The 115343-nt window shown below is 39.1% G+C and carries 101 protein-coding genes, 1 pseudogene and 1 other annotated feature (2 of these 103 only partly in view); of the genes and pseudogenes, 62 read left to right on the top strand and 40 right to left on the bottom strand.

Annotation, left to right across the window (positions count from 1 at the left end; genetic code table 11):
* The 3 genes from P3L37_RS09890 to P3L37_RS09880 all read left to right on the top strand — a co-directional run.
* Positions 1-759, top strand: partial view of a DeoR/GlpR family DNA-binding transcription regulator gene (locus P3L37_RS09890; protein ID WP_109912210.1) — the 3' portion only. 12 nt of this gene lie to the left of the window's left edge; 759 of the gene's 771 nt are visible here — the last part of the coding sequence; its start codon lies beyond the left edge, outside the window; the stop codon is at positions 757-759.
* A gap of 111 nt (positions 760-870) precedes the next feature.
* Complete coding sequence (locus P3L37_RS09885) at positions 871-1791, top strand: alpha/beta hydrolase family protein (protein ID WP_110731929.1); 921 nt, start codon at positions 871-873, stop codon at positions 1789-1791.
* 1 nt (position 1792) lies between these two features.
* Entirely contained in the window at positions 1793-2392 is a 600-nt protein-coding gene (locus P3L37_RS09880) for a LysE family translocator (RefSeq protein WP_110731930.1), read from the top strand.
* A gap of 40 nt (positions 2393-2432) precedes the next feature.
* Here P3L37_RS09880 and P3L37_RS09875 read toward each other — a convergent pair whose 3' ends face one another.
* Entirely contained in the window at positions 2433-3215 is a 783-nt protein-coding gene (locus tag P3L37_RS09875; protein WP_110731931.1) for a GNAT family N-acetyltransferase, read from the bottom strand.
* Positions 3216-3399: 184 nt separating this feature from the next.
* On the opposite strand from P3L37_RS09875, the gene yqfB reads away from it, so the two are divergent.
* Both yqfB and P3L37_RS09865 read left to right on the top strand, forming a co-directional pair.
* Entirely contained in the window at positions 3400-3729 is a 330-nt protein-coding gene (gene yqfB / locus P3L37_RS09870; RefSeq protein WP_004910859.1) for a N(4)-acetylcytidine aminohydrolase, read from the top strand.
* A gap of 122 nt (positions 3730-3851) precedes the next feature.
* Positions 3852-4034 (top strand): hypothetical protein, encoded by a 183-nt coding sequence (locus P3L37_RS09865; protein ID WP_109912214.1) that lies wholly within the window; start codon positions 3852-3854, stop codon positions 4032-4034.
* 2 nt (positions 4035-4036) lie between these two features.
* Here P3L37_RS09865 and P3L37_RS09860 read toward each other — a convergent pair whose 3' ends face one another.
* The 5 genes from P3L37_RS09860 to P3L37_RS09840 form a co-directional block, all read right to left on the bottom strand.
* Positions 4037-4903 carry an SDR family oxidoreductase gene (locus P3L37_RS09860; protein WP_109912215.1) on the bottom strand — a complete coding sequence of 289 codons (867 nt, stop codon included), beginning with the start codon at positions 4901-4903 and terminating at the stop codon, positions 4037-4039.
* A gap of 28 nt (positions 4904-4931) precedes the next feature.
* On the bottom strand, positions 4932-5453 hold the full coding sequence (locus P3L37_RS09855; RefSeq protein ID WP_109912216.1) for a GNAT family N-acetyltransferase: 522 nt from the start codon (positions 5451-5453) through the stop codon (positions 4932-4934).
* A 130-nt stretch (positions 5454-5583) separates the two neighbouring features.
* On the bottom strand, positions 5584-6573 hold the full coding sequence (locus P3L37_RS09850) for a D-cysteine desulfhydrase (RefSeq protein WP_004910863.1): 990 nt from the start codon (positions 6571-6573) through the stop codon (positions 5584-5586).
* 15 nt (positions 6574-6588) lie between these two features.
* The gene (locus tag P3L37_RS09845) at positions 6589-8016 is read right to left on the bottom strand and encodes a Na+/H+ antiporter NhaC family protein (RefSeq protein WP_004910864.1); all 1428 of its coding nucleotides are present in this window, start codon (positions 8014-8016) and stop codon (positions 6589-6591) included.
* Between the two features lie 175 nt (positions 8017-8191).
* The gene (locus P3L37_RS09840) at positions 8192-8734 is read right to left on the bottom strand and encodes a GNAT family N-acetyltransferase (RefSeq protein ID WP_004910874.1); all 543 of its coding nucleotides are present in this window, start codon (positions 8732-8734) and stop codon (positions 8192-8194) included.
* A gap of 153 nt (positions 8735-8887) precedes the next feature.
* On the opposite strand from P3L37_RS09840, the gene P3L37_RS09835 reads away from it, so the two are divergent.
* Positions 8888-9742 (top strand): helix-turn-helix domain-containing protein, encoded by an 855-nt coding sequence (locus P3L37_RS09835; protein WP_109912217.1) that lies wholly within the window; start codon positions 8888-8890, stop codon positions 9740-9742.
* A 2-nt stretch (positions 9743-9744) separates the two neighbouring features.
* On the opposite strand, the gene P3L37_RS09830 is transcribed toward P3L37_RS09835, so the two are convergent.
* On the bottom strand, positions 9745-10644 hold the full coding sequence (locus P3L37_RS09830) for a LysR family transcriptional regulator (protein ID WP_109912218.1): 900 nt from the start codon (positions 10642-10644) through the stop codon (positions 9745-9747).
* A gap of 117 nt (positions 10645-10761) precedes the next feature.
* Here P3L37_RS09830 and P3L37_RS09825 point away from each other — a divergent pair, with 117 nt between their 5' ends.
* The 3 genes from P3L37_RS09825 (at position 10762) to P3L37_RS09815 (ending at position 13641) form a co-directional block, all read left to right on the top strand.
* Positions 10762-11940: an MFS transporter gene (locus P3L37_RS09825; protein ID WP_272667292.1), complete on the top strand. Its 1179-nt coding sequence runs from the start codon at positions 10762-10764 to the stop codon at positions 11938-11940.
* A 170-nt stretch (positions 11941-12110) separates the two neighbouring features.
* Positions 12111-13187 carry a bifunctional DNA-binding transcriptional regulator/O6-methylguanine-DNA methyltransferase Ada gene (gene ada / locus P3L37_RS09820; RefSeq protein WP_109912220.1) on the top strand — a complete coding sequence of 359 codons (1077 nt, stop codon included), beginning with the start codon at positions 12111-12113 and terminating at the stop codon, positions 13185-13187.
* Positions 13188-13431: 244 nt separating this feature from the next.
* Complete coding sequence (locus tag P3L37_RS09815; protein WP_004910885.1) at positions 13432-13641, top strand: hypothetical protein; 210 nt, start codon at positions 13432-13434, stop codon at positions 13639-13641.
* Between the two features lie 51 nt (positions 13642-13692).
* Here the strand turns inward: P3L37_RS09815 and P3L37_RS09810 are convergent, their stop codons facing one another.
* Positions 13693-14940, bottom strand: coding sequence for an MFS transporter (locus P3L37_RS09810; protein WP_109912221.1), 1248 nt, complete (start codon positions 14938-14940; stop codon positions 13693-13695).
* A gap of 535 nt (positions 14941-15475) precedes the next feature.
* Here P3L37_RS09810 and P3L37_RS09805 point away from each other — a divergent pair.
* The gene (locus P3L37_RS09805) at positions 15476-16627 is read left to right on the top strand and encodes an MFS transporter (protein WP_109912222.1); all 1152 of its coding nucleotides are present in this window, start codon (positions 15476-15478) and stop codon (positions 16625-16627) included.
* 61 nt (positions 16628-16688) lie between these two features.
* On the opposite strand, the gene ydeE is transcribed toward P3L37_RS09805, so the two are convergent.
* The gene (gene ydeE / locus P3L37_RS09800; RefSeq protein ID WP_272667290.1) at positions 16689-17879 is read right to left on the bottom strand and encodes an efflux MFS transporter YdeE; all 1191 of its coding nucleotides are present in this window, start codon (positions 17877-17879) and stop codon (positions 16689-16691) included.
* Positions 17880-18346: 467 nt separating this feature from the next.
* On the bottom strand, positions 18347-19504 hold the full coding sequence (locus P3L37_RS09795) for an iron-containing alcohol dehydrogenase (protein ID WP_109912223.1): 1158 nt from the start codon (positions 19502-19504) through the stop codon (positions 18347-18349).
* Positions 19505-19755: 251 nt separating this feature from the next.
* On the opposite strand from P3L37_RS09795, the gene P3L37_RS09790 reads away from it, so the two are divergent.
* Together P3L37_RS09790 and P3L37_RS09785 are read left to right on the top strand one after the other, a co-directional pair.
* Positions 19756-27075, top strand: coding sequence for a C80 family cysteine peptidase (locus tag P3L37_RS09790; RefSeq protein ID WP_272667289.1), 7320 nt, complete (start codon positions 19756-19758; stop codon positions 27073-27075).
* Between the two features lie 329 nt (positions 27076-27404).
* Positions 27405-28289 (top strand): DUF362 domain-containing protein, encoded by an 885-nt coding sequence (locus P3L37_RS09785; RefSeq protein ID WP_196719503.1) that lies wholly within the window; start codon positions 27405-27407, stop codon positions 28287-28289.
* Between the two features lie 43 nt (positions 28290-28332).
* Here the strand turns inward: P3L37_RS09785 and P3L37_RS09780 are convergent, their stop codons facing one another.
* Both P3L37_RS09780 and P3L37_RS09775 read right to left on the bottom strand, forming a co-directional pair.
* Positions 28333-29211 carry an alpha/beta fold hydrolase gene (locus P3L37_RS09780; RefSeq protein ID WP_109912226.1) on the bottom strand — a complete coding sequence of 293 codons (879 nt, stop codon included), beginning with the start codon at positions 29209-29211 and terminating at the stop codon, positions 28333-28335.
* Between the two features lie 142 nt (positions 29212-29353).
* On the bottom strand, positions 29354-30538 hold the full coding sequence (locus P3L37_RS09775; protein ID WP_109912227.1) for an MFS transporter: 1185 nt from the start codon (positions 30536-30538) through the stop codon (positions 29354-29356).
* A 94-nt stretch (positions 30539-30632) separates the two neighbouring features.
* Between P3L37_RS09775 and P3L37_RS09770 the strand changes: the two genes are divergently transcribed.
* Together P3L37_RS09770 and P3L37_RS09765 are read left to right on the top strand one after the other, a co-directional pair.
* Positions 30633-31556 (top strand): LysR family transcriptional regulator, encoded by a 924-nt coding sequence (locus P3L37_RS09770; protein ID WP_238563291.1) that lies wholly within the window; start codon positions 30633-30635, stop codon positions 31554-31556.
* A 127-nt stretch (positions 31557-31683) separates the two neighbouring features.
* Positions 31684-32220, top strand: a complete 537-nt coding sequence (locus tag P3L37_RS09765) for a metallophosphoesterase family protein (protein ID WP_272667288.1) — start codon at positions 31684-31686, stop codon at positions 32218-32220.
* On the opposite strand, the gene P3L37_RS09760 is transcribed toward P3L37_RS09765, so the two are convergent.
* From P3L37_RS09760 to P3L37_RS09750, 3 genes are all read right to left on the bottom strand, one after another.
* Positions 32217-32846: a transcriptional regulator gene (locus P3L37_RS09760; protein ID WP_109912230.1), complete on the bottom strand. Its 630-nt coding sequence runs from the start codon at positions 32844-32846 to the stop codon at positions 32217-32219. The genes P3L37_RS09765 and P3L37_RS09760 overlap by 4 nt on opposite strands.
* A gap of 98 nt (positions 32847-32944) precedes the next feature.
* The gene (locus P3L37_RS09755) at positions 32945-33910 is read right to left on the bottom strand and encodes a threo-3-hydroxy-L-aspartate ammonia-lyase (RefSeq protein ID WP_272667286.1); all 966 of its coding nucleotides are present in this window, start codon (positions 33908-33910) and stop codon (positions 32945-32947) included.
* Positions 33911-33937: 27 nt separating this feature from the next.
* On the bottom strand, positions 33938-34327 hold the full coding sequence (locus tag P3L37_RS09750) for a RidA family protein (RefSeq protein WP_004910911.1): 390 nt from the start codon (positions 34325-34327) through the stop codon (positions 33938-33940).
* A gap of 359 nt (positions 34328-34686) precedes the next feature.
* Here P3L37_RS09750 and P3L37_RS09745 point away from each other — a divergent pair, with 359 nt between their 5' ends.
* The 5 genes from P3L37_RS09745 to P3L37_RS09725 all read left to right on the top strand — a co-directional run bounded on the left by P3L37_RS09745 (position 34687) and on the right by P3L37_RS09725 (position 45400).
* Positions 34687-38421, top strand: coding sequence for a DUF4132 domain-containing protein (locus P3L37_RS09745; protein WP_272667285.1), 3735 nt, complete (start codon positions 34687-34689; stop codon positions 38419-38421).
* A 24-nt stretch (positions 38422-38445) separates the two neighbouring features.
* Entirely contained in the window at positions 38446-39555 is a 1110-nt protein-coding gene (locus P3L37_RS09740) for an ATP-binding protein (protein WP_109912233.1), read from the top strand.
* Between the two features lie 105 nt (positions 39556-39660).
* Positions 39661-42207: a DUF5682 family protein gene (locus P3L37_RS09735; RefSeq protein WP_110731937.1), complete on the top strand. Its 2547-nt coding sequence runs from the start codon at positions 39661-39663 to the stop codon at positions 42205-42207.
* On the top strand, positions 42207-43361 hold the full coding sequence (locus tag P3L37_RS09730; RefSeq protein WP_109912235.1) for a VWA domain-containing protein: 1155 nt from the start codon (positions 42207-42209) through the stop codon (positions 43359-43361). Before P3L37_RS09735 ends, P3L37_RS09730 begins: the two co-directional genes overlap by 1 nt.
* Positions 43358-45400 carry an SWIM zinc finger family protein gene (locus tag P3L37_RS09725; RefSeq protein WP_211888787.1) on the top strand — a complete coding sequence of 681 codons (2043 nt, stop codon included), beginning with the start codon at positions 43358-43360 and terminating at the stop codon, positions 45398-45400. The genes P3L37_RS09730 and P3L37_RS09725 overlap by 4 nt, the downstream gene beginning before the upstream one ends.
* 46 nt (positions 45401-45446) lie before the next feature.
* Here P3L37_RS09725 and P3L37_RS09720 read toward each other — a convergent pair whose 3' ends face one another.
* Positions 45447-45938, bottom strand: a complete 492-nt coding sequence (locus P3L37_RS09720) for a MarR family winged helix-turn-helix transcriptional regulator (protein ID WP_109912237.1) — start codon at positions 45936-45938, stop codon at positions 45447-45449.
* Positions 45939-46022: 84 nt separating this feature from the next.
* On the opposite strand from P3L37_RS09720, the gene P3L37_RS09715 reads away from it, so the two are divergent.
* The 3 genes from P3L37_RS09715 (at position 46023) to P3L37_RS09705 (ending at position 48851) form a co-directional block, all read left to right on the top strand.
* A complete protein-coding gene (locus P3L37_RS09715; RefSeq protein WP_004910918.1) occupies positions 46023-46895 on the top strand; it encodes an EamA family transporter in 873 nt (290 codons plus the stop codon).
* Positions 46896-46995: 100 nt separating this feature from the next.
* The gene (gene alkB, locus P3L37_RS09710) at positions 46996-47631 is read left to right on the top strand and encodes a DNA oxidative demethylase AlkB (RefSeq protein ID WP_109912238.1); all 636 of its coding nucleotides are present in this window, start codon (positions 46996-46998) and stop codon (positions 47629-47631) included.
* 194 nt (positions 47632-47825) lie between these two features.
* Positions 47826-48851, top strand: a complete 1026-nt coding sequence (locus P3L37_RS09705) for a threonine aldolase family protein (protein WP_196718379.1) — start codon at positions 47826-47828, stop codon at positions 48849-48851.
* A gap of 149 nt (positions 48852-49000) precedes the next feature.
* Here P3L37_RS09705 and P3L37_RS09700 read toward each other — a convergent pair whose 3' ends face one another.
* A complete protein-coding gene (locus P3L37_RS09700; protein WP_109912240.1) occupies positions 49001-49588 on the bottom strand; it encodes a TetR/AcrR family transcriptional regulator in 588 nt (195 codons plus the stop codon).
* 111 nt (positions 49589-49699) lie between these two features.
* Between P3L37_RS09700 and P3L37_RS09695 the strand changes: the two genes are divergently transcribed.
* From P3L37_RS09695 to P3L37_RS09680, 4 genes are all read left to right on the top strand, one after another.
* Positions 49700-50917: an MFS transporter gene (locus tag P3L37_RS09695; RefSeq protein WP_109912241.1), complete on the top strand. Its 1218-nt coding sequence runs from the start codon at positions 49700-49702 to the stop codon at positions 50915-50917.
* A gap of 64 nt (positions 50918-50981) precedes the next feature.
* Positions 50982-51473 (top strand): GNAT family N-acetyltransferase, encoded by a 492-nt coding sequence (locus P3L37_RS09690; RefSeq protein WP_109912242.1) that lies wholly within the window; start codon positions 50982-50984, stop codon positions 51471-51473.
* A gap of 135 nt (positions 51474-51608) precedes the next feature.
* A complete protein-coding gene (locus P3L37_RS09685) occupies positions 51609-52073 on the top strand; it encodes a YaiI/YqxD family protein (RefSeq protein ID WP_004910930.1) in 465 nt (154 codons plus the stop codon).
* 105 nt (positions 52074-52178) lie between these two features.
* Positions 52179-52832, top strand: a complete 654-nt coding sequence (locus tag P3L37_RS09680) for a LysE family transporter (protein WP_109912243.1) — start codon at positions 52179-52181, stop codon at positions 52830-52832.
* Positions 52833-52913: 81 nt separating this feature from the next.
* Here P3L37_RS09680 and mnmH read toward each other — a convergent pair whose 3' ends face one another.
* Complete coding sequence (mnmH, locus tag P3L37_RS09675) at positions 52914-54002, bottom strand: tRNA 2-selenouridine(34) synthase MnmH (RefSeq protein ID WP_109912244.1); 1089 nt, start codon at positions 54000-54002, stop codon at positions 52914-52916.
* A gap of 156 nt (positions 54003-54158) precedes the next feature.
* On the opposite strand from mnmH, the gene P3L37_RS09670 reads away from it, so the two are divergent.
* The 3 genes from P3L37_RS09670 (at position 54159) to yjjJ (ending at position 56424) form a co-directional block, all read left to right on the top strand.
* On the top strand, positions 54159-54422 hold the full coding sequence (locus P3L37_RS09670; RefSeq protein WP_109912245.1) for a DUF3811 domain-containing protein: 264 nt from the start codon (positions 54159-54161) through the stop codon (positions 54420-54422).
* 82 nt (positions 54423-54504) lie between these two features.
* Positions 54505-54774: a hypothetical protein gene (locus P3L37_RS09665; protein ID WP_181937002.1), complete on the top strand. Its 270-nt coding sequence runs from the start codon at positions 54505-54507 to the stop codon at positions 54772-54774.
* Between the two features lie 345 nt (positions 54775-55119).
* Positions 55120-56424 carry a type II toxin-antitoxin system HipA family toxin YjjJ gene (yjjJ, locus tag P3L37_RS09660; RefSeq protein ID WP_272667283.1) on the top strand — a complete coding sequence of 435 codons (1305 nt, stop codon included), beginning with the start codon at positions 55120-55122 and terminating at the stop codon, positions 56422-56424.
* Between the two features lie 254 nt (positions 56425-56678).
* On the opposite strand, the gene P3L37_RS09655 is transcribed toward yjjJ, so the two are convergent.
* Positions 56679-56957, bottom strand: coding sequence for a VF530 family DNA-binding protein (locus P3L37_RS09655; protein WP_004910941.1), 279 nt, complete (start codon positions 56955-56957; stop codon positions 56679-56681).
* A 468-nt stretch (positions 56958-57425) separates the two neighbouring features.
* Between P3L37_RS09655 and P3L37_RS09650 the strand changes: the two genes are divergently transcribed.
* From P3L37_RS09650 to P3L37_RS09630, 5 genes are all read left to right on the top strand, one after another.
* Complete coding sequence (locus P3L37_RS09650) at positions 57426-58547, top strand: cupin domain-containing protein (RefSeq protein WP_110732281.1); 1122 nt, start codon at positions 57426-57428, stop codon at positions 58545-58547.
* A 163-nt stretch (positions 58548-58710) separates the two neighbouring features.
* Positions 58711-60339: a DUF4139 domain-containing protein gene (locus P3L37_RS09645; protein WP_109912248.1), complete on the top strand. Its 1629-nt coding sequence runs from the start codon at positions 58711-58713 to the stop codon at positions 60337-60339.
* Positions 60340-60414: 75 nt separating this feature from the next.
* Positions 60415-61164 carry a bifunctional NADP-dependent 3-hydroxy acid dehydrogenase/3-hydroxypropionate dehydrogenase YdfG gene (gene ydfG, locus P3L37_RS09640; protein WP_109912249.1) on the top strand — a complete coding sequence of 250 codons (750 nt, stop codon included), beginning with the start codon at positions 60415-60417 and terminating at the stop codon, positions 61162-61164.
* Between the two features lie 82 nt (positions 61165-61246).
* Positions 61247-61618, top strand: a complete 372-nt coding sequence (locus P3L37_RS09635) for a DUF1283 family protein (protein ID WP_004910949.1) — start codon at positions 61247-61249, stop codon at positions 61616-61618.
* Positions 61619-61666: 48 nt separating this feature from the next.
* Positions 61667-61900, top strand: coding sequence for a DUF1161 domain-containing protein (locus P3L37_RS09630; protein ID WP_004910951.1), 234 nt, complete (start codon positions 61667-61669; stop codon positions 61898-61900).
* A 73-nt stretch (positions 61901-61973) separates the two neighbouring features.
* On the opposite strand, the gene bioD is transcribed toward P3L37_RS09630, so the two are convergent.
* The 3 genes from bioD to P3L37_RS09615 all read right to left on the bottom strand — a co-directional run bounded on the left by bioD (position 61974) and on the right by P3L37_RS09615 (position 65005).
* Complete coding sequence (bioD, locus tag P3L37_RS09625; RefSeq protein WP_004910953.1) at positions 61974-62648, bottom strand: dethiobiotin synthase; 675 nt, start codon at positions 62646-62648, stop codon at positions 61974-61976.
* Between the two features lie 142 nt (positions 62649-62790).
* Positions 62791-64002, bottom strand: coding sequence for an ROK family protein (locus tag P3L37_RS09620; RefSeq protein ID WP_110731941.1), 1212 nt, complete (start codon positions 64000-64002; stop codon positions 62791-62793).
* Between the two features lie 91 nt (positions 64003-64093).
* Positions 64094-65005 carry a LysR family transcriptional regulator gene (locus P3L37_RS09615; RefSeq protein ID WP_004910958.1) on the bottom strand — a complete coding sequence of 304 codons (912 nt, stop codon included), beginning with the start codon at positions 65003-65005 and terminating at the stop codon, positions 64094-64096.
* Between the two features lie 125 nt (positions 65006-65130).
* On the opposite strand from P3L37_RS09615, the gene P3L37_RS09610 reads away from it, so the two are divergent.
* The 3 genes from P3L37_RS09610 (at position 65131) to tus (ending at position 68116) form a co-directional block, all read left to right on the top strand.
* Positions 65131-66402, top strand: a complete 1272-nt coding sequence (locus P3L37_RS09610; RefSeq protein ID WP_109912251.1) for an MFS transporter — start codon at positions 65131-65133, stop codon at positions 66400-66402.
* An 84-nt stretch (positions 66403-66486) separates the two neighbouring features.
* Positions 66487-67065 (top strand): lytic polysaccharide monooxygenase, encoded by a 579-nt coding sequence (locus P3L37_RS09605; RefSeq protein WP_004910963.1) that lies wholly within the window; start codon positions 66487-66489, stop codon positions 67063-67065.
* A gap of 133 nt (positions 67066-67198) precedes the next feature.
* The gene (gene tus / locus P3L37_RS09600) at positions 67199-68116 is read left to right on the top strand and encodes a DNA replication terminus site-binding protein (protein WP_110731942.1); all 918 of its coding nucleotides are present in this window, start codon (positions 67199-67201) and stop codon (positions 68114-68116) included.
* A 60-nt stretch (positions 68117-68176) separates the two neighbouring features.
* Here the strand turns inward: tus and fumC are convergent, their stop codons facing one another.
* Positions 68177-69574 carry a class II fumarate hydratase gene (gene fumC / locus P3L37_RS09595; protein ID WP_110731943.1) on the bottom strand — a complete coding sequence of 466 codons (1398 nt, stop codon included), beginning with the start codon at positions 69572-69574 and terminating at the stop codon, positions 68177-68179.
* Positions 69575-69753: 179 nt separating this feature from the next.
* On the opposite strand from fumC, the gene manA reads away from it, so the two are divergent.
* From manA to P3L37_RS09575, 4 genes are all read left to right on the top strand, one after another.
* Positions 69754-70929, top strand: a complete 1176-nt coding sequence (gene manA, locus P3L37_RS09590; protein WP_109912254.1) for a mannose-6-phosphate isomerase — start codon at positions 69754-69756, stop codon at positions 70927-70929.
* Between the two features lie 107 nt (positions 70930-71036).
* The gene (locus tag P3L37_RS09585) at positions 71037-72683 is read left to right on the top strand and encodes a YdgA family protein (protein WP_226537849.1); all 1647 of its coding nucleotides are present in this window, start codon (positions 71037-71039) and stop codon (positions 72681-72683) included.
* 194 nt (positions 72684-72877) lie between these two features.
* Positions 72878-73879: an adenosine deaminase gene (gene add, locus P3L37_RS09580; RefSeq protein ID WP_109912256.1), complete on the top strand. Its 1002-nt coding sequence runs from the start codon at positions 72878-72880 to the stop codon at positions 73877-73879.
* Between the two features lie 230 nt (positions 73880-74109).
* A complete protein-coding gene (locus tag P3L37_RS09575; protein WP_110731945.1) occupies positions 74110-75324 on the top strand; it encodes an ADP-ribosyltransferase domain-containing protein in 1215 nt (404 codons plus the stop codon).
* A gap of 306 nt (positions 75325-75630) precedes the next feature.
* Here P3L37_RS09575 and P3L37_RS09570 read toward each other — a convergent pair whose 3' ends face one another.
* Entirely contained in the window at positions 75631-76611 is a 981-nt protein-coding gene (locus P3L37_RS09570) for a bile acid:sodium symporter family protein (protein ID WP_109912257.1), read from the bottom strand.
* Positions 76612-76671: 60 nt separating this feature from the next.
* The gene (locus P3L37_RS09565; protein WP_109912258.1) at positions 76672-77715 is read right to left on the bottom strand and encodes an oxidoreductase; all 1044 of its coding nucleotides are present in this window, start codon (positions 77713-77715) and stop codon (positions 76672-76674) included.
* Between the two features lie 128 nt (positions 77716-77843).
* Between P3L37_RS09565 and P3L37_RS09560 the strand changes: the two genes are divergently transcribed.
* From P3L37_RS09560 to nadS, 12 genes are all read left to right on the top strand, one after another.
* Positions 77844-78284 carry a DUF2569 domain-containing protein gene (locus P3L37_RS09560; protein WP_004910980.1) on the top strand — a complete coding sequence of 147 codons (441 nt, stop codon included), beginning with the start codon at positions 77844-77846 and terminating at the stop codon, positions 78282-78284.
* A gap of 84 nt (positions 78285-78368) precedes the next feature.
* A complete protein-coding gene (gene rsxA, locus P3L37_RS09555; RefSeq protein ID WP_004910983.1) occupies positions 78369-78950 on the top strand; it encodes an electron transport complex subunit RsxA in 582 nt (193 codons plus the stop codon).
* The gene (gene rsxB / locus P3L37_RS09550) at positions 78950-79564 is read left to right on the top strand and encodes an electron transport complex subunit RsxB (protein ID WP_109912259.1); all 615 of its coding nucleotides are present in this window, start codon (positions 78950-78952) and stop codon (positions 79562-79564) included. Before rsxA ends, rsxB begins: the two co-directional genes overlap by 1 nt.
* Positions 79557-82016: an electron transport complex subunit RsxC gene (rsxC, locus tag P3L37_RS09545; RefSeq protein WP_316927675.1), complete on the top strand. Its 2460-nt coding sequence runs from the start codon at positions 79557-79559 to the stop codon at positions 82014-82016. The genes rsxB and rsxC overlap by 8 nt, the downstream gene beginning before the upstream one ends.
* Before the next feature lie 11 nt (positions 82017-82027).
* Positions 82028-83113, top strand: coding sequence for an electron transport complex subunit RsxD (gene rsxD, locus P3L37_RS09540; RefSeq protein ID WP_004910990.1), 1086 nt, complete (start codon positions 82028-82030; stop codon positions 83111-83113).
* Positions 83114-83123: 10 nt separating this feature from the next.
* Positions 83124-83753 carry an electron transport complex subunit RsxG gene (gene rsxG, locus P3L37_RS09535; RefSeq protein ID WP_109912261.1) on the top strand — a complete coding sequence of 210 codons (630 nt, stop codon included), beginning with the start codon at positions 83124-83126 and terminating at the stop codon, positions 83751-83753.
* The gene (locus tag P3L37_RS09530; RefSeq protein WP_004910994.1) at positions 83753-84469 is read left to right on the top strand and encodes an electron transport complex subunit E; all 717 of its coding nucleotides are present in this window, start codon (positions 83753-83755) and stop codon (positions 84467-84469) included. Before rsxG ends, P3L37_RS09530 begins: the two co-directional genes overlap by 1 nt.
* Before the next feature lie 19 nt (positions 84470-84488).
* Positions 84489-85130: an endonuclease III gene (gene nth / locus P3L37_RS09525; RefSeq protein ID WP_102138606.1), complete on the top strand. Its 642-nt coding sequence runs from the start codon at positions 84489-84491 to the stop codon at positions 85128-85130.
* Positions 85131-85268: 138 nt separating this feature from the next.
* A complete protein-coding gene (locus tag P3L37_RS09520) occupies positions 85269-87212 on the top strand; it encodes an exoribonuclease II (RefSeq protein ID WP_109912262.1) in 1944 nt (647 codons plus the stop codon).
* Between the two features lie 201 nt (positions 87213-87413).
* On the top strand, positions 87414-87632 hold the full coding sequence (osmB, locus tag P3L37_RS09515) for an osmotically-inducible lipoprotein OsmB (protein ID WP_004911006.1): 219 nt from the start codon (positions 87414-87416) through the stop codon (positions 87630-87632).
* Positions 87633-87783: 151 nt separating this feature from the next.
* Positions 87784-88116 carry a type II toxin-antitoxin system RelE/ParE family toxin gene (locus P3L37_RS09510; protein WP_109912263.1) on the top strand — a complete coding sequence of 111 codons (333 nt, stop codon included), beginning with the start codon at positions 87784-87786 and terminating at the stop codon, positions 88114-88116.
* A gap of 1 nt (position 88117) precedes the next feature.
* A complete protein-coding gene (gene nadS, locus P3L37_RS09505) occupies positions 88118-88402 on the top strand; it encodes a NadS family protein (RefSeq protein WP_004911011.1) in 285 nt (94 codons plus the stop codon).
* Between the two features lie 72 nt (positions 88403-88474).
* Here nadS and yciH read toward each other — a convergent pair whose 3' ends face one another.
* The 5 genes from yciH to P3L37_RS09480 all read right to left on the bottom strand — a co-directional run bounded on the left by yciH (position 88475) and on the right by P3L37_RS09480 (position 91932).
* Positions 88475-88801, bottom strand: a complete 327-nt coding sequence (yciH, locus tag P3L37_RS09500) for a stress response translation initiation inhibitor YciH (RefSeq protein ID WP_109912264.1) — start codon at positions 88799-88801, stop codon at positions 88475-88477.
* The gene (pyrF, locus tag P3L37_RS09495) at positions 88798-89523 is read right to left on the bottom strand and encodes an orotidine-5'-phosphate decarboxylase (protein ID WP_109912265.1); all 726 of its coding nucleotides are present in this window, start codon (positions 89521-89523) and stop codon (positions 88798-88800) included. Before pyrF ends, yciH begins: the two co-directional genes overlap by 4 nt.
* Positions 89524-89567: 44 nt before the next feature.
* The gene (gene lapB, locus P3L37_RS09490) at positions 89568-90740 is read right to left on the bottom strand and encodes a lipopolysaccharide assembly protein LapB (RefSeq protein ID WP_109912266.1); all 1173 of its coding nucleotides are present in this window, start codon (positions 90738-90740) and stop codon (positions 89568-89570) included.
* A gap of 6 nt (positions 90741-90746) precedes the next feature.
* Entirely contained in the window at positions 90747-91064 is a 318-nt protein-coding gene (locus P3L37_RS09485; protein ID WP_004911022.1) for a LapA family protein, read from the bottom strand.
* A 145-nt stretch (positions 91065-91209) separates the two neighbouring features.
* Complete coding sequence (locus P3L37_RS09480) at positions 91210-91932, bottom strand: phosphatase PAP2 family protein (protein ID WP_109912267.1); 723 nt, start codon at positions 91930-91932, stop codon at positions 91210-91212.
* Between the two features lie 213 nt (positions 91933-92145).
* On the opposite strand from P3L37_RS09480, the gene ribA reads away from it, so the two are divergent.
* Together ribA and hemB are read left to right on the top strand one after the other, a co-directional pair.
* Complete coding sequence (gene ribA / locus P3L37_RS09475; protein WP_004911029.1) at positions 92146-92742, top strand: GTP cyclohydrolase II; 597 nt, start codon at positions 92146-92148, stop codon at positions 92740-92742.
* Positions 92743-92932: 190 nt separating this feature from the next.
* Positions 92933-93910, top strand: a complete 978-nt coding sequence (gene hemB / locus P3L37_RS09470) for a porphobilinogen synthase (protein ID WP_238562745.1) — start codon at positions 92933-92935, stop codon at positions 93908-93910.
* 110 nt (positions 93911-94020) lie between these two features.
* Here the strand turns inward: hemB and P3L37_RS09465 are convergent, their stop codons facing one another.
* From P3L37_RS09465 to cysB, 3 genes are all read right to left on the bottom strand, one after another.
* The gene (locus P3L37_RS09465; RefSeq protein ID WP_109912269.1) at positions 94021-94464 is read right to left on the bottom strand and encodes a hypothetical protein; all 444 of its coding nucleotides are present in this window, start codon (positions 94462-94464) and stop codon (positions 94021-94023) included.
* A gap of 297 nt (positions 94465-94761) precedes the next feature.
* The gene (gene acnA / locus P3L37_RS09460) at positions 94762-97434 is read right to left on the bottom strand and encodes an aconitate hydratase AcnA (protein ID WP_196719489.1); all 2673 of its coding nucleotides are present in this window, start codon (positions 97432-97434) and stop codon (positions 94762-94764) included.
* 269 nt (positions 97435-97703) lie between these two features.
* Positions 97704-98678 (bottom strand): HTH-type transcriptional regulator CysB, encoded by a 975-nt coding sequence (gene cysB, locus P3L37_RS09455; RefSeq protein ID WP_004911040.1) that lies wholly within the window; start codon positions 98676-98678, stop codon positions 97704-97706.
* 313 nt (positions 98679-98991) lie between these two features.
* Here cysB and P3L37_RS09450 point away from each other — a divergent pair, with 313 nt between their 5' ends.
* On the top strand, positions 98992-101025 hold the full coding sequence (locus P3L37_RS09450; protein WP_109912271.1) for a M13 family metallopeptidase: 2034 nt from the start codon (positions 98992-98994) through the stop codon (positions 101023-101025).
* Between the two features lie 475 nt (positions 101026-101500).
* Here P3L37_RS09450 and sodC read toward each other — a convergent pair whose 3' ends face one another.
* Entirely contained in the window at positions 101501-102025 is a 525-nt protein-coding gene (sodC, locus tag P3L37_RS09445) for a superoxide dismutase family protein (RefSeq protein ID WP_042851597.1), read from the bottom strand.
* A 318-nt stretch (positions 102026-102343) separates the two neighbouring features.
* Positions 102344-104950: a type I DNA topoisomerase gene (gene topA, locus P3L37_RS09440; protein ID WP_004911045.1), complete on the bottom strand. Its 2607-nt coding sequence runs from the start codon at positions 104948-104950 to the stop codon at positions 102344-102346.
* Positions 104951-105240: 290 nt separating this feature from the next.
* Between topA and P3L37_RS09435 the strand changes: the two genes are divergently transcribed.
* On the top strand, positions 105241-105498 hold the full coding sequence (locus P3L37_RS09435) for a DUF2498 family protein (RefSeq protein WP_094960535.1): 258 nt from the start codon (positions 105241-105243) through the stop codon (positions 105496-105498).
* A gap of 96 nt (positions 105499-105594) precedes the next feature.
* Here the strand turns inward: P3L37_RS09435 and sohB are convergent, their stop codons facing one another.
* A complete protein-coding gene (gene sohB, locus P3L37_RS09430) occupies positions 105595-106641 on the bottom strand; it encodes a protease SohB (protein ID WP_238562744.1) in 1047 nt (348 codons plus the stop codon).
* Between the two features lie 178 nt (positions 106642-106819).
* On the opposite strand from sohB, the gene P3L37_RS09425 reads away from it, so the two are divergent.
* From P3L37_RS09425 to P3L37_RS09415, 3 genes are all read left to right on the top strand, one after another.
* Positions 106820-107584 carry a YciK family oxidoreductase gene (locus P3L37_RS09425; RefSeq protein WP_109912273.1) on the top strand — a complete coding sequence of 255 codons (765 nt, stop codon included), beginning with the start codon at positions 106820-106822 and terminating at the stop codon, positions 107582-107584.
* Positions 107585-107589: 5 nt separating this feature from the next.
* Positions 107590-108180: a cob(I)yrinic acid a,c-diamide adenosyltransferase gene (gene cobO / locus P3L37_RS09420; RefSeq protein ID WP_004911054.1), complete on the top strand. Its 591-nt coding sequence runs from the start codon at positions 107590-107592 to the stop codon at positions 108178-108180.
* An 81-nt stretch (positions 108181-108261) separates the two neighbouring features.
* A complete protein-coding gene (locus P3L37_RS09415) occupies positions 108262-108441 on the top strand; it encodes a hypothetical protein (protein WP_042851598.1) in 180 nt (59 codons plus the stop codon).
* 217 nt (positions 108442-108658) lie between these two features.
* Here P3L37_RS09415 and aphA read toward each other — a convergent pair whose 3' ends face one another.
* The 4 genes from aphA to rnm form a co-directional block, all read right to left on the bottom strand.
* Positions 108659-109372 (bottom strand): acid phosphatase AphA, encoded by a 714-nt coding sequence (aphA, locus tag P3L37_RS09410; RefSeq protein WP_004911059.1) that lies wholly within the window; start codon positions 109370-109372, stop codon positions 108659-108661.
* A gap of 299 nt (positions 109373-109671) precedes the next feature.
* Positions 109672-110589 carry a 23S rRNA pseudouridine(2605) synthase RluB gene (rluB, locus tag P3L37_RS09405; protein WP_004911066.1) on the bottom strand — a complete coding sequence of 306 codons (918 nt, stop codon included), beginning with the start codon at positions 110587-110589 and terminating at the stop codon, positions 109672-109674.
* Between the two features lie 202 nt (positions 110590-110791).
* Positions 110792-111412 carry an L-threonylcarbamoyladenylate synthase gene (locus P3L37_RS09400; RefSeq protein WP_004911068.1) on the bottom strand — a complete coding sequence of 207 codons (621 nt, stop codon included), beginning with the start codon at positions 111410-111412 and terminating at the stop codon, positions 110792-110794.
* A 150-nt stretch (positions 111413-111562) separates the two neighbouring features.
* The gene (gene rnm / locus P3L37_RS09395) at positions 111563-112459 is read right to left on the bottom strand and encodes an RNase RNM (RefSeq protein ID WP_004911072.1); all 897 of its coding nucleotides are present in this window, start codon (positions 112457-112459) and stop codon (positions 111563-111565) included.
* A gap of 139 nt (positions 112460-112598) precedes the next feature.
* Positions 112599-112700, top strand: a sequence feature (Trp leader region).
* Between the two features lie 26 nt (positions 112701-112726).
* Between rnm and P3L37_RS09390 the strand changes: the two genes are divergently transcribed.
* Both P3L37_RS09390 and trpD read left to right on the top strand, forming a co-directional pair.
* The gene (locus P3L37_RS09390; protein ID WP_222959607.1) at positions 112727-114301 is read left to right on the top strand and encodes an anthranilate synthase component 1; all 1575 of its coding nucleotides are present in this window, start codon (positions 112727-112729) and stop codon (positions 114299-114301) included.
* Positions 114301-115343: pseudogene (gene trpD / locus P3L37_RS09385) on the top strand (bifunctional anthranilate synthase glutamate amidotransferase component TrpG/anthranilate phosphoribosyltransferase TrpD) (it continues 592 nt past the right edge of the window). Before P3L37_RS09390 ends, trpD begins: the two are co-directional and overlap by 1 nt.

The raw sequence follows: 115343 nt of genomic DNA, 5'->3' as shown, positions 1-115343 counted from the left end.
GTCGCTTTTCCAGAACAAAGGCAAAATAAAATTCGCCAGTTACTACAAGATGAAGGGCGTGTGGTTTGCACGACGTTAGCCCGTGAAATGCAAGTATCAGAGCATACTATTCGCAGGGATTTAAATGAATTAGCACAAGAAGGCGTTTGTCGTCGAGTCCATGGCGGTGCGGTCAGTATGCTTGAGGAAAAGGGCACATTCGAGCAGAGAACGACACAAAACCAAGATGAAAAAATCAAAATAGCGAAGGCTTGCAATAAACTAGTCAAACAAAATACCTGTATTTTTATTGACTCAGGTTCAACTAACTTAGAAATCGCTCGTTATTTACCTTCGGAACTATCATTGACGGTTGTGACTCATTCCCCATCAATAGCATTAGAACTAATGAAGAAGCCACTATGTGAAGTGATTTTAATTGGTGGAAAATTAAACCGTCAAGTTGGCGCGAGTATTGATATTTCTGCAGTGAATCAAATCAATCAAATCCATTTTGACCAATGCTTTATTGGTGGCTGTGCTTTAGATCCACAAATGGGGGTTTCGATATTTGATTATGAAGAATCTAAATTTAAGAAAATCCTTTTTGAACGCAGTAATCAAGTCATTATGGGGGTAACCGCAGACAAATTACCTGGAGTTGCGAGGTATAAGATTGCCAATTGTGAACAAATTTCAATCTTAGTTATGACAACAGAATTGAATAAACAAACGACTGACTTGTTTACTAATATGGCAATAAAGATTGCACAAGCATAGGCCACATGTCTAACTTTTATCTTGTATCATGAGGGCATTTTAGGTGCTATTTGTTATAAAAAAATCAATATAATATCTTCGAAAGGCCCTTATAGACATGATGAGTGCGCGATGAAATTAAAAATGACTACCTTGTTACTTTCACTTTATTCATTGGGTGTATTTGCTCAGGATTTATCTGTGAATATGCAAACCATGCACTTTGCAGGAAAAGAAATAAACTATTACTTAATCCAAAAACAAGCCGAAAAATCAAAGGATTTATTAGTTCTATTACAAGGCTCTGATTGTAAAAGCGTCATTAATAATCCAAACATGCTGAAAAATTTCGGTGTGGTATTTCCTGATAATGATATTTTATTAGTTGAAAAAACAGGGTTAAACAACCTAGTGGGGGCTAATGATGAAGAAGCTTCGGAAGAAGAGTGTCCTGTTGACTATATGTCGAAAGACTCGCCATTAGAACGCGCCAATAATTATGTAGCAGTATTACAACAATTAAAAAATGATTATCAACACATAGTGCTATTAGGCGGAAGTGAAGGTGCACTGGTAACTAATTTAATTGTTGCACAAGAAAATTTTATAACCGCATCCGTTGCATTGAATGTCGGCGGACAATATTTTATTAATGATGTTCTGTATAGTATTGAAAATAATACACCTAAAGAAGAAATTGCTAACTCAAAAGAAGGTTTTAAACAATTTGCAGAAGCGGTAAAACAAAAGCAATTAAATAACGACCAATTTGTCAGCGGCCATGGCCCGAAATGGTGGTATGAGATGCTCACCATTGACAATTTAAAACTTATCCAGTCAGTTAAAACTCCACATTTGGTGATACAAACGATGGCGGATACCAACGTGGATGCTCATGGTACAGACAATATGATGAAACAAATTCGTAATCCCCATGTCAGCTACCGAGCATATCAAGATTTAGACCATTTTTTTAAAGATAAAGATGGGCAGTTACATACTGAACAAATTGTGACAGATATTCAACATTGGTACCAAACGGTGACAAAATAAAGTGGATATACTCGGCTTTATCGTTATATTATTCCCTATTGTCGTGTCACCGGGAGCAAGCTTTGCGATTGCTTTAAATAGTGTGTTAAACCAAGGTATTAGAGGACTGTTTATACCTATTATTGGAACGGGATTAGGCATTTTAACTCATGGTTTTTTAGTTGGAATTGGTTTAAGTAAAATACTGGTTTCTTACCAGTGGGTAATGAATTTAATTGGTATTTTAGGTACATTATATCTATTGTATCTTGCTATTTCATTGATCATTTCAGGAATTAATACCAGTAAAAGAGAAAGCTCTCAAGAAATAAAAAAAATTACGGTCAAAGATGCTTATTTAGCTAATTTACTTAACCCAAAAGCGATTATTTTATATTTAGTCGTTGTTTCAAAATATGCAGGAGCTGACCCGTCACTTGCTAATTTTCTTGTATTATCACTTATCCATATTATCATGATGGCTTTATGGCTGCTGTTTTCTTGCTCCGCTTTAATTATTTCTTCTTCCTCCCTGAGCGTCTCAACATTACGAAAATACATTAATATTGGTGGTGGAGTGTTGCTATTAGCGATTATACTAGAGCCTTATTTTTTTAGGTAAAGTAAAATGCACCTTATTTATTAAGATGCATTTAATAAAATCATTCCGAAATATAGCTGTAGTAATTAAATATAGGTACAAAACCCAGTCTTTTGTAGATAAATAACCCTTCACTGGATGACTCTAATACACACTGTTTAACCCCTTGTTGATGGCAAAGGTATAGCGCATGTTTAATAAGTGAAGTCGCGAGCCCTTTACCTTGGTATTGAATATCAGTACCAATATCATCAAGTCGAGCTGTTTCATTATTAAATGTCATAGTTAAGGTTGAGACTGGTTGCTGATCTGCAAATAAGACTAAATGCACCATATTAGTTTGTTTATCAAGTGCTCTTTGGTGATAACGAATATACTCGTCAGTAACAGTTGAGTCACTTTCATCTGTATCAGAATCGACAGGGAATGCTGTAATTAACGGCTGAGCCCAATCCTTGAGTTGATTATTGCTGAACACAACCTGAAAAGCCGCATTAAGCTGCGGTGGTGAATTGTACTGAGATAAAACGTCTTGCGGTAAAATCATTGCGGTTGATTCACCATCATAGATTAACCCCCGTGTTACTATTTCTGACTCAAATAGAGAACGTATTTGGCCATGAACAACAAGGACATAAGGCTTAGCTTGTTGTTTGAACAGCATTTCAGCCTTCTCGTAATCTGAAATGAGCGCACCTTGGTGGAGGTAAATATAATTAAATATAGGCAATGGTAGCTCAGAAAAGTAAGCACTAGTTTGGTTGCTGATTTTCACTACATTTGCACATATTGCAGACCAAAAATAGTGTTCTTGTTGATAGAACAAATTTTCATTGTTATCCATTATGTATACTCAATTTATAGTAGTAGATAATATTTTTATGGCTTGATTGTATATAAAACGCAATGATCGCTATAGTATTCGTATAATTGAAAGCACGAAAAGAACCATTTTATTGCAATTTATTGGGTTTATAAGAAAATAGGTCTTCCTAGAAAAGACATTGCATAAAAATAAGAGAATTATTATGAATAACGCCCCAGACACGATAACCTTTTTTGAGCGTTTACTTCCACTGGTGGTTTCCGGTAAAAAAATTATCACTATCCGTGATAAAAGCGAGAGCGATTATGTTCCTGGGACTATTGTGAAGGTATACGCGCTGGAAACAGGTGAATATTATACTGATATTAAAATATTGTCGGTAGAGCCCATTTCTTATGATGACATTTCTGAATACCACGCTAAGCAAGAAGCCATGAGTCTAGAGACGTTGAAAGCGCTTATCAAAGAGATTTACCCAAACGAGCAATATTTATACGTAATCACTTACCAATTGCTGAATAGTACTGACTGATCACGAATATAGTTTTTTGGCAATTTGTAAAAATGCCTTTGTTGCCGGTGATGCTTGGTTCTCGTTAATAACAGCAAAAGCAATACTACGCTTAACTGGTGGGCTAAGGGGGTTCACCATTAGTGGCTGCGGGTGCAAGGGTATTTATTGCACTAAATCCGCTGAGTGCGGTTATTGTGGGAACTCTATTTCTTAATGAACTACTCAGTACAGTGACCTTTATCGGCGGAATATTAATTTTTGGAGAATACTTATTGCGAATAAAAAATAATATAAAAATAGGCCAAATTAGAGGCCTATTTTAAGTTTATTTGAATTTTTCTTGATGTTTTAAAATAAATTCTTTTAGTGATGTTGGCGCTTTACCCGTTATAGTTTGAAAATTATCAAAAATTATTCCTGAACGGTCTAATTCCCCATTGGTAAAAGCGACATAATGGTCATAGATACTTTTCATATAAGCGAGTTCTAAATTATTTTTAACGGCATGTTGCCAAAACTCATTGGGATTTTCTGCCTGATAGCTGAAAGGGATCCCCAATTGTTCTGTTAATAATTCAGCTATTTGTGTGTAGTTTTTGTCTTCATAACCAAGACGATAAATTTGGCTTGCATGCTGTTGCGGGTTAAGTAAGCAATAAGCCGCTAGTTCAGCAACATCGGCACAGTCTACCCAACTGAGTACTGCATTGCCAAAATAAGAGCGCAAGACACCTTTTTGTAAGTTTTCATCTCCTTGATAACCCAGTAAGTTTTGCATATAAGATTCGGGGCGAAGGTGAGTAAATTGTATTCCTGACCATTCAATATAGCGTTCAATAAGCTGGTGCCATGCCCAATGGGCCACTTGAGCGCTATCGTCCCCACAGGCACCTAAGTGCACGATATATTTCACGGCCGATTTTTTTGCAATATCAACGAAGACCTTACTTTGTACAAGCATATCAATGGTATAGCCCGTCATCATGAAAACGGAATCTATACCCTGTAAAGCGGTTTCAATAGTATCTGGCTTATCATAATCCATAACAACAGTTCGATAAGGTGTGTTTTTCAACTTAGCAGGATCTCTAACCGCTAAAACAATATCATGATAGCCTTTGTTCTGTAATGATTGGATAAGGTAATGACCAACCTGGCCTGTCGCACCAGTAATAAGAATTGTATTTTTCATGAATATCCTATAGTTACAATATATTCAGTTAAAGTGTTTTGCTCATAATATATTCAAGAGATTTCTGTGTTTCGCTTGTAAATAACATTTCTTTTAGAATATGCATATCGTTTGACTGATAAAATGCCATTGCTCGAGTGTTACTTGCGAGAACATCTAGCCATAGCAAAGAGTCACCTTGTTGTTTTGCGAGCGCTTCAATAAATTTAAATACGGTTTTTCCATAACCTTTACCTGTAGCGCCAGGAGAAAAGTAAAGCTTATTTAACAAAGTACCAACTAAATTAGTTTCAGGTATACAGGAGTGATAGGTTAGTTTTACTAAACCGATTGGGCTCCTATTTTCAATAACATACCAATCAATATGCTGTTGATTAAGGTCTTCAGTGATTTTAGTTGTGCTGTATTCTTGATTTAAATATGAGTTAAGTTCATTTTGGCTATTCCATAATGTAGCAAAATGATGCAAATAACTTTCCGTACCTATTTTATGTAGCAATAACGCGTCGTGTTTCGTTGCTTTTCTTAGTATATGGGGAACTTGGTTCATAAATGTTTTCTCCTGTGCTTTATCAGTGTATAGCAATCAATTGATAAATGTCATAGAAGAGGAAAAATAGAGCATTTTTGGTATTAGAGAGAAGATAAAAGGACTATTTAGCCCTTTTATCTGATGATGATTATTTAATTGTTTGGCTAATATCTGAGTAAGCAAATAACGCTTGGGCTCCACCTGTATGAACAAATAGAATGGGGGTTTTTTCTTCAGAGTTTTCTAAGTAGTCAATTAATCCAGCCATGGCTTTACCGGTATAAACTGGGTCTAATAAAATACCTTCTTGCCTCGCTAATAAATTGATTGCTGCGAGGCCTTTTTGGTTTGGCATTCCGTACATGGGGGTAAAGAAGTTATCCCATAGTTGTACTTTGGGTGTTTTAGTTAGATCCAGCCATTGAGCCAGTTCGGATTGCAATTTTTCAACTTTAGGGGCTTGGTCTTGTTGTTTTCTTGAAACGGTGACACCAATTACTTGGCTTTGTGGTAATAGTTCTTGCAAGCCAATGGCAAGCCCTGCATGCGTTCCGGCACTCCCGGAGGCAACAATAACTTTGTCAAATTCTATATGTTCTGGCTTCTGCTGAGCTATTTCAATAGCACATTGAATATAGCCTAAGGCACCTAATGCATTTGACCCTCCAACAGGGACAATATAGGCATCTTTAAGAGAAAGTGTTTTTATTAATTCTTCCAGTTGAGATTGCGGATCGGTTAGTTCGTCACACATAACACAACGAGTGGCAAATAAATCAGTTAATAATTTATTACCATTATGAAGAAAGTTAGGATTATCGCTTTGAATTGGATTTTCTAACAATGCAACGCATTCAAGCCCATGCATAGCGGCAACTGCGGCTGTTTGGCGGACATGGTTTGATTGAATTGCCCCCGCAGTAACAATAATTTTTGCTTTTTTGGCTAATGCATCAGCCATTAAAAATTCTAGTTTACGCAGTTTATTTCCCCCCATGGCAAGGGGAGTCATATCATCACGCTTTATATAAATCTCACGACCAAACTTACGCGATAAATTATTCAATCGATTAAGCGGAGTCGATGCGTTAAGTAAATCTATTTTTGCAAACTGTGCTAGTCGTTGTTGAAGAGACATCTAAATTCCCAATAATTAATAAGAGAAACCAAGGTAAAGGTAAATAGCAAGAACAATACTGGCAGTCACTAGTGCATAAGGCATCTGTGTTCGAATATGCTCAATATGTTCGCAGTCTGTCGCCATTGATGCAACAATAGCATCCGCAGAAATTGGAGAGGTCATATCGCCAAATATTGAGCCAGAAATTGCTGCACCAATCATATATTCCACAGGCATTCCTACAGATAAACCTAATTGAACTCCGATAGGGATCATTATTGCGAAAGTACCCCAAGAGGTGCCTGTTGCTAAAGACATAATGGCGCTAATTATAAAGATAAAACCAATAGAAAAACCTGGGGCCATAACGCCTTGAGTGACTTCAGCAATATAAGCACCTGTATTTAACTCAGCAGAAACATTACCCATTAAAAATGCTAAAATCATAATGGAGCTAATTTTTAGCATATTGGCATAACCGATAAACAATTCTTTAAAGAAAGCATCAATATTTAGTAACCGTCGACCGATAAACCAACAGAAAGATACCATAGTACCAAACATGACTCCCCAATATACGGATGTCGAACCGCTTCCTTTACTAAAGTCACCATCACCTGTGATATATAGTGCGATAGGGACCATTAATACTGTAGATAAAATAGGTATAAAGAAGTTTAATGAAGAATGAGCATTAGGGTGGTCAATAATCTCTTCTTCGTTATCCTGACGTTGTAATTGAGAAATGTTCCCAGCAATAAAATTTTGTTGGTATGTATCTTCTGCTTTTTTCATGGGACCCCATGAAATATTAGTAAATACATAGAATAGGATCGTTATAATGGATAACCACGCCATTAAATTGTAACCAATCGACGTAATTAAAATATCAAAAGGCTCGCCTTGAATCAGCCCTTGGGAAATTTGTACCCCAATTAACCCCATTATTACCGCTCCCCACCCATTGATGATGGCAGAGGAACAAACAGAAACACACGCAGTTTGGATAATATAGGACATTTTTTCAGGGGCAACACCATATTGTCGTGCGAGATTTTTAGTTGAAGCTCCAGCGACTAATTGGTTAATTGAACTTTCAATAAAAATAAGAGAAGTAATGATAATGGCGAGCAACTGAGTAGATTTACGGTTTTTAATTAATTTTGTCTTATTGGTAAGTAACTGAACTAAAGCACGAACGCCACCTGTAACCACAACAAGTCTCATGATCCCACCGATCATAACCATAAAGACAATTGTTCGCGTATTTCCTGCAGATGAAAATGTATCAATAATACCATCAACGGTACCTTGTACACCTAATAATACGTTGTGGTCATGAATGACAGTAAAACCAACGAGTATTCCTAACATTAATGAAAGCATGACTTGGCGAGTTAATATCGCCAATATTATAGTCACAATGGGAGTGATAACGGTCCAAATACCATAGTCCTGCATGTGTTTACCTGTGATCCGAGAGAAAATATGAATTTTATAATTGTTGAAAAATCATAGCATTAATAGGAACACGGTAGAATAATTTTATGTAGTTTGAAATACGTTGTGACAATAAATTAATAAGAAAAAGGCCAAACAGATAAATGTTGGCCATATGTATAGATAGAATCAAATATTACTGTCGAGCTTGCCACTCTTTAGCTGTTATTTTACTAATATCTTCTGTTTTAGTTTCGCCAATTAATTCAATAAATTGTGGTTCAAGAGTTGCATAGTATTTGAAGCCACATTTTTCTTGAGCAATTTTAGATTGTTCGTTACCTTGAAAGTAACCGCACCACAAATTATCTAATTTTAAATCAGTGAAAGCATGGTGAATGATGGCGTTAATTGATTCTGGAATAATGCCTTTTCCCCAGAACGGTACACCAACCCAATAGCTAACTTCTGCGTCATTTTCACCAATAGGAAAATTACTTTCATGGCTGAATGATAAACCAATCAAGCCAATAGCTTGGTTCTCATTTTTTAACGTCACAGCGTAAATTTCATCACGCATAAAAATATTTTTGATAATAGAAAGACTTTCTTCTTCGCTTTTGTGAGTAGGCCAACCTGCGATTGGGCCAATTCTTTCATCTTTTGCATAGAAATATAAATCCGCGGCATCTGTTTCTTGCCAAGGACGCAATATTAACCTATTTGTTGTAAGTACCATTTTATCATCTCCTCATTACGCTATCTCCTAACTTGAAAGTTATTTTAGGTATTTATAGAAATAAAATAAGGGCATAACTTGTTCATTTTAGGTACTTATAACAACTTATTTGTTATGGTAGTGCGATATGGTGCAAATTAAAGTACAACGATCATGATGCATTTAAAAAATTATCAAATTGATTTGCCTGAAGTCATTCGGATTGGTGAAAGCCATATGGATAAAATGCAATTTAAACCGATTAAAACATCTTATGTGGCGGTTTGTGTGTGCAAGCAAGGATATGCAACATTCAATATTAATTTCAAACGGTATCCAGTACGAAAAAACGACATAATCGTTTTGTACGATGATTCCTTTGCAATGCTACAAGCCAAATCACGCAAATTTCGTTTGGAGTATTGGTTGATTGATAAAAAGCTAGCAGTAGAAATTGCTTATGCATTACCACATCAACTTTTTGCTTTTTTTAATGACTTCCCTGTGATTTCAACGCCATTAGAAAAAGCTGCACTATTTGAAAGCTGGAGATATATTCTTCTAACTATCGTGTCTAACTGGAGTGGTCATGGGCTATTACAATTAAAAAATCATTTGCAAAATTTATTTTTAGAAATTAGTAATCATGCACAACACACTTCTATCAAACCAGAAAATAAAAGCCGCCAAGAGCAACTGTGCTGGCGTTTTTGGGGCTTAATTACGACCTACTGTAAACAGCATAAAGAAGTGAAATTTTATGCGGAGCAATTGTCGATCACACCATTTTACTTATCTAAAATTAGTCAAAGTTTTTTTAAAGACTCACCAAAGGTATTGATTGATAGGCAAGTGATTCTAGAAATAAAGGCATTATTAGAAATTGGTAATTTATCCATTAAGCAAATTGCGGATGAATTAAACTTTGAAGATACATCTTATTTATGTCGCTATTTTAAACGGCATACAGGGATGACGTTAACGGGATTTAAAAAACGTATTGAACAAAAAGAACGGAAAAATAAATAATATTAATGTGGTTCAATCTTTGTTGAGTATTTTTTTATAAATTCAATGAAACAGCGTAAGCGTGGTGAAACAGCTTGGTTACGATAGTAAACGGCATTTATAGGTTGGCGAGTTTTAATGGTTTTCTTTTCTAATACTTGTACTAATTCACCACGAGCGAAAGCGTCTAGTGTGACGAAATCAGCTGAACATAAAATGCCTGCACCTTGAACTGCAAGGTGAAATAAAACTTCGCCGCTAGTGCCTGAAATATCAGGTGAAATCTTAAATAAATCCCCATCATGAGTTTTTATTGGCCAAATATTTAATGAATCAGGTTGAGTGAAGCCTAATAAACAGTGTTGTTTTAATTCTTCAATACTTTCCGGTACGCCATATTTTTCAAGATAATCAGGGCTGGCAACGAGTCGTTGTCGACTAAAACCTAATAAGGTGGCATTGAGTGAAGAATCTTTGAGGACTCCAATACGAAAAGCTACATCAATTCGTTTTTCTAACAGATTAGTAATTCCTTCATAGTTATGGATCTCAAGTTCGATTTGCGGATAAAGTGCATAAAATTGTGGAATCAATGGGGCAATAACATGAGTCAAAAAGGGAGTTGATGCATCTATCCGTAATTTACCTGAAGGAACAGTCTGTCGTATTGAGAGCATATCTTCAGCTTCTTGAGCTAGTTCAACTATTTTTCGCGATTTCTGCAAAAATGCAGCGCCTTCATCACTAAGTTTAATTGAACGAGTTGTTCGGTAGATTAACGTCGTATTTATTTTTTCTTCAAGCCTGAGCAATAAACGACTTACTGTCGATATTGTCATGTTTAATTGCTCTGCTGCTGCGGTGATAGAACCACAATCTACAACGCTAATAAAGGCCTGAAGCTCTTCAAAAGTTATTTTCATTATTGCATATCCGGCAAAAGTTATTTTCACCTTAACGCCTTTTTCATTGAGTATCAATGTGAAAAAATTCTGCTCATTAATAAAAATGTTAATAATTTATTTCAATAAGGTTTTTAAATGAGAATTAACACGGCATTACTAGCATTAGCAATAGGGGCTTTTGCTATTGGAGCAACAGAATTTTCACCAATAGGAATGCTTCCTTATATTGCTGACAATCTTAAAGAAGACATTCCTTCTGTGGGTGTGATAGTGGTTATTTATGCCCTTGGAGTTATGGTTGGTGCACCTATTATGACGCTATTGTTAGTCAAAAGGCGCCCTAAAATAGCATTAGTATTTTTGATGTCGATCTTCACTATTGGGAATGTATTATCGGCAATGTCACCTGATTTGGTGACCCTGTCACTTTCTCGTTTTATTACCAGTTTAAATCATGGTGCATTTTTTGGATTAGGCGCAATTGTTGCGGCAAGCGTGGTTCCTCCAGGAAAACAAGCAAGTGCAATAGCGGCTATGTTCATGGGGTTAACAATAGCCAATATTGGTGGCGTACCTTTGATGACGAAATTAACACAAGTCGTAGGATGGAGGCAGGCATTTTATTTAATTTCAATTTTAGGCATTTTGACGATTATAAGTTTAATTTGGGCTTTACCAAATAACCTAATGGGGACAAAAGTGGATGTAAAAAATGAATTGCGTATTTTACGGCGCCCTCAAGTCCTGTTAGGCATGTTATCTACTGTGTTAGGTGCGAGCGCAATGTTTACGTTGTATACCTATATTACACCAATGTTAATGAATTTTATTCAGGCTTCAGACCAAATGGTCACAATAATGTTAGTGATTATCGGTATAGGCTTTACTGTTGGTAATTATATTGGTGGGTTATTTGCAGATAAGTCACTTTTTAGCACTTTAATAATATTTTTCATTATGTTGGCATTAAGCATGGCTATATTCCCATTTATTGCGGTAAATGCATTTGGTGCGGGTGTCGGCCTAATGGTATGGAGTATTTTTAGCTTTGGTATTGTTCCTCCTATTCAAATGTTAGTCATGAATGCAGCAAAAGGTGCGCAAGCCTTAGCGTCCTCCGTTAATATAGGTGCCTTTAATTTAGGAAATGCCATTGGCGCAGCAATTGGTGGGATAGTTTTATCCTATGGGTATAGCTATTCAATGATTAGTTTTATGGGGGCACTAGTCGCTGTTTTGGGAATTATGGTTATTCTGGTTGTTTTTCGCAAAAAATCCGATTCTAAAATGGAAACTGAAATTGCATGCAGCTAATTTTATTGTACTTATTCTTCATTTGATAATTAATGTAAAATCACCGTTAAGTGGATTAAAAGGATCCCTCGCACGGAATAAATAAAACTTGAATTAAAAAGCAATGTTCGGAGTTTTTTGCAATTGTAGTTTGTCATAATTAATGCAATTAACTAAAGAAGGGCGACATGATGACAACTAAAAATTTGTGGAATACGCCAGAACAGAGATGGCAAGCGGTGGTTGAAAGGAATAAAGCCGCGGATGGTCACTTTGTTTACGGTGTAAGAACCTCTGCTATTTATTGCCATCCGTCTGCTGCTGGCCGTTTACCAAATATAAATAATGTTGAGTTTTTTGATAATGAGCAACAAGCGATTGAACAAGGCTATCGTGCAGGAAAACGCTTTCGGACAGAAACATCACAATTAACCCAATTTTATCAAGAGCAAATTGAGAAAGCTTGTCGTTATATTGAACAGCAAGAGCAAACGGTGAGTTTGGCTGCATTAGCTAGTTACATTGGTATGAGTCGCTATCATTTCCACCGTTTGTTTAAAGCGCAAATAGGGTTAACACCAAAAGCCTATGCGGATGCATTTCGCCATAAAACCTTGCAACAACGGCTTCAAGAAAAAAAACGAATTACTGACGCTATTTATGATGCGGGTTATCAATCAAATAGTCGCTTTTATGAAGCCTCATCTCAACGACTAGGAATGACGCCGAGTGAATGGAAATCAGGAGGGGGGGGCAGTAAAATTTACTTTGCTCTTGCGGTTTGCTCATTAGGGACACTATTGGTTGCACAAAGTCCGATAGGTGTTTGCGCCATTTTGTTAGGGGATGACCCTGAGCAGTTATTGAATAATTTACAGGATAAATTCCCAAAAGCAGAGCTGATTGGAGGAGATGACGGCTTTGAGCAACTGGTTGCTCAGGTGGTAGGTTTTATTGAAGCACCTGAAATTGGATTAAATTTACCATTAGACATTCAAGGCACTGCATTTCAACAACGCGTTTGGCAAGCTTTACGTAATATTCCAGTAGGGGAAACAGTAAGTTACAGTGATATAGCAGAAAAAATTGGCAAGCCTAGTGCCGTCAGAGCGGTAGCTAATGCCTGTGGTGCAAATATGTTAGCTGTCGCTATTCCTTGTCACCGAGTGGTTAAGAGTAATGGTGACCTTTCAGGCTATCGTTGGGGCATTGACCGAAAACAAGCGCTATTGTTAAAAGAAGCCCAGTATAAGGCAGATAATAGTTAATGATAGCTAAGGGGATCACGGGTAACCATAGTATTCATATAATTATTTCTAGTGAACTACCTTAATTAGAATATTTAAAATAAACAGCACCTATATTAATATATAATAGGTGCTGTTTAGTAAACACAATATAGTATCTAGAACTAAAGTTTTACTTTTAGAAGTAACATGCCAATATAAAGAGTTAGTTGAAACCCATTTTCCTGCTAATACTCGTATTTCGCGGCCACAAGGAGGATTTTCATTGTGGGTTGAACATCTACCGGTTGATAGTCGTAAATTACTCGATATTCTACATCGTAATAAAGTCACCGTTTTAACAGGGGAACATTTCTCGACCGGCGGATGTTTCCTTAATCATTTGCGAATAAACTATGCGCTTCCATTAATCGCAAGGCGACGCAATGCAATTAAAATATTAGGGGAAGCATTAAAAGTCACAAGCTTAAAATAATATAAAACCCCTTATTCAGTAGATATGAGTCATGAATAAGGGGAATAATAGTCATTGAATGGTGGGTTTCGGTTGACTATTTTTAGAATAGAATAAGTAAATCACATAGAGAAGTGTAAAACTGGCCGTGTAACCTGTAAAAATCATCCAGAAGGTTTTCCAATCTACTATACCATTGACGGTATTAAGCTCGATAACCCAACCACATAATACCGCCCCTAAAAACGTACCAAATCCATTGACTAATGTGGTGAATACGCCTTGTGCTGTTGAACGAAATTCGGGCGCAATTTCTTTTTCCAAAAATAGTGCTCCTGCGATATTAAAGAAATCAAATGCACAGCCGTATACAACCATGGATAAAAATAATGCCAGTGTACCAATCGCAGTGAAATCACCATAAGCAAATAAGCCTAGTCGTAAAATCCATGCAATCATACTCATAAATAAGATGGTTTCAATTTTGAATTTTTTGAGTAACAGCGGCAAGAGTAAAATAAAGACAATTTCTGAAAATTGCGATATCGATAAAAAGATAGTGGGGTATTCAGAAAAAACCGAGCCTCTAGCTTCAGGCATTAATGCCATATCTTGTAAAAAGGGAACGCCAAAGGTATTGGTAATTTGTAAGACAGAACCTAATAGCATGGCAAAAAACAAGAATACTGCAACTCGCCCCTTTTTAAAGAGTAAAATAATATTTTGACAACTAAAGCTAGATTTCTGTTCTTTTTTCTCAATTTTACAGGCCTGTGTTGAAATAAAGAAAATAGAAAAGATACTGAGGACCACGGATGCGATCGCACCTACATATAATTGATAAAAACTCATTTCCAATTTTAATAAGCTAATTGTCCACATAGCAACAATAAAACCTACGGTGCCGTAAACGCGTATTTTGGGAAAATAAACATCCGAATCGAGTTTTTTTGCGCTCAACATCTCAAAAACAATGCTATTACAAACGGAAATAGTTGGCATATAAAACATTAGGTGAACTAATGTCATAATAAATAGCAAGGTTATTGAGTCACTATGCGCCATTGCGATCAAAAATACAGCAGAAATAATATGTGAAGCAATATACACCAGTTTTCGGTTATTAATTTTATCTGCAATAAATCCGATAATAATCGGTGAACATAAAGCTGAGATGCCTAATGTACTAAAAATCAGGCCAATTTCACCACCTTTGAAATGTAAGGTATTGAAGAGGTAAGACGCAAAAGTAACCAGCCATGAGCCCCAGATAAAAAATTGAAGAAATGAAACGAATTTCAGCCGAGCAGTGATATTCATGTTTATACACCTTCCGTTAGCCTAAACATGCTTTAATGTAATTATTAAATAAACTGTTCTTTTCAATTAATTTAATAACTAAACATGGAAGCACCCATCTTGTTATTGTTTGAGCATTATAAAATAGTTAATGTGAGTTTTTTTTGATATGGAAGAGGCAAATCATCGATTAATTGTAGGAATTAGTCCCTTTTTATAGGAGATTTCACGTATCAAAATAAAGATATAATAAAATAAGTGTGAGAATTAACTTTTCTGAATTCAAGATGATTAAATGATAGTTAATATATATTTAACTTAGTCGGTATTACTTGAATTTAATTCATATTTAAGATTTAATAGGTATCTCTTCAGCCTCATACTTTCAGTATGCTATCCCAATTAATATCTCAATTTTTCCAGTAGTCAGCTTGACTGCGCCCTAGTGGCTCGCTACCAAAAAACTTACCTCAACTACTTTTTTAAAATTCAAATTTTATAAGTACCAATCATAAACAATGGTTGGAAATTCGATGTATATCAAAACGAGAATATTATGATATCTACTCATTACCTGCTGCTTTTATCCGCAGTAGCGGTATACCTTGTGGGTACCGCAGAATTCATGTTATCGGCGATTTTATCGCCGTTAGCAAATGTTTTTCATGTTCAGCCCGACCAAATTGCTTGGTTGATATCAGCTTATGCATTGGCCTATACCTTGGCAGCGCCTATTATAGGTTTCTTATCAGATCGAATTGATAAACGAAAAATTGTACTCATGGCTCTTTTGTTATTATCACTTGATAGCTTGGTTATTATTTTTGCGCCTAATTTATTGATTGCACTAGTTTTAAGAGGATTTGGTGGATTAGCATCTGCCGCACTTGTTCCGGTTATCTTTGCCCTTATTGCTGATGTGATGAGCGAAAGTAAGCAAGCTGCAGCAATGGGAAACATTATGATGGGAATGACTGTCGGTATTATTACCGGGCCTATCATCGCTGGGGCATTAGTTCAGTATTTTGCGTGGTACGCGCCATTTATTTATACCGCGGTAGGGTGCTTAGTGGTATTCATCATAGGGATATTTACGCTACCTCGTTCACAAAAAGTAACCAGTAAAAAATTATCTTTCATAGCGATTAAACAAAAAGGTATTGTTCGACTTATATTAGCGAAAGGTCTATGGAATGGGGTGTCAGTCTGTATGTTTCTGCTTGCGGGTGAAATATTAAGGCAAAGATCACACTTAGAAAGCGTTGAAGTTGGCAGTCTAATGGGATTATTCGGGGTCGGATTATTATGTGGCAATGGTTTGGTTGCAAGAATAGAGAGGATTAAGACGTCAAATAATACAAAACTCATTGTTATTATTTTAATAATCATGGCTGCGATTATGTTATTTCTTAGTGGGTGGCTTTCGTTAATTGGTCATGGCTTATGCTTAACTATTCTTGGGGGGATGTTGGGATTAGCATCTCCCATAAGTACCTCAATGTTAGCAAGGCAAAGTGCAGAGAATAAAGGTTTTGTCTTGTCGATATCCGAGAGTGTGAACAACTTGGTTTTATTATCTGCACTACCCGTATTTTCTTTATTTTTTTCGAAAGGTCACCTTGTGATTTCTATGATCATGATTGTTATATTCTTGAGCTCCGCTATTTTTTTAGTTTTCCCGACAAGACAGAGAAAAGACAGAGAATAAAAAGATAGTAGATTGCTTATTTTTCTCCACCGAAAATGGTTTTTCAGTGGAGAAAAGAGTGCTATTGGGCAACTAATAGTTGTTTCTTTCTTAGACGCATTCCATTTAACATGGATAGCCAAGCTAAAAATGTAATAAACATAAGAATAATAAAAATAAAATAGGGTGGAAGTTCTGTTAATACAACCCCTGTTAACATCGGATTAAATGCACCACCAAGCAGCCCTAGAGATTGGGCCGAAAAGTAACTAGCCTTCATTCCGTCTGGTGCAATACTATCAATCAGCATATATTCACCAGGGGCATAAATTAATTCACCCAGAGTGAAAATAAAGGCACCAAGAGCCCAAAGGTATAAATTTTCATGGGCATACATAAAGGTTGCCAACCCTAAAATAAAAAATAGACTGCCTAATGTCATTAATTTTCTTAAATTATCTGGGGTGATGCGTTTTCCGACGGTATATTGCAACGTCACCACGACAATCGCATTCACAGGCAAAATAACACCAATAACCACTTGAGCGAAATCACTGTCCGCTACAGTAATGGCGTACTGGGATATCCAAGTCGTAAAAGTACCGAAAACTAATGAGCCTAAAAACGTTGATAAAATAAACCAAGCTAGCACTTGGTCTCGTAGCATAGCGACAGGGTTCCATTTACGGATTTGGCCTTCTCCTAATAGTGTCGGCTTTATGCTCTGTACAAACCTTTGTATAAAAAATATCGGAAAAGCGGCAGAAATTGCGGCTAAATAGAATGGCAAGTTAATACTATACATTAATAACCAAGTACCAATTGGTGGTCCAACGGTCCAGCCTATATTAATAAAGGTATAGTTTAAGGAAAATATTTTTGCTTTTAATGCAACGGTGAGGGTATCTGCGAAATACGCTTTTAGTACCGTAGAGAATACGGAATAAGAGCAATTTATTAGTGAAAAGAAAATAATAACTAAAATTGCATTATTAACGATAGGTATTGCAATAAACCCACAAATAAAGGCGATAACAGCAAATAACATACAGCGTTTTTTGTCTACGCGGTCAGCTAGCATGCCAAAACCCATGCTAAATAAAACACCGACTACCATAGCCATTGACATTGCAACACCAACAATATCAATAGCCATTTTATATTCACGGGTCAGGTAAATAGCCATGAAGGGCAATGTCGCACCACGCCCAATAGTTAAGAGCAGTGACGATGCAAGTAATGCACTGTTTGATATATTAAATTTAGATAACATGGCACACAACCTAACTCATTAATTGTTGTTATAGATTTGTTTCAGACGTTCTGTAAGCTATAAAATACCTAAATTTACTGCGGTGAGATATGGTGATTAATGCTCAAAATTGAAAACAATATTTTGCTGATGCTAATGTACCATTCTCAATTAAAAATCTGGTAATATGAAATACAATCTTGATAATTAAATGTTATATGCTGTTGTAATCACCAAGAATTTAAAGTGAGTTATAAGGCGAAGGAATCTTGACGTTAAAATAGAAAAAGGTGCAAATTTGCACCTTTCAGACTTGCCGCCAAACATATTATGCTTGGCGGCAAGTCTAATAGGTTTTGAAAATAAACGAGGAAAATCAAATTATTGATTTTCGGCTGATAACACAAAGCGGGAAAAATCACGCTTTTATCCCGCTTTGTCAATAACCTCAAAGGTGCAATTTTGCACCTTTTCGAAAGAAGTAAACATTATAAAGCGGCAGTATATACTCGGCGGCTAATATCTAAATTAATATCTTGGTGCTCACCTAATTTCACCATACCATGTGCAGCCAAGCTATTGACTAAGGGCTCAATAACATCTTGATTCAGCTGGTAGTCACTGAAACGAGTACCCACTCGCATTTTTTCAAAGAACTCTCGAGTTAACTCAATGGATTTGAGTGCTTTCTCTTGTTCTGTACCTGACGTAATTCCCCAAACTCGTTCGGCATATTGCACTAATTTGGCCTGTTTTTGGGCTAATTTTTCTGTCAGCATGGACGGTAGAACAATCGCGAGTGTTTGTGCATGATCCAAACCATACAACACAGTAATTTCGTGACCTAACATATGGGTAGACCAGTCTTGTGGAACACCAACACCGATTAAACCGTTTAAAGCCAATGTGGCTGTCCACATTAAATTAGCCCGAATATCATAATCTTTCGGAGTCTCTAGCGCTTTAGGTCCAATTTCGATTAATGTCTTCAATAAACCTTCTGCAAATGCATCTTGTACATAGGCATTTACTGGATAAGTCAAATATTGTTCAATCACATGAACAAAAGCGTCAACGACACCATTACTGATTTGACGAGCCGGTAAGGTATAGGTTTTGACTGGGTCAAGAATAGAGAACTGAGGAAATACGTGGTCACTCATAAATGCAAGTTTAGAGTGTAGTTCTTCACGAGTAATCACAGAACCTTTGTTCATTTCAGAACCTGTAGCAGGTAATGTTAATACAGTTCCAAACGGTAGCGCAGTATTTATGGTAGTGCCTCTATTGGTGACCACTTCCCACTTATCACCTGGATAATTTACCGCTGCCGCAACAAATTTAACGCCATCAATGACCGAACCGCCACCAACAGCCAGCAAGTAGTCAAAGCCTTCCTTTTCAATTTTATCGACCGCTTTTATCAAGGTTTCATAACGAGGATTAGCCTCAATTCCACCAAAATGATCGAATGTTCGAGATCCTAAAGCTTGCTCAACTTCATTTAAGGTTCCTGTTTTTCTTGCACTTTCACCGCCAAATAAAATAAGAACCTTAGCATTTTTAGGGATAACTCGGTCAAGTTCACTGATTTTACCTTCACCAAACATGATACGAGTGGGGTTATAAAATTCGAAATTGTTCATATATGGCCTTCGCAGAAAGTAGAAATGAATCCAAATAATTACATGCATATAATATAATTACAAGTAAACATAATATAATCATTAAAATGATTGTGTATCATATCGATTTGATGGCTTATATTTTAATAGAGAAATTATCTTGAGCGTTGTTAGTTGTAGTTAATCTTAATTGTTTTTTTATATATTTTACTGATGTGGCAATCTTGTTAAGTTGAAGATGGGTTTTAATTTGACAAGGAAAGAAAATTTAGATGATAAATATAAATGATAAGAAAACTAATGATGAAATAATTAATAAAGATGATGATTTTATATTTTTAACAGAACATATAGATGGCAGGCCATTAGTAGGGGAGCAGTCCTCCGAACTTAAAAATATATCTAACTGGTTTAATCCTATAGATGAATTCACAAGGCTTACAATTTTTCATCATTTAATGAGTCGGCCTACAAGTGACTCGACATATAATTATCATGTTTTAATCCAAATAGGAGGTGATGACTCAGCAGCTAAATCAACGGGGAGATTATTAGCAAAATTTCCTAGTAATTCACTTGTTATACAGTTTGATATTAAAAATGAACAGTGGAAAGTACTACATGGTGATTTACAAACTCAAGTTAAAGGGAAAATACGTTGGGCGGTTATTGGCCATGGTCAATATACTGGACGTAACCAGCAAAGCCACCTTGAAGGGTACCAAGCTTACCAACTTATTACAGGTTTGAAGTATCTTAAAAATGATGTACTGAAGGCATATCCACCTAATAAGATTGTTTTGGCAGGCTGCCAATTAGGACGCGGGGGGGTAAATGAAAACTTTGTTTTTAGGGCAAGTGTCGAATTAGCTAAGTATGGAATATACCTTCCAGTTGTAGGTTATAATCGACCTATCGGTATCACGAGTGACAGTAAAAAAATAACTTGGCCATATAATTTAGCAGGAGAAAAACAGTCTACTAAAAATTGGCGGTTGGAAATTAATATTAACCAAACTAACCAACAGAGCTATATTAATGGAAAGCATGCCAGTTTATATTTTATCGATGAGCTAAGAAGTGGTGAGTTAGAAGTTTGGCAATTAATCAAAGATGAGCATTCTACTGCTATGGATATTTTTAGGGATCCAAATAATGAGTATAAAATCGATATTGATTTGATTAAAAAAGTGGCTTTTAATCATGATGCATACGCTATTTTTAAACAGAAGTTAAATGCGAAAGATACTCAATTTAATAGTGATTTTAGAAGTGAACTAATTCGTGAATATGAAAATGTTGGAATATTAGAAACACCATTATGGTTAATGATTAATAAAATCAATGTGAATGCTAATCCGCAAAAAATCAACGATACTGTCAAAATTATTATTCGCTCAGGAAGAGGCGTTGTAGGCAAAAAATATGCTGAAGATCTCGTTAATGAGCTCCCTAATAGCACATTATTGTTTCAATTAAACCCGAATACAATGGAATTTTTCTCAGAGTATGGCGACATAGAGCATTTACTAAAAGTAACTAAACAACAGTGGATATTAATAGACAATATTCATTCTGAACCTGGTTTTATTCAAAACTATGCAAACTCATTAAATGTGTTAAAAACAAGATATGGTTTTAAAATGCCAGAAAATATTATTCTATATTTAACCGATAAAAAGGCACTTTTGACAAAAGAAGAAAAGATGATTTTTGGCGAGGAGTTAACGAGTAAGCTAAAAACAAATGGGATATATACTAAAGTTTTTTTTGAAAATAATTTTGAACCAAGACATAAAATAAAAGCATTACTTGAAGATATTAGTATAGGTAATTTACTAGCAGAGCATATTGATATTAATAAACATCTTTATTTAAAAGGGTATTTTACATTCCAAGATGGAAGTGTCGATAAGAACAAAATAAATATTGCAGCATATGACCCCATTATCAGTAAAAAAATTAATAAAATTTGTGACGCTGAGAATGAAAATGATTTCTCTCATATGTGGAATTCAATATTTATTGATGATGACACCACTAGGATTAAACAGCAAGCTATTGAAGTAAAAAATATTTTGGAGTTTTTGAGCCTCCAACCTGAAAAAATAAACTACTTAAGTAAGCAGTCTATAAACCGTTTGAGTGAGCTATTCCCTAGTGGGCAAGGCTTTAATCATGCAGAAGTTTTAAAACTAGTCCAAGATCCAATAAAATTAAGAGAATATAATCAATATATTGATGATTTTTTAATCCTCTATATAGATATTAAAACTCCATTTGGAAACGAAAAGTCATTAAAAGAAGAATTTAGATTAACTTTAGATTTACATGAAAAACGAAAATCGAATTATGCAGCATTATCTCAGTTATCATATAAAGTGGGGTTCAATGTTACAGTAAATAAATTGCCAGTTGAAATACATTCATTTGAGAATATCTGCTTTTTACGCTTTTTACAGCATAGCAATTTAACTGACGAACAAAGTTTGCAACTTAATGAAAAGCTTGAGGTTTTAACCAAGCTAACACGTAAAAAAGAATTAAGTAATATTACCAATAAAGAGCAAGAAGTGCTCAATAGATTTGATGAAATATATCAATCGAATCTTGATTTATTAGGAGCTATTTCTAATGAAATTAACGAGCAATCTCACATATTATTATTTGATAATATGGAAAATAATCAGATTATCACTTTTCAAAGTGATAAGGAAATATATACAATTACAAGCTATTCACGTAATGATAAGTGTTTTTTAACTTTATCTGATACGACAGGTGTTGAACTTGTTATTGGCCATTCAGAATTTAATCAGGCAAAGAAACACTTATCTAATGTTTTTAATGATTATATTAACCAAGAAATAACGCAAGAGGATGGCTCAGTATCAACCAGAGGAAATATTGCGGGATTTAAGCACAAAGTAGGCGAAGCCTTGTTTGGTGAAGTGCAAATCATAAATACAGAGAGTGAAGCATACCGCAGGATGCGGCAAAGCATAATAAGTGAGCTAGATATTTTTTTTAAGTCATCAGCAATATCAGTGATTGATGATACGGAAGTTACTTTTGGCGAGCAGGTAACATCATTAAATAAACTTAGAGATATTGGGGCAACAATAAATGGTGAGCCACTAGATTTTAAGCATATTCAGGTACTTAACTGGGAGGGGGATGTTAAATTTAACCCTGATAAATTAGCCTTCCAACTAACCTTTTTAACTGAGGATCTAAAAGATACTAATCTCATTAAAATGCTTAATAAGAGTTTGCAAAATGACCAAATAACACGACGCATTGATGTTAACTCAGAGATCCAACCACGGGCAGTACTACATGAACAATTGCAAATTATTCAGGGATCACAACTTGATAATCAAGCAGGTGTAGATAAAGCAGTGGGGGATTTACGGCGCATCGGCATGAAATTACCAGCCTATGCCAAAATAGTTAATTATTTCGGACAAGGAATCGGTTCGACAGGGATATTTTTAACGATCAACTCTGTTTACCAGTTGATTGATGAATTAGATAATCCTGCTCTATCAGAGCAAGAAAAAAGGGAGATACAGAAAAACCTTGATTTGGCCTGTGCAAATGCATTTTTTAATTATGGGGATATGGTCTTGCAGCCCATTTTACTTAAGCTGGCTTACAAGCAATACGGGTCATTTAATGTATCATCAAAAATTACAGCTCGTATTACAATTATATTTAATTTAATTGGAATGGGATTAGATATTTATCAAGCTTGTGAAGCATTTGAACAACTAGACAGGGTTACAAATGATAAAGAGCGCCAAGACTTAATTGTGAATGGTTCTTTGTCAATTGCTAATATTATTGTGGGTGGTGTAACTATAATTGGTATAATCATTGGCTCATCGGTAATACCTGTCGTTGGTTTAATTGTTGCGGGTTCCTTATTAATTGGAGGGATGGTATATGCAGGTATTCGCGCAGTAGAAAAAATTGAAGATGAGCTCGGTGAATCTCTATGCTGGGATGAAAAAGCCAGAGAAGGTATTCGTGCTGCACTTGGTTTCCCTCCTTCAGACAACATATTAAATCGATTTAGTTATAAACAGCATTTAGCACACTTCAAAAATATAAATTGGCAACAAGATTTAGATATGTTCAAGTCGTCATTTTTATATCAGGGTTTCGATGAACACTTGCAATTGGTTGGTAAACCGATCCTTGTTGAACATATCAAACATTATATTTATTATAGAAATAACTCAAAAATAATTAGTAGTGTAGAGTTTGTGGATGTGGATAGCCGTGGACCTCTTAGTCATATTGATAGTGATGAAATAGGGCCTTACTATACCATCGAACAAATTAATTTTATTCGGGAAAATTATCATTATGATTCTCAAGATAATCGTTGGATAAAAAGCTTTCAAACACAGAGAGTCAATGAACTGAATTTTAATTATCGTTTTAGACTGGTGAATAAAACGCCTCCTATCGCGTATAAGAATATTGGCGAGGAGGTTGCCAATGACATTCTTGTGCTTAATCCTGAATATGATAGTTTATTACTAAAACAATTTTTACATAAAAACGAGCTAACTACTTCTTATAACATAAAGAAAAAACAGTCAGTTGCTACACAACTAAGTTCCTTATCAGCATCAGAGCTACGGCTATTTCAGGCTAGAAATAATTATACCAATACGATCCATCCTGATATAAATAATGATATTAGAGTGAATAGACTAGGAGAAGAGTTTTTAAACCAGCCTATTGATATTGCAAGGGAATTATTAAGTGAAAATCCTAGGGTTATTTATGAAGGTATGCAAAATATTGGTTACCGATATGAAAATGAAGCCAAACAAAAAAACATTAGTTTTAACCCAGGGAATGGAATAGATGTTATCGTTGGGAAAAAAAATTCAAAAAATTTATTTAACATCAATGTAGGGAGTAAATTTCTAGTAGGCGGCGAAAAAGATGATATTACAAATTTATCATTATTATTTGGTAATAACATTGAAGAAATTAACGAAATTTATTTTGATGGTAATGGAGGGAATAATAGTATAATCATTAAAGACATTCCATCCAACAGTAAAATAGATATCGATTTGAACAAGGGAACGTCAGAGGTGGCCTTCATTAATCATAAAGTTAATAAGATTCATTTGCGCAATGTTAATGATGTGATGCTAATTGGAGATAGCTCTACGACAACAGAATTATTAGGTAATAAAGAATCCAACACACTAGATGCAGGGGCAATGATTGCATTTATTCAAGGTATGGAGGGGGATGACCATTTAATATTTGAATCAGGGATAGTCAATGGTGGAGAAGGCGATGATAACTATTTTCTACGTCGTGTTGACTGGCGCAATAATCAAGATGAATTAAATGATGATTTATTAGAATTATCAGCTGTAATTATTGAAAAAATACAAGGTCAAAGTCGAGTGAATTTAGGGTATATGTTAAGCGAAATAAAGGGGGCCAGTATTTCGGGTAATGATCTCATATTAACTATTGAAATGAAATTGGAAGAGCCAGAAACGAAAATTTTAACACTGAATGTTACTTTAAAAAACACGTATAGAATCGATAGTAATGGTAGGGGAATATTTCACAGGTATCAATTATATACAAGGGACGGATTTGTATTAAATACTAAGCTAAATAATTTGGATTCAAGTGCTTCACACATTATAAGTGAAAATATTTTCAATATTACTTATCAGGGTGGCGCTAGCTCTACAATGAGTATTGATGAGAGTGAAAAAACAATTTCAGTTGATAATGAAATATATGATCAACCTTTATGGGGGGATTTTAAATTTCATGGGTTAGCGAGTAAGTTAGAGTATAAAGGAGAGAATAACGATGGCCACCTTTTAATGGTCAGTAGAAACAGTTATATTATAGTTACTAAAGGAAGAGATGTTTATCAAGTTAACCCAGATCAGATTTTTCAAGGTAAAATCATTTTTGACTTTTCAAATATTAAACCAGAAATGGAAAATGAGTTTGATATGACCATTTTATTACCTTATGAGAATGGGTTTGATATCAAGGCATTGGGGAAATCAATATTTTTATATGATAAATTCAGTAATGAAAAAATTGAAATTAGCTTCGTTAATTTATCATGCCAAATAAGTAAAGAAATTCATATTAAAGACGGTCATGGAAATTTATTTAGGATAAAAATGGGGCAGGATTCTTATAATATTGAACCAATTGAATGTTTGGAATTACCAACAGTAAATAATGATTACATAAAAATCCCTAAAGGATATAATTTTCGTTATCCTATTTTAGATACAAACAATGGTGATGACCTAATTGATGACAACAGCATGATAGGGAATATCATAAATTCAGGGGAAGGTAATGATATTATTATTTCAAATGGAGGAGGGAATGTTTTGTATGGAGGTAACGGTGATGATTATGTATATGGTGGTGAAAATAGTGATTTAATTCTATCTGACTTGGGTAATGACAAACTTGATGGACAAGGAGGAGATGACCACTATTTAATTGATGGAAGTAAAGGGGGCGGTAATACAGAAATATTAGATCAAGTGGGATTTAATAATATTCATTTATTTAATTTTAAAACACAGTATGAGGTCATAGACGAATGGGAAGAGACTTATCATATTTATACATCGCAATCTAATTTGCGTACAGTCAAAGTAAAAATGCCCAAAAATAATGAAAATAGCAATAATCAAGTCTGTCATCATCAGCGGTTACCCTCCCATATGCCCGCCCATATTCATAATGATGGAATGGCACATTTAGTTCGCTACCTTGCTGAACAGCGTCAATATAAAAAAGAATTAACGCCAGAACAGATTTGGCACCCTATGGATGAGTTTAAAAATTTTTCTAACGAGTTAAGCTTTTCATCAATTATTGATACAAAGACAAAAAATATACATATTAGTGAAAATACGCCATTTAGGCGCTTGTTTATTCGAACAAAAGGACCAGAACAAAAAGTTTGGGATAGAAGTGGGGTCGGGCGGGTATTTAAAGCGCAAGCGGTAACTGGAGCCATTTCAATTCCAGATGGTATTTACGGAAATAATGTTCTTTATGCATCAATAAGTGATACCAATTTATATGGTGGTGAAGGGAATGATGTCTTTATTTCTAATGGTTCAAATGGGTTGTTAACAGATGCTAGCGGAAAAAATAGTTTTATTATCAATGGCGAAATTGTAGGCTGGAATTCGTTGTATAGCCTTGGCGGTGAAAACACGATTTACCTAATTAATTTTAATAAGGACGTTATTCGAGAGGAACCTGACCACCGAAGTAATGCAACTCGATATACTTATACTTCAGATCAGGGACGTAGTGTGAAAATATTTCAGTATCCGAATACGATAGCTCCCACTGTAGTTCATGTGCAGTCTTTAGAGGGGCAAAATGAGCATTCCACCCAACAAAAATTAAATCATTTAGTGGAGACGTTAGCGACACTACGCCTACAAGACGAAGAAAACTGTATTGGTATTCAGGATATTGAATATTTACAGAAGAATTGGGAGCCCACCAACCTTGTTGATAATTATATGAAAAAAGCAAGTTAGAAAGGAGGCGTAAACCACAAGGCTCCAAAATACAGAGATTTTTGTGGTTTTTAAGTAATTATTTAGCCCAAATCATCTTTATCTACAGAGTGTTGTACTAAAATAGTGTGAAAATTAATGCTAGAATTTAACTATTAAATATAACAATTTTTAAATAAGTTATTTTTGTTGTAACGGGAGAGTGTATTTTAAGTAATTATTTAGCCCAAATCATCTTTATCTACAGAGTGTTGTACTAAAATAGTGTGAAAATTAATGCTAGAATTTAACTATTAAATATAACAATTTTTAAATAAGTTATTTTTGTTGTAACGGGAGAGTGTAGAGCAATGAGACGTTTTATTAGTTTAGAGCTGCCTCCTGAACCCATAATTAACGGTCAGTGCGTAAGAAAACGCCTGAAAAATAGCATCTGTGATAATTGTGCCATCAGCTGCCCTGTTGGCGCTGTGTCATTTAGCCATATGGATGCAGAAATTAATAATGAATTGTGTTTTCAATGTGGTAATTGTTTATTTGCTTGTCCTGTCGATGCTATTGAAAATATCAAACCTCACGAACGCAGCTATCAAGGGGAGTTTCTGATAGTAAAACATGACGAACCCATTGCGAATGCGGACGAACTGATTGTTTGGCACCGGCAATATGGCATTCGTGGTATGCAAATTGCTGAACCCTGGGTTGATAAATGGTTGCCAACGATTGCGGCATTAAATTTAAAACTCAAAATATTACAAGAACCTATTTGGCAATTACGTATTGTTCAGCCTGAACAAGTCGATAGCGGTCGTCGGATGATGCTATTTCGTCAAAAATTGGATTCAAAGCCGTTAGATAAGGGCCAGGTGAAAACAGGATTAAATGCAAGAAAACAATTTTACCCTGAAGATAGCTGGTTTAAGGTCGAATTAGACACAGAAAAATGCATTCTTTGTGGTGCTTGTGCCAAGATGTGTGATGAGCATGCGATAGAAATTGAAAATAACCAATTTTTGATAGATGAAAAACATTGTACTGGTTGTATGAGTTGCCAAGTCGTTTGTTTTCCTAAATCTATCCATGTACAAGCATATACAGCCAAAAATAGCGTACCAAAAATTTTCCATTATTATGATGCGCAGTGTAATACCTGCCATTTACCTTTTTCTTCTTGGGAAGAAAATACCCATATTTGCCCAATTTGTGCGCAGCATAAGAAACAAGGGTGGTTATAATAGTAACTAAGGCTCATTTTCAGAGCCTTAGTACGCGAATTTATTAATTTAAATGATTAATTATCAGTTTAGCGATTTGTGGATTAATCATTGGTGGCGTTTCATGGCCCATACCTTCAATAACTTCCAATTTTGCATTCGGAATATTGTTAGCAATATCTTGCCCTGCGGCTAATGGGAAGAGCGGGTCGATTGAACCATGAATAACTAATGTGGGTACATTAATGTGCTGTATATAAGAACGCAAATCTCCGGTGACGGCAACAGCCACAATTTGGCGTTTAGTGCCTTCTGGTGAATGATTGCGTGCGAGTGATTGCAGTATATATTCACGATAATAATTTTCATCAAATGGGCCAAACGTTGAGCTGATCCGGCGATAAAACGCAAGCTGTCCTGACAAATATCCTTCTAAATCTTCTTTTGGGTTAGCACTTGGGCTCATCAGCATTTGCATAACATCGGGAGCACTTTGTGGCAAAGTCGGGTTCCCAGTCGATGACATGATTGCACAAAGAGATAATGTACGTTCAGGAAATTTCGCTGCCGCTATTTGGGCAATCATTCCGCCCATGGAACGACCAATAAAGTGGGCTTTATCAATAGATAACGTATTTAAGAGATGGATAATATCTTCAGCCATATCGAATAAGGTATAAGGAACAGCGAAAGGCTCACCTTGTTGCATTTTTTCAATCAATACCCCTAAATCAATAGGTGGGAACTCATTGATATGATGAGATAAACCCGCATCTCGGTTATCTATACGTAACAGGTAAAAACCAGCATCTGCAATTTCCTGACAAAAGTCTGACGTCCAACTAATGTTATGGCCACCTAAGCCAGGAATGAGGACTATAGTCGGGTTATCTGGTGTACCAAATGAATCATAAAAAAGTGGAACTGAATTGGTTTTGGTCATTTTTCTTCCGGTATCTTCATTAATAGTGCTATTTATATGCCGTAGTTTCGTTGCAATTACGAGCCATAAAAAATGGCAATGATTACCTATGATATAATCGAAGTTTATCATGGTAATCATTTTATTGATGAAGAATGTCAGATTAATGTGTTTTAAGGTGATAAATAGCGAGTGCCAGTAGCGCCGTTGTGAGTAATAGAACTGCGATGATGAGGTTAGCAGATAACCCATATAAGAAGACAACCATGCTGCCTAAAGCAGAACCCAAAGCAATGCCTGCATTAAAAAAAGCAATATACAGTGAGCCCGTAATTTCAATATGTTGAAGACTGTGCGTAATCATCCATGTCATCAATGTGACGGAGACACCACCATAAGCCATTCCCCAAGCTATAATAGTTAGGCCGCCAATTAATGTTGTCAGGGGTAAAATAGCAAGCAAAAATAAGCAAGCAATAATGATTGTTATAATAATAAACAAGGATAAATTAAGCTTTTTCCCCGCAGTTAAGCCAAAGATAAAATTACCAAAAATGCCCGCAATACCATAAAAGAATAGCATAATGCTAAGTTGTTCACCTGTTGCATGAATATTAGTGACTAATAGCGGTCTAATATAGGTAAACACCATAAAATGCCCTGATACCAAGAGTAAGGTAATGGCTAACCCAAGCAATATTGTTGGGCGTTTTAATTGTGCAATAAAAGCGTTAGCTGAAGGTGGTGTGACCGTCGGTAAAGAGGGTAAAAGAACTACCATTAACAATAATAAAATACATGATAAGGCACTCATTAAGAAAAATGCGCTGCGCCAATCCCACCATTCACCCATAAAAACGCCTAATGGAATCCCCACTACCGAGGCAGCAGCCACGCCACCAAAAATCATTGATGTTGCTAAATTAACATGTGCTGATGCCACTAAACGCGGTGCTATTCCACCTGCGATCGCCCATATAATGCCAATACACAAACCAATAAATAAGCGGCTAATTAATAGCAATGTAAAATGAGACGTGATTGCCGCAAGCAAGTTACATACAACGAGCAGTAGCGCACCCAAAATCAGCAATTTTTTACGATCAATTTGTTCGGTAAATAAAATTACCAATGGTGAGCAAATTGCAGCCACGACAGCAGGTAAAGTCATAAGCAACCCGCTCAAACCGATAGAAATAGAAAACTGATTGGCAATAGGGGTTAATAGGCCGACGGGTAACATTTCAGTGGTCACAACAATAAAAGTGGCAAGGGTTAAGGTCAGTATTGCCCCCCATGAACGAAGTGTGCTGATGCTATTTGAATGTTTAATGCATTGTGAAAACATATTCTACCTAACTAAAAATAAACTTGTTGAAATAGCATATAGGGGACATGATGGGAGATAAATATATCAAATGTAGTAATATTGGGGATAAATCGTGTCTAATTCAGCTTCTCTAGTGATGGATAACCTACTTGATTTAAAAGTCTTTGTGGATGTTGTTGAAACACTGAGTTTCACGAAATCGGCCGAACGGCTAGCACTATCGCGTTCAGCGATTGGGAAATGTATTGGGCGACTAGAACATCGTCTACAAACTCGCTTGTTACATCGAACGACACGAAGTATTCATTTAAGTGATGAAGGTCAATTGGTGTATGAATCTGCCATTAACATATTACAAGAGATTGAAAGAGTTGAAAATATATTAAGCCAAGGCCAGCAACAACCAAAAGGATTATTAAGGATAACGGTACCTGTGGTATTTGGAAAACGTTTCATTTTACCTCTTGCTCAACGTTATCTAGCACAATGGGAACAGGTTGAGGTGGATGTAGATTTTAATGATGACTATTGTGATATTGTGCGCGATGGTTTTGATATTGCGATCCGTATTGGCGGAATGGATGATAACCGTTTAGTCCGTAAAGTCTTAGCCCCACATCGGTTAATCACGTGCGCATCCCCTGAATATCTCCAGCAGCGCGGTGAACCAGTAAACCCGCAAGCTTTACAGTATCACAGTATGCTGGTGTTTAGGCACCGAGGATATAATGTGTCGTGGAAGTATAAAATTAATGGGCATTTGCAAAATTATCCAGCTCAAGGGCGTTTAGTATTAAATGACACCGAGGCTATTCTAGCCGCAGCTATAGAAGGACAGGGGGTGTGCCAGTTAGGCGCATTTTTGGTAAGTGAAGAAATTAAAAAAGGTCGATTAGTGCCAGTGCTAACCGAGTTTTCCTTACCTGAGTCACCTATTTGTGCGCTATACCCGACAAAACGTTATTTACCCCCTAAAGTTCGTGAGTTTTTAGCGCTAATTGATGAGTGTTGGGAAGGAAGGGCAATTTGGGAGTGATTATTACGCTAAATAAGTCTGTTTTCAGCTAATTCCGTAAAGCAATTAAAAATCATTGAGATATGATAAATAGTAAGCAAATGGTTTGCTTGAGTAGAATTATTATTAATATATTTTTAGGTTTTATATGATTTACTTTATTTCAGATACCCATTTTTGCCATTCAAATATTATTAACCTATGTGACCGACCGTTCAAGAGTATCAGTCACATGAATGATACGTTGATTCATAACTGGAATGCGTATGTTACTGAGCATGATGAGATCTACATACTCGGTGATTTTTTATACAAGGGGAATGGCGCGGATGCGAATAAAATATTACGTCGCTTAGCAGGGAAAAAATATTTGATCCGCGGCAATCATGATAAATTTTTGGACGACCCTGAATTTGACCAATCGTTGTTTGAATGGGTTAAAAGCTATTATGAGTTGGAATATCAAAAACAAAAATTAGTGTTATTCCATTACCCAATATTAGAATGGCAAGGCTTCTTCCGTGATGCAATTCATTTATACGGCCATGTTCATAATTCAGGGAAAGACCCAGAGCAGTTTAAGCGCTTAGCGGTGTTAGGGCCCCGTGCTCTTAATGTCGGCGTGGATGTAAATGATTTTTTCCCCATCAGCATTAAACAGATATTAAAAAAAGCCAATCGTTAACTGTCTTTTTTCGCATACAAATAAACCGAGGCTCTTGATATTCCTAAGTGCTGAGCCACTGTTTCCATAGATTTTTTGATATCTAACAGGCCTTCATTGCGTAGCACTTCAATTAAGTTTTTTCTTTCGTCTACTTTCAATGTGCGTGGTGTCGCAGCTAAGGTGGCTGCATATTGGTCAATACGCATGCGAATGGCTTCTGCACCATTAGGCTCAATATGCTCTTTTATTGGGCTATTACCCACGTCAATAAATTGCGATAACATACTTTGCATACTTCTAAATAATGTCATATCCAGATTTAAGCACAATGCGGCAATGTATTGTCCTGACTCATCTTTAATACCAATCGAAGTGCTTTTTACTGGGCGCCCATCAGAAAATTGGTTGGCATAATTAGCAATAATATTCGGAAAATCTGCAGATTCAATTCTTGCATGGCCGAGTTCGGTAGTAGGTTCACCAACTTGGCGACCAGATAAGTTATTATGAATAGAAAGGATCGAGTGTTCCGGATTTTTAAGGTCGTGTACCACCACTTCACAAAAAGGGGCAAATGTTTCACTAAGACCTTTCGCAATAATTTCAACTTGAGCCAGTATTGAATTATCTTTTTGATCTGACATGCTGTTTCCCTTCATCCATCAATTGCTAATCCCTAATTTTAACCTATTTTTAGTATTGCTAATAGATGAAGGGCGGTGTTCATTATGAAACTAATTACTTATAAAACTAATTGTGCAAAGTGCTGAATATCAACATTACCACCGCTGACAATGACCCCCACGCGCTTACCTTGGAATTGTTCTTTGTGGGCAAGGGCAGCAGCATAGGATAAGCAACCTGTCGGCTCAACGATAATTTTCATGCGTTCAGCATAAAATTTCATGCGATCAATAAGTTGCTCGTCGGTTACAGTGAAAATATCATCAACCTTGTTTTTGATAACAGCAAAGGTGTAGTTACCTAGATGTTGGGTTTGCGCACCGTCTGCGATGGTTTTTGGCGTATCAATGTGCACAATTTCCCCTCGATGAAATGATTGTTGCGCATCATTGCCGGCTAAAGGCTCAACCCCATAAATTTGGCAGTTAGGTGATAATTTTCTGGTAGCAATGGCACACCCTGAAAGTAGGCCTCCGCCACCTAAGCAAACAAATAGGGCATCCAATTCACCCACTTCTTCAATCAGTTCTTTGGCTGCGGTACCTTGGCCAGCGATGATATCAGGGTGGTCATAAGGAGGAATAATCGTTAACTCTTGTTGAGTAGCGAGTTGTTGGCAAAGCACTTCTCTGTCTTCTTTATAGCGATCAAAGCGGATAACGGTGGCACCGTAACCTTGTGTAGCAGCCACTTTCACCGCAGGTGCGTCATTGGGCATAAGAATAGTGGCAGGAATATGCAAAAGTTGCGCTGCTAAAGCGATACCTTGTGCATGGTTACCGGAAGAAAATGCAATAACGCCCGCTTTTTTCTGCTCGGGGCTTAACAAACTCAACGCATTAAAGGCTCCTCGAAATTTAAACGCCCCCATACGCTGAAAGTTTTCACATTTAAAAAACAGTTCGCCCTCAAATTCTTTATTTGCGGTGGTTGAGGTGAGAACAGGGGTTTTATGTGCAAAACCCGCAATACGTTGTGCTGCTGCGTCTACATCTTGATAAGTCGGTAATATTAATCCTGACATGATATAACCCCAATGAATAATAAGTAATTAAGCAGACATCGCAATCGCTTCAATTTCTAATGCTGCACCAAAATGAAGTTCAGCAACGCCTGCGACAGCACGAGCTGGGCGGTGATCGCCTATCCAACTAGCATAAATCTGGTTGAATAACGGCCAATTTTCCATATCTGTTATATAAACTCGAACTTGAACCAAATGCGCTTTGCTACAATTAACAGCATCTAAGCATGCTTGTAAATTAGCAAGCACAAGCGTGGCTTGCTCTTGGAATGCTACGTCAGTCATCGCATTGCCTAACTTATCAACGGGTAATTGCCCTGAGATAAAAACCAATCCATTAGCAGTAACACAGTGTGAATAATGCCCTTTTGGAGCAATGAGTGTCGGTGCATTCACACATTCAATAAGTTGACTCATATCTGCCTCACCATGCACAAAATACGTTGACTAGATTTTTAGTCTAATATTAGATTTAGTGTTTAGTCAACGTTTTCTTCGCGAATAAATTTGATGTAAATAGCAATAAACTGTTATCAGAATTATCGTCAACATAATAAAAAGAAAAATATAGGTATAAGGCAGTTAATTAAATAATTTATTGGGTAAAGTTTAATTATAAAGAGTAAACCTATAGCTATATCCCTATAGGCAGAATTTAAAATCGCAAGACGGGTTAAATGATATATCTTAATTAAAAACGATTAAGAATAATCAAATTGTGACGATATGATTAAAATGATAAGAAGTTGTTATATAAATACTTTTAGGGATATCAGATGGCAAAGTTCACATTTAATCTTCTTTCAATTTTTGGGAAAAAAGAATCACCCGCTGCAGAACAATATTTACAAGAAGCGCTTTTACCTTTGTCTGTCTTAGATGAAGAACTACCTAAAACCGTTTTAGAGTATGTATTAGATGGAAAATCGCCAGAAGTATTGGTTCAATTAAGCCAATTGGATAACGAAAAAGCGGTTATTTTGCTCGATAAACCCGGTACCGTAGATTGGTGGTGGGGAGGAAATGGCTTTAATTCGAGCCAATATAATAAATTAATTCGCCAAGGGGCAAATGCAAGACATAAACTATATTCGAAAGTGGGCGATGGGATTACTTCATCGCAAATTGCCCGTTTTGCAAAAGTATTAGCGGCGGCGTGCCAAGATATTAACATCAAAGTATTAACACCTGAATTACCATCGTGGGTAAGTTATTTAATGGGCGATGCCTTTGCAAAAACCTATGATAATTCGCGGGATACTAAGTTAGAACACCGTAAACATTGGCATTTTGACCTACTAACTGAAATCATCGAACAAGAGACAGATAAACCGGCTAACACTATTTTATATATCATTTTCGATCGTCATCATTTATCTGATTACCATTATGATAACTTAAATCGGTTATTTGCCATTCCAGGATTCAAAGCGTATTTAATCGCAGAACAAGCATTTATTAAGCAGACGTTAGTGAATAATTTATCTGCTGCAGGGCAAATTCAGTTAATCAACACACTGAAGAAAGACGTTGAGCTTTATACGCTTTTTGCTGATGTATTAGTTTCTTTTGCTACTAGTTCGTTAAAAACCGTGCGTGCAGCCGCGGAACCCACAATGGCAATTTTACCTGCACAATCGGTTACGCAACACTTAACTCAAATTTTAACTGGAGGTACGCCAAAACAGCGTACCCAAGCAGCAGATTTGTTTGCCCGTATAGGCGAACACAGAGAGATATTAGCAGCGGCATTGACAACGGAAACCAATAAAACCGTACTGAAAAGTATTGAAAGTGCAATTTCGAGATTTTCAGTCATGGATACCGCCAGCCAAGTTGAAGAGACTGAGTTACCTGAGTTTATTGAATTAGAAGATACACCGCTGCCTGAAAGTGCAAAAGATATCTTAGTTAATAATTTCAATGAAATGCTGCAAAAAGCCAAGGAAAATGCAGAAAGTGAAATTGAAGAAAACAAAAAACAGAAGCACAGCTACAATTGGGCACAGCGACATTATAAAGAATTCCAAAAACTCAATGCGCAAGCCTGCTGTAAGGTGATTGATAAGCTGAATTCAGGTAAGGAAATTATTACTGACCATGAATATAGCGTGGTGAAATTTAAAGAACGTATTACTAACTTGCCCGAATATACCTTATTCCATGCATTACGTCTGATCAGCCATAACCGAACAAATGAGGAACATTTATCCCATTACCATCTTACACGGGAAGTTCCACCGCGAATTCTTGGGCAAGTTGAATTGCGTCAGCTAGAAAAAACGTTAACACAATGTCATTTTAAAAACGCAACACGGTTGATTGCAGACCTTTGTTTACGCTCATATGCTAATGGGTTAGCAATTTTTAACCAGCCAGTACAAGTTTGGCCGTTTTTCATTCAATACCCAGATTTTATTGCAGAAGCATTAGGTTTAATTCCTCAACAAGAAACGCAGCGTTATTATCAAGAATATGATGCGGCGAGTGGAATTGATGTCCTTGCAATGTTACCGACCATTCCAGCACGTTTTATTCCACGTATTATGGAGTTGGCTCTTGGGGAAAATAAAACCCACCGCCTGAGTGCACAAAAATTACTAGAGACATTACCGAATATTCACCTCAACGCGGCAGAAGGGTTAGATTCAGGCAAACAAGAAATTCGTGTCACCGCAATTGAATGGTTGGCACGTTTGAAAAATCCAGAGTCATTAAAACCACTCTATGCCTTATTAAAGAAAGAAAAACGGGAAGTTGTACGGGCTGCCTTATTAACTACGCTGGAACAATTTGGCGAGGATATTTCAGGTTATCTTGCGCCTAAAGTGTTATTAGCTGAAGCGCAAAAAGGACTAAAAGCGAAAGCGCCTGCCAGTATGGCATGGTTTAATCTCGATTCTTTGCCGGCATTAACTTGGCAAAATAATAAACCCGTAGAAGCCGATATTATTCGCTGGTGGGTGGTTCTGGCCGTTAAATTAAAAATGCCAGCGGGTAATGGATTACTTCAACGTTATATTGGTTTACTTTCGATAGATAGCCAAAAGAAATTAGGTAGTTTTATTTTAAATAGTTTTATCGGGCAAGATATTGCTGGGCCGTCATTAGAAATGGCAATGACAGAAGCAGAACGTGATGCCCCAAAACGCTTAGCTAATTATCAAGATTGGGTGAAACGCTGGCCTGAATATTATAGTCAGTATGAAAACTATACTTTAGAGCAGACGTTTAATGAGATAAAAAATGAAGTTCTGCGCCGCTATTTAGGCTCCGCTATTAGTGATAAAGGAATGTTAGCGCTGATTTGTGGTATTGAAGGGCACCTTGCCGTAACCACATTGCGCAACTATATGCGTGATCATTACCAACGTCGCGCACAAATTGAAGCCATGATTGATGCGGTGGCGACAAGCAATGACCCTCTGATTATTCAATTATTATTGTCACTTTCTCGCCGTTATCGTACCGCGTCAGTTCAAGAAAAAGCGCGCGGACTTGTTGCTCAAATTGCTGAACGTAATGGTTGGAGCGCGGATGAACTTGCAGATAGAACAATACCGACTGCCGGAATGGATGAAACAGGTATTTTGGCACTCGAATATGGTGACCGTACGTTTACTGCGAAGCTGGACGCACAGCAAAAATTAGTCTTATTTAATCCAGAAGGCAAAGAAATCAAAGCATTACCCGCTGCACGTAAAACCGATAACGAAGAATTGGCTAAAGAATCTAAAAAGCTATTCACTGCGAGTAAAAAAGAACTCAAGCAAGTCATTGAACTGCAAACGGCTCGTTTATATGAAGCGATGTGCGCAGAGCGCCTTTGGACAACCGCAGATTGGCAGGAATATATCCAAGCGCACCCGGTGATGCGTGGCCTTATCGAAAAATTAGTTTGGATAGAAACGAAAGAGAACAATATCCTGAATGTGTTTCGTCCATCGGATGATGGCAGTTTATTAAATTTAGATGATGACGAAGTGACGTTATCTGCTGACTCTTACATCAAATTAGCCCATGCTGCATTGGTCAGTGAAGATGAGCGAAAAGCGTGGATAACGCACTTTAAAGATTACAAAGTGAAATTTTTATTTTCACAAATGGAACATAAAATCCCTGCTCTGGATCTGAAATTAACTGAAATTGAAGATCGTAAAGGGTGGTTAACCGACACCTATACCTTGCGTGGCGTCTTGACAAAAATGGGTTACCAACGTGGGCAAGCAGAAGACGGTGGGAGTTTTACCCATTATGCAAAACACTTCGCCAGTTTAGGTTTTTATGTCTATATCGAATTTAGTGGCAGCTATGTGCCAGAGGAAAATATTCCAGCGGTCTTGTTTTCATTAAGCTTCGAAAAATCACAACAAAGCTCATGGAACCGCAGCTATATCGAGTTAAAAGATATCCCACCTATTTTATTAGCTGAAAGCTATGCGGATTATTTAAAAGTTGCGGATGCGTGTGCAGGTTTTGATCCTGAGTGGGAAAAGAAAACACCTTGGTAAGTGGGTTTAACGTAGGATTTTAGAATGACTAAAAGTAAAACAATAGAAGGGAATATTCTGCGTGAAAGCGCAGAAATTCGTTTTGCCGATGAATTGGCGCGTTTAACCGAAGCAGATAAACAGAACCCGAAACCACAAGGGTGGTTGCGCTCACCTCGTGCTGTTAGGCAATTTATCTTAGGTGATGAATCACTCAATATTTCTGCAAAATTTTTTGGTGATGATGCTTTAGTTGACCGTGCAATTGTGACGTTATTAGGTAAACAAGGGTTAATGTTAGTCGGGGAGCCTGGGACGGCAAAATCCATGTTATCGGAGTTATTAGCCGCTGCAATTAGTGGTGATTCAGGTTTAACCATTCAAGGAACCGCGGGCACAACTGAAGATCATATTAAATATTCATGGAATTATGCATTGCTATTAGCTGAAGGCCCAACAGAGAAAGCATTGGTTAGCTCGCCGTTATACCAAGGTATGCAAGAGGGGAAAATTGTTCGTTTTGAAGAGATCACGCGCTGTCCTCCTGAAATTCAAGATGTGCTGGTTAGCTTGATGTCAGAAAAGCAAATGATGATCCCTGAAATGAAAGACAATGCACGGATCAGCGCGAAGCAAGGGTTTAATTTAATTGGTACAGCAAACTTGCGTGATCGTGGCGTTCATGAAATGTCATCAGCGTTAAAACGTCGATTTAATTTTGAAACGGTACGGCCTATCCAAGATCCCGCATTTGAAATTAAGCTGATCAATAAGCAATTAACCGCAGAGTTAGCTGACCTCAATGGCCAAGTAACCATCCCAAGCAACGTGATCGAGCTGTTGGTCACCACGTTCCAAGAATTGCGTTCAGGAAATACCAAAGATGGGGGCAGCATTAAAACGCCAGACGCGGTGATGTCGACAGCTGAAGCCGTTAATATTGCTTATGCATGTGCACTTGAAGCCCATTACTTAGGTGATGGCATACTCAATGCAGGAGCAGTTGCACGCCAGCTTATTGGTGTGGTTTTAAAAGATAACGCAGATGATATCAAACGGATGCGTTATTACATTGACAATGTCGCGAGAGAAAGGGCGAAACATAGCCAAGAGTGGAAAGCTTTTTTTGATGCTTCGAGGGCATATTGGCAATAAAGTTTCATAACAAGGTAGAGCCACTATGGTTCTACTAACCCCTCGTCATGATGATTGAATTAGTACTAGGCCATTTAAGACGAATAACCCTTAGGGAAATCAGCGGTGAGCTTGCTATCTATACCTTTACCAAAACGCATTGAAAATGCATTACACAACAGGCAACAACTTGAATCAGCCGGTATCTACTTTGCACCTATTCGGCATCATAGCCCCGCATGTGCATACAGCACGTTGTCGTTGATTGAACAAATCGAACCTGACTATGTTTTAATCGAGGGACCCGATAGTTTTAATGGGCTACTGGCGAGCTTATTACATCATGATACCCAGCCACCTGTCGCTATTATGGCACAAACAGAAGTAAAACCCGCACAAGTAGGAGATAAAAGTGACGTTGTCACTCGATCTGCTTATTTTCCTTTCTGTGAATATTCCCCTGAATGGCAGGCTTTACAAATCGGCCAACAACACCAAGCCCAGTTGCGTTTCATTGACTTACCATGGACAGCGCAAGTTAATGAAGACGAAGCCAATGAGTTGCAATCTCAAAGTTTGCAGAAAGAACGCTACTTAGCCCATAGCCTATTTATTAGCCAGCTTGCGAAAAAAAGTGGTTGCCGTGACCATGATGAATTATGGGAGCAAATTTTTGAATTACGGGCGATTGAACAACTCGCGGATTGGCAGACATTTTTCATGGATAGCTTTATTTGGTGTGCATTGGCACGGCTTGATTATGAGCCCCAAGTCCTTGAAGCAGAAGGCTCTATACAGCGTGAGCGCTATATGCAAGCGCATATCCAGACCATTAAAGCCCAGCACCCACAAGCTAAAATTGTGGTGGTGACGGGAGGATTCCATACCCTTGCGCTTCTTGAAGGGTTAGAAGAGACTCGCAATCAACAATTTAAGCTTTCTGTAGCACAACAAAAAGCGTTTATTCAACAACAAAAATTGGGTGAACAAGACAAGGCTTGGTTTATTCGCTATAGCTATGACAAACTTGATGCATTAAATGGCTATGCATCCGGCATGCCTTCTCCTGCATTTTACCAACAATCATGGTTGTCATTATTGCAGCAACGCCAAGCACAGTTGACAGGCGATAACCAGCCTACGCAGGCTTATCGAAACCGTTTAGGTGTTGCCTATCTTTCTAAAGTTGCGAATATCTTACGTGAAAGGCAATTTGAAGCGGCTCCCGGGTTTTTATCGGTTAAACTGGCTGCAGAGCAAAGCATTCGCCTTGCCGTCTTTCGTGGGCATGCAGGCCCAGGGCGTTATGACCTGTTGGATGGGTTACAAAGCGTTTTTATCAAAGGTAGCTTAGATGAAAGCCAAGTTGAACTTTGGCAGGAAATAAAAACCTGTTTTTCCGGCTTTTTACTCGGAAAAATTCCCAAAGAGACAGCAACACCTCCGTTAGTCACTGAAACTTATGAATTAGCAAAAAGTTTTCGTTTCAAACTTGATGATACCTTAAGTAAGGTGAGCCGCTTAGATGTTTATCGTAACCAACAACATCGTGCGCGCAGCCGATTTCTGCATTTACTAGCATTTCTTGATATCCATTTTGCTAAGCTGCTCTCTGGGCCAAACTTTTTGTCGGGTAACCAAATGGATTTATTATTTGAAGAATGGCAATACGCATGGACGCCTAATGTTGAGGGGGAATTGATTGCATTATCGGAAAAAGGAACGCAATTAAAAGCTATCGCGCTAGCCCGTTTGTTTGAAATGGAAAAAAACCTAGAACAACAAGGGGTTAGTCGCTCAAGCCAAAGTGCGGTTGCACTCCTTATGCAAGCCGCGTTAATTGGGTTACATCAACGGATGCCCGCATTATTTTCTTTGTTGGATGGTTATATTCAGCAGGATACAAAGTTTGAATCATTGATTGCTTGTGGTCATAAACTGGTTCATCTTTGGAGGGGGCGTCAATTCTTTGATATTGAAGATAATTTTGCTATCGAAGCGCGTTTAGATGCCTTATTACAACAAGCATTTTATTGTTTTGCTCAAATTACACAAGGGGATGAACAGCAGCAAGAGCCTCATTTTTCAGCATTACTTTCTTGCCGTGAATTAATCACTTTTATGCCTGAAATTAATAACAGCCATGACTACACCAATGATTTTTATCAGGCATTAGGCCGTTGTGAAGGTCAGTTAAATCAGACACCGCTTTTAAAAGGCGCAGTGGATGCTTTGCGTTACCTTGGGGCGAAAATTGATGAAACCGTCCTGACAGATGAAATTAGGCGCGCGTTCAGCACAGGCAGTGATCCTGAAATGGCAATTGGCTATTTTATCGGTGTGATGCGAACAGCACCAGAGTTAGTCTTACGCATACCATTATTAATTGATATGTTAAATCAGTTGCTTAGTGAATGGGATGAAGGGCGTTTTATTCAGGTGTTACCTGATTTACGGTTTGCGTTTAGCCAGTTAACGCCTAAACAAAATGCACAAATGGCACAATATGTGGCACAAGACTTGGCGATTGAGGCAAAAGAACTCACATTGCACCAGACAGAATTTAATGAACAACAGATGATGGAAGTGATTCAACTCGAACAACAATTACAGAGCCAGCTGATTGAACTAGGGTTACAGGATTGGTTTGCTCGTGCTCAGGATGACAAATAATGAGTCAGAAAAATACGACATTAACCCCTGAACAACTTCAATTGGCTAAGCGCTGGCGCTTAGTCCTCGGGCAATATGCCGATAACGCGCTGGGCCAAGCCACCTTTAGTGCTGAAGAGTTGAAAATAGAACGTTCTTTGGATTTTTTATATCGCCGAGAATACCAACGTCGAGGCTTAAAACAAGAAGCTGGACGCCACGGCTCCTTAGATGCTTCTCAATTAACGGCGGTTAACTGGTTAAATCAAGCACGTAAATTATTTCCTAATAGTACTTTTGAGCGGATGCAATCCCAAGCGTTAGAACGTTATGAGATCAGTAGCTTACTAAAGGATCCACAGGCGCTCAATGCCATGGAACCGACAAAATCCCTCGCTAAAGCCTTGTTAAGCTTACGCGGGAAAATGAATGAAGAAACCCGTGATGCCGTTAAAAATATTATACGTAAAGTAGTTGATGATATTTTAAGTCAAATGCGTAACCAATTTCGTCACGCATTAACAGGGCGGCGTAACCGTTTTCAACGTTCACTGATCCCAAACAGCCGTAATTTTGATTGGCGAGGGACTATCGCTGCCAATTTGAAGAATTACGATAAGCAAAATCAACGGTTAGTTATCAAAACACCCCATTTTAATTCTCGTCAGCAACAGCATTTACCATGGGATGTGATCTTGTGTGTGGACCAAAGCGGCTCGATGGCGAGCTCTATTATGTATGCCGCGGTGTGTGCGAGTATATTAGCGGCATTGCCGACAGTGCGTGTCTCTTTAGTGATTTTTGATACTCAAGTGGTAGATTTAAGCCATCTTGCGCATGATCCCGTTGAAGTGTTAATGACAGTGCAACTGGGCGGCGGAACAGATATCGCTAAAGCCATGCAATATTGCGAAAGCTTAATACGTAACCCAAAACGTACCGTGATTAGCTTAATTAGTGATTTTGAAGAGGGTGGCGCGCTGAATCATTTACTCAATTGCACACAGCGTTTACATAGCCAACAAGTGAAATTATTAGGTTTAGCTGCGTTGGATGACGAGGCACTCCCTGTTTATGACCCTGAAATTGCCCAAAAACTCGCAGATAGAGGGATGCATGTTGCAGCATTAACACCGGAGCATTTTGCGCAATGGTTAGCAGAGGTCATGCAATGAGTTGGAAAAACAGTTACCTACAGTATGACGACGACGCATTAGTCGTATTAGCGAATGTGGGGTTACTCAGGCGTGCACGCAAAGATGTTGAAAACCAAAAGGTTAATCCAACGGACTTAAACCTTGGGACATTCACGAGTGATGGGCAATGTGTCTCTTTAGATGCGCAAGGGATCCAAAAAGCCACTTGCGATTGCCCAGCAACGGGATGCTGTAAACACATTTTGGCAGCAGTTTTATGGATTCAATCGAATACAGCCGCAGAAATGACTTCAGCAGAGCCGGTAGCTAGTGAAACGGTGCTAAGTGAATTATTAGCATTATTACCAGAAAGCTTAATTAAACAAACACCGAAACCTGATATTCGTTTAGCGTTGAGATTTATGCAGGTATGGCAAGATAAAGAGCTGGTTTATGAAGCACATTCTAGCCAGTTAAAAATTATCCTACCAGAATATGATGAGCCAATTATTTATATGCGAGGTAGTGGTTTGCAGGGCATGATTTCATCAATACCTGAAAAACAAAAAAATGCAGTTCATCTCGCTATTATTGCAAAATTAATGCATCAGCATGGCCAACCATGGCAATGGCCAGAGGAGATAACCGTAGGTCAAACTCATCAACAAGAGCTGACCCAAGACGATAAAATGGTGATGGGTTCAGTTGAGCAATTCATTCAGGATATGTTACGACAAGGGCTATCACATATTAGCCAAAGCAGTGCTAGCCAGTTGCAATTACTAAATATGTCAGCACGTGCGGAAGGGTTGCCTCGCTTAGCCAATTATATGAAACGCCTTAGCCAGCAAGTTAAACGCTTAGCCGATAAACATTTTACGATGGATGAAGGGCAAGTTTTACGGTTAATTGCTGAAATATCTGCTTATATGTATCAATTATCAACAGCCAATGAACATCAGCTTATGGCACTCAAAGGGTTACAAAGACGGCAGTATACCGACCAACCCATAGAGTTTGATTTGCTGCCTATCGATGCGAATTGGTGGAAAACAGATAGCGGTGCGATCGGTGCTACATTGAGTTTTTGGGATCAACAAAATAAAAAAATTATTCAATGCACACAGGGGCGTGGAAATAGCCTTGACCCGACGTTTAACCGACAAAATGTTTGGCAAACCTTGGCGTTATGGAAACATACCGCAGTAAGTTTGATGAAAAGCCCCTTTAAATTGCATTTACCAAGGTTATCAGAGGAAGGGAAATTATCAGCTAGCGGTGAAAGCTATGCAGTTAGCTGCAAAGAAAAAGGATTAACAACTGATGATTATCTTAATATCAAAGCTGAATTCGGTTATACCGACTGGCAATCAGCGGCTAACGAATTACCGACATTTATACAAGAGAATAGGTTTTCGCCCATTTTATTGCATATTACTGATTATGAGCCGCTCTATTGGGATGAAACCGAACAATGTGTATTGTGGACGGTGATTGATTCACAAAAAAACAGGGCGTTTTTACGGCTAAATTGGCAAGGAAGTGATGACCATAAAATTGAGGAATTGCGTTTTATTACAAAGCAGCAATGGCCAATTTGTGCTGTGACGGTGCAGGTGAGCCATTCACAAGAAGTGCTTCAATTAATCCCCAAAACATTATGGTTAAAAAAAGAACATGGTATTGAGCTGTTCTATTTAGATTTTGAAAGTACACCGCGTAAGAAACAACGTTCTGGTTTTTTTAATAAAATTATCGAATATATGGTGAAAAAACAGCAAAAAAACCAAGTTTTTGTACCTGAATTAACGTTGGCTAGTCAGCTTGTTCGGCCGCTACTTTCGGTATTAGAAACTCAAGCATGTACAGGAAGGCAGCGTTTATCTCAGACTCAACAAGATGAAATAGCGTATGTCGTTAGAACACTTGAAGATTTGGGGGCGCTTTGGTTGGCTAATCAGTTCAAACCTTTGGTGGCTTCCGGCGCTATACAACCCCAATTACTTTTACAATTAGTTTATTTATGTGACCATTTTGAACGGTTACAAATGCCATTACCTTTTCAATTTAGCCAATAACATGAGGGGAGGTATTCCCCCATGTTATGTTCAACACAACGTATTATTATTCATTAGATTCAAATGACGCTAAGAATGTCCGTAATAACTGGTTCAACGCATGTTGCTCTTGTTGAGACAAGTTAGCGACGAGGCGAGCCTGGTTTTGTGTGTGTGCTTCAATAAGTTGGTTGATTAACGTTAACCCTTCGGGAGTTAATGAAACCAAAAAGCCGCGGCCGTCATCAGGGTTAGTATGGCGGCTGACTAACCCCGCTTTTTCCAATTGGTCTATTCGGTTGGTCATCGTTCCTGATGTGACCATCAACGTTGATAACATTTCTCCTGGGCTCAGTGTATAGGGGGCACCTGCACGCCGTAAAGTCGCAAGTACATCAAAGCTTGAACGGTTAAGGCCAAACTGAGCGAAGACCTTTTCCATTTCCCGAGTTAAGTGGAACGCGACATTACCTAGCCGGCCAATTAGCCCCATTGGGCTAATATCGAGGTCAGGGCGCTCTCTTTCCCACTGTTGAGTGATTTTATCTATTCTATCCATAGGCAAATAATGGCGGTTATTTATCTTGACGTCAAGGTAAAGTGCACATATCTTGACTTCAAGATAAATTAAGAGAATAGAAATATGAATCGTATAACGGTTTTAGGGTTGACAGCATTAGCACCAATTGTGTGGGGAAGCACATATCTAGTGACAACAGAGATGTTACCCGCAGGGATACCATTAACATTGGCGGTATTACGCGCGTTACCTGCAGGATTACTATTGATACTTGTGTTACGAAAACTCCCCGAAGGCATTTGGTGGTTGCGGGTAGTGGTATTAGGTGTTTTAAACTTTTCTTTATTTTGGTGGCTATTGTTTATTGCTGCGTATCGCTTACCTGGTGGTGTCGCCGCAACGGTTGGCGCTGTACAGCCATTAATTGTGCTATTTTTAAGCCGCTGGCTGTTAAATAACCGTTTATCTGCGGTATCCATTATGGCATCAATAGCAGGGGTATTCGGGGTAGCTATATTGCTCTTAACACCGAATGCCGCCTTAGACCCTTTAGGTATTATTGCTGGGTTAGCAGGGGCATTTTCAATGGCTGCGGGGACGGTTTTGAGTCGCCGGTGGCAGCCACCAGTCAGTGCTTTAACCTTTACTTCATGGCAATTAACCGCGGGAGGATTAGTATTATTACCGTTTGCCATTATATTTGAGCCGGCTTTACCAACGTTAAGTTCACTAAATTTAATTGGTTTAGGGTATCTCACGCTTATTGGCGGTGCATTAACTTACGCCTTATGGTTCCGCGGACTGGCAATATTAGGTCCAAGTTCAGTGGCGTCACTGGGTTTTTTAAGCCCCGTGAGTGCGGTGGTTTTGGGATGGTTTTATCTCAATCAACAGCTTAGTACCTTGCAATTTATCGGCATGGTTGTCATTTTACTCAGTGTGTGGGCGAGTCAGCGAGCGGAAACAAGAAAAGTCACTCTAGCTTATCAACGTTAAAGTTAACCCTGTAGGTTGCTCATTGAATGTGATGAGCAACTTTTTTTCCTGTGTTAACATTCATTAGAGCATTCACTCAGACTATTAAACAGTGGCTAATATGTTATTTCCTGATGAAGATAATACCGTACAAATTGCACCAGAGGCTTTTTTACTCAAAGGGTTTCTACTGGGGCAAACTGATGCATTATTGCAGTCATTAAACAACATTATTGCAGCTAACCCCTTAAGACATATGACGACACCAAATGGCTACTCAATGTCTGCCGCAATGACTAACTGCGGTGACTGGGGTTGGGTAACTGATGAAAAGGGATATCGCTATAGTCAGCGTGACCCTGTCACTAATGAGCCTTGGCAACCCATACCAATTTCCTTTGTTCAATTGGCCACTTCTGCAGCGAGCACTGCTGGCTTTGATCATTTTATCCCTGATGCTTGCTTGATTAACCGCTATGCCGTTGGTGCTGCGATGGCATTGCACCAAGACAAAGACGAAACTGATTTTACTCAGCCGATTGTCTCTTTTTCTTTAGGGTTACCCACAACATTTGATTTTGGTGGAGTAACTCGAGATGCGCCCAAAGTTGCTATTTATATAGAGCATGGCGATGTTTTGGTATGGGGAGGCCAGTCACGATTAAATTACCATGGGGTGCGTCGAGTTAAATCAGGTGTGCACCCGCTGTTAGGCCCGTATCGATATAACTTGACGTTTAGGCATTCTCAACCCTGAATTCACCTTTTACAGTATGCCAATTTATCAATGAAATAGACTATGAATGACTTAATATTTAATTTCAGCAACTTAAATAATATTAATCGTTAACTTTGGTATTTATATAGCAAAAATATCATTGAATAATGAATTGGAACCCCCTATAAATAATGGCTATAAATTAATATAACTAGTTATTGATAGGTAAGTGAATGTATAGCTTTTTAAATGATTATAACGAAATAGCTCATCCGGCAGTTATGCAAGTCCTAAATAATTTATCAGGGAAACGTTTCAAAGGTTATGGCACTGATGAGATTTGTCGTCGTGTAGCAGATAAAATTAGATTAAGAATTGGCCAGCCTAATGCGGAAATTCATTTTTTTAATGGCGGTACAATCACTAATCTAACCACGATTTCCCATGTTTTACGACCACACCAAGCGGTTATCACTGTAGACAGCGGGCATATCGCAGTTCATGAAACAGGGGCGATTGAAGCAACCGGCCATAAAGTTATTACTGTTGATTCACTATCAGGCAAATTAGCGCCAGAACATATCATCAAAGTACTGTCTGAGCATAATGATGAACATACTGTCCAACCTAAGCTTGTTTATATTAGTAATTCAACTGAAATTGGCACCGTTTACCGTAAAGAAGAGTTAGTTGCATTACGCGAGGTTTGTGATGCTCATAACTTACTGCTATTTATGGATGGCGCTCGCTTATCTTCAGGTTTAATGTCGAAATATAGTGATTTAACGATTGAAGATGTTGCGCAGTTAACTGATATTTTTTATATCGGTGGAACGAAAATTGGTGCATTAACCGGGGAGATATTGGTGATTGTAAACCCAGCACTGCAATCTGATTTTCGTTTTAGTATTAAACAAAAAGGTGGGTTACAAGCCAAAGGTTGGCTGCTTGCTGCCCAGTTTGAGCCGCTGTTTAATAATGATTTGTATTTTAAATTGGGGCGTCATCTTAATGAGATGGCTTCACAATTAGCTTCATTTTTTGCCGAAAAGGGATTTCAGTTTCTTGCGCCCGTTGAATCAAACCAAGTTTTTGTTATTTTCCCAGATGCACTGGCGAATAAATTATTAGGGCATTATCAATTAAGTCAAATATGTAAACCGACACCAGAGACCACCTGTATTCGTTTTTGTACCTCGTGGTCAACAACTCAGCAAGATGTCGATAAATTAAAACAGACTTTCCAAGCTCTACTTTAGATAATTCATTAACCCAATAAATATTTCCTATTTTTCGCCTATATTTATTGGGTTTTATTTATCATGGTGGCGGTATATTGAGGATTTTACTGAGCAATTATATTGTTGGTACTGATACAATATCCGTGCCAGCGAAAGGTAACACCGAGCTAATCTTTCGTGAGTAATAGCCCTGATAACAACATATCTATGGCATCGACACTTTTCTTTAGTCGCTGTTGACTATCACCTTGCGAGATCCAATAAGCTGCCTCAGCGAGCCCACCATTAATTAAAAAAGCCAATGCATGGGTATCAATACTTTTAATAACGCCATTTTGGACTAGCTGATGAAGCAGGTGTTCAATTTGTTCAGTACACTGTAAGTTTGATTTAGCCAAAAAATCGCCTAAAACGGCTTTTGCGTCACGCAAAATAATTTGTTGATACTCCGGTTCTAATGCCATTTCTAAGTAGGCGTGACAACGCTGACAAAAACTATTCCATAGGTCTTCAGTATGGAGAGTAATTGCTTGTAAACGGGCATTCATTTGTGAGTCAATTTGTTCAACAACGGCAGTAAATAAACCTTGTTTATCACCAAAGTGGTGGTAAAGGGCTCCGCGTGTGAGATTAACGCTTGCTGCTATTTCATCCATTGAGGTTTCTGCATAACCAAGCCGGCTAAAGTGCTCTCGTGCTGTAGTTAATAAATTTGCACGTGTTTCTGCCATTTGAGCTTGCGTTCTTCTTGCCATTAAAAGCCTCTTACATACATAGCGTATAATTATTTACATTCAATGTGTATGATTATATCATGATTATACATACGCAAGGTATGTATAATTAAATTTCATTTTGGAGCTCATATGATAGGTCGCTATCAGCAGTTATTTCAGGCAAAAGAAAACCAACGTTTTGTGATAGCAGGGTTACTGGCACGTTTATCGTTACCGATGATGGGGATCGGGATCATTACCTTGTTAGCGCAACTAAAAGGAAGCTATACCTTAGCAGGGCTTGTTTCTGCAACTTTTGTCTTAACTTATGCGTTACTATCTCCACAAGTTTCTCGCTTAGTGGATAAATATGGTCAATTTCGCGTCTTGCCAGTGGTGACCGTAATCAGTGTGCTTGGTGTGTTTATTATTATCTTAACTACGTGGTTATCATTACCCGATATCGGCTTATTTATCGGAGCTTTATTAACGGGGGCGATGCCCAGTATGTCTGCCATGGTAAGGGCTAGGTGGACTGCGCTGTATAAAGATCAACCCATACTACAAACAGCCTATTCATTAGAAACCGTATTTGATGATGCCACTTTTATTGTTGGCCCTCCGTTATCTGTCGGGATCACTGTCGCTTTATTTCCTCAAGCAGGTTTACTGGTTGCGGCAATTTTATTAGCCGTGGGAATGGCTTTATTTATTTCACAGCGAAGCACAGAACCCAAAGTTGTGGCGCATGACTCTCTTGTATTGGTGAATAAATCAATTATTTCAATGATTGGCTTGCAGTTGTTGATTGTATTAATGATTGCTTTAGGTGTGATTGTTGGCAGTGTGGATATTTTAAGTGTCACGTTGGCTCAATTACAACAGCAACCAGCGATGGCCAGTTTAGTGTTATCGGCCTATGCGATCGGTTCATGTGCGATGGGGCTTGTATTTGGCGGATTAACCTTTAACACACCGTTATCACGTTTATTATTCCTCAGTGGCTTAATGACGTTTCTTTCTATTGTGCCAATGTGGTGGGTGGTAGGTGTTTATTCTTTGTCTGTGGTGGTGTTTATTTCAGGATTGTTCTTTGCACCGACGATGATTATTGCAATGACATTAGTTGAGAGAATTGTTCCACGGAATAAATTAACAGAAGGAATGACATGGTTACTCGCAGGGTTAAATATTGGCGTTGCGATTGGTGCGATGCTAACGGGCAAAATGGTGGATACCTATGGTCCTTATGCAGGTTATGCCGTCGCAATCTCTGGTGGAGTTTTAGTTTTCATTTCAACATGGCTGAGCTACTTACGGGATAAAACACAACAAAAAATGGCAGTTGAATGTGAGGAATACCATTAAAAACAACGAAAAAATAAACCATGTAGTGATAAAATCATAAAAAATAATTTAATGAGGTAATTTCATGCATTCTCCAGTCTTTCGCACTGCCACACTTGATGATGTTGACGCCTGTTATGCGATTGAAATCGAATCCTATGAAGGGGATGAAGCGGCAACAAAAGAAAAAATAGCAACACGAGTTCAGCAATATCCAGACGGTTTTTTATGTATGGAATTAGCCGGGGAAGTCGTTGGTTTTATTAATTCGGGTTGTGCATGGGATGTTGTGATGTCGGATGAAGAGTTTAAAGAACTCATTGGGCATGACTCACAAGCACCAAATGTCGTTATTATGTCAGTGGTAGTGCATCCCAAGTATCAAGGTAAAGGCTATTCATCTTTACTGATGAAAAGGTTTATCAATGACATGAAGGATATGAATAAAAAAACGATTCATCTTATGTGCAAAGAACGCCATATTGACCTGTATAAGCATTTTGGCTACCAATATATAAAACCATCAGAATCTGACCATGGTGGAATGACGTGGCATGAAATGGTAATGAAACTGTAAACCTATTTTCTCAAGCCCACTATTTTGAGGCCGTCTGAGTGAGCTTGGGAGTTTTTCCATACGAAGTATCTAACGTGTAATTTTGTTGTCTGATATGATATCTCATCATAGATAATCACCATTTGGGAAGTAATAATGATAATTTGGGTTGATGCGGATGCCTGTCCAAAAGTAATTAAAGAAGTTTTATACCGAGCAGCAGATAGGGAAAAAGTGCAAATAACATTTGTTGCGAACCAACGCTTAACAGTACCTCCATCTCCTTTTTTAAAAACCTTGCAGGTGCCCGCAGGATTTGATGTAGCGGATAATGAAATTGTATTACGAGCTCAAAAAGATGATTTAGTGATCACTGCAGATATCCCATTAGCCGCAGAAGTTATGGAAAAGGGCGCCAATGCATTGAATCCTCGTGGTGAACGCTATAGCGAAGCGACTATTCGTGAACGTCTTAATATTCGTGACTTTATGGATACCATGAGAGCCAGTGGCATCCAAACGGGAGGGCCTGCAAGTCTAAACCAGAAAGACAGGCAACAATTTGCTAATGAGTTAGATAAATGGCTGTTGCAACGTAAGAAATCACTAGCGTCATCATAAGCCAGCACATTTTTTGATTTAAGCTCAGAAAATGTGCATAGTAAAACAGAATTACAATCTATACCGTGTCTATAATGGTTAACCTTAAATTTTTGAAGAAAAATAATGGACCCATTACACAGTATTATCATCACGCTATTCTTATTTATACTGACCTTTTTTAATCCTGGAGCAAATTTGTTTATTGTGGTGCAAACCACATTGAGCTCAGGTAAAAAAGCTGGATTAACTTGTGGTTATGGTGTGGTGCTAGGCAATGCCATTTATTCGGGGCTCGGTTTATTCGGTCTTGTCACATTAATGGCTGAATTTGGCTCATTATTTTCACTGATTAAAATTCTTGGTGGCTTATATTTGCTTTATTACGCGCTAAGTGTATTTAATAACAAAACGCAACTTAATCTGTCCACCGAAAATACTACGGAACATTTCCCATCTGGTATCTATTTTAGGCGGGGGCTAATTTCTGATTTATCAAACCCCCAAACCGTTTTATTTTTTATGAGTATTTTTTCAACGACCATTTCGCCATCAACACCATTATGGGCTAAATTAGTCATTTGGCTGGGAATTGTTATTGCATCATTAGTTTGGCGGGTTATTTTATGCCAAACATTCTCTTTAACTTCTGTTCGTAGAACCTATTCACGAGTTCATAAAGTGGTCGGTAAAGGTGTTGGGTTAATTCTAGGGGCGTTGGCAACAAGGTTGATTTACCAAGGGTTCAGCGAATTGGCTATGAAGAAATCACCGTTCTAGATTTACTGATGAAGAAGTCATTGCTATATAAAATAGCCTCAGACTTTGCGATGAGGCTATTTATAGTGGAATAAAATGAATTCATTGATGCGTTAACCAATGTTCAACTTCTTGATAATTACCGCGAAAAATGATGCGGTGTTGTTTTTTACTTAATTGATAGCGATACATTGGGTCATAATACTCATTCAACAATGGGATTAACCACGAAAAATGTGTCTGGGTATCTCCGGTTGTTTTTTGGTCTGCTAAAGCACGCTCAAGTAAATGCGTCAATTCGATTGTCCGCTGTGATCCTAACCGTTTACGGATGGCAAACAGACCATGATGTAAATAGTCGCTATATTCCTGCCAGCCACGCTCGAAACCAAAAGTCGCTATAAAATCTTGCGTCATACGGTCAAAATATTCATATTTTAAACGCTCAAGACGCAGTTCAAAAGGGTCATCAATAATAGCGATTGGCGCTTTTTCCATTTGTGCGCGTAGTTCAAGTGGCAGGCTATTTGCACCAATGGCACGTCCTTCATCTTCCAGTACCCAACGCTGACATTGTTGGGCTTTTTTCAATAGCGTAACTGCTAAATAATTTTCAAAAGTGGCTTGAGTGTGCTGTTGTTGTAATGTACGACCAAACGAAGAGCCACGATGATGTGCGAGACCTTCTAAATCAATTCCGTTCGCTAAATGATGTACGAGAGTGGTTTTACCATTACCCGTACAGCCTCCCACTAAAATAATAGGACGTTGAACCAATTCATTAACGGCATCAATTGCTGTTTGTCGTAATGCTTTGTAACCACCATTGATGAGAGGGTATTCAATACCGGCCTCTTTTAACCAAGATTGCACGATATGTGACCGCATACCACCGCGTGCACAGCAAATATAGCCATTCATATTTTGTTTACAAGCTGCTATCCATGCAGTGATCCGAGCCATTTTAAGGTCACCACTGACAAGCTGGTGGCCTAATTCAACAGCTTTAGCCGAACCTTGTTGTTTATAGCATGTACCAACAGCTGCGCGTTCATCATCATTCATCAAAGGCAGGTTTATGGTATTCGGCATTGACCCTTGTTGAAATTCGATAGGCGCTCTGACATCGATAAGTGGTGTGCCAGTGGTTAAGATTTGACGAATATTTTGCGAAGAAGTGGTTAATTCCATAATAACAGAGAGATTCTTTAAAGTTGCAATGGGTTTACTATACTCTTAATCCTATTGCTTGGCATTAATGTTAGGTTTAAAACGAGGGTTAGTATTTTACTGCGTAATAATGATATATTGTCGTTAGGTATTTTAATATGAGTAAGGGGTAATACTATGAAGATGCTAACGATTCAAGAAATGACCGAAACTCAAAAAATCCAAGTGCGCACGAGACTCGCGCAAGAAAGGAAGAAACTAGGCCGTGAATTAACCAATTCTGAGCAGAGCAAGGTAAGAAAACAAATTATTACCGAAATATCTCAAGAAGTCGAAAAACAAGCTAAAAAACGACGAGCAGAAAAGAAAAAAGATAAATTAGTACCCAGTGATATAACATACAGTTGGTCTTCACAAAATCACAAAAGAGGGTATCGTTAATTTTTAATCAGAGTGTTCCGCTAGTGATTTGCGTTAAGTGATTGTAATTTTATGCAATTCAAATCATTAAAAGATCTCTAAGATGAAAAAGATTACGTTATTATTCTTGTTATTTAGTAGTTTTGCTGTCGCAAAATCCCATTATCATGGGAAACCATCCCGTAATGATTCTGTTGTTGTGCATGTTTGCGCTTTATCTCCTTTTTCTAATTTTTATGCAGAAGCTGCAATGTCCGAGCAAACAGCACGAAACAAAACCTCTCGGCGTTGTGAATTAGGGCAAGGGCAAGGCAGTATTTTTTGTAAAGCTCAAGATGCGAAATGCAGTACCAGTAAAATTGGTTGGGTCTAGTGGGGAACACAATATAATCGGATTATTCGCTGTTTGCTCTCTTTGCATTTTTTGGCGATATAGGATCCCCAAGTTAAAGCAGAAGCCGACTCTCGGCCTTCTTGGGCAAAATTGCCAACGACCTTGTATTTTTCTATTCAATAAATTTCCTTTTTCTAGCGCTCTGGCAACTTCACTAAAAGTAACTGGTAATCCATGAATGCTATGAGTTAATACAACGGCTTTCAGTATCCAGCGGTGGTTGTTTAACTTCCACGTGACAAAAGTAGCGGTGGCTGATAGATTATCTATTCATATAGATATTCATTTATCTATTCATAAACCTATTCACTGAGTGATTAAATCATGACAAATAGACTTGAAATGATTCGTCAATTATTGCGTCGAGAGCCAGCAACGGCAAGGCAACTCGCTGATATAATGAATATTAGTCAGCCAACCATTTCTCGAGCGTTAACATCACTTGGTGAAGACATTGTTCGAATTGGTTCGGGCCCATCTATTCAATATGCTTTGCGTGATACTTTTCGCGGGTTTGACACGGCACCTATTTATCGCATCAGTGAAGAGGGAACCTTAAGGCCACTAGGGAAACTGATCCCAGTTTACCCCGGAGGATTTGTCATGGAGCAGGAAGATAATGTCTGCCTTTATAGTGATGGCCTGCCATGGTGGTTGTTTGATATGCGTCCACAGGGGTATCTTGGTCGGGCGTATGCATCAACTTATTCAGCAGAACTTGGTCTACCGGCTAACCCAGAACACTGGTCAGATAGCGATATAATAAGGGCTTTAATTACCCATGGTCATGATGCAGTAGGAAACTTATTAATTGGGGAGCAGGCAAAAAAGCAATTTTTGAATATGCCTTCACCGACACCTGTTGATCGAGCTATAACCTATCCCTCACTAGCATTGGCTGTCAGTTCTGGAGAAGCTCCAGGCTCATCAGCCGGTGGAGAGCAACCAAAATTTTGTACTTATACCGATCGTGGTCATGTACTCGTAAAATTTACGGCGCTGGACGATAACGTAATCAGCGAACGGTGGCGCGATTTATTGCAAGCTGAACATCTTGCGTTAAAAGTGCTTGGTGTAGAAACAGAAGTTTTTGATTTTGGTGGGCAGCGCTTTCTTGAAGTTCCTCGGTTTGACCGAGTAGGTTCACTGGGTCGCATAGGCCTTTTCTCTTTACAAGCTCTAGAAGCTGAGTTTGTTGGCAAAGCGATGAAACCTTGGCCTGTATTGGTGAATGACCTTGTCAAACAAGGGTATGTAGATGCCGATGCCGCCATTAGTACTGCGCGACTTTGGGCATTTGGCATGTTGATAGGAAATACGGATATGCACCATGGTAATTTATCATTTATTAGTAGCCATGGTCGTCCATATCAGCTTGCGCCAGCCTACGATATTTTGCCTATGGGGTTTGCTCCTAAATCGGGCGGTGAAATCGTAAACTCACTTCGAGTGGCAACTCTACTTGATGGGATCAGTGGGGATATTTGGCGAGAGGCGTTAGCACTAGCGGAAGAGTTTTTCACCTTGGTAAATAATTGTGATCGGTTATCAAATAATTTTGGCCGATGTCTTACTGCGTTGCGTAATCATCTTGATGAGGCGAGGTCACGCATATCCCGTTTGGAGTGAGGCTCATTGGTATAGATGTCAGTATTTTTCATTATTCATGAAAAGGTTAATTGCTTATGTAACCGATCGCCAAAATTGGGTTACGTAAGTTTTTAACCATGAAATTTCAACCCGATTTTGTGAAAGGGGTATTAACCAGCGGGGCGGCCGTAATGCCTAAACCTTAAACATCATTAAGGTAGATTTAAGGCTTAAGTAGATATTTGTTATGTATGATTGTGGTCATTAGTGAGGCGTTAATATTATCTTGGCTTTTAACGTCGTGAATTACACCATGGGTCATTAGGATATGCTCCCGTATTATCAATCGAATTGTTTTCTATCATATCCAAATAGAGTAACTCAACTTCAGTTCTTGCCCATGGCGTGCGACGAAGAAACTTTAAGCTAGATTTAATACTTGGATCTTTGTTAAAGCAGTTTATTTTTATAATGCGTCCAAGTTGGCTCCAACCGTATCTATCAACCAACGCATTAACTTGCATTTCTAGTGTAACTCCATGTAAAGGGTCTTTCGATTTATATTCACTCATTACGGCATATCCGAAGCATAGGCAGGTTATTATTAAGCGCATATAAATAAGCTGAATACCAATCTAAGTCAATAGGGTGTTAACAATGACTGAACGAGCAAGGCCTATTTTTGCCCTGAGATTCTATTTAACATAATATGCATTATGCGAACCTAAGTATGAAATGAAGAAATCCAGCGTTTTGGCTGGTTAATCCGTTGTTGGTTCTTTTTTGGTTTTAAACCCAATTTGACTTCATAAATCTTCCGTTTTGCAATAACTTCTATGGGTTCTGCAATTGCTCTGATATCTGTTAGTCCCATGCTAACTAACCTAATTCATATTATGATTATTGTGAGAAATGAATTCTGGCAATATGTTACGGATATTCCCACAAAAGTTATTGACCGACGTTTGACGCCAAACAAGAATATGACGGTGTATTACTTCTATAATTACCCGCTAATTTACTCATATAGATGTGGTCACATGGCTTACAAACTGAATCTTAACTGGCCTGAATTTTTAGAAAAATACTGGCAGAAAAAACCCGTTGTATTGAAAAATGCATTTCCTGATTTTGTCGACCCTATCACACCGGATGAACTGGCGGGCTTAGCCATGGAGCCGGAAGTTGACAGTCGCCTAGTCAGCTTTATTGATAACAAATGGGAAGCGAGTCACGGCCCGTTTGAAGATTTCAGCGAATTAGGCGAAAAAGGATGGTCACTACTGGTGCAAGCGGTCAACCATTGGCATATGCCAGCGGCCGAACTGGTAAAACCGTTTCGTGTACTACCCGAGTGGCGTCTTGATGATTTAATGATCTCCTATTCGGTGCCTGAAGGTGGTGTTGGACCTCATATTGATAACTATGATGTTTTCATCATCCAAGGTATGGGACGCCGCCGCTGGCGTGTGGGCGATGCCCTACCTATGCGTCAATTCTGCTCACATCCGGCATTATTACATGTCGACCCATTTGAACCGATTATTGACGTAGAAATAGCGCCTGGAGATATTCTGTATATTCCGCCGGGATTCCCTCATGATGGTTTCACTTTCGAAGATACCATGAACTATTCTGTCGGCTTTCGCGGGCCAACAGGACGTGATCTGCTGAGCAGTTTTGCAGACTATGCGCTGGAACAGGATTTAGGTGGCATAAATTATAGCGATCCTGACCTCACGGTGACTGAAAACACAGGCACCATGAAACCTCATGAGGTTGAACGTCTACGAGCCATGATGATTGAAATGATCAACAAACCGGGTGATTTTGAACAGTGGTTAGGCCGTTTTGCAACGACTCTACGTCATGAATTGGATATTGCGCCTGCGGAACCGCCATACCAACCGGAAGAAGTGCTGAGTGCACTGAATGATGGTGAAAAACTGATCCGACTGAGCGGTTTGCGTGTGATGCGTATTAATGAGCACTTTTTCGTGAATTCTGAAAGCTGGATTACCACAGAAACAAAGGGTGCGGATGCATTGTGCCAGTTTACGGAAGTCGACAGCAATGAACTTGGTAAGGCACTGAATAACCGAGATTTTGTTGCGCAATTAACCGAATTTATCAATCAAGGATATTGGTATTTCGAAGAATAAGTCGCCCCTGCCCAACAAGATAAAACACCTGCTGATGGGTGTTTTATCCCTTCTGTCCTTCTACTTTTGTCAGTTTTTAGGTTTTATCTGTTATCTAATAAAAGTCAAATAAGCTAGTTTTAGTCATTATCTTACTTAGCGGTACTTCTGATTGGAGTTAAAAATGACAGTTCCTACTCGGCTGGTCAGCGGCTTATTATTCGCAACACTTTTGGCTTCTCAACACGTACGTGCTGATGCTGAAACAAAACTAAATCAAGATGTTAAACTAAATCATGCAACCGTGTTTTTGCGCGGTGCTACCTTAGACAACAGTGTGACACTGTCACTTAATAAGGGGCAGACTGAGGTTGTTCTTACGAATATAGCAAGCAATATTGACGCTCGAACGCTTTCAATTGACTTTGATAATAGTGATGTGACTATTCGTTCCGTAAATGTACAAAATGTGGCAGTTACACCTACATACCCCGCCAATATTGTTGAATTACAAGAACAACAAAAGGACTTAGTTCAGCAAGTTGAAAACTTAAACATTGCAATTAAAGTCGGTGAAGAGCAATTAAGCTTATTGAAAGATCAGCGCTTTTTTGGGGAAAATAACGCGCAATCATTAGAACAGTCCTCTCAAAAGTTAGACTTTATACGTCAACAAATGACTTCAATATTGCATGAACAACAAAAATACCAATTAGAGATTGATAAGTTAGAAGAAAAACTTGCGATATTGCAAACGCAGATCGATGAAAAAATGCCCTCGTCTGTTGGCCAGCAAACTCAGATTGTCATGTTGGTCGATGCGGCTAAACCAACCATTGCACAGCTACAATTGTCCTATTTAACGCCTGATGCCGCGTGGTCACCAAGTTATGACATTCGTAGTCAGGACGTTGAGTCGCCAATCACCCTCACGTATAAAGCCAATTTAATTCAAAATACAGGCATTGATTGGGAAAAAGTCAATTTGACCTTATCGACGGTTAACCCATCAAAAAATATCACGCCTTCTGTTTTACAGCCTTGGCGCTTATCCGTTTATGATGATAATGCTCAAATAGCGCGTCAGGTTCGAATGAGGATGCCTGCAGCCCCTGTGGCAATGTATCAAGAAAATGGTGTTAGTGAGAAGAAAAAAACAATCAATTCAGGTATATCAGACTTTGTTACAACGTCTAATAATGGTATCAATTTAAATTATCAAATCGCCCTGCCTTATTCACTAAAAAGCGCGAACAAGCCGAATACTGTCACCATCAAACAACAAAATCTCGATGTAAAATACAAATATACCACCACGCCAAAACTGATTGAAGAGGTGTTCTTACAAGCAGATATCGACAATTGGCAATCACTTAACCTATTGAATGGAAATGCTAATATTTATTATGGTAATACATATATTGGCAACGTTATGATTAATGCAAATCAATTGGTTGATACATTACGAGTTCCTTTTGGTGTTGACAAGAGTATTCAAGTTTCCCGTGAACCAAATGAAAAAATAAAGAAAAAACCGAGTTTTATGGGATCAACAATCCAACAAACAGAAAGTTACTTGATCAAAGTAAAAAATATGCATGCGAAACCAGTTGAATTAACGGTTTATGACCAAATTCCGCTAAGTGAGGATAGTGAGATAAAAGTGTCTGAAATAGAGGATAAAAACGCAGTTACCAATAAAAGTACAGGTGAAATAGCCTGGGATATTACTTTAGAGCCTAATGAAGAAAAGCAAATTTCATTCAGTTATACATTGAGCTATCCAAAAGACAAACAAATATTAGGGTTATAACAATTTTTGTAGTTAATGTTAGATGGCGTTAGAATAACGCCATGCTGACACAACAATAACAAATTTGAGGTTTCCATGATTATATTAGTAACAGGCGCTTCTTCTGGCTTTGGTGAATCAATCGCTCGTAAATTTATTCAAAATAATCATACTGTTATTGGTACAGGGCGTAGAACTGAACGTTTAAAAGCCCTACATCAAGAATTAGGGGATAAATTTTATCCATTAACATTGGATGTTCAAGACAGAAAAGCCATTCAATCTGCAATCGCTAATTTACCTACTCACCTCAAAAACATTGATGTCTTAGTCAATAATGCCGGTCTTGCATTGGGCCTAGAGCCTGCTTTTGATGCAAATCCTGATGACTGGGACGTCATGATTAATACGAATACTAAAGGCTTAGTGAATATGACCTATGAGGTGTTGCAAAACATGGTAGTCGAAAATCATGGTCACATTATTAATATTGGTTCTACTGCGGCAAGTTGGCCCTACAAAGGTGGTAATGTTTATGGTGCAACCAAAGCCTTTGTGAAACAATTTTCACTTGGTTTACGTGCTGATTTACAAGGGAAAAAAATTCGAGTTACCGATATTGAACCAGGCTTAGTTGGTGGCACAGAGTTTTCAAATATTCGCTTTAAAGGGGATGACGATAAAGCAGCTAGCACTTATCAAGGTGCAGATGCCCTGACCCCTGAAGATATTGCTGAAACAGTGTATTGGGTTGCCACGCTACCTGCTCACATGAACGTAAATACATTAGAATTAATGCCTGTTTGCCAAACGTTTGCAGGTTTAACCGTACATAAACAACTTTAGATTTTAGTACTATTCTATACAGACGCACTAGCACACTTTTAGCTATACTCAGATTATCAGTCCTGTTTAGTAAGGAATTACCATGAATTCACACAAAATGTTGAAAACTGGCTTAACTGCGTTATGTTTTTGTCTCCCTCTACTTTGGGCTACGTCGTCTCCTGCTGCACAATCGACAACATCATGTACTGCAGGTAGTACTTGTGTTTCAGTAGGTAAAGGCGATGACTCTCTTAATAAAGAGCAAGCGCGTCAAGAAAAGGAACAATGGGATAGTACCCGTATGTTGCGTAATAAAGTTAATACGCGTACTGAAAAAGAATTTGATAAAGTAGATGCCGCTTTTGATGCAAAAGATAAATGTGAAAAAAGTCTTAATCTAAATGCTTATTGGGAGCCAAGCACCAAACGTTGCCTTGATGTGAGTAATGGTCGTCCAATTAGTAATCCATAACCTGATAATAGGTTGCCTTATGGAGTTGTTGTTCAACAAGGAGATAAGATGAAAAAGAAATTATTGTTACCCTTATTTGTACTGATGTTAGCGCCCGCTTTTGCGCAAGCTTCATGTGAAAGTGTGATTGAGGAAATCAAACAAAAGATTATCAATAATGGCGTTCCTGCTGAAAATTTTAGTTTGGTCGCAGTACCTAATGATGAAGTTGACTCATCTAAAGGTCAAGTTGTAGGTCACTGCCAAAATGATTCTTATAAAATCATTTATACCCGCCATTAGTCTATATTTTAGGTAAAATAAAGGGCGCTATTTGATGATAGCGCCCTTTTTCTTTGTTGGGTTATTAATGCAATTAATTAGGAATAGCGATAAGCTCTTGCAGTTTATCTGTATTGAGATAATGCCCTAGCTCTCTTTCTTCCGGCCGCAATAAATATGGGATTTCCCCAATTAATGGGGCCTTAATATGATGTTGTAACCGATCAATTATTTGAGCATAGTGCGCTAACCCTGGGTTGATACGGTTTGCCATCCAACCGATTAATGGTAATCCATCTGCTCGGATTGCATCCGCAGTTAATAGTGCATGATTAACACAGCCATGTTGAATACCTACGACTAAGATAACACCGACCGGCTGGCCTTTTAACCAGTCTGCATAAAAAGTATTGTCATCAAGCAAATAGCGCCATCCCCCATTACCTTCGATAACAACCATGTCACATTGATGATGTAAATGGTCTAGACCATGCTTTATTTTATTGAAATCAATGCTGTTCTCATGGCTGTAATTGTCCGTGATACGCACAGGATTAACTTCATCGTAGGAAACTAGGTCTTTAGAAACACTGTGAATTAGCAATGCATCTTTATTTCTGATTCCTTCAGGGGTATCAATGCATTGGTCAGCAATAGGTTTGTAGCCCACGGCTTTAATTCCTTGGCTATTTAGTGCTTGCAGGATGGCAAGCGTCGATACTGTCTTCCCGACATCTGTATCTGTCCCGGTAACAAATAGATTGATCATGGTCTTTTTCTATCCTGAAGTGACAGACTTATACAGCAATAAGCTGCAAAAATGATATGGATTCAGTTTATTGGAATGGGTAAGTGAGAAGTTTGCGTTAGCTCAATTTTGTGTACGATAGTGTAAATATTATCGAATTGTTTTAGCCTTGTAATAGTTGTAGTAGAAGTGAACCATCGTATAACGCTCGCTGTATTAATGAAGTTTCACTATCTTTGATGCTAAATGTAGATTTTTCTATCACTAATGTAGACGAATACAGAGGAATAGAAAGTTTATTTATATGTTTATGTAAACATTTTAAAAACAGATCAGAATCTTGATTCAAAGGAGAATTAACCAAAATGAGCTGACTACCCAATAAATTTACCATCAGTGCTAACGGTTTTGCCAACTGTTGTGCAACTTTATTAATAAGATAAACACAAAGACTGTCGTTTAGAATTGCGCCAGCGCAAATTTTATCCATTGAGATATCTTGCTGATGCAAAAATGAATCTGGGTAGTTTATTAGCAAATTATTAGCTTGTTGTAATATTGCAGGAATGGACGTATGGGTTTCTAAGCAATCATAGCTACCACAATAGCAAACGTTATTTTGTTCAGGCTCACATTGAGTATGGCCGAATAGAATAGGCCGATGGGTATTCGTATCCAATGTTGTCCCATGGTTTAATACCATGACATTAACAACATTTTGTAGCTGTAAGTAAATGATATTTTTTTCTTTTCTTTTTTCCTGATGGGAGAAGAGGTCCATTAAGGCTAAAGCATCCACTGGCGGATGTAAATAAACGGGTAAACCAGTTTGCTTGGTAAGATATTCTGCGATGGCAAGTTGGTGGATTTTAAAAGAAGAATGCTGATAAATAACGCCAGTATGAGGGTCTAAAATACCATCAATAAGGATACTTATCGCGGTGACTCTTTCTAATATTTTTTGCTGGCTGGCAAAGAATTGACTAATTAATTCAGAAAGAAAATCGATAAATTCGCTATTTCCTAGCGGTGTAAATGGATACTCTGTTTGAGCTAAGGTAACCGCGTTAATTTCTTTCAGGGAAATCGTGAGTTTTTGGCCTTCGATACGAATAGCTAAAAATTGCCACCCTTCACTTTCAATGACTAACCCGACTGCTGGGCGTCCGCGCAGACCGAGTACCGGAAACTCTAATTCTTTAATTAAGTGAGCATCCATAAGTTCACGTGTAATTTTGGTGATACTAGCGGGCGCAAGCTGTGCTTGTTTTGACAAAGCAATACGCGAAATTGGACCATGTTGATCAATGATACGGTAAACAATACCCGTATTTAATTGTTTGATTTGGTCTATATGGCCAGTTTGATTCACCATGGTAATAATTCAATTCCTTTATAAAGCAATGAGTTATTATGCCTTAATCTGTGTATGAATGATTTCATTTACATTAAAAGTGTGAACTTGCTCACTTTTGGTTACCAACAATGTTGGCCATCAAAAGATTCGTTAATTTTTTTGCGACGGAGGGCAATGTTCTACGTGTATTGTAGACTAACCAGACTTCAGATGAAGCATTAAGATTAGTGAGTTTTAAGTATTTTACACCATCAATTTTCATACGCGTGAATGATTCTGTAATCACTGATATTCCCATACCAGCGGAAACTAGTCCCAAAATAGTCATGGCTTCCCCGGCTTCTTGAGAAATGGTTGGAACCACTCCCGCAGATGTTAGTAATTGATTTATTTCATCATATAATGCTGTACCAACATCGCGCTCAAAGAAAATAAAAGGATAATCAGCAAGTTGTTGAATATCTACGCCTACATCAATAAATTCTAATAATGGATGTCCCTCATAGACGGCTACCATAAAAGGCTCTTTAAATAATAGTTGATAATCCAATTGTTCTGGTAATACCGTATTTCTCATAATACCAATATCAATTCGCCCCGTAATTAATGGCGCTATCTGTTGTTTGGTATTCATCTGGTGCATATGAATAGAAACTTCAGGGTAAGCTTCTCGATATTGCCGTAAGCTCATCGTAACTTTGTGCATAAATGGCGTAGTTGAAGTAAAACCAATGGATAACTCTCCAAGTTCACCCTTTTCCATGCGAGCTGCTTTTGTTGCTGCTGCATCGACTTGAGCTAAAATTTGATATGCTTCTTTTAAGAACATAGTCCCCGCTGCCGTTAAGGCCACATTTCGGTTATTTCTTTCCAATAGTTTTGCATTAATTTTCTCTTCAAGTATTTGTATTTGCTGACTTAAAGGGGGCTGCGAAATATGCAATCGTTCAGCAGCTCTACCAAAATGAAGTTCTTCCGCGACAGCAATAAAGTATCGAAGATGTCTAAGTTCTATACTCATCGTTTGGTTAATACCCATTAATATGTTTAAAGTATTATTATGAATAATTAATATATTAGACAAAAAACTAAAAAGTTTCTATTCTTTGATCGAAATCAAGTGTGTTGGTATGACAAGGAATAAACATGGAACACTCACAAAATAGCCTTACATCTGAGCAACCTAATGAAGGAATAAGAACACCCTTACAGGGACATACCACACCAAAAAAACATTACATACAAAGAGATGACGCGCTGTATTTACGTGTGACCTTATCCTTTTTTACTGTTGGTTTTGCCACATTTGCTTTGCTGTATTTCGTTCAGCCAATTTTGCCTATGCTGTCAGAAGATTTTAACATTTCCCCTGCAACAGCAAGTTTATCATTATCACTGAGTACAGGCTTAATGGCATTAGGGTTATTAATTACTGGGCCAATTTCAGACGCAATAGGCCGTAAGAATGTGATGGTTATTGCATTGACCTGCGCTGCATTATTTACTCTACTCAGCTCAATCATGCAGAGCTGGCAAGGGATCTTAATTGCCAGAGCATTAGTTGGTTTATCGCTAAGCGGTGTTGCTGCAGTAGCTATGACCTATTTAAGTGAAGAGATCCACCCTAGTTATGTTGCACTATCTATGGGGTTGTATATTAGTGGCAACTCGCTGGGAGGTATGAGCGGCCGGCTAATGACGGGGGTGATCGCAGATTTTTATTCATGGCGTGTTGCTGTCGTTATTTTAGGTTCGTTAGCCTTGATTGCCGCAATTGGCTTTTGGCGCTTACTGCCCCCTTCTCAACATTTCCGCGCGAGTTCTTTAAAACCTAAAAATCTATGGGTTAATTTACATCTACACTTTAGAGACAAAGGTTTACCTTTTCTATTTATCGAAGGCTTTGTCTTGATGGGTGGTTTTGTCACAATGTATAACTACATCGGATATCGTTTACTTGACGCACCTTATTCATTTTCTCAGTCTACGGTTGGCTTGCTATCTGTTATTTATTTAACAGGGACTTACAGTGCGACTAAAACAGGAAGCCTAACTCAAAAATATGGGCTTGGTCGTATATTGATAGCTTCTATTACCTTGATGTTAATTGGTATTTTAATCACATTGTGTTCGAATGTGTGGTTAGTTTTATTTGGGATGACGGTACTAACAACCGGTTTTTTTGCTGCGCACTCTGTTGCCAGTAGCTGGGTGGGACGTAGAGCGAAACGAGCACGAGGACAAGCTTCTTCTCTGTATTTATTCAGTTATTATGCAGGGTCAAGTATCGCAGGTACAGTCGGTGGTTTATTTTGGGAACACTTTGGTTGGACGGGTGTTGCGCTATTTATCGCTGGCATACTGTTTATCGGTCTTATCATCGCTTGTCGTTTAAAATCAATTTGTTATAACCAGTAGATTAGAGGCTGATAAAGGTTAAACTACCATTTTCTCCCGTTATTAGTAGATGATATGAGTGTCTATTAATAACGAGGAAACCCAATGAAATCATTCTCTATAAAATCATTTTTATTTGCACCATTGCTTTTTTGTTGCAGTTTTGTGGTCTGGTCGCATGGCTATGTTAAGTCCCCTGAAAGTCGTTCATACTATTGTAAGTTAGGGGTAAATAAGCAATGTGGCCCAGTGCAATATGAACCGCAATCCATTGAAGGCAAACAAGGCTTTCCCAAATACGGCCCAGCCGATGGTAAAATTGCCAGTGCAGCTAATGCTCTTTTTTCTCCCTTAGACATACAAACTACTGTTCGGTGGCAACGAGCTATTATAAATTCACCAAATGTTAGGTTTAAATGGCGCATTACTGCGAAACATAAAACAACAAAATGGGAATACTTCATCACTAAACCAGATTGGCAACCCAATTCGCCGTTATCGCGTAAACAGTTTATACTAACCCCATTTTGTAAATTTGAACGTGTAGAAATTCCAGGGGAGAGCGTGGAGCACAATTGCGTATTACCGAAGAATCAAAAAGGTTACCATGTGATTTTAGCAATTTGGACAATAAATGATACGGTAAATGCGTTTTACCAAGTCATTGATGCAGAAATAAATTAGCGTAAACGTAAGTCATAATAAGAGAAGGACAAGTGTTAAAATACCCACTTGCCCTTTTAGGCTTTATTTTTTATTGATAAACACGATAGTTAATGTTAATTATTGTTTACCACACATTGAATGTTGTAACTAAATGACAAATAAACAAGACCTGATTAATACGTTTAATGAATTGGAATCACAAATAAACCAATTTAGCCTTTTGCTATTGGAGCAATCAAAGCAAGTACCATTTACAGCCCATGTATTTCAATTACCTTCGGTCATCAAAGGTGAAGAAAATAATGAGATAGAACAAATCGCAGTGGAAACGGTGGTGAGCCATGATGCAGTAAAAGAAACAATAAAATTAATTAACTTGTTATTTTTACAGAATAAATCTGAAGAAATTAGCAATAAAGCCGCTATCCGCTTACCTGGGGCAATATGTATACAAACCAATTTACAGGCGTATCGTGACTTTAATTCATTAATATCAAAGATCAATGAGTTAAAGATGCATATAAAAGCAATAGTCACTCAAGTTAACGAGCCACATCGATTCGAATTTATACGTAGCAGTTTACATGGACTGCTAACACTAAATACTTACCGCACCCTCACCTCATTGGTTGATATCGATACGATTAATTTTGGTTGGGCGAATAAAAAAGTCATTAATAAAGTGACCAAAGAAACAGTACTAGACCGTTTACAAGCAAGTTTAGAAAGTGGTCGCTCCCCTCTTCATTTACCTAAAGAACACTGGCTTTTACAATTGGAAAATGAAATTCGCTTAATTGATTCCCTACCCCATAATGCGGTTTTGAAAATTCAACGTCCTGTCAAAGTTCAGCCAATAGCTCGAGTATGGGATAAAGAACAACAGAAACAAACGCAGTTTGCCTGTGCAACACCTTTATTTGTTTTTGCACTTGAAAAAACGGTGACAGAAATTAAAGTCGGTGAACTCCCCGATTACCATGCAAATAACATTGCTATTCGTAATCGCCCTAAAGCAAAAGCAGTTGAATTATTAATACCACGCTTAAATTTGTATATTGAGCGCTAAAAAAACACCCATCTGTAAAACAGTATGGGTGTTATATACTCGCTAGTTTAATTGGCTAGCTTAAGATTTCATGCTGCCCACCATATCTTCTGGACGAACCCAATCATTGAATTGTTCTTCAGTTAAATAGTTGAGTTTCAATGCAGACTCTTTCAAAGTCAGCCCTTCTTTGTGCGCTTTTTTAGCGATTTCTGCCGCTTTATCGTACCCAATGTGAGTATTTAAAGCTGTTACTAGCATTAATGATTCATGAAGTAATTTTTCAATACGCTCACGGTTTGGTTCAATTCCAATCGCACAGTGCTCATTAAAGCTACGCATACCATCCGCTAACAAACGAACGGATTGTAAGAAGTTATCAATTAGCATTGGGCGGAATACATTCAGCTCAAAATTACCGGATGCACCACCAATATTAACAGCAACGTCATTTCCCATCACTTGTGCGCATAACATGGTTAATGCTTCACACTGCGTAGGGTTAACTTTACCGGGCATGATTGAGCTGCCTGGCTCATTTTCTGGAATTGAAATTTCACCAATGCCGCAACGTGGGCCAGATGCTAACCACCTAACATCGTTCGCGATTTTCATTAAAGAGGCAGCCAAACCTTTTAAAGCACCGTGTGCGTGCACAAGGCTATCGCACGTTGCCAATGCTTCAAATTTATTAGGCGCTGTAACAAATGGCTGGCCAGTTAATTCTGCGATTTTTTTCGCAACACGCACTGCATATTCTGGATGCGTATTTAAACCAGTTCCTACTGCTGTACCACCTAACGCTAATTCGCACACATGCGGAACAGCGTTTTCAATGTGTTTTTCATTATGCGCCAACATTGCAGCCCAACCTGAAATTTCTTGACCTAATGTCAGTGGGGTTGCATCTTGTAAGTGAGTACGACCGATTTTTACGATATCTTTAAATTCTTTCGCTTTTGCATCTAATGTTTGATGCAAAACTTTCAGTTCTGGGAGAAGATGTTCGCGGATTGCGACAACCGCAGCAACGTGCATTGCCGTTGGGAAAACATCATTTGAACTTTGACTTTTATTCACATCATCATTAGGGTGAATAAGACGTTCATTGCCACGTTGGCCTCCGAGAATTTCGCTACCACGGTTAGCTAAAACCTCGTTCATGTTCATGTTACTTTGCGTACCAGAACCTGTTTGCCAAATAGCGAGAGGAAATTCCGTTGGATGTTTGCCAGCTAAGACTTCGTCAGCAGCAGCAATGATTGCATCACCGCGCTCTTTGGCTAATAATCCAAGGTCCATATTGACACTAGCAGCGGCTTTTTTTGTGATAGCGAGTGCGTGAATCAACGCAACAGGCATTTTTTCTACAGATATACGGAAATGTTCTAAAGAACGCTGCGTTTGCGCGCCCCACAATTGGTCAGCAGGTACTTCAATTGGTCCCATTGAGTCTTTTTCAATGCGAGTGGCTGCCATTACTATCTCCTTAGGTACATACACAGAATAATTGATTTTAGAATCATCTGCTTGCAGGTAAGCAAATAACCGAGCAGTATAATGCCACAAATTGAATTTCATTTATGAGACTTGGTCGAGCTTATTGTACTGTAGTGAAAAGGAAATCAGTTGATTTTTATGAAAAAGAGAATTTTGCTATGCTTAAAATGATAAACAAAGTCCAAAACTATGACTGGGGCAGTAAAACAGCCCTGACTAAGCTATATGGGATTTCAAACCCTGATAACTTACCTATGGCTGAACTTTGGATGGGAGCTCATCCAAAAGCAAGCTCTGAAGTTCTCGATGAGGAAAAAAATCAAAGCATTCCACTTAATGTCTTAATCGAAAGTGCTCCTGAAACCTATTTAGGCCAGCATGTCGCACAAACTTATCACCGCTTACCTTATTTATTTAAGGTGTTATGTGCAGCTCAACCGTTATCTGTTCAGGTACACCCAAATAAAACTTATGCTGAAGTTGGGTTTGCCAAAGAAAACTCAGCCGGGATCCCATTAGACTCCCCAATACGCAACTATAAAGACGATAACCATAAACCTGAATTAATCTTTGCATTAACGCCTTTTAAAGCCATGAATGCGTTTCGCCCACTCGACGAAATTGCACAATTGCTGGATTTTGTTTCAGCAGCACATCCGGATATTCAGCTATTTGTTCAGGACCCAACTGAAGAAAAATTATCACGTTTATTTGCACAAATTCTTAATCTGACAGGTGAACAAAAAGATTTAGCGCTTGGTGTATTGAAAGCCGCGTTAAATAGCCGACAAGGTGAACCATGGAACTCGATAAAACAAATGGTTAGCCTGTACCCTGAAGATAATGGGCTATTTACCCCACTTCTTCTTAATATCGTTGAATTAGAGCCTGGTGACGCGATGTTCTTATATGCAAGAACACCGCATGCCTATCTTGAAGGTGTTGGGTTAGAGGTGATGGCAAATTCCGATAATGTGCTGCGTGCCGGGTTAACAAACAAGCACATAGATATTCCAGAGCTGATTGCTAATATTGACTTTAAGCCTACGTTTGCAAAGGATTTATTAAGCATTCCCGAAAAATCTGGAAATATCTGGAAATATAATATTCCAGTAGAAGATTTTGCATTTAATATATATTCTATAGACCACTCGGAAGTTGCGCTATCTAACAATAGTGCCTCAATTTTGTTCTGTATTGAAGGCCAGTTAGTTTTGCATTCAGGTAATGATGAAATATGCATTAATTCAGGTGAATCTGTTTTTTTACCGGCTTATGAGAAAAGCATAACCATTAATGGCAGTGGTAAACTAGCCCGAGTATTTAACAAATAGAGTCATATTCTGTATTTAGCCGTCTTCATTCAATGAATGGCGGTTATTTAAAACTTTTATAAATTTATAAGTACGGCAATAACGTACTGAAAGGATGGATGTTTATAATGAAAAAGTCATTAGTCGCGGTTGGTGTTATTGTTGCTCTGGGTGCAGTGTGGACCGGAGCTTCATGGTATACAGGTTCTAAAGTAAAAGATGAACTTGATAGAGTAATCCTCAAAACCAACGATTTTTTTGCTGTAAATGTGCCTGAGTCAGGTTTGAATTTTAAAGTAGAAAATTATGAAAAAGGTGTTTTTTCATCTAAAGCGGATATCGTAATCACCTCTGCTGATTCTGCATCACCAGACGACTCTATCGTATTTAAAACGAATATTGATCATGGTCCATTCCCATTATCACAAGTCGCTAAGTTTAATTTATTACCAAAATTAGCAGCGACGCAAATTGAATTAGCTAACAACGCAACAACAAAAGAATTGTTTGAAGCGACACAAGGTAAACCATTTATTCATGGTTCTGCGGTCATTGGCTATAGCAAAAGTATTGATACCAATTTAGAGCTGATCCCTGTCGAGTATAAGAAAGATGACGTTTCATTATCTTTCAGTGGTTCTAAGTTTGATGTATCAACGACTTCCGACCTTGCTGCTGTAGATGCAACTTTAGTCACTGATAATTTAGTTATCGGTAAGAAAGATAACTCTGAATCTATGACACTAAAAGGCTTAAAATTAGTCTCTAATGTGACAAAATCACAATATGGCTTCTACACCGGAACCCAGTCATTTGTTATTGCGGATACAGATTTCAACATTCCTGAAACCAAATTCTCTTTTAAAGATTTCAAAATTTCAAGTGACACCTCTATTACTGGCGAAGATGTGAAAGGGAATATTTCTTATAGCATCTCTGACTTAAAAGCATTAGAGCAAAACTTAGGTTCAGGCGAACTGACGGTTGCTATTGAAAAATTAGATGCAAAAGCATTAGGTAAATTCGTTGAGCAATATAATGAAGCTTTAGCACAAGGTTTAGCTAATGGCGACCCAACTGAAGCAACAGAGCGTTTAGCTATGGAAATGATGTCTACGACATTGCCAGAGCTAATGAAGAGCAAGCCGGTATTCACGGTTAGCCCTTTCTACTGGAAAAATGAAGCTGGCCAAAGCTCAATTGACCTAAACATCACATTCAATAAATGGAACCAAGACGAAATTACTGCGTTAGCAATGTCTAACAAAGTTGATGAGGCTATCAAGCAGCTCATTACTTCTTTTGATTTCAATTTAAAACTGAATAAACCAATGGTGATCGAATCAATGACTCAAGCAATGATTTTAGATCAAGGTGTTCCAGTTGATGCTAACACGAAAAAAGAAATGAAAGGCATGGTCACTTCTGAGTTTGAAGGTGTTCAGCAAATGCTGACTTCAGATATGTTCTCTTCTCCGTTTGAAGAAATGTTTATGACGGATGAAGAACGTGCTGAAAAAGCTAAACAGAAAAAATCACCTTGGATGATTGATAGCGAAAATGATTTAACTATGACTATCAAATTTGCAGGTAATGACCTGACATTCAATAATGACAAATATACCTTAGCTGAGTTCCTCACTAAGATGAAAGTGATGTCTAATCCAGAAGATGCATTAGAATATGAAGCAGTACCTGCTCCAGATGCAGAACCAGCACCAGGAATGGAAGTTGAGCCTGAATTAGCACCACAAGATGCAGCGCCAGCTAACTAATCTAATTGATATAATTTAATCACAAAAGCCAGTTAATATTAGCTGGCTTTTTTATTTGCATCGCAAAATAAATGTGATTGAAATCACATTTAAAATGTAATTATTGATCACGTTTCACATTTTTCGTGATTTACAATTGCCTTTAGCGAAATAAAAGCCAAAATGAGGATAGAAAATAGATAAAGGATCATTCCGTGATTAAAACACATTTACCTTTAACCGATTTACACCGCCATCTTGATGGCAACATCCGTCCAGAAACAATTCTCTCCTTAGCAGAGCAGCACCATATTCAATTACCTGCTTCAGAGCTTGAAGCATTACGCCCTCATGTTCAAATTATAGGACAAGAAGCTGACTTAGTCGGTTTCTTAGCAAAACTTGATTGGGGGGTCGCTGTTTTAGCAAACTTAGATGCCTGTCGCCGCGTGGCATTTGAAAATGTTGAAGATGCTTTTAATGCAGGTATTGATTACGCAGAGCTGCGCTTTTCCCCTTATTATATGGCGATGAAACACCAATTGCCTGTTGAAGGTGTCGTTGAAGCCATTGTTGATGGTGTACGTGCAGGGTGCCAACAATTTGATATTAAAATTAATTTAATTGGTATTTTAAGCCGTACTTTTGGCCAACAAGCCTGTACAACTGAGCTGCAAGGATTATTAGCGCATCGGGATCATTTATGCGCATTAGATTTAGCGGGAGATGAGCTCGGATTCCCTGGAGAGCTCTTTGAGTCACATTTTATTAAAGCTAGAGATACAGGGTTAAATATTACTGTTCATGCAGGTGAAGCGGCTGGTGCAGACAGTATTTGGCATGCTATTAAGGTATTAGGCGCACAACGAATTGGTCATGGCGTTAAAGCAATAGAAGACCCTGCTCTAATTGAGTATTTAGTAAAACATCAAATTGGCATGGAAAGCTGTTTAACGTCGAATATTCAAACAAGTACAGTTCCATCCTTAGCTCAACACCCGTTAAAAAACTTTTTACAACAAGGTGTTCTGGCTTCAATTAATACAGATGACCCTGCAGTTCAAGGGATTGAGTTACGCCATGAATATGAAGTAGCTGCCCCACAAGCTGGTTTAACGGCAGCAGAAATAGAACAAGCACAACGAAATGGTCTGAGTATGGCATTTTTATCGGATAGTGAGAAAAATGCGCTGTCAAAAAAAGTCGCCAATCGCTAATTTATTTAGTTAAGATTTAGAGGGGATCTGCCCCTCTATCTCAATATCCTTAAAATTCCCCTTCCGAAAAATCTTTGGCCTGCATGCTGCTATATGAGATTGTTAATATCTGCCCTATTTTTTTAGTTAGCCGCTCTCTTACTATTTAAAAATCGTTTTACGCAAGCCTATATATTCATATTTTATATATTAATAAAAAACATCTTATATATTCATTTAGGAAAATCAGCATGACTATTATTAACTCAAGTACTTCAACACAACATATAGCTAGCCCAAATTTAAAACAGCAGCTCATATCGCAAAAAAATAGTTTAGTGAGCAATATTAATAAAATTAAGACTACAATAGAAACGAATAAAGCGGAAATGACAGAATTAAAAGAATTTATCAAACATAATATGTCATTCTTAAAAGAGTTGAAGAGTATCTCTGACCAACATGGAAAAGATAGCCAAGTCCGCCTCAAAAATGGGCATTTTAAATTAGGCCAAGGAAGTAATGTACTAAAAAATATTTTTTCCAGTGGCCGCTACCAAACTGAACGCACTGCCGCGGCAACCTTATTAAATGTAACAGCAAAAAGTGTTACTGTCGCCGATTCAACTAACTTGCTCACGAAGTTGAAAGCAAAAAATGAATCAACCTTATCATCACTGACCGATAACAATAAAAATGCTCAACAACAAATTGCTAGTCTCAGTAAAGAGCTTGCCCCAATAGAAACTCAATTAAACACGATTAAAACACAAGAAGCCGATAATGAGAAAGCAGCTGAACAGCTAAAAAATAAGCGTCAGCAATTTTCTTCTATCTACCAAAGTAATGAAGGTTGTAAAGCAATCAACAATGAGGCCCGCTATATTTTTGGTAATGGCAAACAAGGTGGCTCTTTAAGTGGTAGTAAAGTCATTGCTGAATATGAGCGAGTACATGGCTCAGATATTTTTTCAAAAGGAAATAGCCACATTAAATTTGAATTAAAATGTAACAGTGATAATTTAAATGAGTTAGTGAAAACCGCTGCTAAAAATTGGTATTCACCGTCAAGTACAACAGCAACCACCCATCGTGGGCAAGGTATGACTAGTGATGGCTTAAATACTTTAATTAATAATTTTAATGCCGACAAAAAAAGCGATAATAAGACGGTTTATCAGTTAGGGCAATTTTTTTCAACGTCGAGTAGAAATGATATTGCTAAGTCTTTTGCCAACCAGAGCCAAGATGATGTTAAAGTTATGTTTTTAGTGAAAGGCAATAGTGGCAACGGGATCACTCCGCAAGCTGGGCTAAGCTTTAATAATAATGAAAGTGAAGTACTCTACTCACCGCTGGCAAACTTTAGTGTCAACAATATTGTAAAAAACTCCAAAGAAAATATATATAAAATTGAGTTAACAGAAGTTAAATCTCAAAAAGACGCACAACTATTACCTTACTAGTTCGAGAGTTTGTTTTTGAGCCTATAACAATTATTTTTCTTTTTATAGGCTTTTTTGAACTTTAGCGTAAAATAATTAACCCTACCGCGCTTCTTAATATATTAAGCCTGTCTAAAAACAATGCGTTACTTAAAATAACATCATCGATTATTAGCATCCACCGCATAAGCAGCGGCTCTATTGTTAATTATATAATTATTTGTATGTTGTAACTAAAAGGCGTGTATGCTTAGGAGATCGGTTATAAATATAATTGAGGGGTAATGGCCTATTTTGTCAGAACAAAACCCCATGATTGCCCTATTGTCAGTCCTTAGTTGATAGCCTTTTCGCATAACGCTGAGCAAGTACAGCGCTGACCATCAGTTGTATTTGGTGGAAGATCATCAATGGCAATAAAATAACCCCCACTGTCGCAGCAGGAAATAACACGTTCGCCATTGGTACTCCATTCGCTAAACTCTTTTTCGATCCACAGAAAACGATGGTAATTTCGTCTTCTTTGCTAAAACCTAACAACCGTGCAGCTAACGTATTAAATACAATGACAATAAATAAAATAACGCAAGTAACAACCACTATCATTAAGAGTGAAAATGCATCTATTTTCTGCCAAATCCCCTCTACAACGGCTTCACTAAATGCCACATAAACCACTAACAATATTGAAGACCGGTCAGTCATATTCACTAACTTACGATTACGGTTAATCCAATTGGCAATCAATGGTCGAGATAAATGCCCCACAACAAACGGGAGCATCAATTGCATTAAGATAGACCCTATCGCATTGAGCGTATCCATGGCTTGGCTACCATCAGCATCCATCAATAAGCCAACTAAGATTGGCGAAAGAAAAACCCCAAGAATACTCGATGCCGATGCACTACAAATAGCTGCGGCAATATTCCCACCGGCCACTGATGTGAACGCAATTGCTGATTGTACGGTTGCAGGTAAAGCACACAGGTATAAAAAACCCATATACACAGTCGGTGACATCCATTTAGGTACAATCACCGCGAGTCCTAATCCTACAATAGGGAATACAATAAATGTACTCGCAAAAACCAGGAGATGTAGACGCCAGTGCCCTATCCCCGCCATGATTGATTCACGAGATAACTTAGCTCCATGCATAAAGAACAACAATGCAATTGCAGCTGTAGTTAAATATTGAAACCCCGTTTTTATATCACCTTCACAAGGAAAAAGACTGGCTAGAATGACAACACCAATCATGATAAGTAAAAATGGGTCTATTCTCAGTTTAGCTAGCAAATTCATTCGATTATCCATAATAAAAGCCAGTTATGTTAACTGGCCTTATAGTGAGCGTTGATGACGTTAAAATATTTCTTCGATAGTCCGTTTTTCTTTTGCCGAACGTATACCTGCTTCAATAAGTTTCATAATATCTATCGCTTCGCTCGGGGTGACAGGATTTGGTTTACCATGGCGAATTGCATCATATATCCCTTGATAATAACCACCATAATTACCACGTTGGTTTGGCCAAGATTGTGTTATCAGCTCATCATCTTGTGACAGCGTCACATTACCCATGTTGGTATCAATTCCCCAATCAGCCCCTTCTGGACGTTGGCCGCTCTTTAAGCAGTCTTCTTGGGTGTCTAAACCATATTTAACATAACTACCATTCATGCCATGAATAACATATATCGGCGTTGGTGCAGCGGCTAATGTTGTTGCATGTAATACCACCTTTTTATCGGCATATTGCAAAACGGCATGGAAGTAATCCACTGCCTGTGCATTTGGGCGGATCATGGCAAGATCAACATTGATCCCTAACGGCCTGCCAAAATATTGTAAGACTTGGTCTAATAAATGCGGACCTAGGTCATACCAAATACCGGCTCCGGGAATATCTGCTTCACGCCAGCGTTGCCTAACTAAAGGGCGATAACGATCAAAATGTGATTCATAGTATTTAATATCCCCGAGCTTACCTTCTTCTAAGATTTTTTTAACGGTTAAAAAACCGGAGTCCCAACGGCGGTTATGATAAACCGACAGTAATTTTCCAGCTTGCTCCGCTTGTTGTTTCAATTGTTCAGCTTGTGAGACATCTAATGTAAATGGTTTATCAACAACAACGTGTTTTCCCGCTGCTAATGCCGCTTGTGCAAGAGGAAAATGAGTATCATTAGGCGTAGGAATAACGACGAGTTCGATATCTTTATCAGCAAAAATAGCTTCCGGAGAGGCGGCAACATGAACATTTGGCCAATCAGCCTTAACCTTACTCGGGTCACTGCTAGAAATCGTTGTTAAATCATACCCTTCTAAAATGCCAAGGAAGGGAGCATGAAATGTTTTGCTAGCATAGCCATATCCGACGATCGCAACTTTAATTGGTTTAGACATTTAGACCTCATACAACGATAAACACAGGTGGAGATAAAAAGTACCATCAGAAGGAATGAAATGGCAAATAAATCTATGATAGGATTGTAAATTGTCCAGCGACTTCGCCAAAATGGGTTTTATTGATTATGACTTCAGTTTATGACGCCAACCGCATCACTGGCTGGTTATTAGTTCCAGCAATCTATTTGTTATTAACCTTTTTAGCTGTTTGCAGTATGACTGTCATGTATTGCATTAAGTTTTATGAGATTGTCACGACTGTTGACCATTGGACAAGCTTTATTCCTGCCGCATGGTATCTGTCATTCGCGATTACTATTGGGATGACTATTTTCAGTATCCATGTGTTGCAGCTAATGTTTTCTCGTTCAAAACATTTTCCCCGCCGCTTTATTATTTGGTTAATGATTTTATTATTATTAGGTATAAAAACCTTCGCATTTTCACCTATTGATGATGAAACTGCTTTGCAAGTCTTAGCGTGGCCTTTAATTGGTGCAGGTTTCTTTGTCCCTTATTTAAAACGGTCCCAACGTGTAAAAATGACTTTCACACAAGATCGATAAGCATCACATAAATTGCTTGATATCATAATGATAGTTTAACTGGCTTCGGTCAGTTTTTGTTCTTTTTTCATTTCAGGCAATAGCATGACTGATTATCTATTACTCTTTGTTGGAACAGTACTGGTTAACAACTTCGTTCTCGTTAAATTCCTAGGCTTATGCCCTTTTATGGGCGTCTCAAAAAAACTCGAACCCGCCATTGGAATGGGCTTAGCAACGACGTTTGTTATGACATTAGCGTCAATCAGTTCTTGGTTGATTGACACTCTCATCCTCATTCCTCTCGACCTCATCTATTTGCGAACGCTAAGTTTTATTTTAGCGATTGCTGTCGTTGTACAGTTTACTGAAATGGTGGTGAGGAAAACGAGTCCAACGCTTTACCGTTTACTTGGTATTTTTCTGCCTTTAATTACCACCAACTGCGCGGTTCTTGGTGTTGCCTTATTAAATATTAATATGTCTCATACTTTTATGCAGTCTGCCGTGTATGGTTTTGGCGCTGCTGTGGGTTTTTCATTAGTGATGGTGTTATTTGCCGCTATTCGCGAACGTTTAGCTGTTGCCAATGTTCCTGCTCCTTTTAAGGGCTCGTCAATTGGGTTAATAACTGCTGGCTTGATGTCTCTCGCGTTTATGGGCTTTAGTGGTTTGGTGAAATTCTAATGATGTCTGTATGGATTGCTATCGGTATATTAGCCGTTTTTGGCCTTATTTTTGGGCTGATTTTAGGGTATGCCTCATTACGATTCAAAGTTGAGGCTGATCCTATTGTTGAACAAGTTGAAGCGATATTACCTCAGAGTCAGTGCGGTCAATGTAGTTACCCTGGCTGCCGTCCTTACGCTGAAGCGGTTGCAAATAATGGGGAAATGATCAACAAATGCGCCCCTGGTGGTGAGCAAGTAATGCTAAAAATCGCTGAGTTGCTTAATGTTGACCCCCAACCAATCGATGGTGGTGAAGCCGCGCAAAATCCAGTTCGTAAAGTTGCTATTATCGATGAAGAAAACTGCATCGGTTGTACTAAATGCATTCAAGCCTGCCCTGTTGATGCTATTGTGGGTGCAACCCGCGCCATGCATACCGTTATTGAAGATTTGTGCACAGGATGTGACCTGTGTGTAGCCCCTTGCCCTACCGATTGTATTGAGCTTGTTCCCGTGAAAACCACCACAGCCAATTGGAAATGGGATTTAAACACCATCCCAGTCAAAAATATCAATGTTGAACCCAATGAACCATTTGTAACTAAAGCAAGGGGTGAAACTCATGCTTAAGCTCTTTAATTGGTTGAAAAAAGATAATATTTGGGATTTCAAAGGCGGGATCCATCCGCCTGAAATGAAGCTACAATCAAGCCAAACACCAATGCGTATTGCATCAATACCTGATGAACTGGTTATCCCATTACAACAACATTTAGGCCCTGAAGGTGAACTGATTGTTCAAGTCGGTGACTTCGTTTTAAAAGGCCAGCCTTTAACTAAAGGCCTTGGACGTACTGTGCCTGTTCATGCTTCAACTTCAGGGGTTATCACTGCGATTGAACCCATGGTGACAGCGCATCCTTCTGGCTTAAAAGAGTTGTGTGTACGTATTGCATCCGATGGCCAAGATACATGGTGTACTTTATACCCAGAGCCTAACTACGTTCAATTAACCCGCGCTGAATTACTACAGAAAATTGAACAAGCGGGTATTGCGGGTCTCGGCGGTGCTGGTTTCCCAACCGCATCAAAATTGGCAGGTGGTCAAGATGCAATTAAAACATTAATTATTAATGCGGCTGAATGCGAACCTTATATCACAGCCGATGATAGATTAATGCAAGAACATGCACAGGAAGTTATTGAAGGCTGCCGTGTTTTACAGCATTTATTGAACCCAGACCAGGTACTAATTGGTATTGAAGACAATAAACCCGAAGCTATTCGTGCACTTAAAGATGCAATCACCTCGCAAGACAAACAAATATTCATTCGAGTTATACCAACCAAGTACCCATCAGGTGGTGCTAAACAGCTGACAAAAATTTTAACGGGAAAAGAAGTACCATCCGGTGCGCGTTCTTCTCAAATTGGCGTGTTAATGCAAAACGTCGGTACTGTGGTTGCTATCAAACGCGCGGTTATCGATGGCCAGCCATTAATCGAACGAGTAGTCACTGTCACAGGTGAAGCAATCAGCAAACCGGGTAATTTTTGGGCTCGTTTAGGGACTCCAGTTAAACATCTATTACAGCAATCAGGTTTTAACCCTGAACCAGAACAAATGGTGATTATGGGAGGGCCTTTAATGGGCTTTACCCTACCCGACTTAAATGTTCCTGTCGTGAAAATTTGTAACTGTTTACTGGTTCCTACAATGGAAGAAATGGGGCCTAAAGCACTAGAAGAAGCATGTATTCGTTGTGGGTTGTGTGTTGAGGCCTGCCCTGCTGCGCTACTACCTCAGCAACTTTACTGGTTCAGTAAAGGAGATGAACACGAAAAAGCGCAAAAACATAATTTATTTGACTGCATAGAGTGTGGTGCATGTGCTTATGTGTGCCCGAGTAATATTCCGTTAGTGCAATATTATCGTCAAGAAAAAGCAGAAATACGTGAAATTGCTCAAGAAGAGCGCCGTGCTGCTGAAGCAAAATTGCGTTTTGAAGCAAAACAGTTGCGTATGGAACGTGATAAACAAGCACGAGAAGAACGCCATAAAAAAGCTGCTGTGCAAGTCGATAGTGCAGATAAAGATGCCGTTAATGCGGCTTTAGCACGAGTTAAAGCCAAACAAACGCTGACAGCGGAACCCATTAAGATTGTTTCCGGTGAACTCCCAGACAATAGTGCAGTAATCGCCGCTCGCGAAGCTCGTAAAGCCCAAGCTCGAGCTAAACAAGCTGAAAAGCTGGCCAATGCACAAACAGAAACTGTTGATATAACAGCAACGGAAGATCCCCGTAAAGATGCCGTCGCTGCAGCTATTGCGCGTGCCAAAGCTAAAAAAGCCGCTCAAGAGCAACCTGCCACTCCGCCAGTCGCTGATGCGGTAGCGGATACCGGAATTGACCCACGTAAAGCGGCTGTCGCTGCGGCTATTGCGCGTGCGAAAGCCAAAAAGGCGGCTCAAGAGCAACCTGCCACTCCGCCAGTCACTGATGCGGTAGCGGATACCGAAGTTGACCCACGTAAAGCGGCTGTCGCTGCAGCTATTGCGCGTGCCAAAGCTAAAAAAGCAGCTCAAGAGCAACCTGCTACTACGCCAGTCGCTGATGCGGTAGCGGATACCGAAGTTGACCCACGTAAAGCGGCTGTCGCTGCAGCTATTGCGCGTGCCAAAGCTAAAAAAGCAGCTCAAGAACAACCTGCCACTCCGCCAGTCGCTGATGCGGTAGCGGATACCGAAGTTGACCCACGTAAAGCGGCTGTCGCTGCAGCTATTGCGCGTGCCAAAGCTAAAAAAGCAGCTCAAGAACAACCTGCCACTCCGCCAGTCACTGATGCGGTAGCGGATACCGAAGTTGACCCACGTAAAGCGGCTGTCGCTGCAGCTATTGCGCGTGCCAAAGCTAAAAAAGCAGCTCAAGCAGAACAACTCGCACAAGAAGAGCTTACTCCCGCTGCCGAACAACCCATTGAAGAGGAAACCGACCCTCGAAAAATTGCCGTTGCCGCTGCAATCGCGCGAGTAAAAGCGAAGCAAGCACAAAAACAACATGAACAAACGACTACAGAGTAAGTGATAACGAGATGAAATTTAGGCCAATTGATGCGAAAAATCGCCGTTTAAAAATTGCTAGCGCGCCATTTACTCATAATAAACAAAGCACCAGCTTAGTCATGCTTTGGGTACTTTTAGCTGCAATACCCGGTATTGCGGCTCAAGTTTATTTTTTTGGCGTTGGCACCTTATATCAAATTATTTTAGCGATGCTAACAGCCGTTATCACAGAAGCGGTTTCTATTCGTTTACGCAAACAACCTGTAGTTCCTGTACTAAAAGATAATTCAGCCATTGTAACTGCTTTATTATTAGCCATCAGCCTACCACCGCTCTCACCTTGGTGGTTAATCGTATTAGGGACATTTTTTGCTATTACGATTGCTAAACAATGTTATGGTGGATTGGGACAAAACCCTTTTAACCCCGCGATGGTGGGTTATGTTGTTTTATTGATATCATTCCCTGTTCATATGACAAACTGGCTACCCCCGCATGAATTACAGAATATGTCGGTTTCAGCCCTTGATAGCCTATCAATTATTCTCAGTGGCCATACACCAACAGGTATTACTCTCGAGCAGCTACGAACGGGAATTGATGGTATGAGCCAAGCAACCCCGCTTGATAGCTTTAAAACGGGCCTACTGACTCATTCTATTTCTGAAGTATTACAACAACCTATTTTGCAAGGTTCCTTAGCCGGTATTGGTTGGCAATGGGTAAATATTGGCTATTTAGTTGGCGGTTTGTTCTTATTACAGCGCCGTATTATTAGCTGGCATATCCCAGTGTCGTTCTTAGGTACGTTGGCAATCTTAGCTATTGTTAGCCACTTAATTGATGATAGCCAGCATGCATCACCATGGGTTCATCTATTGTCTGGCGCCACTATGCTAGGGGCATTTTTTATTGCCACTGACCCTGTTACCGCATCGACAACACCTAAGGGACGAATTATTTTTGGTGTGATCATTGGTTTCCTTGTTTGGGTGATCCGTGTTTACGGTGGTTACCCTGACGCTGTCGCATTTGCCGTGTTACTCGCCAATATTACCGTTCCATTAATTGATTACTATACGCAACCTCGTGCGTACGGCCATGGGCATAAGTAAGGATAACCGTATGTTAAACACGATGAAACGCCATGGTGTAACGTTAGCAATCTTTGCGGCAGGCACGACCGCGCTTAGTGCTGCAGTGTACACGTTAACTAAAGAGACTATTGCTGAACAAGCCGCTATTGTTCAGAAAAAATTACTCGACCAAGTTATACCAAGTGATTTATATGACAATGACCTCGCAAAAGAGTGTTATTTAGTCACTAATGAGGCCATACTTGGTAACAAACAACCTAGGCGTTTGTATCTAGCCCGTAAAAATGGCGAACCCGTTGCTGCGGCATTAGAAACAACGGCATTAGACGGCTACTCTGGCGCGATACATTTATTAGTTGGAACCGATTTTAACGGCACAGTATTGGGAACTCGTGTAACAGAACATCATGAAACACCTGGGCTTGGTGACAAGATTGAGACACGAATATCTGATTGGATTACTTATTTTAGCGGTAAGAAAATAGCCTCTGACAATGACCCTAAATGGGCGGTTAAAAAAGACGGTGGTGAATTTGATCAGTTTACTGGAGCAACAATTACGCCCAGAGCAGTCGTCAATGCGACTAAACGTACTGCTGTATTTATGCAACAAATTCCACAACAATTATCGAATTATCCACGCTGTGGGGACGAATAATGAGCGATACATCTAAAGACTTATTAATGCAAGGTTTGTGGAAAAACAACTCTGCATTGGTTCAACTATTAGGACTTTGTCCGCTTCTTGCTGTTTCATCAACAGCAACAAACGCATTAGGGCTAGGCTTAGCGACAACATTAGTCTTAGTTTGTACTAATGTTGCAGTTTCTGCTTTACGTCGTTGGGTACCATCAGAAATTCGCATCCCTATCTACGTGATGATTATTGCCTCTGTTGTTAGTGCCGTACAAATGCTAATCAACGCATATGCTTTTGGTTTATATGAATCTCTCGGGATCTTTATTCCGTTAATCGTCACCAACTGTATTGTTATTGGGCGAGCAGAAGCCTATGCATCTCGTAATCCTGTTGGGTTATCTGCTCTAGATGGGTTTGCCATGGGCTTAGGCGCAACGGCGACCTTGCTTGTTCTAGGGTCAATTCGTGAAATTTTAGGGAATGGTACCTTGTTTGATGGTGCTGACTTGTTACTTGGTTCTTGGGCCACCTCCCTTCGTATTGAAGTATTACATCTTGATTCTCCATTTTTACTCGCTATGCTACCGCCTGGTGCCTTCATTGGGCTAGCGTTACTATTAGCAGCGAAGTACTTAATTGATGAAAAAATGAAAAAAAGAGCCGCACGACAATCCAGTATTCAACCCGAGCGTGAATATGAAAAACAGCAAGGTTGCGGTAGCCATATTTCTTAACAACGATATTTTGTGAGCAATGAATAAATCAAAACGCATTGAAATTCTAACTCGTCTACGGGATAACAACCCACACCCGACAACGGAGCTAGAATTTAATTCTCCTTTTGAGCTATTAATCGCCGTTTTATTGTCAGCTCAAGCGACTGATGTGAGTGTTAATAAAGCGACAGCGAAGCTATACCCTGTTGCTAATACACCTGAAACTATTATGGCGCTAGGTGTGGATGGGATAAAAGAATACATTAAAACCATTGGCTTATTTAATACTAAAGCTGAAAGTGTCTATAAAACCTGTCAAATTTTAATCGAAAAACACAACAGTCAGGTTCCTGAAAACCGAGAGGCTTTGGAAGCCTTACCGGGTGTTGGCCGTAAAACTGCAAATGTGGTTCTTAATACCGCATTTGGCTGGCCGACTATCGCTGTTGACACACATATTTTTCGTGTCTGCAATCGTACTAACTTTGCTCCGGGTAAGAATGTTGTTGAAGTGGAAGAAAAACTCCTTAAAGTTGTACCCGCAGAGTTTAAAGTAGATTGCCACCATTGGTTTATTTTGCATGGACGTTATACTTGTATTGCCCGCAAACCCCGCTGTGGCTCATGTATTATTGAAGATTTATGTGAATTTAAAGAAAAAATATACCCAGAAGATTAGTCAAAATGCTATTTTTATACATTACCAATAAACGGTATTTTTAATGATGAATCTAGTCAGTAACGCATTTTTTCCTTGCTCTAAGACTTTGTCTTACGTAACAATAGAGCCAAACCCAATATCAATAAAACGGTAAGTATGTTCCAAGACAACCCACTGCTCGCACAACTTAAACAAAAACTACATGCCCAGACTCCACGCGTTGAAGGGCTGGTAAAAAGCACAGAAAAAGGCTTTGGCTTTCTCGAAGTTGATGGCCAAAAAAGTTATTTCATTCCGCCGCCTCAAATGAAAAAAGTCATGCATGGCGATCGCGTTATTGCTGCAGTTCGTACAGATAAAGACCGCGAATTTGCAGAACCAGAAGAGCTGGTAGAACCTTTTTTAGATAGGTTTGTTGGGAAAATACAAAAAAAAGACAATGATAACCGCTTATTTGTCATTCCCGATCACCCATTACTGAAAGATATGATTTCTTGCCGTCCTGTTAATGGCATCAATCACGAATTCAAACAAGATGATTGGGTTGTTGCACAAATGCGTCGCCACCCATTAAAGGGTGATAAAACTTTCTACGCTGAAATAACTGAATTTATCACCGATGGTGATGACCATTTTGCCCCTTGGTGGGTAACGTTACGCCGTCACCAATTAGACCGTGATGAACCTAAAATGGTTGATAGTGAACGTGATGATCAAGGAATTGAACGTGTTGATTTAACTCACTTGCATTTTACGACGATAGACAATGCTAGCACTGAAGACATTGATGACGCGCTCTATGTTGAAAGAACCGATAATGGCGATTTAAAGCTGTATATCGCTATCGCTGACCCGACAAGTTATATACCAGAAGGCAGCGAACTAGATAAACTGGCATTAGCCCGCGGCTATACCAACTATTTGCCTGGTTTCAATATTCCAATGTTACCGCGCAGATTATCTGACGACCTATGCTCTTTACGCCCAAATGAACGCCGCCCTACTTTAGTCTGTATTGCGCTAATTAAAGAAGATGGATGCATTGACGATCACATTGAGTTTTTCAGTGCTTGGGTTGAATCGAAATCTAAATTAGTTTATGACGAAGTCTCTGATTGGCTTGAAAATACAGGCAGTTGGCAGCCAGCAAATGATACCGATAAACAGCAAATTTTACTCCTTAAAGAAATGTCAGATAGACGTTTACAATGGCGTGAAAATAATGCCCTCGTCTTCAAAGACCGCCCCGATTACCGCTTTGTATTAGATGATAAAGGCAATGTGGTTGACATCGTGACTGAACGTCGCCGTAGCTCTAATCGCATTGTTGAAGAAGCTATGATCGCGTCTAACCTCTGCGCTGCTGCAGTACTAAAAGAAAAATTAGGGTTTGGGGTGTTTAATGTGCATATGGGGTTTGAACCTCTGCAAATTGACCAAGTCGTGCAAACACTAAAAGATAACGGTATTGAAACAACGGCTGAATCGTTGTTATCACTAGAAGGTTTCCGTCAACTACGCCGTCAATTAGATGCACAGCCGACTCAATTCCTTGATAGCCGAATTCGTCGTTACCAAACTTTTGCGGAAGTCAAAGCTGAGCCCGGTCCACATTTTGGTTTAGGGTTTGATGCTTATGCGACTTGGACTTCACCAATTCGTAAGTATACCGATATCGTCAATCATCGTTTAATAAAGTCTATTATTGCCGGTAAACCTTCTACGGATAAACCCTCCGAAGAATTATCAATCAAATTAGCTGAACGTCGTCGTGCAAATCGTATGGCTGAACGTGATGTTGGTGACTGGCTCTATTCGCGTTACTTAAAGCCTTTTGAGGGTACAGATACTAAATTCCCAGCTGAAATTATCGATATTACCCGTGGTGGAGTGCGAGTTCGCTTAGTCGACAATGGTGCCGTTGCATTTGTCCCTGCCCCCTTTATTCATAGCGTTCGTGATGAGATTCAATGTAGCCAAGAAACAGGCAATGTGCTTGTTAAAGGTGAAATAGCTTACCAACTTAACGATATTATTAATGTCACCATTAATGAAGTTCGTATGGAAACACGTAATATCGTTGCTAGACCAGCCGAATAACAACTTTTCTGCTATTCTTAAAAGACCATAGTTTGATATCTATGGTCTTTTATTTTTCTATAAATTGTTTTTTAACATCATATTCGCATTAAACGTTAAACAGCGAGCACTTTTCCAGATCTTTTCCTGATTATTCTTATTCGTATAATAACCTATCATGATATTTTGTTAACTGTTAAATCTGTACTAAGGATCACTAAAATGAACACAGTAAGCAAACGTATTTTATCATTCATGGTGATAGCCACAGTCGCTATCAGTGTCAGTGCCTGTTCAAATATGTCTAAACGCGATAAAAACACAGCGATTGGTGCTGGTGTAGGTGCTGTTGGTGGTGCCGTACTGACAGGCGGAAGCTCCGTAGGAACCGTTGGCGGTGCTGCAATTGGTGGAATTATCGGTCACCAAGTCGGTAAATAAATCTCATTACATCCTTTATTTTCTCTCCTTAATCTACAATAGCGTTCATCATGAACGCTATTTTATTTTTCATATCCGATAATCTATTAAACTATTGACGGAAAAAAGTGTACAAAGTACACTTACAATTAATGCAAAGGGAGGGAACCCTGTGAGTCACGCAATTGAATTTATTGAAACGAGCTTTTTTACTAAACAAATCCAATCGATAGCAACACAAGAAGAACTTAGGACACTACAAAATGAACTTATCGCATGGCCAGATAAAGGCGATATTATCCAAGGAACAGGTGGTCTTCGCAAAATTAGGATGGCAACAGGTAATAAAGGAAAAAGTGCAAGTGTACGGGTTATTTATTTCCTAGCTACAGCAGAAATCATTTATTTTATAATGGCTTACCCAAAGAATGTCAAAGATACGCTAAATGACTTAGAAAAAGCAGAATTAAAGAAACTAACGAAATTACTAAAAAATGAGGTATAAAATGAGTATATTCAACGAATTAAAAGCCTCTTTAGAAGAAGCTGTTGACATTAAACACGGTCACCAAAAAGCTGCTAATGTCACTCGTTACGAAATTACTGACGTCAAAGCAATTCGAGAACAACTTAATGTTTCACAAAGCGAATTAGCCCATGCGCTAGGGACGAGTATCGACACCATTAAAAGTTGGGAGCTTAAACGACGTAACCCAACAGGGCTAGCGGCTAAAATACTCATCGCCATTAAGCGTAATCCTGCTTTATTTGCCGAGTTAGCAGCAATTTAACCACTTCTTCATTATAAAATGAGTGGCTCTCTAGGTCGCCACTCATGAAAAACAGCAAAATTGTCGAGTCAATCAGCCACCAGCTAACTTGACTTGAAAACCTTTCGCCTCAAGGTACTGTTTGATAACATCACGTTTGTCGCCTTGAATTTCAACGTTACCGTCTTTGACAGCCCCGCCACAGCCACATTTCTTTTTAAGGTCAGCCGCTAGTTTTGCTAATTCGCTATCTTCAAGGTCAAGACCTGTAACAACACAAACCCCTTTCCCTTTGCGTCCTGATGTCTCACGGCGAATTCGCACAATACCATCGCCTTTAGGCCTTTCAACTTTGGGTTTTTCGTCAGCAATACGTCCTGTCTCAGTGCTGTAAACAAGACGACTATTTGTATCACTCATAGCAAACCTTCAATAGATTGATTGATTTGTTGTAATGTGACTGTTGGGTTTTCACTACGTGTAATCGGACGCCCAATCACCATATAATCGACACCTGCTTTCACTGCATCTTGTGGTGTCATAATGCGACGTTGGTCCCCGACATCACTACCTGTAGGGCGAATACCTGGGGTAACTAATTTGAAATCAGCACCACATAACTGTTTTAAACGTTGAGCTTCATGTGCAGAGCAAACAACACCGTCCAACCCACATTGCTTCGTTAATAAGGCCAAACGCTCTGCATGAACTGCCGGTGAAACGTTAATTCCAACACCTGAGAGGTCAGATTCATCCATACTCGTTAATACTGTTACTGCAGTAAGTAATGGCGCTTCTTTACCATAAGGCTCAAGAGATTGGCGCGCCGCTTCCATCATACGAGCCCCACCACCAGCATGGACATTAACCATCCATACCCCCATTTCAGCTGCAGCCGCAACCGCACGAGCAACAGTATTTGGAATATCATGAAATTTCAAATCTAAGAAAATATCAAAACCACGTTCATGGAGTGACTTAACAAATTGAGGACCATTAAAAGTAAACATTTCTTTGCCAACTTTTAAGCGACAATCACGTGGGTCAATACGATCCACAAAAGCCAAAGCTTCATTAGCATCTTCATAATCAAGTGCCACAATAATTGGTGAATGTGTGTGGTTCTCAGTTGAGGAAATCATTTCTTAGCCTTTAAAGAGTCGTTATTATTTAAAAAGTGACGCTGTCACTGACCATCTAGCCCGCGAATAGGTTTAATTGTGTCCCAAGAACGACAAGATGGACAATGCCAATATAATGCACGCGATGTAAACCCGCATTTATGGCAGCGATAATCGGGTTTTGTACGAATTTGTTCCCCTACCATTTTACGCAGCAAAATCAAACTTTCTTTTGCCCTTCCATCTTCAGCTTCTTCAAGATGGTAATCCATTAAACGATAGAATAAACGCATGGTAGGATGGCGTTGAATTTGGTCGTTAATGTAATTCGCAGCCGCTTCATGATTTTGTTTTTCAACAATAATATCGGCTAAGTAAAGTTCTGCGATAGCCCCTGAATTACCTGCAACACACTGACGAAGGTAATCTTCCCACTCATCTGCTTGGCCAGTATGTTGGTAGCAATCAAACAGTAAAGGTAATGTTTCAGCAACGAGTTCTCTATCTTGTTCATAGACTTGTTTTAAGACATGAACCGCTTTGTCGTAATTACCTTGCTCGATAAACAACCGACCTTTCATAATCGAAACTCGAGCGCAGTGGTTATCGGCTTGCTCTGCCTTATTTAACAATGTCAGTGCATCTTCAAGATCATCGCTAGCGAGTTGTTGGGTCGCTAATTCACAATAAAAATGCGCAATTTGCTCACGTAACTCGGGGTGCCCTAATTTAACCAGTTTTCCTGCTATTTCAATGGCTTTTGTCCAGTCACTGGTAAGCTGATAAATATTTAAGAGGGATTGTAAGGCACTTTGTTTGAAATCGACTTCGTCTGTCAATTGCTGAAACATATTTTCTGCACGGTCATAAACCCCTGCAGCCATGTAATCTCGGCCAAGCTGTTGGGTTGCTAATAAGCGTTGTTCAAATGACAAAGCGGCGCTTTCTACCAGCGACTGGTGAATACGAATGGCACGTTCAACTTCACCACGAGAACGGAATAAATTTCCCAGCGTGAGATGAGCCTCAAAAGCGGAACTGTCTTCATTTTTCAGCATATCGAGGAATAAATCGACAGCTTTGTCTTGTTGATTAGATAATAGGAAGTTAACGCCTGTAACATAATCACGTGACAAGCGATTCGCATGTTGTTGCTTATCTTGTTGAGCACTTCTGCGCCCCATGTACCAACCGTAAGCAGCAGCAACCGGTAGCAGCAGAAACAGCAACTCGAACATACAGGATTATTCCTTGTTCTGAGTCGTCACTAATGAGGTTGAGTCGGAAATATTACTTTCTCCAGCACCTAATTGTGATTCTAAACGTCGAATTTTACGACGTGCGTTTTTCAGGCTAACGATGACTCGTAAATAAAACACGGCACAGACTAGCCAACCTAGCACAAAACCGACACCAAAAAGTGATGCAAGAAGGGTCGATAATGAAAAATCCCCTTTTGCAATCAGGTAGTTAAATGTAATAACCTGATCATTGCTTGAACCTAGCGTAATCGAAACAATAAAAAAAGCGACCGCTAGTAATAAAATCAGAAAATATTTCACATTTATTCCCGTTATCAGTTCTATTCATCCAATAATATCTACCTGTTAAGGTAGCATTTCCAGCGCATTCAGACAAAGCAATTTATTTTATACAATGAGATATTTAAGTTAGATCTCCCCTAATAATGGCCAACTTGATGAAAGATTAATCGGCTTTACTAAATAGTCCCCATGCCCGTAAAATATAATAACCAAATATGGTAAAACAAGCACTGATGATCACTGAAGTTATTATATCTATAGGCCAATGCATTCCCAACAACATCCGACTAAACGCAATACCCTCTGCCCAAATAGCAAGCCCTATCGATAAAGCATATAAACGCTGTTGCCAAAAAAGCACAATTAAAAACAATGCCCAGCCTGCTGCAAATAACATATGACCCGAAGGAAAAGAATACCCCGTTTCTGCTTGCCAATGTTTACGCTGCCACTTAGCTATATTTTCATCTTGTTTAACCGTATTTTTAATTAATTTCGCTCGTTCACTACGTTTTAACTCATAAAACTCTGATGAAGGAATTTGATATTGAGTTGCCAACCATTCCACATAAGGACGCGGTTCTTTAAATGTGCTTTTTAATGCGCTCTTCAAACCTTGTTGCAGTAATACCGCACTGACCAGAACAAGCAAAATTTTCAGTCGCTGTTTCTTTTCTGAACGGAAAACGAATATAACGACTCCAAGAAATAAAAAAGACGTTAAAATACTATAAGGCGCTCCCGCAGTGTCTGTCAGCCAAAGAAGCCATTTCATTGAGTTAAACTGGGTTTCTGGTGACCAATGCCACCCTGTAACTATCATCACCATGGGAGGCATGATTAATAACAATGCAAAAGCACAAACAACCAAAACCGTTTTTTTCATTCAATGTATTCCAAATAAAGTTCTATTAAATATACAAATATTCCATTCACCTATTATTAACTCTGTTATAGTAATACAGCGTTGGTCGTGTGCAAAGAATACCAACCTCTATATGCTAAACGTCATATAGCGTCGATGTATTATAGTTAAGCTACTTTATATCGATAAACGTTATTAATTAAGCAAGAGTTACTTTAACTAATGAAAGAAAATATGCAGCTAAAACGCGTTGCCGAAGCAAAACTCCCAACACCTTTCGGTGAGTTTTTAATGGTGGGTTTTGAAGAAATCGCAACCGGTCGTGATCATGTAGCGTTAATTTTTGGCGATATCTCAGGAGATACACCGGTACTTAGCCGTATCCACTCCGAATGTTTAACAGGAGATGCGTTATTTAGTCTACGTTGCGATTGTGGTTTTCAATTAGAAGCCGCGCTCTCTCAGATTAGTAAAGAAGGCCGAGGGGTATTACTTTATCATCGTCAAGAAGGCCGAAACATAGGCTTGCTAAATAAAATCCGTGCTTATGCATTGCAAGATCAAGGCCTGGATACGGTTGAAGCTAACATCAAGCTCGGATTCAAAGCCGATGAACGTGATTTTACCTTATGCTCTGATATGTATAAATTATTGGGAATTAATGAAGTCCGTTTATTGACAAATAACCCGAAAAAAATAGACATCATGCGTGAAGCTGGAATTAACGTGGTAGAGCGTGTTCCACTGATTGTCGGTCGTAACCCAAGTAACGAACATTACCTTGACGTTAAAGCAGAAAAAATGGGACACATGCTATTTAAGCATCAGTGATCTCACCAAAGGAAGAGTGTTCTGCTCTTCCCTTTCTTCTCCTCATTCTGATTATCATCATTCAAAGTGTGCCATTTACCCGCTGCTATATTCACTTTCTTTCTATAAGGTTTATACTGTTAGCCATCTGATTACCCTGACGAATAAACTGAGCTCTTGAGGTTTATTCCGCATACTACCAGGAGATACTGTGAACAACCTGCATTCCATTCAACGCATGAGAAGATTGCGTAAGACCGAAAAACTCCGCACTTTATTCCAAGAAACCCACCTTTCCGTTAATGACCTTTGCTTGCCAATTTTTGTTGAAGAAGAACTCGACGACTATATGCCAATCAATAGCATGCCGGGTGTTATGCGTATTCCTGAGAAACGCCTTGCCTATGAAATTGAGCGTATCGCAAATGCAGGAATAAAATCAGTGATGACCTTTGGGGTTTCCCATCATCTTGATGATAATGGTAGTGATGCATGGCAAGAGAATGGTTTAGTGGCACGCATGTCACGTATCTGCAAAGAAACCGTTCCTGAAATGATAGTGATGTCTGACACCTGTTTCTGTGAATACACCTCTCATGGTCACTGTGGCGTTATGCACGGTCATGTCGTTGACAACGATGCAACTATCCATAACCTAGGTTTACAAGCGGTTGCCGCCGCACGTGCAGGCGCTGATTTCATTGCCCCTTCTGCCGCAATGGATGGCCAGGTTGCTGCAATCCGTCATGCTCTTGATGAAGCTGGCTTTACAGATACTGCAATTATGTCTTACTCCACAAAATTTGCATCCGCACTGTATGGCCCATTCCGAGATGCAGCAGGTTCATGCCTTAAAGGCGATAGAAAAACCTATCAGATGAACCCAATGAACCGCCGCGAAGCGCTCCATGAGTCACTAATTGATGAGCGCGAAGGTGCTGACGCGCTAATGATAAAGCCTGCCGGAGCGTATTTGGATATTATTCGTGATTTACGCGAACACACTCAATTACCCATCGGGGCTTATCAAGTCAGTGGAGAATACGCACAAATTAAATTTGCCGCTCAAGCGGGTGCAATTGATGAAACGCGTGTGGCTCTTGAAACACTAGGGTCAATTAAACGCGCAGGCGCTGATCTTATTTTCACTTATTTCGCTTTACAATTAGCCGAAGCCTACGCGTTATAATCTCATTCAGTTAAAAAAAACCGCGTTACTGTACATAAACACAGTAGCGCGGTATTTTGTCATTTCTGTTGAATAATAGTACTTAAAGCGCCTAACTTATAGCCAGTTGGCTATTTTACTCTTTGCAATTCAAGTTGTTGGGTTAATGTTTGCACATAATGCTGTGCTTGCTCTGGCGTTGCTAAACCGGCAATTAATAAATCTTGTTTACCCGCAGATGTTGTTGCAACTACTCCCCAGTAATCAATTTCAACCGTAATACTCTCAGGGTTTTGATCGGGCATAGGCAAAATATCAAAATAGTCTTGTAATGGTGCAATGGTAATGGTGGTGTAATCTGCATTTAAGCCGAGTGGAAATTCTTTGTCTGCATATAAACGCAAATCATGGACTTCCGTTTCAGGTGTTCTCATCACAATAGAATATAAGTTAGGTATGTGCTCCAAAATGTCACGAACCTCTTCGTTCGCACCATCAAAATGGGATGTGGTTAATAAGATATCTGCTGCCCACAATGCCCCTTTATAGAAATCGGTTTCATTGATATCTGCCATACTCATTTCCTTTATAGTGTTTTCGATAAGCTCAGTTACATGGTGACCCGTGCTAAAGCTATTACATTCAATTAATTTGCACAAAGAAACTTATTTATGGCGAACTTCACCCTATTTTCATTTAGCCTAGTAGCGACTATTTTCTCCTTTAATCTACCGTCTATTTAACACCATAACGTAGATTGCTATCAAAAATATTGAGAAAAAACAAAATTGATAAATAAGATTAAATATTAAAAAATAAAAACGCCCGTAGGATAACAATCTTACAGGCGTTTCAGTAACACAATTGAATGATTAATGCAGCATCTGTCTTATAACATAATGTAAAATACCACCATGACGGTAATAATCCATCTCCGTTGCAGTATCAATACGACAGCGGGTTATAACTTCCTTTATATCACCATTGCCATACGTGATTTTCACTGTGATATCTTGTCCAGGAGTAATTGACTGTAACCCCGTGACATCAATGCGTTCATCACCTTTTAAATTGAGTGTCTTACGGGATACCCCATCTTTAAACTCTAAAGGTATAACCCCCATACCAATCAAATTGGAACGGTGGATACGCTCATATGACTCAGTAATGACGACTCTCACACCTAATAAATTTGTACCTTTCGCAGCCCAATCTCGGCTAGAACCTGAACCATATTCTTTACCCGCAATGATAGCCAATGGGCGATTTTCTTGTTGATACAGCATCGCTGCATCATAAATCGCCATTTGTTTGCCTGTCGGTATATGTAAGGTATAACCGCCCTCTACACCTGGCACCATTTCATTACGAATACGAATATTTGCAAATGTACCGCGCATCATCACTTCATGGTTACCACGACGCGAACCATAAGAGTTGAAATCTGCGACAGCAACACCGTGTTCTTGCAGATAGCGTCCTGCTGGACTCTCTTTTTTGATATTCCCCGCGGGAGAAATATGGTCAGTGGTGACCGAGTCACCGAGGATCGCTAAAATATTTGCGCCATGAATATCTTTAACAGGTACTGGCTGAGATTGCATTCCTTCAAAGAAAGGTGGATGGCGGATATAGGTCGAGTCTGCTTGCCAGTGATAAGTTGAAGAGCTTTCAACTTTTAATGCTCTCCAAGCATCATCACCTTCAAAGACCGCGTTATATTCCTTACGGAACATATCTGTTTTAACTTGCTGTACAGCTTGCGCAATTTCAGCACTTGATGGCCAAATATCTTTCAAATAAACATCATTACCCGATTTATCAACCCCGATAGGGTCAGTTTTCAAGTTGATATTCATATTACCCGCCAGTGCATAGGCAACAACAAGCGGCGGAGAGGCTAACCAGTTAGTTTTCACCAGTGGGTGAATTCGCCCTTCAAAGTTACGATTTCCTGACAGCACGGCACCAACAGTAAGATCCGTTTGTTTAATCGCTTCTTCTATTGGTTCTGGTAATGGCCCTGAGTTACCAATACAGGTTGTGCATCCATACCCGACAAGGTTAAACCCAAGCTTATCTAAATACGGTGTTAAACCTGCAACGGCAAGATAATCAGTAACCACTTTAGAACCCGGTGCTAATGATGATTTAACCCACGGTTGGCGAACTAACCCTTTTTCAACGGCTTTTTTCGCTAATAGCCCCGCCGCCATTAATACACTTGGGTTCGACGTGTTTGTACAAGACGTAATTGCTGCAATAACGACCGCGCCATCGGTTAATTCAAAGGTTTTATTTTGATATTTAACCGAAGGATAGCTCGATTGGATTTTCTTATTGACTTCTAATTCGACTGCGCCACGAAATGCTTTTGGTACTTGGCTAAGTTCGACTCTGTCTTGTGGACGTTTAGGCCCGGCTAAACTGGATTCGACTGTCGACATGTCTAACTCAAGTGTACTGGTAAAAATCGGTTCATCGCCCGCATAACGCCATAAACCCTGCTCTTTACTATAAGCTTCCACCAGCGCAATTTCATCATCACTGCGCCCAGTTAAACGCATATAAGACAGTGTTACTTCATCAACCGGGAAAAAGCCACACGTTGCACCATATTCAGGGGACATATTCGCAATCGTTGCTCGGTCTGCTAATGGTAAATCGGCCAAGCCGTCACCATAGAATTCAACAAACTTACCCACGACACCATGTTGACGTAGCATTTGTGTCACTGTCAACACAAGGTCAGTTGCTGTGATCCCTTCGGATAATTTACCCGTTAATTTAAAACCAACAACGTCAGGGATTAGCATCGAGACAGGTTGGCCTAACATAGCGGCTTCAGCTTCAATACCACCGACACCCCAACCTAATACACCTAACCCATTGATCATCGTCGTATGGGAGTCCGTGCCCACTAAAGTATCTGGATAAGCATATAATTTACCGTCAATTTCTTCATACCATACCGCCTTACCAAGGTATTCTAAATTAACTTGGTGACAAATACCTGTACCAGGTGGTACCACTTGAAAACGATTAAACGCTTTTTGCCCCCAACGTAGAAATAAATAACGCTCATGGTTACGCGCCATTTCAATTTCAACGTTATCGCCAAAGGCGGATTGGGTGGCAAACTCATCCACCATTACCGAGTGGTCAATGACCAAATCTACGGGTGATAACGGATTCACTTGATCAACATTGCCACCTAATGATTTAACCGCTTCACGCATCGCGGCCAGGTCAACAACAGCAGGAACTCCGGTAAAATCTTGCATAAGCACACGCGCGGGACGATACGCAATTTCCCTATCTGCATGTGCATTTTTTTGCCAGTCAATAATGGCTTGTAAATCTTGTTCAACAACTGAGTTACCATCAATATGACGTAATAGGTTTTCAAGTAAGACTTTTAATGATTTAGGTAACTTCGTCCCATCACCGAGCTTTTTTTCAGCTAGCGCTAAACTGAAGTAATTATACTGCTTGTTTCCAACATTGAGTGTCGAGGCACTCGTTGTTTTTAGACTCAACGACATAACTCCTCCTTGGTTTTTATGGCTATGGCAATATGTGTATTTACCGCCATTATTTTTTGTTAACCAATTGTAATCATAGTTGCTCTAGAAATTCGATTTATAGATTTTGTGCCAAATATTGAATGTTTCTCTATTAATAATAGGAAATTTAAGATAAGAAGGGAAATAAGTCAGAAAATAGCTTGGTACACCAACAAAGTATTGACAATAAAAACCCTAGAAATACAGTCACTAGGGTTATTATTGGGTAGTACAGAAATATAAAGAAATTAGATGATAGGCAATTTCATATCTTTAAAAAATTCTTCAATCTCTTCATTATTACGAATAGCAACCGCTTTATCGACCACATCACGAGTTAGATGCGGTGCGAAGCGCCACATAAAATCGTACATATAGCTCCGTAAGAAACTGGTGCGTTTAAAACCAATCTTCGTTGTGCTATAGCTGAACTTATCACGCATATCAATTACAACTAAATCACTATCACTCACCGGGTCAACTGCCATACTCGCAATGATACCGATCCCTAGCCCTAACCTGACGTAGGTTTTGATCACGTCGGCATCCGTTGCGGTAAAAATAATTTTGGGCTCAAGACCAATTTTCTGAAATGCCACATCTAATTCTGAACGTCCAGTAAACCCATGGGTATACGTTACAATTTGATATTCCGCGATATCTTCAATAGTGACATTTTTTTTCGTCGCTAGCGGATGGTCTTTTTGCACAACGACACAGCGGTTCCAATGGTAGCATGGCAACATAATCAAATCGTTATACAGGTGCAGTGCTTCTGTTGCTATCGCAAAATCGCTATTTCCTTTGCAAACTTCTTCAGCTATTTGCGTTGGAGACCCTTGCTGCATGTGCAATGAAACATGAGGGTAACGCTCAATAAAGCCTTTGATTGTTGGAGGTAAAGCATAACGAGCTTGTGTATGTGTCGTCGCAATACTCAAACTCCCCCGATCGGGATAAGTGTGCTCCCCAGCAACCGAACGGATCGCTTCTATTTTTGATAGTACTTCTCGGGAGATCCGCACGACTTCTTCCCCTGCTGGGGTGACATGCGTTAAATGTTTACCACTACGTGCAAAAATTTGGATCCCAAGCTCATCTTCAAGCATCCGCACTTGTTTGCTGATACCGGGCTGTGACGTAAAAAGCCCCTCAGCGGTTGAGGAGACATTCAAGTCATGGTTAACCACTTCAACAATATAACGTAATTGCTGCAATTTCATATTTCAGTCTACCTCATACATGAATAATGTGCTTTTGCATCTATAGCTAAAGAATATTAAATATAACTAAAAGTTATAATTAAATAATTTGATATAACCAATATAACATCATTCACAGAAGAATAAACAGTAAGATGATAAAATTTCATCTAAATGCCACTACACTGATGAAAGGCCGTAAGATAGTGCAAAGACGGATTAACTTTATTTCATTATGTGGTTCAATAAGTAAAATGAATTTTGCAGGATCCTCACTGTAAAATTTAACGTATTAAAGTGGATATCATAATTCTCAACGAAGAGAGGTGGTTACATGCGTTTAAATGTTTTGGCTTTAATTATTGGTATGTCGACGATTTCTTTTGCCCCTGCGCTCTTGGCGAAAGAAGTGGCTTATGGACAACAAAAAATTGTTTTGTCTGATACGATTGAACCCGGAAATGATTTTTACCGTTATGTTAATGAAGATTGGATAAATAAAGCGCAAATCCCCACCGGTATGCCACGTATTAACTCTTTCGTGGAATTATACTTAAACACAGAAAAACACATTCAATCGATTATTGATCAATTACAACAGATCCCTGAAAACAAGCTCACGCATAACCAACGAAATATTCGAAATTTATATCTCAGCTACCTGAATGAAGCGGCTATCGAGCAAGCTGGTATTAGCCCAATAAAATCCGATTTAGATGCCATTGCAAAAGCTAAAAATCATCATGATATTAGCCAGCTAATGACACAGCCTGACTATAAATCGCTGATTTCTTATTGGGTAGATTTAGATGCCAAAGCACCTGATACCTATGTGCTTTATATCGGTCAAGGCGGTTTAGGGCTACCGAACCGTACTTATTACCTCGATGACACCCCACAAATGCAAGATATTCGAAAAAGTTATATCGCTTATATCGCTACCATGCTAGAACTGGCGGGTGAAAAAGATGTACAACCTAAAGCGCAGAAAATTTTTGATTTGGAAAAAGCAATTGCAACAGTGCATTGGAGCCCAGAAGCACGCCGTGACACTATCAAAAATTACCATGCAATGTCTCTAGCTGAAATGAAAAATTATACTCAAGGTTTTGATTGGACTAGTTTTATTACCAATCGTAAACTAACAGATAAACAACTTGAGAAAATCATCGTTGAAACAGATAGCGCGGTGGAACAAACCGCAAAAATTTTTGCTGATACCCCGGTTTCGACACTAAAAGATTACCTAACCTTCCAATATATTAGTGAACACGCACGTTATTTAAACCAAACTATCGCGGATGCCCAGTTTGATTTTTATTCGAAAAAACTCAATGGAATTGAAAAACAACGCACTCGCCAAGAACGTGCATTGCAGACTGTTAATTCGCTCCAAGGTGAGCCATTAGGGCAAATTTATGTCGAACAATACTTCGACCCGCAAGCTAAAGAAAAAATTAAAGACTTGGTCAGCTATGTGAGGGGCACATTTAATTCACGCCTAAAAGTCAATGACTGGATGGATGAGCCAACTCGCCAAGAAGCCCTTAAAAAATTAGAGCAATTCACTGTTAAAGTGGGATATCCAGATCAATGGAATGACTTCAGCACAATTAACCTCAAGCCTGACTCATTATTAGAGAATTATAAACAAGTTTTAGCCTGGTCATATGATGATATGATTGGCAAAATTGGCCAACCTGTCCGTCAATGGGAATGGGGCATGACGCCACAAACAGTCAATGCTTATTTCAACCCTGTTCAAAACGAAATTGTGTTCCCAGCGGCAATTTTACAAGCACCTTTCTTTGATCCTAATGTTGACCCAGCCTATAACTATGGTGCAATTGGCGCTGTAATTGGTCACGAGATGGGCCATGGTTTTGATGACCAAGGCAGTTTATACGATGGTACGGGGCAATTACGTAACTGGTGGAGTGAGAGTGCCAAAACTCACTTTAAAGAGAAAACAGCCAAGCTTGTTGAGCAGTATAACGCATTTGCTGTTGATGGTTTAAATGTGAATGGTGAGCTTACATTAGGTGAAAACATTGGCGATCTCGGTGGATTAAATATCGCCTTGAGTGCTTATAAACAATTTGCCAAAGAAAATTACCCAAATGGTGAGCCCCCAATTATTGACGGAACAACTGGGTTACAACGTTTCTTCATTGCTTGGGCTCGTACTTGGCAAGAACTGTCAAATAAAGAATCTGAGCGTAATAAGATTATGACAGACCCTCATAGCCCTAACCAATTCCGTGCTAATGGCGTAGTACGCAATATTGATGACTGGTATCAAACATTTGGTGTTGATAAAAATAACACACTATATTTGGTACCAGAGCAACGTATTCGTATTTGGTAATTTATCAATGAAAAAAGAAGGCTCGAGATTTAACTTGAGCCTTCTTTTTATGACTAGAAAAATTAAATTGTTTTCAAATCAATCCAATACGCTAAATAGTTCACGTTATGGTTAGGCCTCAAGCGGCGCTAAGCCCTAGGAGCATACATCAGTATACGATTAAAATTAGTAAACCCAGCTAACAACACTGCTGTTTAAATCACTTTCTAATCAATACAATACGCTAAATAGCTCAAGTTATGGCTAGGCAGCAAGAGACGCTAAGCCCTAGGAGCATACATCAGTATATGATTAAAATTAGTAAACCCAGCTAACAACACTGCTGTTTAAATCACTTTCTAATCAATACAATACGCTAAATAGTTCAAGTTGTGGCTAGGCAGCAAGAGACGCTAAGCCCTAGGAGCATACATAAGTATGTGACTAGGGTTAGCGAGCGCAGCTAACAACGCCACAGCTTGAAATATGACGCGTATTATTTGATGACGCCGCAGGCCATTCTAGCCCCACCACCGCCTAACGCTTCTGGATTATCAGAATAGTTATCACCACCCACATGCACCATCAATGCACGGTCTTGAACATCTTTGAGTGATTTTAAACGTGGTGCTAGTACCGCGTAATCAGCATTACCTTGGCTATCGGCAACTAGACCGGGTAAATCACCTAAATGCCCTGTGTTATCATAAGGGCCTTTGTGGACACCTGTTTTAGCGGGGTCTAAATGACCGCCTGCTTTTAATGCAGGTACCGATTTGCCATCTTTCTCTGCGGGTTCGCAACTTGGGTTCTCATGAATATGAAACCCATGAATGCCTGCTTGTAGGCCCGTTAATTTTGGTGTAAATAGTAATCCATATTCTGTTTCTGAGATAACAACTTCACCAATTGCTTTACCATCACCTGTTGGGGTCGCTTCTTTTAATACAACAGTAGATTGAGCAGCGTATGCTGTCCCCGCTGTCAATAATGCAGCCAGTAAACACATTTTTAACTTCATTTTGCCTCCGGTGGATAACTTTTATCTATCATTCCATCGACTTACCTAAAGACCTTAACAAGGTAAGAACTATTACTATCTATTGATAATTACAATGACTCTATCTTAAGTTAACACAAATTAGTTATCACTTTGGTGCTACATTTGAGTTTAGTTAAAAATTGGCGGTTATATCACAGTGAGCGATAAGAAATAAAGGAAATGACAGTATAACAGTGGGTTATTCACCGATAGGCATTGATATGAAATTGACAAGTTAATAAAAAAGCCAATCAAATTAAATGATTGGCTTTTTTGTTTGAATGCAAAAGGGAATTATTATTTCTCTTTCACTTCCCATTTACCATCAACGTAGAATGCACTCCAACCCGTCGCTTTACCATTTTTTTCTGAAGAAACATATTGCTGTTTCGTTTTACGACTAAAACGGACGACAGTTGGGTTACCTTCGCCATCTTCAGCTGGTGCTTCAGCCAAATAAGCCAGTTTTTCAGGTAAACGGTCTTTAAAGCGCTGTAATTCTGCAACTAATGGTGCACGCGTTTCTCGTGATTTTGGGAATGTGTTTGCCGCAAGGAAAACCCCAGCAGCACCATCACGTAACACAAAATACGCATCGGATTTTTCACATGGAAGTTCCGGTAATGGAACCGGGTCTTCTTTCGGTGGTGCGACTTCGCCACTTCGTAAGATTTTACGCGTATTTTTACACTCTTCGTTAGTACAACCCATGTACTTACCAAAACGCCCCATTTTCAGGTGCATTTCTGATCCACACTTGTCACATTCAATGACTGGGCCGTCATAACCCTTAATACGAAATTCGCCTTCTTCGATTTCATAACCTTCACATGCAGGGTTATTACCACATACATGTAATTTACGGCCATTATCAATCAAATAGCTGTCCATCGCGGTGCCACACTTTGGACAGCGACGTTTTGCTCTTAACGCATTAGTTTCCGCATCATCCCCTTCAAGCACATTCAAGACTTCGTCTTCAGGGATAAGGTTTATTGTTTTCTTACAACGTTCTTTTGGTGGTAGTGCGTAACCAGAACAACCTAAAAATACCCCGGTTGATGCAGTACGGATACCCATATGACGTTCACAATCAGGGCAAATGATTGAGGTGATCACCATTGGGTTAGTACGCATTCCCCCTTCCTCTGGTTCTTTTTCAGCAACATCTAGCTGCTTACTAAAGTCAGAGAAGAATTCATCTAATACGGCTTTCCACTCAGCATCATGGTTTGCAACATGGTCCAGTTGGTCTTCCATACGCGCAGTAAAATCGTAGTTCATCAGGTCGTTAAAGTTTTCCTCTAAACGATCCGTGACAATCTCACCCATTTTCTCTGCATAAAAACGACGATTTTCAACTTTGACATAACCTCTGTCTTGGATCGTCGAAATAATCGCTGCATACGTCGAAGGACGACCAATACCACGTTTTTCGAGCTCTTTAACTAAAGATGCTTCACTAAAGCGAGCTGGTGGCTTAGTAAAGTGCTGGCTAGGTAATAGCTCAATTAAAGATAACTCCGCACCAACTTGTATTGGTGGCAATGTTTTATCTTCATCATTTTTACGCAGTGCAGGCATGACTTTCGTCCAACCATCGAAACGTAAAGTACGCCCTTTGGCTTTTAGTTCAAAATCACCTGCTTTGACTGTCAAGGTTGTTGAATCATATTTTGCTGGCGTCATTTGACAGGCCACAAACTGATTCCAAATTAATTGATACAACCTTTTCGCATCGTTCTCCATGTCTTTTAGTGACTCAGGTAAAACATCGACACTAGAAGGACGAATGGCTTCGTGCGCCTCTTGCGAATTATCTTTACTGCTATAAACATTCGCATCTTTTGGCAGATATTTAGCGCCAAAATTATCATTAATATAGCCACGAACCATATCCAATGCATCTTGGCTCAAGTTTGTTGAGTCAGTACGCATATAAGTGATATACCCTGCTTCATAAAGACGCTGAGCCATCATCATGGTTTTTTTCACGCCAAAACCTAAACGAGTACTGGCGGCTTGTTGCAACGTTGACGTGATATACGGTGCGCTCGGCTTACTTGATGTCGGCCTATCTTCACGGTCAACAACCGCAAAACGGGCTTTTTCAAGTAGCTTAACTGCTGCCTCTGTTTGCGCTTTATTGACTGGTTTAAATGCCTTACCACCTTGTGAAGTGACTTCCATACGCAAGTTAGCGATATCTTTATCAGCTAAATCGGCATGCAGTTCCCAATATTCTTCAGGGACGAAAGCTTTAATTTCCCGTTCACGTTCAACAATGAGTTTCACTGCAACTGACTGAACACGGCCAGCCGATAAGCCACGAGCGACTTTTTTCCACAGCAACGGAGAAACCATATAACCCACAACTCGGTCCATAAAACGACGCGCTTGTTGTGCGTTAACTCTATCTATGTTTAATTCCCCAGGGCTATCAAATGCCTGAGTGATCGCATTTTTGGTGATCTCATTAAATACAACACGACTAAAACGAGAATCGTCTCCACCTATCACTTCGCGTAAATGCCACGCAATAGCTTCCCCTTCGCGGTCCAAGTCCGTTGCGAGGTAGATGTGTTCGGCATCCTCCGCCAATGATTTAAGTTCAGAAACCACTTTTTCTTTACCCGGTAGAATTTGATAATTCGCTTTCCAACCATGATAAGGGTCGATCCCCATGCGCTTAACTAACGCATCACGCGGATCTTTTTTTACTTTCTTTGTTTTGTCGGTAGATGAGCCTGTACTCTTTTGTGAGCCGGTTTGTGAACCAGAGCCGCTTTTCGGCAGATCACGAATGTGGCCAACGCTGCTTTTTACAACGTAGCCACTGCCAAGATACTTATTAATCGTTTTGGCCTTTGCCGGGGACTCCACTATAACAAGAGCTTTACCCATATTTACCTTTACCTAAATATCAACAATGGCGCATTTCTACATTAAAATGCGCAAAATGAGAATCTCTTTTTTATATTGCGACACAATCACAATATATCAATATATTTTTAAACAATTATTTGTGTTGAAACAAAACTTATAAACTCAATCACGTTATTCTAAAAAGCACAAAGTGTCTGCTAGTTGACTGATTTTAACCACATAAAGATGTTTAGTCACAATTGAAAACCACACACTCTACCTGATAAAATGCTAGAAGCAACCAATTATTTTTTCAAGGAAGCCAAGTTATGCAAGATAATTTACCGTTCATCACAAAAAAAGAGTTACTTGAAAAAGCTAATGATATCATAAAGAAACATGATGATTATATTCATGGTATGTTTGTTGACACCGTTGAGCAGCATCGGGGTACATTGGTATTTAAAGGAGAATTCTTCTTAGATGAGAACAATATTCCTACTTTAAAAAGTACAGCTGCTTTTAATATGTACAAACATCTCGCTCATGTACTGTCAGAACAATACCAATTAAGTGATAATAACTAATTAACACGTTTGCTTTTTGTATAAAATTTACCGGCTTTAACGCCGGTAAATTAATAGTAGATTTAAAAACGCTTATTCGCTAGGCGAAATTTAAAATTACAAGAGTGGTTTTTGCCCGCGTTGCCACCAGCGCAATAATAAGTTATCCACGCTCTTTGCCGCGCTTCCCATAAACTTATCCATCATTTTTTTACTTAACACATAACGAATACTAACTATTTCCTTAGTATCAATTGCATTAATAATAAAATCATCACTTACGCCAATTTTATCCACAAGCCCTTTTTCAATTGCCTGCGAACCATACCAATATTCCCCTGTTGCAACTGCAGAAATATCTAAAGATGGGCGGTTTTGATGAACAAATTGTTTAAACAATTCATGCGTTGAATTTAAATCTTCAACAAATTTTTTACGGCCTTGTTCCGTGTTTTCACCTAACATGGTCAATGTACGCTTGTATTCACCTGCGGTATGAAGTTCAACGTCAACATCATGTTTTTTTAATAACCGATGAATATTCGGAATTTGAGCAACCACACCAATCGAACCAATAATGGCAAATGGTGCAGCAATAATTTTATCTGCAATGCATGCCATCATGTATCCGCCACTCGCCGCAACTTTATCAACCGCAATGGTAAGTGGGATATTTTTTTCTTTGATTCTTAATAATTGAGAAGCTGCTAAACCGTAACCATGAACCATTCCACCAGGGCTTTCAAGTCTTAACAAAACTTCATCTTGTTGATCGGCAACAGCAATAATTGCACTGATCTCTTCACGTAAAGAGGCAACTTCACGGGCATCCATGCTACCTTTAAAGTCTAAGACATATAAACAAGGTTTTTTAACCCCTGTTTGGCCTAATTTCGCCCCTGTTTTCTCACTTTTTGATTTCGCTTTTTGCTGCTTTTTAAATGCTTTCAACCACGCTTTATGTTCTGGTTCATTCATTTTAATTTGTTGCATTTGGCGTTGGCGGTCACGATAACTTTCACCTAAATCTGTGATTTTTAAAGCACCTTTAGCCCCTTGTCGGCGCATACCTACGCCAAACACAAAGACAGCTAGCAAAACCACCGCCACCAAAATAGTGACGACTTTTGCTAAAAATAGCCCATACAATGAGAAATACTCCACAATCTGATCCTTTTGATGTTTATCTTCAATTACAAAAATAATCTCACGATTACGTGCAAACAACCAGAAAAAAACAGAGTTAGCACACAAACTTCGTTAATAACTATGTTAGATTAGCCAATTATCACAATCAGTGCGATGATAACCGTACATGCTAATCACAATAGTAGGAAAGAATATGCTCCAATATCAACCTAGACAAGACCTATTGAAAGGTAAAACGATTCTTGTAACCGGTGCCGGTGATGGCATTGGCCGTGAAGCCGCTCTCACTTATGCGCGCTATGGCGCATCCCTTATCCTTGTTGGTAGAACACAGCATAAATTACAATCCGTTAGTGATGAAATAGCCGCTTTAGGTGGAAGTAAGCCACCTTGCTTTATATTAGACTTATTAACTGCAACAATTGATGACTGCTATACTCTAGCCTCGCAAGTTGCCGCAATAACACCTTATTTAGATGGCGTATTACACAATGCCGGAATACTTGGTGTCGTTGCCCCCATCACTGAGCAACCCAGCGACCTATGGCATGATGTTATGCAAATAAATGTTAATGCCACATTTATGCTAACTCAAGCATTGCTCCCTTTGTTACTCAAAGCACCTAATGCCTCATTAGTTTTCACCAGTTCGAGTGTAGGTAAGCAAGGTCGCGCCGGTTGGGGCGCCTATGCTGTATCAAAATTTGCCACCGAAGGTTTAATGCAAGTGCTAGCCGAAGAATATAAGCAGACTAATCTTCGTGTAAATTGTATTAACCCAGGCGGCACTCGAACCTCAATGCGAGCAAGTGCATTTCCTGATGAAAATCCGCTTAAATTAAAAACCCCTGCTGATATCATGCCTATTTATATCTATTTGATGGGCGATGATAGCCTGCGTAAAACGGGAAGTAGTTATGATGCTCAACCCGGACGTAAACCTGGTGCTGCGGAGTAAACACGATGTCTCAAAATCGACACGAAGAACGCCAACAACGTTTAAAAGAAAAAGTAGATGCACGTATTGAAGCCGCACAAATTGAACGAGGGATCGTTATTGTCTTTACTGGAAATGGGAAAGGCAAAACCACAGCCGCATTTGGAACTGTCTGCCGTACAGTAGGCCATGGTAAAAAAGCCGCTGTTGTTCAATTTATTAAAGGAGGTTGGGATAATGGCGAACGCGAACTACTAGAACCACAAGGCGTCCCCTTCTATGTTATGTCAACAGGGTTTACGTGGGAGACTCAAAATAAAGAGACCGATACCCTTGCTTGTATGGAAACTTGGCAGTACGCCAAGCAATTGTTAAGTGACCCACAGTACGATTTAGTCATTTTAGATGAGCTCACCTATATGGTGAGTTATCATTACCTCGAATTAGCAGAGGTGGTTCAAGCATTACAAAGCCGTCCTACCAATCAGTCTGTCGTGATCACGGGTAGAGGTTGCCACCGAGATTTGATCGAATTAGCCGATACAGTAACAGAAATGCGCCCAGTGAAACATGCATTTGATATTGGGATTAAAGCTCAAAAAGGGATTGATTGGTAACTAACCACTAAATAAAGTGCAATAATTCGATATTTATACAGTTGTGGTACTGTTAAAGTTAAAGGAGATACTCTAAATAACTTGTATGGTTCAATTGCTGCAAATGTGAATAATAACGCTGCTGCACGTAACGATGTTTACATTAAACTCAAAGCGACATTCAATAATAATTATGGGCAAATTACAGCCGCTAATAACCAAAAGCTTGATATTGGCACATTAGAAAACTACGCAGGAAAAGTGACTGCTGGGAAAACCTAACTATTGATTCCAAAAATCGGGTTAATAATCAGTATGGGGCTTTACGTTCGACTAATACCACTAAGATCACCAGCCCTATCGTCACGAGTGGAACGACAGGAAGCATCTCCGGTAATCGTGTGATTATTGATGCTGTTGTGACTAACTAAAATATCCTACGCTTAAAAAAGGCGGTCATTTCTAAATGACCGCCTTTTTATTATGGCTAATTACAGAATTAATATTCTGAATTAATCACCACCTCTTCACCAAAACGCCCTGCTTTTGGTAATGGTTGATAAGACGAATTAGCTGCACGTAAAATACGGACACCACGAATACCTAACTCATGAGCTGCCGCGATATCTGCATCAGCATCACCATAATAGATGGTTAATTTGTGATCGCGCATCCAGCTCACCTTATTATTTTGCCCTGGCTCATCGCCTGCAAAAATGACAGGTTGCATTTTATCTGCAGGTATTGCTAAACCTTCTTGAACGTATTTAGTCACCGTTTCTGTTTTTGTTTTCGTACGGCCTGTGATGAAATAGACAGTATCACCGCGATCTAAGTGCATTTTGACTAAATCAATACCCACTTGTTTTGGCATACTGAATTTGTCCCACTCATTATTCATTTTTTCCCAAAATTGTTGGTTTTTGAGATAGCTAAAGTCGTTAGGAGAGAACTCTAATTTACCACGGTAAAAACCTGGACTCGAAAATAACACCGTATCATCGATATCAAACCCAACAGCCATTGGCGCTTTGCCTTCTAGGCTTTGTTTAATTTGTTCGATGGAAACCCAATGAATAGGCTGTTGTTGAGCTAGTTCAACAACGGTAACCCCAGGGCTTACGGTTTCTGGCATTGGAATTTTTGCTTGAGACGTTGCTGTAAAACTTAATGCCAATGCAATCGCACTCAAAGTCAGTGTTATTTTTTTCATGTTTTGTCCTTATTCAGGTTTATCCACTTAAACCATTCTTTATTTATCTGGATAAACTGGGTAAGTAATAGGTTTATCTGTAAATTTGTCTTTATTATCAGTAGTAACCCAATATTTTGTGAGGAATATCCCACAAGAAGGGTCATACTAAGACTTTTAATTACATTAAAATGAGACGGATATCTCATAAATATCATCTCTTACTGATAGCTTTCATAATAATGTGAACTAGAACATTAGATCAAAAAAAGCTGAGGGTGGAGCCTCAGCTTTTTTAATATTCGAGAATTGCAATTAATCTAGATGCGAGTACGACGTTTCGCCGTTGGTCTTGAAGATTGACGTTTTGATGCAGGACGTGATGCAACTTGCGTATGGCGTTTTACTGCACGGCGAATTTGGTTCGCTTTAATACGACGTTGGTCACGCTCAACGGCAACTTTGCTTTCAGTTTCTACCGGCAATTCCACCAGCTCGCGGAGATAATTGGTTTGTTCTAAACCCAGTTCCGTCCATCCTCCACGTGGTAAACCTTTCGGTAAATCAATATCACCATAACGCACACGGATTAAACGGCTCACTTGAACACCAACCGATTCCCAAAGGCGACGGACCTCGCGGTTACGCCCTTCAGTTAAAGTGACGTTAAACCATTGATTCATCCCTTCTCCGCCACGGTAAGAAACCGTTTTAAAAGAAGCAGGACCATCTTCCAACTGTACGCCTTGTGTTAATTGACGAATTTTTGCTTCATTGATTTCACCAAACACACGTACAGCATATTCACGCTCAACTTCACGGCTCGGGTGCATTAAACGATTAGCTAGCTCACCATCAGTCGTAAATAACAATAAACCACTGGTGTTAACATCTAAGCGGCCAACAGCAATCCACCGTGCTCCCGTTAAGCGAGGTAAACGGTTAAAGACAGTTGGGCGCCCTTCTGGATCATGGCGTGTACATAATTCACCTTCTGGCTTGTAATAAGCCATTACACGGCAAATTTCTTTTTCAGGTTCTTTGATAGCTAATAAACGACCATCTAAACGAATTTTTGTTGCTGGTGTGACTTCAACACGGTCTCCAAGTGTCGCAATTTTGCCATCAACACTAATACGACCCGCTTGCAGGAATGTTTCGATTTCTCGACGAGAACCATGCCCTGAACGAGCAAGGATTTTCTGTAATTTTTCAGTTTTTTGCGGTTTTACGCTCATGTAACCCTCTGCTGTCGCCTTCACAGGCGTCAAATATCTTTTTGGCGCGTCATCTTGTGACCGTACCAAAAAGTAATGAATTTGAAAACCCGCGCATTATACACAGGTTTGTCCTGAACCCCTATAACTTATCTGAATATCGCACTTTCAATACGATTTTATTTAATTCCGTGCTAAATCTTAGGCTTTTAGGTATTTGTATTTATTCAAAAGGCGTTGGGTCCCCTGTTCCGACGCGTGCCACAACAGGTGTATCATCAGTAAAGTCAATCACAGTTGTTGGTTTTTGCCCGATATAACCACCGTGTATAACTAAATCGACTTGTTTATCAAGTAAATCGCGAATTTCTTCAGGATCTGATTGCGTGAAATCATCGCCAGGCATAATCAAACTGGTTGACATCAAAGGTTCACCAACAGCTTCGAGTAAATCTCGAGCAATCGGGTTTGATGGCACTCGTAAGCCAATGGTTTTACGTTTTTCATTCATTAAACGCCGTGGAACTTCTTTCGTTGCCCGTAAAATAAAGGTGTAATTACCTGGCGTATTATTTTTAATTAAACGGAAAACGGTGTTATCAACATGTGCGTAATTCGATAGCTCAGAGAGATCTCGACACATTAAAGTGAAATTATGGTTAGCATCAAGCTGACGGATACGACAAATACGTTGCAAAGCATCTTTTTCTTCTAAACGGCATCCAATGGCGTATCCTGAATCCGTAGGGTAAACAATGACACCGCCTTTATTTAGAATTTCAACACTCTGGCTAATCAGCCTTGCTTGAGGATTATCCGGATGGACATAAAAAAACTGGCTCATACATACCTCTAATTTTTGGGTATCGACAGCATCACCCGGCAAAAACACCTATAAATGCTACTATCTCTTAATTCCATGAGATGACCTACTCAGAAATAAATCATCACTTATAATAATTATTTTACACCGCATTATTAATACATCAATTAATTAGCTGCTTTTTACCGCATTCCAAAGCGTCCAGACTGCATTATCATCATTAGGTAACCATAAATTTCGGCCAAGCTCTATCCAAGAACATGGCCGATGAAAATCTGAACCCACCGATGTGTATAAATTTGCATTATTGGCTAATTCCGCTAAATACTGCTTTTCATGTGGCGGCTGCTGGCAATGAGAAACTTCCATGGCATCACCTCCACACTGTTTAAAATACGCAACCAACCGTTTTAACCATTTATTGGATAATTGATATTTCGCAGGATGAGCTAATACTGCAATACCACCGGCCGCATGAATTGCGTCGATAGAGTCTTGAATTGAGCACCACTTCGCAGGAACGTAACCTATTTTTCCTTTTGATAAATAACGCTTAAATACGTTATTAATGGTTTTTTCTTTACCTATTTTCACAATATACTGTGCAAAATGAGCCCGCGTTACCTGCCCACCACCAGAAATATGTTGCGCATTTTCCCATGCGTCATCAATCCCTGCTTTTTGTAATCGCCTGCCCATCTCAATACCACGCTCGAAGCGACGTTCAGATTGTGCTTTCAACAATTGAGCCATAGCGGGGTGTGAAGTCGAAAAATTTAACCCCACAATATGTATTTCAATGTTTTCCCACAGTGTCGAAATTTCAACACCATTGACTAACTCAATTGGCCTTTCATTTTCAGTAAGATAGCGACGAGCCTCAAATACACCTTCACAGGTATCATGATCTGTGATCGCTAAAATATTAACCCCTTTTTCAATCGCACGTTCGATTAACTCTGCTGGAGTAAGGTCACCATCCGAAGCATTCGTATGGCTATGTAAGTCGTAGCGAGTCACTAATGGCGGCGAAGCAGTCGACAGATTGATATCTTCTCTAATTTCCATGTACAACTATATTTCCTAATAAAGTAACAAAGTTCTTGACATAAACAACGCGATCCAGTTAACTAGTACGCAAGATAGCTAAGGCTAAAAATCATCAGTTTATCCAGTGAGGCATATAATGAATTTATTTAACTTATCAAATCGTTGGTGGCGTGACTTCCCAAATTGGGCGGAAGCCGCACACGCATAGTTATTGTATGTCTCAGTGCCAAACCCGCCCTTCATCGGCGGGTTTTTTTATGTCAAAAATTAGCGTAAGGCAACATAATGAACGAACAAAACACCACATTAGCACATTTTAAGTATCTGGATAGCCCAATTAATTATCAGCCTGACCCTACATTATTATTTAATCATCTGTGCCATCAAGTTCCATCGACAATGTTGTTGGAGTCTGCTGAAATTAATAATAAGGCCAACTTACAAAGCTTACTGGTTGTCAACAGCGCGCTACGTATTCGTGCTTTTGGCCAACAAGTTGAAATAGAAGCATTGACGCCAAATGGTCAAGCCTTATTACCAAAGCTGTTAGCACAATTAACCCATTTAATCACACATCATAGCATGCAAGAAAATAGGTTAACGGTAACGTTTAGCCAACCTGCAAAGGATTTAGACGAAGATAATCGCCTGAAGGCAGCATCTTGTTTAGACGTTTTACGTGCTCTGCCCGTTCTCGCGCAAGCCTATTCAACAAAACCTGAAAACCTGTTTGTTGGTGGTTTGTTTGCATACGATTTAGTCGCCAGTTTTGAAGATTTACCCAAGGTGAATACCGTTAATCACTGCCCTGACTATTGTTTTTTTGTTGCTGAGCATTATTTAGTGATTGACCACCAAAATCAGGCTGCTCGACTCAAAAGTTGCCTATTTACGCAAAATGAGCAAGATGTCGAAACGGTTACACAACGCCACGCACAAATTATCGCTTCGTGCCGTGCGTTCTTACCCGCACTTCCTTTAGCAACAGCACCTGATTTTGCGGTCTCGATAAACAAAAATGACCAACAATACGGGGAAATTGTCACCTCATTAAAAGAAGCCATATACCGTGGTGATATTTTTCAGGTTGTGCCTTCTCGTAAATTTACGATGCCATGCTCACATCCCTTAATTGCATATCAAAAACTCAAAGCACAAAACCCAAGCCCTTATATGTTCTACATGCAAGATGAAGCATTCACACTCTTTGGGGCTTCACCTGAAAGCGCACTCAAATATGCAACAGCAAATCGCAAAGTGGAAATTTATCCTATCGCAGGAACCCGCCCTCGTGGGCGTAACGCGCAGGGTGAATTAGACCTCGACTTAGACAGCCGAATTGAACTTTCCATGCGCTCAGATGAAAAAGAACTCGCTGAACACATCATGTTAGTTGACTTAGCTCGCAACGATTTAGCCCGTATTTGTGAAGCCGGTAGCCGTTACGTCGCCAACCTAACTAAGGTTGACCGTTACTCTTTCGTGATGCACTTAGTTTCTCATGTTGTGGGAACATTGCGCCAAGATTTAGATGTTTTTCATGCATACCAAGCTTGCATGAATATGGGGACTTTAACGGGTGCACCAAAGGTAAAAGCCATGCAACTGATTGCTCAATATGAGCAAGAACGCCGAGGGTCATACGGAGGAGCTGTAGGATATTTTCAAGGAAATGGTGATTTTGATACCTGTATCGTTATTCGCTCTGCGTACGTAGAAAATGGTATTGCCACTGTGCAAGCGGGAGGTGGTGTCGTTCTAGATTCCGTACCTCAAGCTGAAGCCGATGAAACCCGTAATAAGGCACGTGCAGTGATCCGTGCAATTGCCCAAGCACATCAAGTTAAGGAGTTATTCTAATGGCGAACATTTTACTGCTCGATAACGTTGACTCCTTTACTTATAACCTAGTAGACCAACTGCGCACAGGTGGCCATAACGTGGTTATTTATCGCAATACAGTCAATGTAGAACATATTTTATCTGTATTAAATCAAATGATTTCACCGATACTAGTCTTATCACCCGGCCCTGGTAAACCGAGTGAAGCAGGTTCAATGCCAGAAGTATTAATGCGAGTAAAAGGCAAAATTCCTGTTATTGGTATTTGCTTAGGTCACCAAGCCATCGTTGAAGCTTATGGCGGAACGGTTTCAGCCGCAGGTGAAATTTTGCATGGTAAATCTTCGATTGCCACACATGATGGTTTAGCTATGTTTAATCATCTTGAAAACCCAATATCAGTGGCGCGTTACCACTCTCTTGTTGGTAGCCAAATTCCGGAAAGCTTAACCATTTGTGCCCATTCAAATGGCATGGTCATGGCTGTACGTAATGATAGCGATAGAGTTTGTGGATTCCAATTTCATCCCGAATCCATTTTAACAACGCAAGGTAAACAGTTGCTAGAAAACACTGTGGCATGGGCTCTTTCTACTCCCAATGCAACCGAACCTACTCATTCGCACTAACGGAATACTAAAGAGCCAATTATGCAAAATATTTATGATAAGTTATTTAAAGCGCAACCACTGACTCAACAAGAAAGCCAGTACTTGTTTAATGCTATTATTCAAGGCGAATTAACAGAACCTCAATTAGCTGCTGTGTTAATCAGTATGAAAATGCGAGGTGAACAACCGCAAGAAATTGCTGGAGCCGCGTTAGCTTGTTTAGAGAATGCACAGCCATTTCCCCGCCCTGACTACCCATTCAGCGACATCGTTGGCACTGGGGGAGATGGCGCAAATAGTATCAATATTTCCACAGCAAGCGCATTCGTTGCTGCTGAATGTGGGATTAAAGTGGCGAAACACGGTAATCGAAGTGTTTCGAGCCGTTCAGGTTCTTCGGATTTACTTGCCGCCTTTGGTATCGCCTTAGACCTCAGTGCGCAAAGTGC

This window comes from Providencia sp. PROV114 (genome assembly GCF_032704305.1).
GTDB lineage: Bacteria > Pseudomonadota > Gammaproteobacteria > Enterobacterales > Enterobacteriaceae > Providencia > Providencia rettgeri.
The sequence above is the reverse complement of the archived record's forward strand: the minus strand, read 5'-3'. Positions and strand labels throughout refer to the sequence as shown.

Coding starts and splice junctions, on each gene's coding strand:
- P3L37_RS09730 (WP_109912235.1), top strand. CDS start 42,207: ATGAGTCAGAAAAATACGACATTAACCCCTGAACAACTTCAATTGGCT.
- P3L37_RS09795 (WP_109912223.1), bottom strand. CDS start 19,504: ATGAACAATTTCGAATTTTATAACCCCACTCGTATCATGTTTGGTGAA.
- P3L37_RS09565 (WP_109912258.1), bottom strand. CDS start 77,715: ATGTCTAAACCAATTAAAGTTGCGATCGTCGGATATGGCTATGCTAGC.
- P3L37_RS09885 (WP_110731929.1), top strand. CDS start 871: ATGAAATTAAAAATGACTACCTTGTTACTTTCACTTTATTCATTGGGT.
- P3L37_RS09750 (WP_004910911.1), bottom strand. CDS start 34,327: ATGAGTCAACTTATTGAATGTGTGAATGCACCGACACTCATTGCTCCA.
- P3L37_RS09875 (WP_110731931.1), bottom strand. CDS start 3,215: ATGGATAACAATGAAAATTTGTTCTATCAACAAGAACACTATTTTTGG.
- ada (WP_109912220.1), top strand. CDS start 12,111: ATGACAACTAAAAATTTGTGGAATACGCCAGAACAGAGATGGCAAGCG.
- P3L37_RS09760 (WP_109912230.1), bottom strand. CDS start 32,846: ATGTCAGATCAAAAAGATAATTCAATACTGGCTCAAGTTGAAATTATT.
- P3L37_RS09560 (WP_004910980.1), top strand. CDS start 77,844: ATGACTTCAGTTTATGACGCCAACCGCATCACTGGCTGGTTATTAGTT.
- ribA (WP_004911029.1), top strand. CDS start 92,146: ATGCAGCTAAAACGCGTTGCCGAAGCAAAACTCCCAACACCTTTCGGT.
- rnm (WP_004911072.1), bottom strand. CDS start 112,459: ATGGAAATTAGAGAAGATATCAATCTGTCGACTGCTTCGCCGCCATTA.
- cysB (WP_004911040.1), bottom strand. CDS start 98,678: ATGAAATTGCAGCAATTACGTTATATTGTTGAAGTGGTTAACCATGAC.
- P3L37_RS09780 (WP_109912226.1), bottom strand. CDS start 29,211: ATGACCAAAACCAATTCAGTTCCACTTTTTTATGATTCATTTGGTACA.
- P3L37_RS09650 (WP_110732281.1), top strand. CDS start 57,426: ATGGCTTACAAACTGAATCTTAACTGGCCTGAATTTTTAGAAAAATAC.
- topA (WP_004911045.1), bottom strand. CDS start 104,950: ATGGGTAAAGCTCTTGTTATAGTGGAGTCCCCGGCAAAGGCCAAAACG.
- P3L37_RS09670 (WP_109912245.1), top strand. CDS start 54,159: ATGAAGATGCTAACGATTCAAGAAATGACCGAAACTCAAAAAATCCAA.
- rsxB (WP_109912259.1), top strand. CDS start 78,950: ATGATGTCTGTATGGATTGCTATCGGTATATTAGCCGTTTTTGGCCTT.
- P3L37_RS09655 (WP_004910941.1), bottom strand. CDS start 56,957: ATGAGTGAATATAAATCGAAAGACCCTTTACATGGAGTTACACTAGAA.
- P3L37_RS09775 (WP_109912227.1), bottom strand. CDS start 30,538: ATGTTTTCACAATGCATTAAACATTCAAATAGCATCAGCACACTTCGT.
- P3L37_RS09740 (WP_109912233.1), top strand. CDS start 38,446: ATGACTAAAAGTAAAACAATAGAAGGGAATATTCTGCGTGAAAGCGCA.
- rsxD (WP_004910990.1), top strand. CDS start 82,028: ATGAAATTTAGGCCAATTGATGCGAAAAATCGCCGTTTAAAAATTGCT.
- P3L37_RS09425 (WP_109912273.1), top strand. CDS start 106,820: ATGCTCCAATATCAACCTAGACAAGACCTATTGAAAGGTAAAACGATT.
- P3L37_RS09610 (WP_109912251.1), top strand. CDS start 65,131: ATGGAACACTCACAAAATAGCCTTACATCTGAGCAACCTAATGAAGGA.
- lapB (WP_109912266.1), bottom strand. CDS start 90,740: ATGTTCGAGTTGCTGTTTCTGCTGCTACCGGTTGCTGCTGCTTACGGT.
- P3L37_RS09520 (WP_109912262.1), top strand. CDS start 85,269: ATGTTCCAAGACAACCCACTGCTCGCACAACTTAAACAAAAACTACAT.
- P3L37_RS09400 (WP_004911068.1), bottom strand. CDS start 111,412: ATGAGCCAGTTTTTTTATGTCCATCCGGATAATCCTCAAGCAAGGCTG.
- manA (WP_109912254.1), top strand. CDS start 69,754: ATGCTTAAAATGATAAACAAAGTCCAAAACTATGACTGGGGCAGTAAA.
- P3L37_RS09700 (WP_109912240.1), bottom strand. CDS start 49,588: ATGGCAAGAAGAACGCAAGCTCAAATGGCAGAAACACGTGCAAATTTA.
- P3L37_RS09860 (WP_109912215.1), bottom strand. CDS start 4,903: ATGAAAAATACAATTCTTATTACTGGTGCGACAGGCCAGGTTGGTCAT.
- P3L37_RS09805 (WP_109912222.1), top strand. CDS start 15,476: ATGATATCTACTCATTACCTGCTGCTTTTATCCGCAGTAGCGGTATAC.
- P3L37_RS09635 (WP_004910949.1), top strand. CDS start 61,247: ATGAATTCACACAAAATGTTGAAAACTGGCTTAACTGCGTTATGTTTT.
- P3L37_RS09765 (WP_272667288.1), top strand. CDS start 31,684: ATGATTTACTTTATTTCAGATACCCATTTTTGCCATTCAAATATTATT.
- P3L37_RS09705 (WP_196718379.1), top strand. CDS start 47,826: ATGTATAGCTTTTTAAATGATTATAACGAAATAGCTCATCCGGCAGTT.
- P3L37_RS09715 (WP_004910918.1), top strand. CDS start 46,023: ATGAATCGTATAACGGTTTTAGGGTTGACAGCATTAGCACCAATTGTG.
- aphA (WP_004911059.1), bottom strand. CDS start 109,372: ATGAAAAAAATAACACTGACTTTGAGTGCGATTGCATTGGCATTAAGT.
- fumC (WP_110731943.1), bottom strand. CDS start 69,574: ATGGCAGCCACTCGCATTGAAAAAGACTCAATGGGACCAATTGAAGTA.
- P3L37_RS09810 (WP_109912221.1), bottom strand. CDS start 14,940: ATGAATATCACTGCTCGGCTGAAATTCGTTTCATTTCTTCAATTTTTT.
- P3L37_RS09570 (WP_109912257.1), bottom strand. CDS start 76,611: ATGAATTTGCTAGCTAAACTGAGAATAGACCCATTTTTACTTATCATG.
- P3L37_RS09630 (WP_004910951.1), top strand. CDS start 61,667: ATGAAAAAGAAATTATTGTTACCCTTATTTGTACTGATGTTAGCGCCC.
- alkB (WP_109912238.1), top strand. CDS start 46,996: ATGTTATTTCCTGATGAAGATAATACCGTACAAATTGCACCAGAGGCT.
- P3L37_RS09725 (WP_211888787.1), top strand. CDS start 43,358: ATGAGTTGGAAAAACAGTTACCTACAGTATGACGACGACGCATTAGTC.
- acnA (WP_196719489.1), bottom strand. CDS start 97,434: ATGTCGTTGAGTCTAAAAACAACGAGTGCCTCGACACTCAATGTTGGA.
- rsxA (WP_004910983.1), top strand. CDS start 78,369: ATGACTGATTATCTATTACTCTTTGTTGGAACAGTACTGGTTAACAAC.
- P3L37_RS09790 (WP_272667289.1), top strand. CDS start 19,756: ATGATAAATATAAATGATAAGAAAACTAATGATGAAATAATTAATAAA.
- P3L37_RS09830 (WP_109912218.1), bottom strand. CDS start 10,644: ATGAAAATAACTTTTGAAGAGCTTCAGGCCTTTATTAGCGTTGTAGAT.
- rsxG (WP_109912261.1), top strand. CDS start 83,124: ATGTTAAACACGATGAAACGCCATGGTGTAACGTTAGCAATCTTTGCG.
- sodC (WP_042851597.1), bottom strand. CDS start 102,025: ATGAAGTTAAAAATGTGTTTACTGGCTGCATTATTGACAGCGGGGACA.
- P3L37_RS09480 (WP_109912267.1), bottom strand. CDS start 91,932: ATGAAAAAAACGGTTTTGGTTGTTTGTGCTTTTGCATTGTTATTAATC.
- P3L37_RS09755 (WP_272667286.1), bottom strand. CDS start 33,910: ATGTCAGGATTAATATTACCGACTTATCAAGATGTAGACGCAGCAGCA.
- P3L37_RS09785 (WP_196719503.1), top strand. CDS start 27,405: ATGAGACGTTTTATTAGTTTAGAGCTGCCTCCTGAACCCATAATTAAC.
- P3L37_RS09575 (WP_110731945.1), top strand. CDS start 74,110: ATGACTATTATTAACTCAAGTACTTCAACACAACATATAGCTAGCCCA.
- P3L37_RS09465 (WP_109912269.1), bottom strand. CDS start 94,464: ATGGCAGATATCAATGAAACCGATTTCTATAAAGGGGCATTGTGGGCA.
- P3L37_RS09680 (WP_109912243.1), top strand. CDS start 52,179: ATGGACCCATTACACAGTATTATCATCACGCTATTCTTATTTATACTG.
- P3L37_RS09840 (WP_004910874.1), bottom strand. CDS start 8,734: ATGGTACTTACAACAAATAGGTTAATATTGCGTCCTTGGCAAGAAACA.
- yciH (WP_109912264.1), bottom strand. CDS start 88,801: ATGAGTGATACAAATAGTCGTCTTGTTTACAGCACTGAGACAGGACGT.
- P3L37_RS09435 (WP_094960535.1), top strand. CDS start 105,241: ATGCAAGATAATTTACCGTTCATCACAAAAAAAGAGTTACTTGAAAAA.
- P3L37_RS09855 (WP_109912216.1), bottom strand. CDS start 5,453: ATGAACCAAGTTCCCCATATACTAAGAAAAGCAACGAAACACGACGCG.
- P3L37_RS09390 (WP_222959607.1), top strand. CDS start 112,727: ATGAACGAACAAAACACCACATTAGCACATTTTAAGTATCTGGATAGC.
- pyrF (WP_109912265.1), bottom strand. CDS start 89,523: ATGATTTCCTCAACTGAGAACCACACACATTCACCAATTATTGTGGCA.
- tus (WP_110731942.1), top strand. CDS start 67,199: ATGACAAATAAACAAGACCTGATTAATACGTTTAATGAATTGGAATCA.
- P3L37_RS09665 (WP_181937002.1), top strand. CDS start 54,505: ATGAAAAAGATTACGTTATTATTCTTGTTATTTAGTAGTTTTGCTGTC.
- P3L37_RS09620 (WP_110731941.1), bottom strand. CDS start 64,002: ATGGTGAATCAAACTGGCCATATAGACCAAATCAAACAATTAAATACG.
- P3L37_RS09690 (WP_109912242.1), top strand. CDS start 50,982: ATGCATTCTCCAGTCTTTCGCACTGCCACACTTGATGATGTTGACGCC.
- rsxC (WP_316927675.1), top strand. CDS start 79,557: ATGCTTAAGCTCTTTAATTGGTTGAAAAAAGATAATATTTGGGATTTC.
- ydeE (WP_272667290.1), bottom strand. CDS start 17,879: ATGTTATCTAAATTTAATATATCAAACAGTGCATTACTTGCATCGTCA.
- yqfB (WP_004910859.1), top strand. CDS start 3,400: ATGAATAACGCCCCAGACACGATAACCTTTTTTGAGCGTTTACTTCCA.
- rluB (WP_004911066.1), bottom strand. CDS start 110,589: ATGAGCGTAAAACCGCAAAAAACTGAAAAATTACAGAAAATCCTTGCT.
- P3L37_RS09695 (WP_109912241.1), top strand. CDS start 49,700: ATGATAGGTCGCTATCAGCAGTTATTTCAGGCAAAAGAAAACCAACGT.
- yjjJ (WP_272667283.1), top strand. CDS start 55,120: ATGACAAATAGACTTGAAATGATTCGTCAATTATTGCGTCGAGAGCCA.
- mnmH (WP_109912244.1), bottom strand. CDS start 54,002: ATGGAATTAACCACTTCTTCGCAAAATATTCGTCAAATCTTAACCACT.
- P3L37_RS09745 (WP_272667285.1), top strand. CDS start 34,687: ATGGCAAAGTTCACATTTAATCTTCTTTCAATTTTTGGGAAAAAAGAA.
- cobO (WP_004911054.1), top strand. CDS start 107,590: ATGTCTCAAAATCGACACGAAGAACGCCAACAACGTTTAAAAGAAAAA.
- ydfG (WP_109912249.1), top strand. CDS start 60,415: ATGATTATATTAGTAACAGGCGCTTCTTCTGGCTTTGGTGAATCAATC.
- P3L37_RS09825 (WP_272667292.1), top strand. CDS start 10,762: ATGAGAATTAACACGGCATTACTAGCATTAGCAATAGGGGCTTTTGCT.
- P3L37_RS09645 (WP_109912248.1), top strand. CDS start 58,711: ATGACAGTTCCTACTCGGCTGGTCAGCGGCTTATTATTCGCAACACTT.
- nadS (WP_004911011.1), top strand. CDS start 88,118: ATGAGTATATTCAACGAATTAAAAGCCTCTTTAGAAGAAGCTGTTGAC.
- P3L37_RS09720 (WP_109912237.1), bottom strand. CDS start 45,938: ATGGATAGAATAGATAAAATCACTCAACAGTGGGAAAGAGAGCGCCCT.
- P3L37_RS09685 (WP_004910930.1), top strand. CDS start 51,609: ATGATAATTTGGGTTGATGCGGATGCCTGTCCAAAAGTAATTAAAGAA.
- P3L37_RS09585 (WP_226537849.1), top strand. CDS start 71,037: ATGAAAAAGTCATTAGTCGCGGTTGGTGTTATTGTTGCTCTGGGTGCA.
- P3L37_RS09615 (WP_004910958.1), bottom strand. CDS start 65,005: ATGAGTATAGAACTTAGACATCTTCGATACTTTATTGCTGTCGCGGAA.
- P3L37_RS09835 (WP_109912217.1), top strand. CDS start 8,888: ATGATGCATTTAAAAAATTATCAAATTGATTTGCCTGAAGTCATTCGG.
- P3L37_RS09605 (WP_004910963.1), top strand. CDS start 66,487: ATGAAATCATTCTCTATAAAATCATTTTTATTTGCACCATTGCTTTTT.
- osmB (WP_004911006.1), top strand. CDS start 87,414: ATGAACACAGTAAGCAAACGTATTTTATCATTCATGGTGATAGCCACA.
- P3L37_RS09845 (WP_004910864.1), bottom strand. CDS start 8,016: ATGCAGGACTATGGTATTTGGACCGTTATCACTCCCATTGTGACTATA.
- nth (WP_102138606.1), top strand. CDS start 84,489: ATGAATAAATCAAAACGCATTGAAATTCTAACTCGTCTACGGGATAAC.
- P3L37_RS09850 (WP_004910863.1), bottom strand. CDS start 6,573: ATGTCTCTTCAACAACGACTAGCACAGTTTGCAAAAATAGATTTACTT.
- P3L37_RS09530 (WP_004910994.1), top strand. CDS start 83,753: ATGAGCGATACATCTAAAGACTTATTAATGCAAGGTTTGTGGAAAAAC.
- P3L37_RS09450 (WP_109912271.1), top strand. CDS start 98,992: ATGCGTTTAAATGTTTTGGCTTTAATTATTGGTATGTCGACGATTTCT.
- bioD (WP_004910953.1), bottom strand. CDS start 62,648: ATGATCAATCTATTTGTTACCGGGACAGATACAGATGTCGGGAAGACA.